Source organism: Vibrio sp. RW (assembly GCF_027587105.1).
GTDB lineage: Bacteria > Pseudomonadota > Gammaproteobacteria > Enterobacterales > Vibrionaceae > Vibrio > Vibrio toranzoniae.
This window is the reverse complement of sequence record NZ_JAPPTM010000008.1, coordinates 1-115,343: the sequence shown is the minus strand read 5'-3', so window position 1 is coordinate 115,343 and position 115,343 is coordinate 1. Positions and strand designations below refer to the sequence as shown.

Below are 115,343 nucleotides of genomic sequence, written 5' to 3'. Positions count from 1 at the left end.
GCCTAGGCAACAAAGGCGACATCGTAGTAATGGTTTCTGGTGCTCTAGTCGCTTCTGGTACTACAAACACGGCATCGGTTCACGTTCTATAAGAATGAACCGATTCGCATAAAATATAAAAATGGAGCCTGATAGCTCCGTTTTTTTTTTGCATCCAGCATGACGACTGAACTACCACCCAAAAAACTCTTTATGATGTGTATTGAGCAGCACAACCATAGGTAAAAAATACAGTGCACTCAGTTGAAAGCCAAGTATGACTAATGTGCCTATGGTTAACCTCACTAAAAAATCGACAAACATACCACGCCTCTTTTAACCAGACAGTATGATACTCAAACTCTTGCTCCAACTCACCTAATTCGACAGCTACCTTTCAAGTTATTGATAAGTCTGGATAACCAGTTAAATTAAGTTACCGGTGTTGTCCTCTTACATCTAATAAACACTCTAATTTGTTGCACCATTTAATAGGGTGCCATGTGAAGCAAGGTAGTTTCCTTATTTTTCAGTTTAGCTCAAATTATCGTCAGCATTAGACTTTAGTCTAATCATACAAAAACCGTAGCCTATGGATAAGAACTCCGCCTAATAAAATATTAGGAGGCACAACTGGCTCTTACCTTAGAGGATACTGAGAAGGGGGCAAGGTACATGGAATAGTAGCAGTACCTTGTTTTATTCAGATGGAAAAGTGACAAAGTTGACAAAATAAAAGCCGCTTAAAAAAGCGGCTTTAACATTATCTCTTAAAATAAGTCTTGTTTATGCTTTTAACGCTCGCTCACCACGAGCGATGCCAACAACCCCACTGCGAGCCACTTCAAGTACTTCCGTTACTTCAGACAACGCCTGAATGAAAGCATCCAACTTCTCACTGGTACCGGCCATTTGCACCGTATACTGCGAAGCCGTCACATCGACAATCTGGCCACGGAAAATATCCGCGGTACGTTTCACTTCTGCACGAGCAAAACCGCTCGCACGTACTTTTACCATCAATAATTCACGTTCGATATGCTCAAGCTCAGAGACTTCTTGTACCTTAAGTACGTCGATAAGCTTGTGCAGCTGTTTCTGAATCTGCTCTAGCTGCATTTCGTTCGAGTTAGTCGTTACGTTCAGGCGAGAAAGCGTTGGATCGTCAGTGGGAGATACGTTCAACGACTCGATGTTGTAGCCACGCTGAGAAAACAAGCCAACCACACGAGAAAGCGCACCGGGTTGGTTTTCCATTAATAGTGAAATGATGTGTCTCATATTATGTTCTCTCCGTTTTGCTTAGCCACATGTTATCCATACCCTCGCCTTTGATCTGCATTGGGTATACGTGCTCGGTATCATCAACACTGATATCGACAAATACCAAACGGTCTTTCATCGCCAGTGCTTTTTCCAAACCTGATTCCAGCTCATCCGGAGATGAAATGCGCATACCAACGTGGCCATAAGCCTCTGCGATAGCAGCAAAATCAGGAACAGAGTCCATATATGAGTTAGAGTGACGACCTTGATAAACAATGTCTTGCCACTGTTTAACCATTCCTAAGAAACGGTTGTTCAAGTTAATAATCTTAACTGGGATATTGTATTGCAGCGCAGTCGACAGCTCTTGGATGTTCATTTGAATACTGCCGTCACCGGTTACGACCACCACTTCTTCTTCTGGCTTAGCAAACTTAACGCCCATCCCCGCAGGTAGACCAAAGCCCATCGTGCCTAGGCCGCCCGAGTTAATCCAACGGCGTGGTTTATTGAATGGGTAATACAATGCAGCAAACATTTGGTGTTGGCCAACATCTGAAGCAACATACGCATCACCATTGGTTACTTTATGAAGTGTTTCAATAACTTGCTGTGGCTTAATGCGCTCAGAAGATTTGTCATACGCTAAGCAATCACGTTCTTGCCATTGTTTTATTTCGCTCCACCAGCTTTCCATCGCTTGCGCGTCATTGGTTCCGCCTTGCTCAATAAGTAGGTTCACCATGCTCTCTAATACTTTCTCTGCTGAGCCTACAATCGGTAGATCCACTTTAACGTTCTTAGAGATAGAAGATGGGTCGATATCAATGTGCATGATCTTCGCATCAGGGCAGTACTTATCTAAGTTATTGGTAGTACGGTCATCGAAACGTACACCGATACCAAAGATCAAGTCGGCATTGTGCATCGCCATATTGGCTTCATACAAACCATGCATGCCCAACATACCCAAAGAGTTCTCATGGGTACCCGGGAAAGCGCCAAGCCCCATTAAAGTACTGACAACGGGTAAATTCAGTGCTTCTGCCAATTTTAACAATGGCTTATCTGCCTCAGAAATAACAGCACCACCACCGACATAAAGTACCGGCTTTTTCGCTTCAAGAAGTGCCTTCAATGCTTTCTTGATCTGTCCTTTGTGCCCAGTAAGCGTTGGATTGTACGAACGCATTTTGATGGTTTCTGGGTATTCATAAGGAAGTTTGATTTGTGGATTTAGGATATCTTTTGGCAAATCGATAACCACAGGACCGGGACGTCCTGTCGTTGAAATATAGAATGCTTTTTTAACGACGTCTGGAATGTCTTCCGCTTTCTTTACTAAAAAGCTGTGTTTAACAATCGGACGGGATACACCCACGATGTCACACTCTTGGAAGGCGTCGTTACCAATAAGGTTATTTGGGACGTTACCAGAAATAACGATCATTGGGATTGAGTCCATGTAGGCCGTTGCAATACCAGTAACGGTATTGGTTGCGCCAGGACCAGAACATACAAGTACTACACCGGGTTTACCGGTAGAACGAGTATAACCATCGGCCATATGGGTCGCGGCTTGTTCGTGTCGTACTAATACGTGTTTAATTTCAGCAGTTTTAGCATGCAGGGCATCATAGATATCAAGTACAGAACCACCTGGGTAACCAAAGATTTGTTCTACACCCTCTTCAATTAGAGACTGCACCACCATCTCAGCGCCGGATAACATGGCTGTTTCAGGTTTTGTTGTCATATTGCTCTCCTCACCAGTTTCCAATCACATTTGGTTAACATGTTGGGCTGGTTTTTCATAGTCTAGGGCTTATTCGTAGCCTAATTCGAAATACTTCCACTTTTTCGGCTATGTCTGTCTATCGTGATAACAACAAACAGTAATACGAAACAACTTTAACGCTTTATTATCATCGGGTCTAACCGCTGTTATTCGTCAATTATGCCAAAAAACCAACTATTAGCTGAAAACAACAAATAAAACCCAAACCAAGCTCAACAACCAGTTTAAAACACTCATGGGTAATAAAAAAAAAGCACTTAATATTTAAAAAGATCGCTATTTATCGATAAATAACAGCCTTATTGGTGTGCGCTTTCGCACATTATACTGAGTCTATAGATCCAAAAATCCCCCTAAAAATGCAATCACATTCGTAGGGGGATTTTTAAACAACTGAAAATTTATCTAAGTAGAAAACTACTTATCTTTCGGCTTTTCAGTGTACATTTCTTCGATTTCGTCTTGATACTTATCATTGATAACCTTACGACGCAATTTCTGAGTTGGGGTCAGCTCGCCATCATCCATAGAAAACGCTTTTGGCAGTAGTTTGAATTTCTTCACTTGCTCAAACTTAGCCAGTTCTTGTTGCAGGTCATTCACACGCTTCTCTAGCATCTCGACGATTTGGTGATGCTTAACCAGCTCAACGCGGTCGTGATATTTGATATTAAGCTCTTTGGCATACTCTTCTAACGAGTCATAACAAGGCACAATCAATGCAGAAACGAATTTACGCGTGTCAGCAATAACAGCTATCTGTTCGATAAAGTGATCTTTACCAATCGCGCCTTCAACCACTTGTGGGGCAATGTACTTACCGCCAGAGGTCTTCATCAACTCTTTAATGCGATCGGTAATGAACAGGTTACCGTTTTCATCAAAATGGCCCGCATCACCGGTTTTCAGGAAGCCGTGCTCGTCAAAAGTATTTGCCGTTTCTTCTGGCATTTTATAGTAACCGCGCATCACCATTGGTCCACGAACAAGAATCTCGTTCTTAGCACCAATTTTTACTTCTGCGCCCGGCATCGACATACCAATAGAGTCAGGGTTAAAGCAACGATCATCCCAACACGATACTGTCGCCGTGGTTTCTGTCATGCCGTAGCCAAGTTTTACGTTGATACCGATAGCATGGAAGAAGCGACCAATGGTTTCATCCAGCTTCGCACCGCCACATGGCATGAAATTGATGTTGCCACCTAGCAAGGCGCGTAGTTTCGATAGCACAAGCTTATCGGCTAGCGCGTGACTCTTTTTAAGGAGCAACGATGGCGTGCGACCTTCTTGGTGACAAACAGAGAGTTTAGCCCCCATGTTCACCGCCCAAGTAAAGAGCACTTTACGGATAAACGGTGCTTTGGATACCTTCTCGTGAATCGCTGAAAAGATCTTCTCGTAGAAGCGAGGAACCGCAGACATAACCGTTGGTTTAACGTCGCTCAACGCATCACGAACTTGCATGGTGTCTTGCAGGTAACAGTTAGTTGCGCCTTTATAAAGGACATAAAAAGTCCAAGCACGCTCAAATACGTGTGATAAAGGTAAGAAACACAATGAGACATCGTCTTTCGTTAAACTAAGACGCTCATCGTGGCCTTCTAGTTGGTAGCCAATGTTGGTGTAATCAAGCATTACGCCTTTTGGTTGGCCAGTGGTACCAGAGGTATAAATAAGGGTCAGCAAGTCGTCCATGCTTGCATCGGCAAGACGAGTATCAAGTTCAGCTTGCTGTGATTCTACACCATGAGCCATAAACTCTTTCCAAGAGACAGCAAAGCTGTGGTCTTGAAGGTCGATATCGTCAGACATAGCAACAACGACTTCAAGTTGTTCACATTCATCAAAGAGCTTCACTGCCGCATCAAACTGAACTTGTTCGCCAACAAATAAGATCTTCACATCCGCATTTTGGATAATGTAAGAAGACTGCGCCGCGGTATTGGTTGGATAAATCGGAACGGTCACAAGACGGGCTTGTAAAGAGGCAAAATCTGCCACAGTCCACTGAGGCATATTGTTTGAATAGATACCGATCTTATCTTGAACTCTCAGTCCTTGAGCCAATAGTGCTAATGAAAGCGTATCGATTTGTTGTCCAAACAGTTCCCAGCTAATACCTTGCCATACATTGTCTACTTTATGCTTCAAAGCTATACGGTTGCCGCCTTGGGCTACTTGGTCACGCAGTCTTTTTACGATATGAAAATCTAAATTGGCCATCTCTTTACCTTTGGCTTACACCTGTAAGCTTTTTTGAGCGCACAAGTGTACCTCTGATCATGGAAAAGGCAACTGATGAAGCTCAAAGTTATCAGTAATAGTACGTCTCACGCTAAGTTTTCTATCAACAAAAAATAGTAGGTACAAAAAAGCCCCAAGCCAGACCCCTAGCTTAGGGCTTATAAAACATAGGGATTAGTGTCTAGTTAAGTGCCACGACTTCGCCACAGATCATCATTAACTGATCTCGTAACCAAATGTGTCCTTTGTCCTTTTCACTTGATTCGTGCCAGCTTAGGAAGCCAGAAATCGCTGCGTTATTGAATGGGAAATCTAGGATCTGCAACTGCTCTTTATTCGCTGCATGTTCAACCATCCAGCGCGGAGCAATCGTGACAAGTTCCGATTGACCAACAACGTATAGAACGTTACTCAAGCTCGTACCTTCGTAAAAAGGCATACAATTTAGGTCACGGTACGCTTGCTCTGAGAAGCTACGTTGGCCATGAATACGAGACAGTTTAGCGTGCTTTTCATTAAGTAACTCAGCCGCTGTTACTTCACCTTTAATACGAGGGTGAGAAACAGATGCAACAACAACCAACTCATCCTGGAAGATTTCAGTACTTGAGAAGCCCTGCTCATCAAAACGAGCGTAATCAATCACGAAGTCGATTTCTTGGTAACGCATACGCTCAGAGAGCTGACGATCAAATTCGGCATCCATGTGCAATTTAACACTAGGCGCTTGTCCATGGATTCTCGACATGATCTTAGGAGCAAAACGCATGTCACAAGGGCTGCAAATTGCCAGCTTAAACAAACGAGAAGACGATTCTGGAGAGAATACCGAGCTTGGTAATTCATTGCGCACTAACTGCAGCGCTTGGCGGATTGGGCCAAACAATTGACGAGCACGTTGAGTCGGTTGAATACCACGACCTTGACGCATGAATAGTTCGTCGTTAAACATCACTTTTAGGCGAGCAACCGCATTACTTACAGCAGGCTGAGACATTCCCAGATTATGAGCTGCACGCGTAATGTTTTGCTCTTGCATTACGGCATCAAATACAGTCAAAAGGTTTAAATCTACTCCACGAAGTGTGCTTTCCATTCTGTAGCTTGCAATTGCACTCATTGCGTCTTTTTTCTCTAACATTCAAATTGCCTCTGGTCAGTTCGACAGCGTTAAATTGGTAATGGTGTGGGAATAGATAACCACCAGTTCTTATATTTATCATATCGATATTTTTCGAATTACCACTACTATTAACCAATACATCTCGAGCTAACAACAAGATTGATAAAGAATAATTTTATTTTACCTCCGCAATTAAATAGTGCTTAAAAATCAAATAATTGAATAATTATAAAAAAACATAAAATGCTGTATTTATGAGTATCATTGCTACTTATTTAGCTGTTCTATCGTTTGGCTACATTTTTCACCACCCATTGAAGTCATGAATTATTTAACCAGTACATTCAAAAACACCACTTATGAGTTAGGTGAGCGAGACATAACTAGGGAAGTCCACCTTGTCCCAAAGTTGTTTTCTTAAGTCATCTTGATGGGACCAATCTCCCGCCAATATCCATTCAACGAGCGCATTTGCGACATCTGGATAAGTAACCACTTCAGCCTGCTTTTCGCTGAGCCATCCACGTAAGATAGCGGCGTCTAAAAAACTCATTGTTTGAGCCAATCCAAGCGCCTCTAGCGTCGCCACATTGCTCTGTTGTTCGAACTGCCCTTCGAGCGGTTTAAGGAGCAATTTCTTACCCAACGTTAAAGCTTCAGATGGCAATTCAAATCCACCATTGGCTACCACACCAGAGCAGCGATTTAGGTCGAGCTGGAAGCCTGTGTGGCTGAGTGGTTTGAACTCAATATTTTCGATTCGGTTAGGCTCAATCACGCTCGGGTGGTAACAAACAAAATTGTGAGAAATGAATTTCATTAGTAATTCAGAGATCGCATCCAGATTCTCAAATGGCAAGTAGACCAAAGTGAAGTGTTGTTGATCTATCGTTTTTTCATGACGAGCTAGCGTGTGAACGATAGGGGGTAATATTGGCTGTTCAAAGTGATACCAATGCAGCCCAATGCTGTGCTCTGTTGGTGCGAAATGTCGGATCACGGAGTGTTCTATCCAGTTTCCTCCTTCTTTTGGGACATCATAACGGAACGCATTCTGGTGACTTATTCCTATGCAAGGCACACCCTGTCTTTTTGCGGCCCAAGCGGTCACCGGCTCAAAATCGTTAAGCACTAAATCATACGGTGTCAGATCGAGCTGGTTAGTCTCACTGAGAAATCGCCAGATATTATTTTTCATCAATGTCTTGCCGTATTTAACCTTCCCCTGCTCACTGTAAAAAGTTAAACCATGGCGAGTTTGATAGTTTCCAAACGCTTCCATTGAGAAGTACTGACTCTCTTCACGCCCTGAAAAGAGAAAATCAACATCGATATTATGTTGACGAAAAGCCACTGCCATTGCTCGTGCGCGCGCAATATGACCATTGCCTGTGCCTTGTACGCCATATAAGATTTTCATGAATCTTCCTTTAACTTGAACACTCAAACTCATCGTTGTTACCAACGAAATACTTACAAAATGAAGTTAATGGCGAGACTGGTACAAGCAATACCTAAGGCTGCGCCAATTAATATATCCGTTAAAAAGTGCACACCAAGTAAGACTCGAGAACCAGCAATCGCGACAGCCCAGCTCAAGCTAAATAAGTATAGACTTGGATAAAAATGCCCAATTAAGGTCGCCATCACAAAAGCAGCTGCGGCATGCCCTGATGGCAGGCTGTACTTGTCTGACGGCACAATGTGAGAATGAAGTAACGAGGAAAATTCCGCTGGTCGACGTCGTTTCAGAGTATTTTTTGCTAGCCAATAGATAGGCAGTTCAATAGCAAAGGCCGCTAAGCCAACCATTAAAAACTGTCGTCCCGTATAGCCATCAGCCAGTAATGCAATCAGAGCAATGAAAACGTAAAGGTGTCCATCTCCAGTATGAGACACGGCTTTACTGAGTGTTGCATGTTGTCCGCTATAACGACTCTTTAAACAGAAAATAGAAAATGCCACATCCCAGCGGACAATAGGTTCGATAGTACGCATACGATCTCCTTAACAATCCTTATTCAGTTAAGGATCAAGTTATGCCTCACAAATGACAGTTAAGTGACGTTTTGAATGAACTAAAATGAAATTTTCCATGGTTGAGAAGTGGCTGATCCAGCTGTATCGGATGGCTTACTCATCTCTCATAAAAATAAAGCGACTCTAGGCCGCTTTATCATTTATTGCTTACTTTATGGCTTCAAAGCTCTATAGCGAAAGGGGTTCGTGCTTCTTAACCAAACCAAAATCAGCCAATATCGAATAGGCCGCCGGGATCATAAACAGCACCAACAAGGTTGAGGCAAATATCCCGAACACAATCGAAATCACCAGAGGTTGAATAACCTGAGCCTGCAAGCTGGTTTCCGTTAATAGTGGTAGCAAACCGGCTGCGGTGGTCATAGACGTTAAAAATACCGCACGGAACCGCTCGCGGCTGGCTTTAACAACCGAATCATGCACGCTATCCCCTTCATCGACATGGTGACGTATGTATTGCACCAACAAGATCGAATCATTGACCACGATCCCAGCGAGCGACACAAAACCCATCATACTTGGCATACTCAATGCGTGACCTAACAACCAGTGACCAACAACAACACCAATGAACGCCAGTGGAATCGCCAACATCACGACCACAGGTTCCAAATAGCTTCTGAACTGATAACTAAGAATCGCAAACACACCGAATAAGCCGAGTAAGAAGCCTTTGCCCATCGAAGCTCCAGTCTTAGCGGCATCTTTAGCTTCGCCTTCGAAATCAAAACGTAAGCCCGGGTATTTTTGAATGAGCTTGGCTGCTTCATCTTTTTGGAACTGAGCCAAAATTGCTGACGAGCTCGCCTTCTTATTGTCAATATCACCAAAGATACTGATGGTTCTTAGCCCATCAATACGCTGGATTCGCACGTAGTTACGTTGAAAATCTAATGTCGCCAAGGTTGCTAGCGGGATCTGACTGCCATCTGCGGTAATGATTGGGAAGTTAGCCAGCTGCTGTAAATCACCAGCCTGTTCTTTATCAAGACGCACTTCGATCGAGATATTCTCAACCCCAATTTGAATCTCATCCGCAGTCTGACCAAAGAAGGCAGCACGCAATTGGGAAGCAATCATCTGCCCATTCACGTTGTAGGTTTCAGCGCCCGGACGCAGCTTCACCAAGATCTCCTCTTTACCCATACGCATGTCATCCAGCACGCCGTGCACGCCATCAAACTGATTGAGGTATTCCTGAATATCCAAAGAAGCCGATTTCAATGCACTTAGGTCATCATGTTTGGCGCGAATTTCAATCGCACGACCGCCCGGCCCCATAGTAGGCTGCTTGAACACCAATGAAATAGGATCGGCCAGATCACCAATATCCTCTCGCCACGCATCAATGAAGTCATCGATAACCGTGTTACGGCTCTCAGATCCACGTAAGTCTAAACGCACTGTGGCCAAGTGCGGGCCTGATTCATTAGCATCTGCGTTGGCATTGAATTGGCTGGTGATGTGCTCAACCAGTGTGTTGCCTTCTTCGACCTCTTCGCTCCACTGGGCGTTCAAACGTTCAGCAGACGCAATGATTTTGTCGACCACTCTCTCGGTTTGAGAGAGTGATGCGCCCGGCGGAAGAATGATACGTGCCTCGGCAATATCGCCATCCAACTCAGGGAAAGGCTGAAATTTAACAACCCCACCAGCAATCAAAGAGATAGATAAAAGCAATAAGGTAATCACCCCGCCCATAAAGGCGTAGCGGAACGTCACGACCTTCTCGACCATGTTCATCAAAGTGGTATTACGGAAGTTCTCGAATTTCTCTAGCAGCACCACTTTGAAGCGCAGCGCTGGCTTATCATTTTTTTCTTTGTGTAATGAATGAGATAAGTGGTTTGGCAGAATAAGAAAGGCTTCAATCAAGCTCAAGGAGAGAACCAAAATAAGCACTTGAGGTACGGCTTTAAGCACCGCGCCCATTTCCCCATCAAGGAATAGTAAACTACCGAAAATACACACCGTGGTTAGGAAAGAAGACAACACACCGGGGAGCACTTTCTTAACGCCGTTGTATACCGCGTCATCAACGTTTTGTCCCCGCTCTAAATGGGAGGCGATCGATTCGGCTATTACTATGGCGTCATCCATCATAATACCGATCGCCATCAACAAGCCGACCAGCGACATAATGTTGATCGACAAGCCAAGATTGGCCATCAAAAACAAGCCTCCAAGGAAGGCTACCGGCAGGCCAGCCGCCACCCAGAACGAGTAGCGTAAACTGAAGAACAGCCACATAGTGGCAAACACTAGCACAATACCTTGCCAGCCATTGCGTACCATCATGGTTAGACGATCCCAAAGTACCGACGAGAGATCATTGGTCATTTGCAGTGTCACGCCATCAGGGGCAATTGCGCTCTGGTCTTCCACGAATCGGGTGACGTTCTCTTTAATTCTTAATGCGTCATCTTCTTTGTTCTTGCTGATCTTTAACAGAGCCGATGGTTTACCATCAAATAACACTTTTTGCTCATCAAGTTCAAAGCGATCGGTTATCTTGGCAATATCCCTCAAGCGGATCACTGAACCATTCGGCGCCGATCCAACCACAATGCTTTCCAGTTCAACAGGTGTAATTCGTCTTTCATCAAATCGAATTAAGAAGTTTTTGTCTGGCGTTTCAACGTTACCACTCGGCAGTTTTACGTTTTGACGACCAATCTGATCGGCAATATCTCCAACACTCAAACCTAACTGACGAATGGCTTGGGTATCCAGTTCCACACGATATTGATGATCGGAAAAGCCGCTGACTTCAACTAATGAAACGTCATAATCGAGCTTGATGGTGCGCTTTAGATCTTCCGCGTATGCCTTAAGTTCTGGCCATGAGGTTTCTGCAGTAATCGCGATATCAACAACCGGTTCGTTCCAATCCAACTCTTGTACGACTGGTGATTCAATCTCAGTAGGAAAGTCATTGATCGAGTTGATCTGAGTTTGAACGTCCACCAGCATTCGACCGATATCTGCTTTCTCATTCAACTTGAGGATTAAACGGGCACTGCCTTCGATCGCTTCACACTGAGTTTCTTCAATGTTAGCTAAACCATCGACCGCGTCTTCCATTCTTACACACAAGCTCTCTTCTACTTCTTGTGGCGAAGCGCCGGGATAGACAATCGCCGCCATAATATAAGGTGGATCATACGCGGGGAAGGTTTCACGCTTGATGGTGGACAAAGAAGCCAAACCCATGATTAGCAACCCAAGCATCAACAAATTAGCTGCCGTTGGGTGCCTAGAGAAGAACTTGATCATGAGGCGCTCTCCTCAGTATCAGCGGAAAGCTCATCATTTGAAGCGGATTCTTTCAATAACATACCTTCAATCGCGGGCAGAACATCATTGAGAATCAGCTTGTCTCCAGCTTGCAGGTCACCGTTAACCACCACTTGGTTGTCTCGGCGATACAGCACTTCAACACTCACCACTTGCAAACGTTGGCTGTCATTCATCAGGTAAACCTTATCGCCATGCAAAGCACGCTCAGGTACAACCCAACTCAGGTTCGCCATACCTTCAATCTCCGCTTTGACGAACATACCATTCACCAACGGAGTGGCACTGCTTGGCTGTAAGGCTGAATAATCTTGATTGATTTCAAGAATGATCCCCGCGGTGGCTTGGTGTTCATCAACGGTTTCACTGATTCTTGCGACCTTCGCTGGCCAGCTCAGATTCAAGCTGCCACTGTTCATCTGGATCGTCGCTTTAATCGGCGCTTGGTAAGGGTTCGGTATGCCTGCAGCATCGCGAGAGAATTGAGTAAAGCTTGAGGCTAAAGTTTGCATATCGTGAATAGAGAGTTGTGCCTCAACTTCCATAACGTCAATCCCATGAGCAACAAACATCTCTTGCTGAAGATTAACCACTTGGTTTTGTTCAATATCAACCTGAGCAATTCTCATCGCTCTCGGCAAAGTGATGGTCGTTTTATCCAAAGAACGTTGCGCCTCTTTCACTTTAGATACATTGACCTTAATCACCGCTTCCGCGACGCGCTTTTCGTCTGGCATTAAAGCGATTTGATTCTGTATATCTAACACCAACTTCTGTTGCGAGAGTGCGCTTTGTTGTTGCAGATCGACATCCGATTGCGAGGTCAGCCCTTTCTTGCGGAGATCCTGTTTACGTTGCAGCTCTTTATTACTGATCACTAAACGATTCTTTTCGATCTTTAATGTTTGTTGTAGGTTGTCTTCTTCTTGATTCAACTTCGCGAGTGAGGTCTGGCTTGATTTAAGATCCGCTTCAGCTTGCACTAACTTCAATTCGTAATCTAAGGGATCAACCTTAAGTACGACCGTTCCCTCTGGGATCACCTGCCCTTTTTCAAGATCTGGATGTCGATAGACTATTTGCCCTGTCACCTCGGCAATCGCTTTCCATTCAACCTTAGGCACCACTCTGCCAAAGCCCACCGCCAACGGCGCGATCATCTGTTGTTCTAAGCTGACCGTTTCGACTAAACGAGCCCTATCTCCCGCGGGTTTAGTCGGCGGATCAAGCTTAAAATTAATCGCAACCACCAAACCAATAACACCAACCGCTAGTGCTGGAAAAAAGAGGAGTTTTTTACTTATTTTCATTATCTTGATTCCTGCAAGGGAGTAGCGCTAGATACATTGATAAAGCCTTCGGTCATCAATTGAATGTTGTGTTCAATTAAACGATTAAGAAAGGCTTCGTTAAGCTCAATACCGTGGATCGCTAACAAAGGTGGCGGTGCGATAAAAGGAAATACCATCAGGCTAATGTACGAAACACGACACAGTTTTGGATCCATGTTCTTCTTCAATATGCCCTGCTCAACTAACTTTTCAAAGATGACATCTTGGGCTGGCTTAGCCACATCTTGAAATACTTTTTCTAACAACTCTCTTTGAAGCTCAGAGGGAGGCATATTCATCACTTGGGCAATCAAGCGAGGAAACTTAGGCACCTTAACCATCTCTTTATAATAAGTTCGCATTAAATCAAGAAAATTCTCATGGCTGCTCTCTGTCACCAACTTCTGCATCTGTATTTGCATCGGACGTAGCGTTTCACGCAGCATCGCTTCAAACAATCCGGCTTTATTGCCAAAGTAGTAACGGATCATCGCAATGTTCACTCCAGCACGCTCTGCAATTAAACGTGTCGAGACTTTATCGTAAGGTTGAATAACGAACAGATCTCGAGCGTGCTCGATGAGTAGCTGCCTGACATCAAGGTTTTGTTGAGGTCGTCCTGCTTTACGCGCTGCCATCATTGAGACCTATCCTATTAATTAATCACACGATTAATTATAGGGATAAATCAACACAGTAGTAGAACATTAATTACTCACTATTTAATCGATTGATTAATTAATTAATTAATTAATTAATTTTCTCATACATTCGATTTAGTGATGAATCGTTCCGACAAAAAGATTTACTACAAAGTTTTAACCTATACATAAGCCAATCGATAAACTAACCCGCCAGTACAAAACCACCAATCAGTCGATACATCCAACATAAAAGAAAAAAACAGCACAAACCAAACAAAAACACCACCAAAGCACACTGATATTGGATTTTCTCGTTTGACGCTCAGAATAAATTGCGGTAAATATGGTGTTAACAGTTTATTTACGGATATTTGTGTAATGATTTTTTCTTCTTCTCGACTGCTGAAACTTCTCCTTATCGTGAACCAATCGCGCGGGTAAGTTGTGGGTCAAGAACTACACAAATATTAAAACCCGCGCTGAGCGGGTTTTTTTGTAACTGGCACTTTTAAAAGAACATCATTCTTAATAATAATTTGGATAGCAATCGATTTATTGTCGATATAAGGAAGCACCCATGAACGATCAAGTAATAATTTTTGATACGACCTTACGTGACGGCGAGCAAGCTCTTGCAGCAAGTCTCACGGTAAAAGAGAAGTTACAGATCGCTTACGCTCTTGAGAGGCTGGGTGTGGACGTTATTGAGGCTGGCTTCCCAGTTTCTTCTCCCGGTGATTTCGAATCGGTTCAAACGATTGCGAAACACATCAAAGATAGCCGAATTTGTGCGCTTTCTCGTGCCGTTGCCAAGGATATAGACGCCGCTGCAGAAGCACTAAAAGTCGCAGATCAATTCCGTATCCATACCTTCATTTCAACCTCAACGGTTCACGTACAAGATAAGCTACGTCGCAGCTATGACGATGTGGTTGAGATGGCAGTTAAAGCCGTTAAACACGCTCGTAACTACACTGACGATGTTGAGTTCTCTTGTGAAGATGCAGGCCGCACTCCAATTGATAACCTATGTCGCATGGTGGAAGCCGCCATCAACGCTGGCGCGAAAACCATCAACATTCCAGACACGGTAGGCTATACAGTGCCTAATGAGTTCGGCGGTATTATCCAAACCCTATTCAACCGAGTTCCAAACATTGATAAAGCCATCATCTCGGTGCACTGCCACGATGACTTAGGAATGTCGGTTGCTAACTCCATTGCGGCGGTACAAGCGGGTGCTCGCCAAATTGAAGGCACGATTAACGGTATTGGTGAACGTGCGGGTAACTGTTCTTTAGAAGAAGTCGCGATGATCATCAAAACTCGCCAAGAGCTTTTGGGTGTTCATACTGGTTTGGATCATAAAGAGATTCACCGTACCAGTAAGTTGGTTAGCCAGCTTTGCCATATGCCAATTCAAGACAACAAAGCTATCGTTGGTGCTAACGCATTCAGCCACTCTTCAGGCATTCACCAAGATGGCATGCTAAAGAACAAAAACACTTATGAGATCATGACCCCTGAGTCTATTGGCTTGAAAAACAAGGCATTGAACCTAACAAGCCGCAGTGGCCGTGCTGCCGTTAAGAGCCACATGGACGCGATGGGTTACAAAGACAATGAGTACAACCTAGATTCATTGTACGAAGACTTCTTAAAGCTTGCTGATCGCAAAGGCCAAGTGTTCGATTACGACCTAGAAGCACTAATGCACTTCGCAAACCTACGTGATGAAGACGACTTCTATAAACTGAATTACCTAAGCGTACAATCTGGTAGTGTTATGTCCACCACCAGCATCAAACTGCAATGTGGAGATGAAGAGAAATGCGAAGCGGCTGTTGGTAACGGCCCTGTTGATGCCTTATACCAATGCATCTACCGCTTAACGGGTTATGAAATAGTGCTAGACAAATTCGACCTAACCGCAAAAGGTGAAGGCGAAGATGGTTTAGGCCAAGCCGATATTATTGCTAACTATAAAGGCCGCAAGTACCACGGTACGGGCGTTTCAACCGATATCGTTGAAGCTTCTGGTCAAGCGCTACTGCACGTTATTAATAGCATTCAGCGCGCAGACACCATCGCAGAAATGAAGCAGCAAAGAATCGCGACAGTTTAATATCCAATAACAGAGCCCTAGAGCCGATGTTATTGGCTTTAGGGACAAAATTTTAAAGAGCTGTCATAGCTCAGTAACAAGAATTAAAGGATTAACATGACAGATAAATCATACAAAATTGCCGTACTACCTGGTGATGGCATTGGCCCAGAAGTAATGCAACAAGCACATAAAGTGCTAGACGCGATCGAAAAGAAGCACGCGATTAGCTTTTCTCGCGAAGAGTATGATGTTGGTGGAATTGCGATTGATAATCACGGCAGTCCACTTCCAGAAGCAACAGTAGCGGGCTGTGAAGAATCTGACGCGGTACTTTTTGGTTCTGTCGGTGGTCCTAAATGGGAACACCTTCCACCGAACGATCAACCAGAGCGTGGTGCCCTACTTCCTCTGCGTAAACACTTCCAACTTTTCTGTAATCTACGCCCGGCACAAATCCACAAAGGCTTAGAGTCTTTCTCTCCACTTCGCGCTGATATCTCTGAGCGTGGTTTTGACATCGTGGTTGTACGTGAACTAACAGGCGGCATCTACTTCGGCCAACCTAAAGGTCGCGAAGGCGAAGGCGCCACTGAAAAAGCGTTTGATACAGAAGTTTACCACCGCTACGAAATCGAACGCATTGCAAAGATTGCATTTGAATCGGCACGTCTACGTAACAAAAATGTTTACTCAATCGACAAAGCAAACGTTCTGCAGAGCTCTATCTTATGGCGTGAAGTGGTTGAAGAGATCGCAAAAGATTACCCAGATGTCACGCTAAACCACATGTACATCGACAACGCGACCATGCAACTAATCAAAGACCCATCTCAGTTTGACGTCATGCTATGTTCAAACATCTTTGGTGACATTATCTCTGATGAGTGCGCAATGATCACAGGCTCTATGGGTATGCTTCCTTCTGCAAGCTTGAACGAAAGCAACTTTGGCCTATACGAACCAGCAGGCGGCAGTGCACCAGATATCGCAGGCAAGAACATCGCTAACCCAGTCGCACAGATTCTTTCTGCCGCGCTAATGCTTCGTTACAGCCTAGGCGAAGAAGCGGCAGCACAAGATATAGAAACTGCGGTATCTAAAGCGCTTTCAGCAGGCGAGCTAACAGCAGACCTAGCAGGCGGCAACCAGGCGCTGACGACATCTGAAATGGGTGACAAGATTGCAGAGTATATCTTAGCTTCATAAGCTAGACGCTCTCGAATTAAAGCAAGTACATAAGAATAATATCAAGCCAAGTCAGCTTAAATCACATGACTTGGCTCGAAACACACACTGGGACTGATGCTCCCAAGGAAGAAAAGCTATGTCGACAAACCAGCAAGCAAAAACCTTATACGAGAAAGTTTATGACGCTCACGTTGCAGTAGCAGCAGAAGGCGAAACGCCCATTCTTTATATCGATCGTCACTTAGTCCACGAAGTAACGTCACCTCAAGCCTTTGATGGCCTTCGAGAAAAAGGTCGAAAAGTTCGCCAGGTTAGCAAAACATTTGCAACCATGGATCATAACGTATCGACACAAACCAAAGACATCAACGCTTCTGGCGAGATGGCTCGTATCCAGATGGAAACGCTATCGAAAAACTGTGAAGAGTTTGGTGTAACGCTTTATGACCTAAACCACAAATACCAAGGTATTGTGCACGTAATGGGCCCTGAGCTAGGTATTACGCTACCAGGCATGACCATCGTATGTGGTGACTCACACACTGCGACACACGGTGCATTTGGTTCTCTTGCATTCGGTATCGGTACTTCAGAAGTTGAGCACGTTCTAGCCACTCAAACGCTAAAACAAGCTCGCGCTAAAACCATGAAGATCGAAGTGAAAGGCAAGGTTGCTCCAGGCATTACTGCAAAAGATATCGTGCTAGCGATCATCGGTAAAACAACAGCCGCTGGCGGTACAGGCTACGTAGTGGAATTCTGTGGTGAGGCGATTACTGACCTTACGATGGAAGGTCGCATGACAGTATGTAACATGGCTATCGAGCTTGGTGCTAAAGCCGGTCTCATTGCTCCAGACGCAACAACCTACGAGTACATCAAAGGTCGTAAGTTCTCTCCACAAGGCGAAGACTTAGAAGCAGCAATCCAATACTGGGATACGCTAAAAACCGATGCTGATGCGGAATTCGATGCGGTTGTGACACTAGAGGCGGCAGACATCAAACCACAAGTTACTTGGGGCACGAACCCAGGTCAGGTTATCTCGGTAGACACGCCAATCCCAGCACCAAAAAGCTTCGCCGATCCTGTTGAAAAAGCTTCGGCTGAAAAAGCACTGGCTTACATGGGCCTTGAAGCGGGCAAATCGCTATCTGATTACAACGTAGACAAAGTCTTCGTGGGTTCTTGTACTAACTCTCGTATCGAAGACATGCGTGCAGCCGCTGCGGTAGCGAAAGGTCGCCAAGTAGCGAAACACGTTCAAGCGCTTATTGTTCCGGGTTCAGAACAAGTAAAAGCGCAAGCCGAAGCTGAGGGCTTAGATGCAATCTTCAAAGAAGCAGGCTTCGAATGGCGCCTTCCGGGGTGTTCTATGTGTCTTGCAATGAACAACGACCGTCTAGGTCCACAAGAGCGCTGTGCTTCTACATCAAACCGTAACTTTGAAGGTCGCCAAGGCCGTGATGGTCGTACGCACCTAGTTAGCCCAGCAATGGCCGCAGCAGCAGCGATCGCTGGTCACTTTGTCGATATTCGTGAACTTTAATTAGAGGATTTAACATGTCAGGTTTTCAACAACACACCGGATTAGTCGTTCCTCTAGATACGGCCAACATCGATACTGATGCAATCATTCCAAAGCAGTTTCTACAGAAAGTAAACCGTACTGGTTTTGGTAAACACTTGTTCCACGATTGGCGCTTCCTAGATGATGCAGGCCAGCAACCAAACCCTGAGTTTGTAATGAACGCACCACGCTATCAAGGCGCCTCTATTCTACTGGCTCGCGAGAACTTCGGTTGTGGTTCATCTCGTGAACACGCTCCTTGGGCGCTTGCCGATTACGGTATTCAAGTGATTATTGCCCCGAGCTTTGCCGATATTTTCTACGGTAACTCAATCAATAATCAAATGGTTCCAGTTCGCCTTACAGAACAGGAAGTCGATGAAATATTCCAGTTCGTAGAAGCGAACGAGGGCGCTGAGGTCACTGTCGATCTAGAAGCCATGAAAGTGAACGCGAATGGCAAACAGTATTCCTTTGAAATTGATGAGTTCCGTCGTCACTGTTTACTCAATGGTTTGGACAACATCGGCCTAACACTTCAACATGCTGATAAAATTTCAGAGTTTGAAGCTAAGATCCCTAGCTTCCTAAAATAAAGCAGTCTCAAACTAGCGCAGCCTTGAAATAGAGTAAGCGCTTTCAAAAACATGCAAAAGGTTGGCTCAGCGCCAACCTTTTTTATTTAGCGGAACATCATTATAAAACTCAACTCTGTGGTTTAACTGAAGAACCATGAAAGAAAATCATAAAGCATAAGGTCTTAGTAGTCAGTCATCAGGAGAATGCCATGAAACAACTACTTTTTATTATTAGCCTACTGTGCTCAACCTTAGCTTGGTCTGCACCTAAATCCGAACTTTGGCCTTATTGGAACCAAAGTAATGAAACAAGCCCTGCGCAAGTGTCACACCAAGATTGGCAGCAATTTCTCAACAGTTATCTAGTTAAGCAAGGCCAGCACGCTCTCATTCGATATAAAGCAGTGAACACTTCAGACAAGGCAAAGCTAAAGCAATACATCAAACAGTTGGAACAGGTAAACCCACTCGACTATTCAAAAGCGGAACAATATGCCTATTGGGTTAACCTATACAACGCCGTGACTGTTGATTTAATTCTTGATGCCTACCCGATCAAGTCGATTACCAAGCTCGGCGGCTTATTTAGTTTCGGGCCATGGGGAGATGATGTCGTCGTGGTCAACGGTAAATCATTGACACTTAATGATATTGAACACCGGATCCTAAGACCGATTTGGCAAGACTCACGCACACACTACGCGGTAAATTGTGCGAGTTTAGGTTGCCCTAACCTACAACTTCAAGCCTTTACGACTGACAACACCGAAACTCTACTAGAACAAGCAGCCTCTGAGTTTGTGAATAGTGACAAAGGCGTGTTGGTTGAAGGCAATAAGCTCCAGCTATCATCGATTTACGAGTGGTTTGCAGTGGATTTTGGGACTCAGGAACAACTCATTCAACATTTAGAGCAGTATCGAACAAAACCACTAACGAATACCAACAATATCAGTTATGACTACGACTGGTCACTTAACCAAGCAAACTAATTTCAGTCTCTAAGAGCACAACTAAAACGAAAAAAAGAGGCGAGTGGTTTATTAGCCACTCGCCTCTTTCATCTGTTTCACTGTTTCTAGAACTAAAAGCTTGAATCCAGCTGCTGCAAGTACTCAACCTCTTCAGGCGTTGATGTGCTCCCTAACACTTCATTGCGATGTGGATAACGACCAATACTCTCAAACATCTTGATAAGTCACTGTCCTACCATCCCCTGTCTTAAAAACCGGGCAATTCGAGTCATTGCTCGGCTCAGTGTTCAATTATTTAAAACCTTTAACTTTCTTAATTAAGTCATAAGCATTTTGAATTTCTTGTGATTTTTCTTTCGCAACATTCATCATCTCTGGCGGTAAACCTTTAGCCATCAGCTTATCTGGGTGATGCTCGTTCATCAGCTTGCGATAAGCTTTCTTCACTTCTTTTCCGTCTGCATCTTCACTCACATCCAATACCTTAAAGGCATCCGCCAACTGGTTTTGTTGTGAAGCTTGCTGCCAACCCGATGACTGTCCGTGACCTTGCTGACCACCAAAGCTTCCACCTTGCTGCTGGAAGCGGAATGCCGCTTCTTGCATCTGTAGGCGGCGATCGAGTTGTTCCGAAGAAAAACCAAGGCCTTGAGCGATCTTATGGAGAACCTGACGCTCGCTTGGATGCAAGCTCCCGTCAGCAAACGCTGCTGAAATTTGCAGTTCTAAGAAGAATTGCAATAGATCAAAACGACCGCCTGATGAGATCTTCACACGCTCAAGTACATCGCTTAATGGGAAGTCACTCTCTTTTCCATCACGGAATGCGTCTTGCGCCGCTTTACGTTGTTCACCATGCAGATTCATGCGCTCCATCATAGTGGAAGCGAGCTGAATTTCTTCAGGTGTTACCTGACCTTTAGCTTTAGCGACATGCCCCATAACCGCAAAAGCGGCTTTAAAAAACTCATTCTGCCTTTCTACTTGGCTTGGCCCTCGGCCAAAACCAGAACTATTAAAACCCGATTGGTTCAACCGACGAGCTTTATCGAACTGGTGTCCTAAAAATAGGCCAAAAATCAGACCAAGCGGACCTCCAAATAAAAAGCCAAAAAAAGCGCCCAAAATTTTGCCAAATATTTGCATTATGTGTTCTCTATCTATGAATTTTATCTGAGTAATGCTGTCTGATGATGCTGAATGCTAATATTTCCTTTATCATAAGGAAAATGCTTTATTAATTGGATTGATACTAGATCAACCCTTCATCTAGTGACACAGGATAGTTCAACTTCATGCAATCTTTTTCCCGCACCTTGTTAGCCGCGTCTATAAGTACGGCGTTATACGTGTCGACAACTCAAGCTGAAACAATCACCGATAGTAGTGTGCAGGAAATGCCCTCTATAGATCAATGTTTGATCGAGCCCGCTGCAGAAAACGAGACGCAGCTACCCGCTCATGTTGAGTCAGATCGCTTAGAAGCTATCAATGGTGACAAGGCAATATATTCAGGTGACGTAAGAGTTACGCAAGGGAACAAGACCATCCTTGCTGATAACGTAACCCTGCACCAACAAGAAAACATCGTTGTAGCTGAAGGCAACGTAAACTTTAGTGACGGCCAAATAAAGTCAGTATCGGACAGAGCAACCAACAATCTGACTACCGACGAAATGACATTAGAAAATACCGATTACGAATTTCTTTGCGAACCTGGTCGCGGAAACGCGGTTTACGTGTCTAAGACTGGTAAAGCGGTTTATGAAATTGAAGATGGCTCAATCACCTCTTGCCCTATTGGCGACAACGCTTGGCGCCTAAGAGCCTCAAGTATCAGTGTCGACCAAGACGAAGAACAAGCCACTTTTTACAACCCTCGTTTTGAGATCCAAAGTGTTCCCGTTTTTTACTTACCGTATTTAACCGTACCCGTCGGTGATACCCGTAAAACCGGCTTCTTGTACCCAACCGTTTCGTACGGTTCAAGCGATGGTTTCGAAGCTGAAGTCCCGGTGTATTGGAACTTGGCACCAAACTACGATTTGGAAACCACATTCAAGTACATGCAAGAGCGTGGTACTCAACTAAACAGTAAATTCAGATATTTGAGCGACTTTGGCTCGGGTAGTATCAAGTCTGAGTACTTACCTGATGATAAAAAATACGAAGAAAAAGGCGACCGTTGGGGCGCTCAACTAGAGCACTCTGGAATATTCCAACAATCTTGGTTATTTGAACTCGATTACTCCAAAGTGAGTGATATCGATTACTTTACCGATGTCAACTCAAGCAGTATTGGTAATCGTGAAGATGGGCAACTACTTCAAGAAGGCCAAGCTACCTATCGTTCTCAAAATTGGGATGCGTCTGTGCTTGTCCGAGATTTCCAAGTCCTTACGACGACCAATAACTTACCTTATCGTCTCATGCCACAACTCGAGTATAACTATTATGCTCCTGAAGTAATGAAGTACCTGGATTTTGATCTAATCAGTCATGTTTCATTGTTCGATACTGACGCAAAAGGTAAGCCTTCAGCTACTCGTGTTCACGTTGAGCCAGGCATTACCATCCCAGTCGGAAATACCTGGGGTACTTGGACAACGGAAGCGCGATTACTGGGTACATACTACCAACAAGATCTTGATGGCGTTGATACCGGTGCCGGATCAGATTATGAAGGCTTAGAAGAGTCAGCAAGTCGAGTTATCCCTGAATTTAGAAGTCATGCTGGTATCGTTCTGGAACGAGATACCACGATTGTTGGCAACTACACTCAAACACTCGAACCGCAACTTCAATACCTTTATGTCCCGAAAGAAGATCAATCTAACATTGGTCGTTACGACACCACTTTACTGCAAACGGATTATTACGGTCTATTCAGAAGCCGTAAATACAGTGGTGTAGACCGTATTGCATCAGCAAACCAGGTAAGTTATGGAGCATCATCGCGCTTTTTTGATGATGAGTATAAAGAACGTCTTAACATCTCTTTTGGACAGATCTTTTATATCGATAAAGATACTAAACAAAACTTAAATGATGATGACTCAAGTAAAAATACCAATTATTCATCTTGGGCGGTAGAGGTTGACTTTAACTACGACGATTACCTGTTCTATCACGGTGGTGTACAGTACGATATTGATACCTCTGCAATGCAGCTTGCGAATAGTACTATTGAATACCGCTTTGCTGGCGGTTACATACAAACAAACTACCGCTATGTAACCAAAGAGTACATTGAAGACACCGTTGATTTTAATATTGGTTCAATTACGAAAGATGGTATCTCTCAAGCTGGTTTACTCGGTGCTTACCAAATTTCACCTAAATGGAACGCAAGCGCTCAATACTTCTATGATTTAACGACCGAAGAAGAGCTCGAATGGTTAGCTCGAATCAATTATAAATCAGATTGTTGGTACATTGGCTTTACCTACAGCAACCAATTACGCAGCTGGGAAGGCGATTACATCAACACATCGAACGCGTCACCCGTTTATGAAAACAACTTCAGCGTGAACTTCGGTATTGTCGGCTTTGGTACCAACATTGGCTCAGATTCTGGCGCTGTCGGTGAAAGCAGCTCGGATAACGCATTGAGCTATGGCCGTCCATTCTTCTTAAACAACTAATTTTCTTTATTGATAAAACATCAATAAATTTAAAGGATTACACATGACATTGTGGAAACGCACATTAATTGCTATCGCAGCGGCTTGTACTTTATCAACAAGCTACGCAGCCCCGGTTGAACTCGACAGCGTAAAAGTGATCGTGAACGAAGGCGTGATCTTACAAAGCGATATCGACGCTTCGATGAAGACACTGCGCGCAAACGCTAAGAAAAGCGGTCAAACATTACCATCACAAGACGTACTCAATGAGCAAGTACTAGAAAAGCTGATCATCGATACCATTCAGACTCAAGAAGCGGAACGTATCGGTGTTCGTATTGATGATGCTCGACTTGATCAAGCAATAGTAGGCATCGCGGAAAATAACAACCAAACGGTAGAACAACTTACCGCGTCAGTTGCCGAAGAAGGCCTGAGCTACAATGCATTTCGTGAACAAGTAAGAAAAGAGATTGCCGCAAGCGAAGCTCGTAACGCCTTAGTTCGTCGCCGTATCAATATTCTTCCAGCAGAAGTCGATAACCTAACGGATATCTTAGCGCAAGAGACCAATGCCACTGTTCAATACAAAATTGGACACATTCAACTACGCTTCAATGACGAGCAAACGAAAGAAGAGCTAGAAGTTCAAGCTAAAGATCTAGTTGAAGCACTCAACTCAGGAAAAGACTTCAGCACTATGGCTTATACTTACTCTAAAGGTCCTAAAGCACTGCAAGGCGGTGACTGGGGTTGGATGCGTAAAGAAGAAATGCCAACCATTTTTGCAGATCAAATCAAAATGCAGAATAAAGGCAGCACCATCGGTCCTTTCCGCAGCGGTGTGGGTTTCCATATCCTGAAAATTGAAGATGTAAAAGGCTTAGAGACTGTTGCCGTTACCGAAGTGAATGCGCGCCATATCTTGATTAAACCGACCGTCATCTTAAGTGACGACGGTGCAAAGAAGCAACTTGAGGAAATCACTCGTCGTGTCAACGCGGGTGAAGCTAGCTTTGGTGATCTCGCTCAGCAATACAGCCAAGATCCAGGCTCAGCAGTTCAAGATGGTGAATTAGGCTACCAGACACCTGACTTGTACGTACCTGAATTCAAGCACCAAGTAGAAACATTGCCTGAAGGCAAAATCAGTGCGCCATTTAAAACGGTTCATGGTTGGCACATCGTTGAAGTACTCGACCGTCGAGAAGTCGACCGTACCGATTCAGCTTTAAAAAACAAAGCTTACCAAATTCTATTTAACCGTAAGTTCAATGAAGAAGCAGGCGCTTGGTTACAAGAAATAAGAGCCAGTGCCTTTGTTGAAATAGTTGAGGAAGACCAAGATGACAACTAAACGTATTGTCATTACCGCGGGTGAACCTGCTGGGATAGGCCCAGATTTAACGCTAGCCTTGTCTCAAGAAAGCTGGCCACATCAACTTGTGGTTTGTGCCGATAAAACCCTGCTTGCCGAGCGAGCTAAGCTCCTCGGTATCGAAGTAGAGTTTCTGGATTACGACGCAACCGCAGCTAAGGAGCCTCAACGCTCTGGCACACTGGTTGTGAAACACGTTCCATTATCTGAAAGCACCATTGCAGGTCAACTCAACGAGGCCAACGGCCATTACGTATTAAATACTTTAGAAACCGCAGCAATTGGCTGTATGAATGATGAATTTGATGCTATTGTCACCGGCCCTGTTCACAAGGGTGTAATTAACCGGGCTGGCGTTGCTTTTAGTGGCCATACCGAGTTTTTTGCAGAGAAGTCCAATACACCGCTCGTGGTGATGATGTTGGCAACTGAAGGGCTGCGTGTTGCACTAGTAACAACACACATCCCACTAGCTTATGTATCTCAAGCCGTGACCGAAGACAGATTAGAGCGAGTTATTGCGATTCTGAATAAAGATTTGGTCGAAAAGTTTGCTATAGAGAAACCAACTATTTATGTATGTGGTTTGAACCCGCATGCGGGCGAAGATGGTTGTTTAGGTCACGAAGAGATAGAAACTATCACTCCTACGCTAGAAAAAATTCGCCAAAAAGATGGTATTAATTTAGTTGGCCCATTGCCAGCAGACACCATCTTTAATGAAAAATATTTGCAAGATGCAGATGCTGTTTTAGGTATGTATCACGACCAAGTGCTCCCAGTACTGAAATACAAAGGCTTTGGTCGCTCAGTGAACATCACACTTGGCTTACCATTTATTCGCACATCAGTCGATCACGGTACTGCCTTAGACTTGGCAGGAACAGGCCAAGCCGATACAGGGAGCTTTAGAACAGCGCTCACGCACGCCATTGAATTAGTAGAGAAAAAGCAATGAAAAATGATGTCCATTTAGGGCACAAAGCGCGTAAACGTTTTGGTCAAAACTTCCTTAACGACCCATACATTATTGATGGAATCGTATCGGGCATTAACCCACTACCAGGTCAGAATTTAGTTGAAATCGGCCCTGGTCTTGGTGCCATTACAGAGCCAGTTGGTAAACTTGTCGACAAGTTCACGGTAATTGAGCTAGATAGAGATCTAGCGGAACGTCTGCGCAACCATCCGGATCTTGCTGATAAGTTAACGATCCATGAAGGCGATGCGATGAAGTTCGACTTCGAACAACTCGTGAAACCCAACAACAAGCTTCGTATCTTTGGTAACTTGCCATACAACATCTCTACCCCATTGATGTTCCATCTTTTTGAATTCCATAAGGACATACAAGATATGCACTTTATGCTTCAAAAAGAAGTAGTTAACCGCTTAGCGGCAGGGCCTGGCAGCAAAGCTTACGGTCGTCTGACTGTCATGGCTCAATACTACTGTAAAGTGACTCCTGTGCTCGAAGTGCCGCCAACAGCCTTCGTTCCGCCACCGAAAGTAGACTCTGCAGTCGTGCGCCTTCAGCCATACGAAGTGCTACCTTACCCTGCAAAAGATCTCAAGTGGCTAGAGCGAGTATGTCGTGAAGGCTTCAACCAACGCCGTAAAACGGTTCGTAACTGCTACAAGAGCTTAATCGATAAGGAAGTGCTTGAAGAGCTGGGTATCAACCCAAGCATGCGCCCTGAGAATTTAACGCTCGAGCAATTTGTCGACATGGCAAACTGGTTGTACGACAGCCACAACGCTGACAAATAAATAAAAAGGCTCCTACACTTCGGTGAGGAGCCTGTTTTTTATTTAATACTTCTAGGGGCTTTCGCCCTCAGCATACCAACAATAAAAGGTGCGAATATGGATATATCTACGCCTTGTATCAAATGCCAGGTTCACTCTAAATACATACCAGAGCAATCTGAGCCAACGAAGAATCGTTACGTCTTCGCCTACATTATTACGATAAAAAACCTCAGTAAAACAACAGTGCAACTGATGTCTCGCCGCTGGTTGATTACCGACGCTAACGGTAAGCAACTCACCATAGAGGGTGATGGTGTCGTTGGACAGCAACCTGTTATTGAAGCCAACGACGAATACACCTACACAAGTGGTACCGTCATCGAAACCCCTGTAGGCGTTATGCAAGGTCATTATGTTATGACTGACCACAAGGGGATTGATTTTATAGCCGAAGTCGATCCTTTCAGGCTAGCGATCCCCAACATTCTTAATTAGCTATATACTAAAAATAATTGGAGTTGCTGTTAGGTAACAAGAAAGAATATCTATGATCATCGGTATTCTTTCTATGTGATTAGGATGAACTTGCGCCGTTAACGACGCTGCAGCTTCAAGTATAAAGAATATACATCAGCATCTATAGGAAATTACTTTGTCGAATTATATTGTCGGAGACATCCAAGGCTGCTTCGACGAGCTTCAACTCTTACTTGAAACCGTCAAATTTGATAAGAAAAAAGATACTTTGTGGGTCGCTGGTGACTTGGTCGCAAGAGGCCCTAAGTCACTTGAGACACTCCGATTTATCCGGTCTTTAGGAGAATCCGCGAAGATAGTATTGGGCAACCATGACTTACACCTGCTCGCCGTTTCGCTTGGTCTTTTTCCAGCAAAGAAGAAAGATCAAACTCAGCCGATTTTAGATGCTGATGACAAAGACGAGTTGCTTGAATGGCTTAGAGAACAGCCTTTAATGCAAGAGCATGATCAATTTGTCATGACCCATGCAGGTATTTCTCCACAATGGACAATAAAGCGAGCTCGCAAAGAGAACAAAAAGATCACAGGCCTATTGCGCTCAAAAAAATGGAAGTGGTTGATTGAAAACATGTACAGCAACTCTCCTGACTTATGGTCAAAAGAATTGAGCGATATAGAGCGCTATCGATACGCCATCAACAGTTTTACACGCATGCGCTTCTGCTTTCCTGACGGACGTTTAGACATGGGCTGCAAGCTTCCTCCAAAAGAGGTTGCCGACCACGAATACATCCCTTGGTTCGACCTTCCTCAAAGAGTTCAGCTAGATAAAACCGTATTATTTGGTCACTGGGCAGCACTTGAAGGTTATAACGGAAAAGACGTTATTGGACTTGATACAGGGTGTGTATGGGGCGGAGAACTAACGGCACTTCGTTGGGAGGACAAACAGTTTTTCACTCAAGCTGCGCTATAGAAGCACGAACTATGAGAAGCTTGCGCTACTGAACCAGTAACGCAAGTATTTTTCAGAACCTAACTATTAATAACCACAGTTAACGCTCAAGGATCACAAACTCCATATTGTGTTTGTTTTTCTCATCCGCTTGATAGGTATCATGAAAGCTCTGCTTCCAACCTTCTCCCCAATCAGGGAACTTTGTATCACCATCAACCGCTAAATCGATATAAGTAAGGTAAAGCTTGTCAGCTTTAGGTAAGCAAGTTTCATAAATCGAACCACCACCAATGATCATTACCTCTTCAACCTCACTGACTAGCTCTAAAGCTTGTTCTATCGAAGTAACGGTCGTCACACCTTCAATTTTCAAATTCTCATCACGACTGATTACAACATTCAATCGACCAGGTAAAGGTCGTCCAATCGACTCATAGGTCTTACGCCCCATCACTACTGGTTTGCCCATTGTAGAGCGTTTAAACCATGCGAAGTCCGCAGGCAAATGCCATGGCATCTGGTTGTCTTTACCAATGACACGATTGTCTGCCATTGCTGCTATCATACTGATGATCATAAATCGAAAGTCCTGTTCTTAAAAAGAAAATTAACGCTAAACGATAGGTCTACGGCGGTAGAATAACAGCCCAGGCACCGCTAAGCCAATCGCCAGCCCAGCGATAATGAACATCGATTTCAAAAAGTTCTCCATCAAAATAGCGAGTAATTCAGGGCTGTACCCAGCTCGGTTAATTTCAACCATCGCAATCATAGCCTTAAAGGCAAACACACCTGGGACCATAGGAATCAAGGCTGCAACCGTAAATACCTTAGGGTGCGCCAACAATTTATGCGACCACTGTACCCCTATCATGCCAACTAATGTCGCGGCAAAGAATGTCGCCCATTCGATAGGAATACCGAAGTGCATCATCAAATAACGGCTACCATGGCCAATAGAACCTCCTAACGCACAATAAATTAAGGCTCTCTGCGGTACATTAAAGACCAGAGCGAACCCTACCGCTGGTACCGCCGCAAAAAACATATCATTGAGCAAACCAACCAACAATTCAAAAAGACTCATTAACTCACCCACCCCCATACGCCTGACAGGCTCATCGCTGCGACAATACCTAAACTGGTTGCCAAAGTTAATAAACTGGCCATGGTAAAACGGGCTAACCCCATATTGATATGACCTTTAAGCATATCGGCAACAGAATTAATGAGAGGAAAACCCGGCACTAGCATCAATACTGAAGATGCCATCACTATTGTGGGTTGGCCTCCAATATTATAAAGCACCGCTTGAGCAGAAATAGTAGTAGTAACAAAAGCTGTGATAGCGAAGTTCAATAACGGATTGAAGTGACGGTGACCGATCTCTTGTCTGACGATCATGCCGCAGGCTGAAGCAATAAAAGTCATCATGAATACCTGCCAATCTCCACCAGCAAGGCGGCTAAAAGAAGCACACGAAAAACCTATCATAATGACAACTAACCAGCGATTGTAGCGTTCAGGGCTAATATTTTGGATCTTTCTATAGGCCAGTCCATAATCGAGAATACCCTTCTCCATCATGATACAAACTCGCTGAATATCAGTGATCACCTGCATGTTAAGCCCCCGATCAGCACAGCTTCGAGTGGTAGTAATACAGTGATCATCCATCATCGTTGTCACAACAAGCGCATTGGCTGACAGTGCGACTTCTACTTCATCTACTCCACAAGCGATACCAATACGACGCATGATATCGCCGACCAGTGTGCTTTCGGCACCATGTGCTAGTAGCATTTGTCCTGATTGAGCGACGAGTCTTGAGATCGCTCTTTGCTTTGATGCCATGATTCCCTTCCCATAGGCGTTAAATATCTAGAGATAAATTTTGCATTAAAAATAGGAAGTACATAATGATGCAGATACAAAAAAACCGCAATTTTCATTGCGGTTTAATAAAATTATCAGCGTATCTGAGAAAGAGCGCCCGAAGTGCTTATAAGAAACGGCGAGGATTAGTCACGAACATAGATAACATGGCCGTCATCTTCTTCGTCATCCCAATCGTCCCAGTCATCACCATCTTCAGTAACAACATTCTTACCGCTCATTGCATCTTTATGGTAGTCATCCCACATAAAGTCTACTTTTTCTTCTTCTTCCACTTCTACAGCTTCACGAGGTAGGTTTTCCATAAACTCACCGAGCTTGAAGCAAAGATCTTTGGTGCCGATTTTGTTCACAGCAGAGATCTTGAAGTACTCGTCTTCCCAACCCAAAGCATCGATGATTTCTTGAATCTTTTCGTCTGCTTCTTCTTCAGGCATTAGGTCAACTTTGTTGAACACTAACCAACGAGGCTTCTGTGCCACTTTCTCACTGTATTGTTCAAGCTCATCAATAATCGTCAGCGCATTCTGAATAGGATCAGAACCATCGATAGGCATGATGTCGATCATGTGTAGTAGAACACGGCAACGCTCAAGGTGCTTCAAGAAGCGAATACCAAGGCCAGCGCCATCGGCTGCGCCTTCGATCAGACCTGGGATATCGGCAACAACAAAGCTCTTCTCAGGAACCACACTCACTACGCCCAAGCTTGGGATCAAAGTGGTGAACGGGTAATCCGCTACTTTTGGTTTCGCTGCAGATACTGAACGAATAAAGGTAGATTTACCTGCGTTTGGTAGGCCAAGCATACCAACGTCAGCTAATAGAAGAAGCTCTAAACGTAGTTCACGAACTTCACCTTTAGTACCCATTGTCTTCTGACGAGGAGCGCGGTTAACAGACGATTTAAAACGCGTGTTACCAAGACCGTGCCAACCACCTTTACCCACCATTACTTTCTTGCCGTGTTCAGCGACTTCAGCAACGATTTCATTAGTGTGGATATCAACGGCACGAGTCCCTACAGGCACTTTCAGTGTCGTGTCTTTACCACGTTTACCAGTACAGTTACCGCCACGACCGTTTTCACCACGTTCTGCGTTGTAGAAACGTTGGAAGCGATAATCAATCAGTGTATTTAAGTTCTCATCTGCTTGGATGTAGACATCACCACCATCGCCACCGTCACCGCCATCTGGGCCACCTTTAGCGACGAACTTTTCGCGCCAAAAACTTACTGTACCATTACCGCCATCACCGGCTTCTATTTTTACTACCGCTTCATCAACGAATTTCATTTTTCAACTCCGCACTTACGTTGCGTTACCACTCACCAAGGAGTGATATAAATTCTAGCAGATCCGAGTTTAGATCGATCACCTAAGATCTAGATCGATCTGCAATCAAGGAACAAATAAGGAGAGGTTCTTTGCTTTCTGTTTATTAAAAACAAATGGCTTCTAAAAACTAAACTGTTTCTCAAAAACCACACAGCTTCTCAAAAACTAAAGCCAGAGCGTCTACTTTTTTATTCTCGCTATAAATAAAAAACCCTGCCGAATCGGCAGGGCTTTTGAATTCAGCTTAAAAGCTAATAAAATAATCTAGTAAAAGATTAAATTACTCAGCTTCGATGCTTACAAACTTACGGTTTTTAGGACCTTTTACTGCAAATTTCACTTTACCTTCAGTAAGAGCGAAAAGAGTATGGTCTTTACCGATGCCAACGTTTGTGCCAGCGTGGAACTTAGTACCACGTTGACGAACGATGATGTTACCTGCAAGAACAGATTCACCACCAAAACGCTTAACACCAAGACGTTTGCTTTCTGAATCGCGGCCGTTATTAGTAGAACCGCCAGCTTTTTTATGTGCCATTGTTAAACTCTCCTAATACTTAAGCGTTAATGCCAGTGATTTTCACTTCAGTGAACCACTGACGGTGACCAGCTTGCTTACGCGAGTGCTTACGACGACGGAACTTAACGATTTTTACTTTATCGCCACGACCGTGTTGTACTACTTCTGCAGTAACCTTGCCACCTTCAACAAGAGGTGCACCAACAGCGATTTCTTCGCCGTTAGCAACAAGAAGAACTTTATCAAATTCAACAGTTGCACCAGTTTCAACGTCTAATTTCTCTAAACGAAGTGTTTGACCTTCGCTTACTCGGTGTTGTTTGCCACCAGATTGGAAAACAGCGTACATATTTTACTCCGCTTTTTCCGCACAGCCTATGGTTGTTATTTGTACAACTCGGGTGTGCGCTAAACTAATCAATAGGGCGCAGATTCTACGGGAATCATGCCGCTATGACAAGCCATATTTTTAAAAAATTGGCGAAAACCTGTTCGCCAAAGAAAAGTGCGGCAATCATGCCTTTAAGTGATGTATTAATCAACGTTTTTTAGTGTATTATTCAACAATTAAACACAACGTATAAGCCTTACAGGGTCTAACTTCAGCCGGATGAACAATGGATTTTAAAGCTATCCAAACGCTTACTGCCAATGATATGGCAAAAGTGAATGAAACAATTCAAGCCCAACTTAATTCTGACGTAAGTTTAATCAACCAGCTTGGTTTTTATATCGTTAGCGGTGGTGGCAAACGCCTACGTCCTTTGCTTGCTCTTTTATCTGCTCGTGCACTTGGTTACCAAGGTGAAGCTCATATTACTTCTGCAGCCTTTATTGAGTTTATTCACACCGCTACTCTGCTTCATGATGATGTCGTCGACGAATCGGATATGAGACGCGGTAAAGCCACAGCCAATGCCGCTTTTGGTAATGCCGCTAGTGTTTTGGTTGGTGACTTTATTTACACTCGTTCGTTCCAAATGATGACAACCTTAGGATCCTTAAAGATCCTTGAGCTAATGAGTGAAGCGGTGAACGTGATTGCCGAGGGTGAGGTTCAACAATTGATGAACTGCAACAATCCGGATACCACAGAAGAAAGCTACATGCAGGTGATCTACTCTAAGACCGCTCGCTTGTTTGAAGCAGCGACACAAATCGGCGCAATTCTTACAGAATCTTCACCTGAAGTCGAAACGGCAATGCAAAACTACGGTAAATACCTAGGCACTGCATTCCAACTGATTGATGATGTGATGGATTACACTGCTGATGGTAAAGAGATGGGTAAAAACGTTGGTGACGATCTTGCTGAAGGCAAACCAACACTGCCTCTATTGTACGCTATGCACAACGCTGCTCCAGTACAAGCGAGCATGATTCGTGAAGCGATTGAAAAAGCCAACGGGATGGAACGTCTCGACGACATTATGTCTGTCATGAAAGAAACAGGCTCTTTGGAATACACGGTGAATAAGGCGTATGAAGAAGCAGATAAAGCGATTGCTGAACTGTCCGTAGTTCCTGATTCCGAATATAAGCAAGCCCTAATAACGCTCGCGCACTTGGCCGTTAAACGCAGTAAGTAACCGAGTTAAGATGAACACTCCATCTTAAAAGCACTGTCTTATATAGATAGACAAAAAGAGCCTTAGGGCTCTTTTTTTGATCCTAACAAAATTGGTATCCGAACCAGTTTCAATAGCGACTCGATTCTAGCGACAATGGAAGCTGAGCTTCAACTGCTTCTATCTCTTCCAGCGGCACAGCATACTGCTCGTGGCTGTTGTAAGACTCGACCAAGGCAAATTGTTCTTGTTCATCTATAACTAGGATCTTTCCCAAACGACCTAAATGAAAATGTACGTTCATTCCTTTTTGAATACGGCTCATCGCTGTTGCTTCACTCGTATCTTTAAAACACTGTTTACGAATGGGACCAATGCTAAGATCAAAAAAGCCGACCACATTGATCGGCTCTATTAACGATTTTAAACTGAATTAAATGCTGTACCGCTTACTTAGCGAATTCAACACCAATCTCAATATCGCCATTGAGTGTTTCTAGCATGCTATCTAATGCATTACGTTCGAAGTCGCTCAACTCACCGTAGCTAAGGATCGCTTCAGCGCCCTCTTTGCCTAGTTTCACTGGTTGTGCGAAGAACGGTGCGTGCTCGCCTTCACCTTCAACGTATGCACATTCAATTACGTTCTCTTCGCCTTGAAGTGCTTTCACTAGAGCAAGACCGAAACGACAAGCCGCTTGACCCATAGATAGTGTTGCACTGCCGCCGCCAGCTTTCGCTTCTACGACTTCAGTACCCGCGTTTTGGATACGAGTTGTGAGCGCTGCGATTTCTTCGTCTGCGAACTCTACACCTTCAACTTGAGATAGCAGAGGAAGGATCGTAACCCCTGAGTGACCGCCGATAACAGGAACACGGATGTCGCTTGGATCTTTACCTTTCAATTCAGCAACAAACGTTTCAGAGCGGATTACATCAAGAGTCGTAATACCGAATAAACGGCGCTTATCGTAAACGCCCGCTTTCTTAAGAACTTCAGCAGCAATTGGCACAGTAGTATTTACTGGGTTAGTGATGATACCAACACAAGCAGTAGGACAAGTAACTGCAATTTTCTCTGCAAGAGACTTAACAATACCAGCATTCACATTGAAAAGATCCGCACGATCCATGCCCGGCTTACGAGCAACACCCGCAGAAATAAGCACAACATCCGCACCTTCTAGTGCTGGTGTTGGATCTTCACCCGCGTAACCTTTGATTGAAACAGGCGTTGGGATATGGCTAAGATCGGCAGCGACACCCGGAGTAACCGGTGCAATGTCGTAAAGTGCAAGATCTGAACCAGCAGGTAGGCGGTTCTTAAGTAGTAGGGCTAGGGCTTGACCGATGCCACCAGCGGCACCAATAACAGCTACTTTCATTGTTATTCTCCTTGAGAGCTTTCTCTTATAAATTTTTGGTAGGGTAGTTCTTGAGCTAAATTATCGTTAAAAAGCTATATTAATCACAAAGTGATTACAATCAATTAACGCCAGCTTTGCGACTTCGCGCAAGTCAATAAAACCGTGCTACACAGCGAATTCGCATTATGGCGATAATTGACTGAAATAACAAAATAAGCCGCCGTAAATAACACATTATTCTATTAAATATTTACAGTGATATGACTAACAAATCGTTGGGATATTTTGGCTAAATCTGAATATGTATGCGAGAATATGCAAATATATTTGTTAATGAATAAGAATGACATATGCGCAATACAGAAAAACAAGACAACTTAGTTCGCGCTTTTAAATCGTTATTAAAAGAAGAACGTTTTGGATCGCAGGGCGAAATTGTTGATGCCCTCAAACACGAAGGCTTTGAAAGCATCAACCAATCTAAAGTTTCGCGTATGTTAACCAAGTTTGGTGCAGTTCGAACTCGCAACGCAAAAATGGAAATGGTTTACTGCCTTCCTGCTGAGCTTGGGGTTCCAACTGTTTCTAGCTCTCTTAGAGAATTAGTACTGGATATTGATCACAACAATGCGTTAGTTGTGATACACACAGGTCCTGGTGCCGCGCAACTTATTGCTCGTTTACTAGACTCATTAGGTAAGTCAGAAGGCATACTGGGCGTAGTCGCGGGCGATGACACTATCTTTATTACTCCAACCTTAGCAGTGACGACTAAGCAACTGTTTGATTCCGTGTGCGAACTGTTTGAATACGCAGGGTAATTACTCATAATTTAACAGCTATCAATTGTATTTATGGATCACGAACACCTATTAACTTCGTGATCCGAATCACATCCTAGAATATCTACCTTTCCCCTAAGCCAGTAACACTAAGCCATTGATTTTAAAAAACTCAATAGCAAATTGAACATGAGATCCATGCATCATTTGTTAGATTTTTTAGCTATATCTTTTAACATTTGAGTAATTTTCTGCCAATTTTTGATATTATTCAGCCACTTTTTCATCACATGGATTGAAAAAGATGCCGTTTCCAAATAGGAAACTCCAGAAACGACTACACTTGTTTCAGGGTTAATAATGAGTAAAGGAAGGGAAATTCATGGCATTTACCAAACTTGTTAAAGTTGGTGCTATTGCAGCAGCTGTAATGGGCGCTGGCGCAGTTAACGCTCAAGAGTTCATCACAATTGGTACTGGTTCAGTTACAGGTGTTTACTACCCTACTGGTGGTGCAATTTGTAAACTAGTGAACAAGGGCCGCAAAGACCACAACATCCGTTGTTCTGTAGAGTCTACTGGTGGTTCAATTTACAACGTTAACACTATCCGTGCTGGTGAACTAGATTTCGGTGTTGTTCAATCGGACTGGCAATACCACGGCTACAACGGCACAAGTAAATTTAAAGATCAGGGCGAATACAAGAAACTTCGCGCTATGTTCTCTCTACACACAGAACCGTTCAACATCATCGCTCGTACCGATGCTGGTATTAACAATGTGTCGGATCTCGCTGGTAAGCGTGTAAACATTGGTAACCCAGGCTCTGGTGACCGTGCAACCATGGGTGTTGTAATGGACGCTATGGGTTGGACTAATGACAGCTTCAAACTTGCTTCTGAACTGAAAGGTTCTGAGCGTTCACAAGCACTTTGTGATAACAAGATTGATGCATTCATCTACATGGTTGGTCACCCGAACGGTTCAATCAAAGAAGCAACAACGTCTTGTGATGCAAAACTGGTTTCAGCAACAGGTCCTCAGATCGACAAAATCGTCGCTGAAAACCCATATTACGCATACAGTACCGTTCCAGCAGGCATGTACCGTGGTACAGACGCTGACGTAAATAGCTTCGGTGTTGCTGCAACTATGGTAACAACTTCAGACGTTTCTGAAGAAGTGGCATACAACGTTGCTAAGGCTGTATTTGAAAACTTCAGCACTTTCAAACGCCTACACCCTGCATTTGCAAACCTGAAGAAAGAAGACATGGTTAAAGCGGGTATCTCCATCCCACTTCATGCTGGTGCAGTAAAATACTACAAAGAAGTAGGCCTTCTTAAGTAACTCTACTTAAACCTACTCAACCAATAAGGAGGCACGCTCTCCTTATTGGCTTTCCGTGTTTATAAAAATAACCTAAGAGAAAAATGACAAGCCTTTAAGTTTCTCCAAATTGGAGGACTTACCTTCATATCAAGCCTAAGACAAACAAAGACGCATTTCCCTGTCAGTTCACTACACTAGATAGGGAATAAGTAACGTCTCGTTGTTCTCAAGAAAGGCAGACCATCAATAATAAGGATAAAGTACATGACGCAGACAACATCACCGTCTCCAGATGTGCAAGAAATGGTGGCACAATCAGACACTGGTGCGCGTAGCCCTCGCGGTATCCAAGGCCGTATTTTATGGTTTGTGCCTTTATGTTGGTCACTGTTCCAACTTTGGTATGCATCTCCGCTACCGTTTATTTTTAACTTCGCTATTCTAAATGATACCGAAGCTCGAGCAATTCACCTGACGTTTGCTATTTTTCTAGCTTTTACCGCTTACCCAGCCTTGAAAAACTCACCTCGGGATCGCATCCCCGCTGTCGATTGGGTATTAGCACTTGCTGGTAGTTTTTCAGCTTCTTATATTTATATTTTCTATACTGAGCTTGCCGGTCGTTCGGGGGCCCCGACAACATTCGATATTGTTGCGGCTGTCATTGGTATGGTTCTACTGCTGGAAGCAACACGACGCGCTTTGGGTCCACCTCTTATGGTTGTGGCAGCAGTATTTCTACTTTACACCTTTGGCGGTCCACACATGCCAGACGTTATTGCCCATAAAGGGGCAAGCCTAAATAAGGCGATGTCGCATTTGTGGTTAACAACAGAGGGTGTATTCGGTGTAGCTCTTGGCGTATCAACGTCATTTGTATTCTTGTTTGTACTGTTTGGTGCAATGCTAGAACGTGCTGGTGCTGGTGCTTACTTCATCAAGGTTGCATTCTCACTGCTTGGCCACATGAAAGGCGGCCCAGCAAAAGCAGCCGTTGTTGCATCTGGCCTATCCGGTCTAGTTTCTGGTTCATCTATTGCTAACGTGGTAACGACGGGTACTTTCACGATCCCTCTAATGAAAAGAGTCGGATTCTCAGGTGAAAAAGCCGGAGCTGTAGAAGTTGCCGCTTCAACCAATGGTCAATTAACCCCACCAATCATGGGTGCCGCGGCCTTCTTAATGGTCGAATATGTAGGTATCTCGTACGTCGAGGTTATTAAAGCAGCGCTATTGCCCGCTCTTATCTCTTACATCGCCCTAATTTACATTGTTCACTTAGAAGCATGTAAAGCAGGTATGACTGGCCTACCTCGTCGCCACACGCCAACGATATTGCACAGCCTGCTTTCGTTCACTGGTACCATTCTTGGGCTATGTGTGATCAGTGCTGCTGTTTACTACGGTGTCGGCTGGACAAAAGATGTCTTTGGCGATGCAGCGACACCAATAGTGACAGTTGCGCTATTGATTGCTTATGTTGCTCTCGTTCGCGTATCAGCAAAATACGCCGCTGAAGGTGGCATGGACATCGATGCCGAACTAACCGAAGTACCAGATCCAGGCCCAACCATTAAATCTGGCCTGCACTTCTTACTGCCTATCGTGGTTCTTGTTTGGTGCCTGACTGTAGAACGATTCTCCCCAGGTCTTTCTGCCTTTTGGGCAACGGTATTCATGATCTTCATTTTGCTCACTCAACGTCCTTTAATGACTCTGATGAACAAATCGAACGATCTTGCTGAACAAACTAAAGCGGGCTTCGTAGACTTAGCAGAGAGCTTGGTTTCTGGCGCACGTAACATGATCGGTATCGGTGTCGCAACAGCGGCGGCTGGTACGGTTGTCGGTGTGGTAACGCTGACCGGTATCGGCCTTGTGATGACCGACTTCGTTGAATTTATCTCAGGTGGTAGCATCATTCTTATGTTGCTATTTACTGCGGTAATCAGCTTAATCTTAGGCATGGGCTTACCAACCACAGCAAACTATATCGTCGTATCAACACTGATGGCCCCAGTAATTGTTACCCTAGGCGCAGCGCACGGCCTAATCATTCCACTGATTGCCGTTCACTTGTTCGTGTTCTACTTCGGTATTCTTGCGGATGATACGCCTCCGGTTGGTCTCGCGGCATTTGCAGCGGCAGCGATTGCGAAATCAGATCCAATTCGCACAGGTATTCAAGGTTTCACCTACGATATCCGTACTGCGATCTTACCATTCATGTTTATTTTCAACACTCAGCTACTATTGATGGGCATTGACTCATGGTGGCATTTGGCGCTAACCATCTTATCTTCTGTGACTGCGGTTCTTATATTTGCCGCCGCGACACAGGGTTGGTGGTTTACCAAAAACAAGTGGTGGGAAACAATACTATTGTTGGTTCTGACTTTCTCGTTCTTCCGCCCTGGTTTCTGGTGGGACATGATCTATCCAGCGAAAGTTCTTTCACCTGGAGTTGAGATAGCTCAAATCACAGAAAACCTATCTGTGGGACAATCTGTCGAGTTAAGAGTGGGTGGCGAGAACTTAGAAGGTGACTATTCTGAGAAAACAGTTCGTCTTCCATTTGAAGATTCTGCAACAACAAGTGAAGACCGCATCGCTTCAATGGGCTTAATGCTGACAGAAACTGAAGGCAAGATGATTGTCGATATGGTTGAGTTTGGTAGCCCAGCTGAAGCCGCTGGAATTGACTTTGATTGGGAAATTAAATCTGTAATCCAAGATGCAGAACGACCAATGAAAGAGTGGGTATTCTTACCGGCCCTACTCATTTTAATTGGTTTAGCGATGAACCAAAGACGACGTGCTCGTAAGGATGAGATTAGCGCGTAATGGATAGAGCCAGGTAGCGCTCAACTCTATTTGGCTTTTTGATTACATGGAAAAAATAATGACAGCGCTTAGGGAATACGACTGGGCGCTGCTTAAAATGAGACGAAGACATGTATAAACAAATCCTTGTTCCTGTCGATCTTAACGACAAAGGCTTTTCTGATAAAGCAGTCGAGCTAGCGGTATGGCACGCAAAACACAGTAATGCTGAAATCCACATTTTAAACGTACTACCGGGCATTCACATGTCAATGGTTGCATCTTACTTCCCGAAAGATGCGGCGAACCAAATGAAGATTGATGTTAAAAATCAGCTCAAAGAGTTTGCAAACAAGCACATCGACGATAATGTTGTGTATAAGGTTCACGTTGCCGAAGGCAAGGCTTACACCACAATTCTAGATTACGCAGAAAAGCTTGGCGCCGACCTTATCGTGATGCCGAGTCATAAGCGTTCAAAAATTGACAAAGTTATGCTTGGTTCTGTTGCGAGCAAAGTGGTACAGAACTCGCCAATCAATGTATTGGTAGTTAAGCCTCATGGCTAATGGCTAATGGCTAATAAGCTAGTAATCTAATAAGCCCTGTCGAGCTGAAATAAAAGACTTAAAAAGGTTGGCCTAAAAGCCAACCTTTTTTATTTCTACTTCATCAAGCACAGACTGCTGAATACAACCTCAATTAACCAACAAGATTTTGTGGCTTACCCGCAATAAACTCATCGATGTTATCCATTAAGATATCAGACAGCTTTTGAATGGAGCTATCGCTACCCCATGCCACGTGAGGTGTCAGCAGTAAATTAGCTAAGCGACTGTTAGCTAACAGTGGATTCGAGTTGTCTGCCGGTTCTTGTGTGAATACATCCATCCCCGCGCCAGCAATCTCATGACTTTTCAGAGCCTCCACTAAGGCTTGCTCATCCACTAATCCACCACGCCCAGCATTAATGAGTACCGCGCTTGGTTTCATCATTGCTAGCTCTTGTTTCGAGATCAGATTTCGAGTCGCTTCAGTCAATGGGCAGTGTAAGCTGATCGCATCCGCTTGCTGTAACACAACCTCAAAAGGCAAGTAACCTTCTCGACAAGATTCAGCCCCTTTACGCTCAGCAAAGATGACGTTCATGCCAATGGCTTTTGCAAGAACCGCGGTGGCTTGCCCTAAGCTGCCACTGCCCATTAAACCCAATGTACTCCCCGCCACGTCTTGTATCGGATGAGTAAAGAAACAGAACTGCTTGTCCTTCTGCCACGCTCCCGCTTCAATATCTTGATGGTAACCGACGAGGTTACGCTTTAACGCAAATAGCATCGCGATAACATGTTCGGGCACCGATTGAGTCGCATAACCTTGGATATTGGCCACTGCTATGTTTTTCTCATTGCAGTAATCAACATCAACGTTATTCACACCCGTCGCTGAAACAGCAATGAGCTTGAGTTGTTGCGCTTGCTGCAGGTTACTCTCGTTGAGCACGACCTTATTGGTGATGACTACATCCGCTCCCTCAATTCGCTCAGACACTTGCTCTGGCGCGGTGAAATTATACTCAACCCACTGATGCTCAAAGCTAAGAGGTTTTAAAGTAATTTGAGATGGGATGGTGGCTCGGTCGAGAAAAACCACTTTCAACTTCGGCATTGTACTTCCTTGGTTCAGTCGATTGAATGGTCTTATTCTAAGCTTTTAGCTTACTGTAGTCTGGAAGCTCTGGCGCAATTTCAAAGTGCTGTTCAATTTGTGGTGAAGCTTGAGGATAAAACTCGCAAGGAACAAAGGCTTTGAACCGTTGATTATTCGCCGGATGATAGAAGCTCAGTTCACACGCATGCAAAGCCAGCCGATCGCTATACTCAAACGCTTCAGGCGTTGCATAAAACTCGTCGCCCACAATTGGATTCCCTATTTCCATACAATGCACACGCAACTGATGAGAACGACCGGTAATCGGTAGTAACTTCAACAAGGTGGTTTGAGCCTCTTCTTGCTCCACCACATACCGAGTCTGTGATGGCTTGCCCTCGTCAAAACACACTTTCTGCCTAGGGCGGTTTGGCCAATCACAAATAAGTGGAAGGTCGATCACGCCTTCCTTTCCTTCCACCTTTCCCCATACTCGTGCGTAATAGAGCTTATGGGTCAGTCGATATTGGAACTGCTTCTTCAAATGACGCTCGGACTGCTTATGTTTAGCGAGCAGCATCAAGCCCGATGTCGACATGTCCAATCGATGCACGACTTGAATATCAGCAAACTCCTCAACCAACCGACTCCACATACTGTCGTAATGCTCTGGTAATCTCCCAGGCACCGAAAGCAGACCTGCTGGCTTGTTCACCACAAGAATATCGTCATCTTGATAAACAATATCAATCCACGGTTCACGTGGTGGTGTGTACTCTTCTAACGCCATTAGAGCCTCTTAATTGCTGGTAAATAAATTATGCTTAACTCGTTTATTTATAAATACGATTTTCAACATTTTCGTACATAAAAGTTGACGGCCTTACAAAACATGGTATTGATAGGGGAAAGGAAAATAAGAAGTCAGCATTAAAGGAAAAATAATGGAAAATACGGTTAAAACAACCACAAAAAAAGCACAAACCTCTACTCCCCTATCAAGCTTAATTAAGTCTCTTGGCCCAGGCATTATGATGGCTGCGGCGGCGGTGGGAGGCTCTCATTTAGTTGCCTCAACCAAAGCAGGTGCCATTTATGGCTGGCAGCTCGCTGCTCTTATTATCCTCGTTAATATATTTAAGTATCCATTTTTTAGAGCTGGCATCCAATATACGCTAGGCACAGGTCAAAGTTTAGTTGAAGGTTACTCTAACCTAGGCCGCCCATATCTAGTGATCTTTTCGATACTGAGCACCATTTCCGCCGTCGTGAACACGGCCGCTTTGTTACTATTCAGTGCGAGCCTACTTAGCTACTTCGTTCCTTTTGATCTAGCGATCAGCACGCTTTGCATGATCGTTTTAGCTACCTGTTTGATCATTCTGTTTGCTGGCCATTATCGCGCGCTTGATACGCTATCTAAAGCGATCATGGCGATCCTGACCATCACAACCTTGGCTGCCGTTGCCATTGCTATCGGCTCTCCAGTCGAACCTGACGCGGCTTTTGTTCCGCCGTCGCCTTGGTCATTGGCTGCGATTGGTTTTATCGTGGTAACCATGGGTTGGATGCCGGCGCCTATCGAGATATCAAGCATCACCTCAATGTGGCTAAAGAGCCAAAAAGAGAAACAAGAAGTAACCGCTCAATCAGCGCTATTCGACTTCAACATAGGTTATATTGGCACGGCATTACTGGCACTGGTATTTGTTGCTTTAGGCGCTCTGGTCCTTCACGGTTCAGGTGTTGAATTGTCTCGTTCTGGCGTTGGCTTCACTCACCAATTAGTCGGCATTTACGCCTCTACCATTGGGGAGTGGTCTCGTCCACTGATCGCTCTTATCGCTTTCTTCTGTATCTTTGGTAGTACGATTACCGTTATCGATGGCTACTCACGCGTGCTTGCTGAATCACAACGTCTATTGCTTAAAAAAGAAAGCAGCCCAAAAATGCTACAGGGTTGGATCGTCATCGTCTCTCTCGCAGCACTCTCCATCGTGATGTTCTTCAGTGCTGCTTTAATGCCTATGCTTGATTTTGCGATGGTGCTTGCGTTTGCAACAACACCGTTCTTCGCGCTGCTTAACTTCATTTTGGTAAGCAAAGCCAAACTACCAGAAGCACTGGCGATTGGTGCAAAACTGAAATGGTTGTCAATTGCGGGTCTTGTTTACTTATTTGGTTTCCTAGCGGTATTTGTTTGGTGGAAGTGGTTAATGTAATTCCTCTGCAATGACACCTTTCAACAACCAAAATACCTTTCAAACGCGAGATAAAAATAAGGCCTTCATGATGAAGGCCTTATTTCGTTGAAGCATTTCGCTAATTCAAAACTAGTTGTGAGAAACCACAATCAAGCGCAATGAATCCAACTGAACCTGAGCTTTGCTGATGTAACCTGTCAATTCGTTGATTTGAGCTTCGATTACCTCTAGCTCTTCATCACGGATATTAGGGTTAACCGCTTTAAGCGCTTGTAGACGCTCTAGCTCACCGTTTAAGTTAGTTTGCATATCCTTCTGAGCTTGTTGGCGCACTTCTTCAACCTTCGGCAGTACATGCGTCTCACCCGCTTCGATAAGCTTGTGAATCTCACCTTGTACCGAGCTTACTAGCTTGCTTGCTAAGTGACGGTTTACCGGGCTTAGCTGACGGTTAAAGCTATCGAATTCAACCTGAGCAGATAAATCGTTACCACGACCATCCATCATCAAACGAATTGGCGTCTTAGGTAAGAACTGGCTGATACCACTGCGTTTCGGTGCTTGCGCATCCACAAGGTAAACCAGCTCAAGCAAGATAGTGCCCACTGGCAACGCTTTGTTTTTCAGCAGTGATACCGCTGACGCACCGACACCTTCACTCAATAGCAGATCAATACCGCCTTGAATCATAGGGTGTTCCCAACTAATGAAGTTCATGTCTTCACGAGAAAGCGCTGTATCACGGTCGAACGTGATGGTTGCGCCTTCGTAAGGTAAACCTGGGTAGCTTGGTACCATCATGTGCTCAGATGGCGTTACAACCAGCGCATTTTCACCCTTGTCGTCTTGGTTCAAGCCAATGGTATCGAACAGGCTCAGTGCAAAGGTTACTAGGTTGGTGTCGCCATCAGTCGATGCAATTTTTTCTGCAATGTCGTGCGCTTTGTCGCCGCCGTTTGAGTGCATCTCGAGTAGACGATCGCGGCCTTTTTCTAGATCCGCTTTTAGGCTTTGATTTAGCTTGGCAGACTCTTCAATCACTTCATCAAGCTGCTCTGTATTACCAGAAGCCAGCATTTCGATAAGCACCTCAGAGTACTTGTCGTAAACCGTGCGACCCGTTGGACAAGTTTCTGCGAATGCATTCAGACCTTCATCAAACCAACGCGCAAGAATCGCCTGTGATGTCCCTTTCAAGTAAGGAACATGAATATCGATATCACGCAGTTGACCGATACGGTCCAAACGACCAATACGTTGCTCAAGCAAGTCAGGGTTGAACGGTAGATCGAACATTACTAGTTGGTTCGCGAATTGGAAGTTACGACCTTCAGAACCGATCTCACTACAGATAAGAACCTGAGCGCCGCCCTCTTCTTGAGCAAAGTAAGCCGCCGCTTTATCACGCTCTAAAATCGACATGCCTTCGTGGAATACGGTTGCACGCACACCTTCACGCTCACGCAGTGCTTGCTCTAATTGCAAAGCAGTACTCGCACGCGAAGCGATCACTAAGATCTTTTCGCTGCGCTTGTCTTGGATCTTTTCAATCAACCAATTCACACGTGAATCGAACTGCCACCAGCTTGAGTCTTCACCTTCAAACTCTTGGAAGATCTCTTCAGGGTACAGCATCTTCATTGCACGAGCTTCTGGTGCCATCTTGCCACCGATCATGCCCGATACACGCATCGACGTTGTGTACTGCGTTGGGATATCCATCGGAAGTAAGTTTACATTGCGCTTAGGGAAGCCTTTGATTGCAGCACGTGTGTTTCTGAAAAGAACACGACCGGTACCATGGCGATCCATAAGATTATCAATCAATTCTTGGCGAGCTATTGCTTGCTCTTCTTCACTGCTATCACCTTCAATAACGCGGAATAGAGGCTCAACATCTTGCTCAGACAGCAGTTCTGTAATCTGGTTTTTCGCGCTGTTTTCCAGCTTCACACCAGAAAACAGTGCCGTTACTGCATCAGCAACCGGGGCGTATTGGTCTTCTTCTTCAACGAAGGCTTCATAATCGTAGAAGCGATCAGGATCCAGCAAGCGTAGACGTGCAAAGTGACTCTCACGACCCAATTGCTCTGGGGTTGCGGTTAGCAGTAGTACACCAGACGTATTTTCCGCTAAGCCTTCCACCACTTGGTACTCGCGGCTTGGTTTGTCTTGGCTCCACTCAAGGTGATGCGCTTCATCGACAACCAGCAAGTCCCACTCGCCTTCAAGTGCTTGCTCGTAACGCTTGCGGCTCTTACGTAGGAAATCCAGAGAACACAGAACGTATTGTTGAGTATCAAATGGGTTATCTGATTCAGCAAAAGATTCGATGCAACGCTCTTCATCAAAGATAGAGAAGTGCAGGTTGAAACGGCGCATCATCTCAACTAACCATTGGTGTTGCAGAGTTTCAGGCACCACAATCAGAATACGTTCAGCACGGCCAGACAGCACCTGTTGGTGGATGATCATACCCGCTTCGATGGTTTTACCTAAGCCAACTTCATCGGCCAGTAAAACACGTGGAGCATGACGGCGACCGACTTCATGAGCAATGTACAGCTGATGAGGAATTAAGCCTGCACGCATACCACACAGACCACGCATTGGGCTCTTGTGTTGTTGGTATTGATTACTTAGCGCGCGGTAACGCAGCACAAAGTTATCCATACGGTCGATTTGACCTGCGTACAGTTTATCTTGTGGCTTGTTAAAGCGGATCTGATTGCTTAAGAAGATTTCACGCAGAGCGACTTCTGTTTCTTGGGTATCTTCGCGAGTACCTAAGTAGGTTAGCAGTCCTTTGTCTTCGATAACTTCTTCGACAGACAGAGACCAACCTTCTTGGCATTCGATGACATCGCCTACATTAAACGTTACTCGGGTTACGGGAGCATCAGTACGTGCATAGACACGGTTTTCTTCTGACGCTGCAAACATTAGTGTCACTGTGCGAGCATCCATTGCTACAACGGTACCTAAACCTAAATCGCTCTCCGTATCGCTTATCCAGCGTTGCCCCAAAGCAAATGTCATGAATCGACTACCTCAATCTTATAGTTGGAATTTGGTCTTTTTTAACTGCATTTTTAAACACGAGCGTTCTCACTCCCGAACTGAAAATATAGCCAAAAACGCCTAGTTTGCAGCCACTTTTTAAGTGCACTCTAGATAATAAATATCTTGAGGAAATGGTGCAGAAAAAGGTCGCTAATCTTACTCGATGCTGTGATTTAGGTCACGCCTAAAGGCGATGATTTCATGCTTTTTTTCTGTTTTCGCTAGTGCAATCAAACTGTAAAAAAATCATGGTTAATCTATAGGTAGCAGATTGCTGCTCTCAAACGAATACGCCATATTCATCGACAACAATATGGCGCTGTTCCTCAAGATGAAGTTTAGGTAAGTAGTTGACTATCTGCAGAATCAGATACTAATCTTTATATGAGCTTTATCTACGTTCAATGAATGCAAGGCAAGCCGCACGTCGGCAAGGAGATGCTATGGGCGAGACCAACCGGAAGCTATTTGTTTTAGACACCAATATCCTACTTCACGAACCCTTCGCTATATTTTCTTTCCAAGAGCACGATGTCGTGATTCCCATGACAGTGCTAGAAGAACTCGACAGAATCAAAGACAGTAAAAGAGACGTTGCTCGAGATGCGAGAATTGCGATTCGCACGCTCGAAGATCTGTTCAGGGAAGCCACACCCGATCAAATTTCGGAAGGCATTCCTTTCTCTAAAGAAATAAACGCATCCGGCAGTATTTCCATACTCGCTGACTACGAACTTCAAGAAAGCATTAAGGCCTTCGCCGACGATAAAGCTGGCGATAACCGAATCCTCAACGCTGTCCTCTATCTTCAGAATAAACGCGCGCCACGCGAAGTGGTGCTGATCACCAAAGACATCAACATGCGCTTACGAGCCAAAGGCGCTGGTGTTCGCTTTGTTGAAGATTATCAAACCGATCAGCTGATTGATGACATCCAATACCTCACCAAAGGCTTTCAACAACTCGAAGGATCCTTTTGGGATGGTATCGATAACGTTGAAAGTAAAAGCTTGGGGGGCAAAACCTTACATACTCTGGCAAGAGCACCTTTCGAGCCCACCTTTCTCAATCAATATGTGATTGACGAAGAGAGTGACTTTGCCGCTCGAGTCGAAGAGATTGAGGCCGAAACGATCACGCTTCGCGATCTAAGCCGAGAACGGTTAATGAACCGTAGAGCATGGGACATTACACCAAAGAACATCTATCAAGGTATGGCGATCGATGCCCTGCTCGACCCTGATATTGATCTGGTGATTCTCACTGGCGCCGCGGGTAGCGGTAAGACACTGTTAGCCATGGCTGCTGCGCTTGAACAAACCATCGAACGTAAACAGTTCGATAAGATCATCGTAACCCGAAACACACCCGATATCGGTGAGTCGATTGGTTTCCTCCCGGGTACCGAAGAAGAGAAGATGTTGCCTTGGTTAGCGGCAGTGACCGACACACTGGAAGCGCTGCACAAGAACGACCACTGCACTGAGGGCTCAATGAAGTACATCTGTGACAAAGCCAACATTCAGTTCAAATCGATTAACTTTATGCGTGGCCGTTCAATCCAGAATGCCTTTGTGCTTCTGGATGAATGTCAAAACCTCACCGCTTCACAAATTAAAACCATCATCACTCGTTGTGGTGAAGGGACCAAGATTGTCTGTTCTGGCAACCTAGCGCAGATAGATTCTTCTTACTTAACCCCTGTGACTTCTGGTTTAACCTACATGGTTGAGCGTTTTAAAAACTTCGAAGGCAGCGCCAATATCCACCTCAATGGCGTAGTACGTAGCCGACTGGCAGAGTTTGCTGAAGAGAACATGTAAGAGCTTATGCATTAGCACAGCCCCAAAACAAAAAAGCGCCTCACATTGGAGGCGCTTCTAGCTTCTAGCTTCTAGCTTCTAACTGTTAAGAAGCTGAAACTCTAATCAAACGGGGTTAGCCTGAATTACTCAGTACCACCAACGGTTAGCGAGTCTAGTTTCAATGTTGGTTGACCAACACCGACAGGCACGCTTTGACCAGCCTTACCACACACACCAACACCACGGTCGATGCTTAGATCGTTGCCGACCATAGACACTTGCTGCATTGCTTCAATACCAGAACCGATCAGCGTTGCGCCTTTCACTGGGTGAGTGATCTTGCCATTTTCAATCATGTACGCTTCAGAAGCAGAGAACACAAACTTACCAGAAGTGATATCAACTTGACCGCCGCCGAAGTTTGGTGCGTAGATCCCTTTCTCAACCGTTGCGATGATCTCTTCAGGCGTGTGCTCACCCGGTAGCATGTAGGTATTGGTCATGCGTGGCATTGGAAGGTGCGCGTAAGACTCACGACGACCATTACCTGTAGGAGCTACACCCATTAGACGAGCGTTCAACTTATCTTGCATGTAACCTTTTAGGATGCCGTTTTCGATTAGCGTGTTGTACTGACCATTAACACCTTCATCATCCACATTCAATGAACCACGAAGATCGGTCAATGTGCCGTCATCGACAATCGTACATAAGCTTGACGTTACTTGCTCGCCAACTTTACCAGAAAATACCGAAGAGTCTTTACGGTTGAAGTCACCTTCTAAACCGTGGCCTACGGCTTCATGTAGAAGAACGCCCGGCCAACCCGAACCAAGGACCACAGGCATTGCACCAGCAGGCGCAGCCACCGCTTCAAGGTTAACGAGAGCTTGACGAATCGCTTCGTCAGCAAATTGGTAAGCAACTTGAGTACCGTGGTCATCACTTAGGAAGAAGTCGTAACCAAAGCGGCCACCACCACCCGCGCTACCGCGCTCACGACGATCGCCTTTCTGCGCAAGTACACTGATTGATAGACGAACTAGTGGACGAATATCACCAGCGTAAGTGCCGTCTGTCGCGGCAACCAGCATCTGCTCATGCACACCACTTAGGCTTACCGATACTTCAGTCACCATAGGCTCTTTAGTACGAATGTAAGCATCCAATGATTTCAGTAGTTCTGTTTTTTGTTGTTTTTCCCAGCTTGCTAATGGGTTTACCGCATCATAATAAGTTTGGTTAGAGTTACGTTTGAACGCTTGTACCTTGCCGTTTTGACCTTGTTTCGCGATACCACGAGCTGCAATCGCGCTCTGTTTAAGACCATCCAGTTGAATTTGATCCGCGTAAGCAAAGCCCGTTTTTTCGCCAGAAACCGCTCGAACACCGACACCGCAATCGATATTGAAAGAGCCGTCTTTAATAATGCTATCTTCCAGCACCAAAGATTCGTGCCAGCTTGACTGAAAGTAGATATCAGCATAATCAATTTGGCGGGTAGCAATGCTCGCCAATGTATCTGCGATATTCTGCTCCGTAAGCCCTGTTGGGTTCAGTAGCGCTTCTTCAATTTGATTAATGCTCATAAATGGCTCTTGTTTGTAATTAAAATTGATTGGTAAATCGAGAGTGTTGCGCGATGGGCATATTTTGCCTAATAGATTCGCAACTGGATGTGTCTATCTCAACCACCATACTTTTAGGATCTTGGCCTAACTGTGAGACCACTCGTCCCCATGGATCAACCACCATTGAGTGTCCCCATGTTTCTCTTTGGCAAGGATGTTTGCCCCCTTGCCCCACCGCGACAACCCACGACTGTGTTTCGATCGCACGGCACCTCAATAATGCTTCCCAATGCGCTTGACCTGTCACTGCGGTAAACGCTGCGGGTACAACGATAATCTGCGCACCTTGATTACGTAACTCTGAATACAAGTGTGGAAAGCGCACATCATAACAAATACTCAAACCTAAGCGACCAAAAGGCGTTTCCGTTGTCACAACTCGGTCACCCGGCGTAAAAATATCGGACTCTCGATAACACTTGTGTGCATCAGCGACATCCACATCGAACATGTGTAACTTGTCGTAGTGAGTCACTAAACTGCCAAAATCATCAATCACCAAGGTTGTGGTCGTCACACCTTCTGTCGTACTTATTGGCATACTGCCAACTACGATCCAAACTCGATGAAGTTTTGCTAACTCAGACAGTTTATTTTGCAATGGACCATTATTTAAAGGTTCCGCATATTTGTGATAATCAGCCTTGCTACCAAAAACTAACGCGTTTTCAGGACAAACCACCCACTTAGCCCCTAAAGCTTTGCACTTTGCAACTTCTTGAACAAGATAATCAAAGTTTAGCTCAGGGTTAGGGCCAGATGTCATTTGAATCAATCCAACACAATCCATGCGTATTACTCCTCCATTCATTTGATTCAGAAACCAGCATTGACCGTATTAACCACTTACCCTATTAAGCGACGGCCGTCTGCACTAGCTCGTCATTTAACTAGCTCATCAATTAACTAACTCGCCAATAAACAACTCGTGTACTAACGTCTATTGCGCCAACTTTCTCAGCTTCTCTGGTAATTTGAACTCACCAGAACTACGGGAAAGCTCACTCACCGTTGGCGACTCCAAGGGCCCTTTAACCGAGTAGTTAACTTGAGTAAATACCTCAACCACAGGCGAAATAACCGTCGTCACCGCTAATACGTACAAAGCGGTTTGTGGGGTGACCGCAAAGGCGGTTAACACAGGAATACCAGAGGTAATATCAGGAGTAAAGTTCACCTCAGCATCAACCTGACGAGTATTGAGGTTAGCGATACCTTTGATCTTCATCTCACCCGCGACCGCATCCATATTCAGATCATTAGTCAGGAAGATACCATTTTGGATCTCGCCCGTTCCTGTGATGCTATTGAATGCCATGCCTTTATCAAACACGTCTGAGAAATCGAGTTGCATCTTACGAAGTATTGAATCTAAGCTAAATAAACCCAGTAAGCGGGCGGCACCACTTACATCAGAAATAATGCCTTTACCAAACTGAGTTTCAACATTACCACTAAGGGTATCTATTTTGATCCCCCAAGGCGAACCATCCCAGTCCAGCTTCCCCTTTAACGCAAAAGGGGCTTTTTGAATCCCGGAAGTGATTCCAAAACGCTCCATTAACTCACTATTGTTTTCACCTTCAAAATCAACGGTTAAGGATGAATGGCTTGTGTCGCCTTTCAGCTTCCACCAACCACTTACATCCGCTTTGTTGCCGCCACTTCGAACCTGAATCTTGTTCCACTCAATGCGATCTTCTTTTCTGGTCATTTCAACGTCCACCTTGCCGACCTTATAACCTTGCAACCAAAAGTCGTTAAGTGTCATCGTCAAGTTGGGCATCGTATAATGAATCTTTTTATCTAATTCAGAGACCAATGGCGCTTCTTTCTCTTTTCGTCTAAGCAGAGTCTCTTGGTTTGTTTTCTCGCTCCACTCAGGGAAGAATAAGTGCAGACGGTCAAGTGAAACCGTTAAATCATAAGGGGGGAGATAATTAATATCACCTTCTAACTCTTGGCTAGAAATTTCCATTTGCCACGCTTGCTTATTCTTTCGAGCGCTAAAGTCGACATCGTTCCAAGAAATACCGCCTAAAATCAACTCTTTACTCTCGAAAGTCACACGGCTTGGTGCCGGAATGCTTGGTGTGTCCATCTGGCTAAGCACAGCATTTGAGGGTTGGTTACTGGAGTTCATCAAGACCGATAACCAATCATCGGCATTGAATTTATCCGTACGAATTAACGCATGATGGCCAACAACAGGGCTAATCTTATAACCGCCACGACCAAGTACTAAATTGGTGGCAGTTAGTTCAGGAACATCACCTGTGATATCAATCTCAGCTTGATATTTGGTGCTAGGCAGTTGTAAACGTGCAGTAATAGCTTCTTGGTTACCCGACGCCTGCAACCGCGCAGAGCCACTTTCTAAAGATTTCTTCGCTAATGGATATGGGTAGTCACTCGCCAGATACTTAAGATCGGACTGCAAATCCAATTGATAACTAAAACCGATATCATTGAGCTGTATATCAATCTGACTTTGCCATAGCGCATGACCGGATAGGCGACTTAACCACTTTTCTCCGATATAAGGTTCTAGAGGCTTAACGTCCCAATCCCCTATAACATCGATATCAACCGCATAACCTGGGCCATCATTCAATCCTTTGAAGTCAATCGAAACCCCTTGCTCAAGTAGATCCGCCGCTAGGCCATGTGCCGTTACCACATCATTATCAAACTCAATGCGTCCAGTGGTGTTTTCAAGCACTATCGGCGGCGCTTCAATTTCAACATGATTCCCATTCAGGTCGGCATACCCCCAAGCCCTTGGTTCTTTTTCAGAATCAAACGGAATATTAAGCTGAAATTCAGAAGAAACATCACCACTGACCTGAAGTGCTGTTAAGGCTGCTCCTACAGAGTCGACTAATGGCGAAGCCGTCATGTAATCACGCACCGCATTACCTGACGCTGTCGCTTTCGCTTCAATTTCGATATGGCCGCCTTCCCCTAAATAAGGAATACGCCCCGTTATACGATCTGCCGTGACATCCATCAATTGAGCTGAACGAGAATCCAGATGCATCGCAGCATTTTCAAACAGTAGATCAAGCTGAAGGTCAGTGATCAATGGCCAGCTTGTGTCAAAGCTAAATTTAGCGTCCTCTAAACCAACCCAAACTTGGAAAATGCCATCATGATTGGTATACGGATATTGAGCTAATTCACCATGCCAAAGTAATTTAACGGCGTCGGCTTTACCTGCTTGGATCGCAGTGGAAAGGTAGTCGGTTAAGTCTTGGCCAAGTGCCAACGTTGGCAGGTAACGCCAGGTTTCACCGACGTTGTAAGCGTCCGCTTCACCATAAAAAGAAAGGTACGGGCTTGCATCATTTGGGAAATCTAAACGAAATGCACCCAATACTTGTAAATCTGGCGTGGCTGCTGTGACTTTATCTGACCAGAGCTTCCAACCGTTTTCATCTTGTTGCCAAACAATATCAACCTGACCCTGTTTGATATTCAGAGGGGCTTGAAATACGTCACCATAAGGAAATACATCGTCAATAACATTCAGGCTGGCTTTCGCTTCTGATAACGACCCAAAGACACTGCCTGAAACTTGACTAAAACCTGGCAATAATTCCCATTGCTCGATTGCAAGGTCAGAAAAGCGAGCTGAATAACGTAAGCTCTCCATTTCTGGGCCCATCGAGACACGAATATCTGAAACAGAGCCTCCTGGAGCCAACGAATTCATCATTTGAGTGGATTGCTCGGAATCCGGCAACAACTTAATCAGCGGAGTAATGGTTGCAATATCAAGTTCAGACACGTTGAGTTGCCATGAACCTTTAATCCACTTAAACGCAACGTCAAACTCAGGCCAAGGTCTAAAATCCGTCCTTAAATTGAGTGAGTGACCATTCACTTGCCATCCATCATCGACTGGAGCCAACTTAAAGATGCCCGACTCAACCATCAATTCATGCTGACCATCTTCGTTCCACGTCAATTCAGAAGGCAATACCTCAACATAAGCGCTCACAGGCTGACTGTTTCGCAGAGTTACCCAACTATTGAGGCTCACTGTTCCGCTTTCAATGCCGGATTCAGCTTGCATATAATGCGTTAGCCACGGATTCACCGAGATGCTATCAGCGCTGACATAGAATTCCCCCGTAACATCGGCTAACGAGCCACCATCGACAAAGTTAGCACTCACTGACAAAGAATTTAGGTTGGCTTCTTTAATACTCACCACGCCCTCTGCCAGATGATGTTTACCGGAGTTTTGCCACTTTAATGTTTCGATATCGAGCTGACGCTCTTCGTCAGAAATCGTGCGGTATACGAGAGTTGAATTTTTAGCGGTAACGTCCACCAGCGTTTTCAGCAGTAAATTATCCAGCTCTTGTATAACCCGTTTTGAAGTGTTTGATTTCGTCGGGTTCTTATCATATTCATTCCGTTCTGGAAACAGATCTACTGGACGTATATCAAGATACATTTGATTCATCACAAGATCGGCAACCACAGGACGCATTTGAACAAGTGATTGAATCAAGTCGAACTCAACTTCAACACGCTCTACAGAAAAAGTCGTATCTTCTACGTTAGGGAGGCTGGCTTTAACACCTTGTAGTGCAATGGAAGGGTGAGTGTTACGCCAAAAACCACTCACATCTTGAATAGAAAACTCAAAGCCGGAATGTTGGTTTACCCAAAGCTCAATCTCAGATTGATACTTATTTAAATTGGGTAAAGCTACACGTAGTGTAGTAACGGCAATGGCTAGCGTTACTAAGAGAGTAACCACTAACCACAAACATGCACGTAAAATCAGAGTAACGCTTGAGCTCACAAAATGTCCATTACATCATAACCACATCAAACTGCTCTTGTATGTACAGAGGCTCAGCCTGGATTTTAACTTGCTTGCCAATAAAGACTTCAAGCTCCGCAAGCGCATGAGACTCTTCGCCTTCTAGCGCCTCAGCCACAGCTGCCGCTGCGTAGACCACAAACTTATCGGCGTCGTACGCACGATTCACTCGCGTGATCTCTCGAAGAATTTCATAACACACCGTTTCAACCGTTTTCACACTGCCACGACCTTCACAGGCAGGGCAACTCGAACACAGAATATGCTCAATACTTTCACGAGTTCGTTTACGCGTCATCTCCACTAAACCAAGCTGTGTAAAGCCGTTAATATTGGTTTTCACACGATCTTTGTCCAGCGCCGCCTCCAAAGAAGTTAGTACTCGCTTACGGTGCTCTTCAGACAGCATATCGATGAAGTCGATAATGATGATGCCACCTAAGTTACGCAAACGCAGCTGGCGAGCAATCGCTTGAGTCGCTTCAACGTTGGTATTGAAAATCGTCTCTTCTAGATTACGACGGCCGACAAACGCACCGGTGTTGATATCAACCGTCGTCATCGCTTCTGTTTGGTCGATAATCAGATAACCACCAGACTTTAATTCGACTTTCCGATCCAAAGAGCGCTGAATCTCGTTCTCGGTATCGTACATATCAAAGATCGGCTTATCGCCTTCATACAACTCTAACTTGTCGGTCAGCTCTGGCACGTACTCAGAAGTGAATTCTTTTAGGTTTTCATATTCTAAACGAGAATCGACTTGGATCTTGCTCAGCTCAGTCCCTACAAAGTCACGCAAGATACGTTGACTTAAGCAAAGCTCACCGTACAAACGAGTGCGTGCTTTGTGCTTACCACGACGCTCTAACACTTTTAGCCAAAGTCGCTTCAAAAAAGCCGCATCTTGTGCAAGCTCATTAGAATCTGCACCTTCGGCTGCGGTACGGATAATAAAGCCACCGTGTTCGTCACAGTAGCGAGATACCACTTTCTTAAGGCGATTACGTTCAGATTCGCTATCGATACGCTGAGAAACACCAACATGGCTAGCACCCGGCATAAAGACCAGATAACGAGAGGGTAGAGTGATATCTGTCGTTAATCGGGCCCCTTTGGTACCTAGGGGATCTTTGACGACTTGAACCACAATATCTTGCCCTTGGCGAACAAGCTCTGAAATATCACGAACCTGAAACTGTTTCTTTTCATTTTCAGCGACACATTCAGTATGCGGAACAATATCAGAGGCGTGTAAAAAAGCTGCTTTCTCAAGACCTATATCCACAAAAGCTGCCTGCATTCCTGGCAGAACACGACTGACACGTCCTTTATAGATATTTCCTACGATGCCGCGTCGAGCATCTCGTTCGACATGGATCTCCTGAAGAGTTCCCCCTTCAATCATGGCCACACGAGTTTCACTCGGGGTCACGTTCAGCAACAATTCAGCACTCATGGTGCACCTCAGATCTGTAATTATAAGAATTCTTGCAGTAGCTGGTCCGTTTCAAATAAAGGTAAGCCGACAACGGCGTAATAACTACCTTCGATTCGGGTAACAAAGCGTCCACCCAAACCTTGGATCCCATAGCTACCGGCTTTATCGCATGGCTCCCCTGTTTCCCAGTATTGTTCTATTTCTTTTTCACTGAGGGGTTTAAACCATACGTCGGTAATAACGATTTTTGTATTTTGTTGTGTAGCCGAGACAACAGAGACAGCCGTCATCACCTGATGGCGATGATTCGCTAATTGAGTAAGCATTCGCTTAGAATCAGAAAAATCCGCAGGCTTCTCGAGTACCTGCCCTTGACTGACGACTACGGTATCAGAACCTAGAACGACATGCTGCTTTTCAGAATCACTAACACCTAACAAAGACAAAGCAGCTAAAGCCTTATCCAATGATAGCCGCTTAACATATTCTTCGGCGGTTTCTTGAGCGTGTTTACACTCTTCCACATCAGTCACGAGAACAGAAAACTCATAACCAAGTTGAGATAGCAGCTCTTTGCGGCGCGGGGAACCAGATGCTAATACTAAAGACTTCTTTTCCATCGTCACGCTACCTTACATGCCAATGACGACGTACTCGTCTCATTAATAAAAACATCCAAGGCCAAAGTATACAGTTTATCAATGCACTCCATAACGACAATGGATTGAATACGACATCTTGAATCAAATATTCACCAAAGAATATCAATACTTCAAATAACACCGTTAACGCTGCAATGATCATGGCTTGCTGCCACAATGCCATATTACGAATGACAAGGAAATTAAGCGCAATTATGTACATCACAATTGCCATCATCATTCCTCTAATCCCTAGCGTAGAACCGATCAAGAGGTCCCACAATAAGCCAAGAATCAAAGCGCTACCCACGTTAACACGATGAGGCATAGCCAAAACCCAGTAACAGGTCACCAGTAATAACCAAGATGGCCTAAAAAGATCTAAGCTACCAGGCCAAGGGATAGTTTGCAGAATAAGTGCTATCAAAAATGAACAGCCAATTACTATTTTACTTCTTAAAACACTATTGGCCATCTTCACCCTCTAACAATACTTGTTCAATGCTGGATTGCTCTGCTTTCATCTGTTTGTTTTCATCAGGCCATACAAGAAGCAAGTATCTGAGCTTATCAAACTCCACCACTGGCTCCGCTTTAATAACGGCAAACTCGCGTTTCGGGTCGTAGTCGACCGAAGAAACATGCGCCACTGGATACCCTTCAGGGTAAACCCCACCCAAACCGGACGTCACTAATAGATCTTCTTGTTGGATATCGGTGCTAGTTGGAATGTGCTCTAGCTGGATTTCATCCATCATGCCATTACCCGAAGCGATCACTCGAATATCGTTTCGAATAACTTGCACAGGAATTGCGTTGTTTGCATCAATAAGCAGTAGCACACGGCTATTGTGAGCAGCAACAAACGTCACTTGGCCAACAATGCCTTTCTCGTTAATCACCGGCTGCCCTTCATACACCCCATCAATCTGACCTTTATCGATCACGACTTGATGACGGTATGGTGAAGTGTCGACTGCCATAACTTCTGTGACAACTTTCTTCTCATCACGGATAAACGGCGATCCTAACAGTTTACGAAGGCGCTTATTTTCTTCTTGATATTGGTCAAGCAGAATCAGCTCACTCTTCAATCGTAAGACTTCTCGTTTAATATTATGGTTAGATTCGACTAGCACTTTACGAGTACTAAAACGGTCGTATACACCATCGAACATAGTGCGAGGCAAGTTGGCTGCATACTGAATAGGGGCAACCACGCTGTTTAATAGATAGCGAACATTTGAGAAAGCATCTAAACGACTATCAGCCAGCATAAGGCTGGCTGATAAAGTTACAGCAAAAAACAGGCGCAATTGTAGAGAGGGACCTCTACCAAAAATTGGCTTCATTCTATATTTGGTCCTAGAGCTACATTTGATCCTATAGACAAGGTCCTAGGCTCTTCACATAAAACTAGATAAGAAAAGAGCCTAACACTAAATATTATTCTTCGCTGAACAGGTCACCACCGTGCATATCGATCATCTCTAAGGCTTTACCGCCACCTAGAGCAACACACGTTAATGGCTCTTCTGCAACAACAACAGGGATGCCGGTTTCTTCAGTTAACAAACGGTCTAGATCTTTTAGTAGCGCACCACCACCAGTCAATACCATACCGTTTTCTGAGATATCAGAAGCCAGTTCAGGTGGACACTGTTCAAGTGCAACCATTACTGCAGAAACAATGCCAGATAGAGGTTCTTGAAGCGCTTCAAGAATTTCGTTTGAGTTCAGGCTAAAGCTACGAGGCACACCTTCAGCAAGGTTACGACCACGAACTTCGATCTCTTCCACTTCATCGCCAGGGTAAGCTGAACCGATTTCGTGTTTGATTTTCTCTGCTGTCGCTTCACCGATCAAGCTGCCGTAGTTACGACGAACATAGTTGATGATCGCTTCATCAAAACGGTCACCACCGATACGAACAGAAGATGAGTAAACCACGCCATTGAGTGAGATAACGGCAACTTCAGTGGTACCACCACCGATATCAACCACCATAGAACCCGTTGGCTCAGAGACACGTAGACCAGCACCAATCGCAGCAGCCATAGGCTCATCGATAAGGTAAACCTCACGAGCACCAGCACCTAGCGCCGATTCACGGATAGCACGGCGCTCAACTTGCGTTGAACCACAAGGAACACAAACCAAAACACGAGGGCTTGGTTTAAGAACACTGTTGTCGTGCACTTGTTTGATGAAGTGCTGAAGCATTTTTTCCGTTACGTAAAAGTCGGCAATCACACCGTCTTTCATTGGACGGATCGCTGAGATGTTACCAGGCGTACGACCAAGCATTTGCTTAGCTGCATGACCAACAGCAGCAACACTTTTTGCCGATCCCGTGCGATCTTGACGAATAGCGACAACTGAAGGCTCATCAAGAACAATGCCTTGGCCTTTTACATATATAAGGGTATTGGCGGTACCTAAATCAATCGATAGGTCGTTTGAAAACATGCCACGAAGTTTTTTAAACATATTCTTCGCTCATCCTGCAAGAATTAGAAGACAAAAATTGCACTAAATGTACCAATGCCTTGCTGTCACGGCAAGGCATTGAAGTATAAACATGGACTGAAACCCGCAATTTCTTACAGATTCCTAACTTAAGAGGCAAATATTATATTATTACTGACCTGTTAAACCACTTTCACCTCGGTAGATCACACGATCGTTACCGCGGTAGATACCAAATGTGACGACGGTGGAGGGATCTTCATCACCTAGCTGGCGCCAGTTGTAGCGCAACCATGGCTGTTCTTGATCACTACCTGAACATGTAATGGGGTTTTCACCCGTTTTAGCGGTTGGTGCTGAATCATCCATTCTTAACCACAGACGGACTTGCTCACGCGGCGAATCTGTACCTGTTGGTGTATTTTGATTCGCGGTGACTTTTTTCTCACCATCATCGACACTGCTACTGCCGTTAAGTGAAGCCAATGTGGTTGTCGTTCCCTCACTGTGCCAAATAACTTGCTTACAGACATTTGCACCATTGAAGGTACTGCGGTCATCATCTTCATTCACAACAAATTCATTACCATCCCAGAACTCAGATCGCAGTGGAATCGTTAGAGTAGTACCGGAATTGCCACCAATATCATCGAGTACCATTCGGCCATAGCGAACATCTGGTTGTGCTAGCAACAGCTGATCTAATGCTCCTACATCACTGCCAGTCATTTTGAACCTGGTAGGATCAACACTTTCAGTAATAGTTAAACTCAATTGTGTATCAATACTATTATCACCGGTTGAATTAAATGGGCCATCGATTGTTGTCGTAGGCTGATTGAAATTCAGACGTTGCCATTTTGCATTATCAAAAGAAGCGTCCCAAACAGCACCGCTAGTCCAATGAAGCTTTCCGAGCGCACTTGAAAGAATATTAACCCTATCAGAGTATGCCCCAGTTAAATCAAATGCAGCTTTCAGGCTAGCATTAAAATACTGATAATTAGCTGTGGGCAAACTAGGGGTGTTTGCATTGTAAGCAGTCACTGTAAACTGAACTTTTTTAAAGTCTTGGGACATATAAGTAAAACCAGCTTGGTTGTCTGGTTCAGTCCAAGCCGTGTCAGTAATTTTGAAGTAATCTGGATAAAAACGACCTATATTCTTATTTCCGGAGAATCCACCAAGAATCTTGCCGTAAAAGCTGCTCGAATCTTCAGTCACTTCAAAATTTATACTACCCACTTCTGAGTATTTTAAACTCTCGAATTTATAGCCTTTATTAGTCTGATCATTCGATGAAATTTGCTTAGTTAGTTGAGTCTCAGGGGTTAAATCACCTAACTCAGCGCCTGGGTAATCCGCAGTTGAAGGTGTCTCTAAAGTCGTTGTCACTTGCACGCTTGCTGTCGACTTAAAGTAATTATTAGTCAATAAATTATCATCAGTACAAACATCAGATGAGTTGGTATGCTTGATTGGACGAGCATACACATCAAACGACTCTCCAGCGGCAACAAATGCAGCTCCACCAATGCTATCACCATCAGAATTATTATCAGTACAAATCGCAAATTTCCAAGGGCGAGAGTAGACAGAGAAACTTCCCTCTACATCGTAACTCCCATCTTCGGGACAGCCAGCGAAACCAGTACAATCAAAACTACTGTCTTTTAAAGTGACGTTGAAAAGACCTGATTCAGAAATAGTTAAGTCATTTGAAGCACTGCCTTTTTTGAATTCAGGTAAGTAAGTTAACGATCCATCAGAGCCATTCCACGAACTATCCAGCTCATGAGCAATGGTAACTTCCTTCTCGGCTTCACCTACATAGTTTTCGGCAACCACAATAGAATCACCTAGGTCACAGGCTAAAACTTTAGTTACCGTAGGTGTGGCCTGCCCAGCAATAACGTCAAGACGATTGGTTGGAGTATTGCCATCCACTAAAGAGAATTTAAACGGCACGAACTTGAACTGACTTTCAACCTCTTTGCCAGAGTCATCCACTAATGTTGCAGTGAGTGTATAATCAGAGTCAAAATCAATATTGGCAGTCTCTTTAGCAACAATTTTTAAAGTTAATTCACCATCGTCATTTGAAACATAATTAGGGTAAGTACCTGAACCTTGTGGTACATAGATGTCGAATTCATCAGCGTCTGGCGTAATACCTACGGTAACGCCTAGACTTTCCGCCACACCATTATTAGAGGTATTAATGGTAAATTGAGGGGAATCGTCGCCACACATTAAAGCTAAATCGGTTGCGGGGGAAATATCAATTTCATAGTCATCAACAGGCACAATACAGCTGGTCTCTGCATGAATTAAAGCGCTTGATGACATATTCACTGATTTAGCAGATACCGCACCATACACTTTAGCTGCTCCGCTCATATCAACATTTCTTTCACTGTAAAGTAAACCGACCAGCGTGCCACTTCCATTTAGGCTGACAAGTTGGCCACCATTTTGTAATACGTTCACCCTAAAATGTGTGTCACCCGCAAGCACGGGTTTATCACCATTCCAACGAACAATTGGAATTCCAGCATAACCATCATTGTTAACAGAAAAGTTTTTAGTAAAGATCGTAACCGTATCACCACTCTTTACGCGTAATTTACCTGTACCATTGATATTAAGTGATCCAATTTTATATTTACCAGACTCTATTTCAACCACTGCACCAGTACCAATTGAGATGCTGTCATATTCGTAAATCTTCACACCACCAACAGTGATAGGTAAGGAAGTGACATTGTGGGTGTAAGGGATATCTAATGAGTTACCTAAGTTGTCTGGAACATCTTCTAATGCTTCTTTATCGATAAGTAAGTCATCCAAGCCGTAACATTCCTGGCCTTCACAAGCGGAACCAGTTCTGTCATTGGTATTCGAATTTAAAAAGCCTACGTAACGCTGGCCATCATCCCTAAGCGCTCCCACTATTTTAGGAGAATTATTAATTTCGAGACTTCCGTTAGAGCCTTTCCATGTTTGCACTGGACTTTTATTATTGAAGCCCTCACAAATACCGATGTCATTAGGTCTGTCAAACATAAAAAAGCCTACATCTTCAGCAACGTGAGACCTTTCACTGTCCTTATCCATATCCTCTTCAACAATAAAGTAAACTTTATCTTTCGTGATATCACAACGGCGAATCCAGCCACCATTATTACCGTCACGAGAGTTCTTATTAGCAACTAAGATCGGAGGAGCATCAAACCCTGCATCAGCTATCGAAGTAAACTCTTTGCAACCGATTTCTATTGGAGAAATGACTCTTTCACTCAATGTAGTCGTAACTCTTGTTTCAGCATTGCCAAGGAAAAAACGGGCACCTTGAATAAACCCTGCTCCCTCACCAGCCACAAAAGCTACATTCTCTTTAGATGATATAGAGTTCTTTTTGATGACTTCAGATTTCTCTAATGCCAAGGAAAAGCTTTCAACTCCCACACCGCGAGCCATTCCGGTAAACCACGCTGATGTGTTATTTTTTGTTTGAGGTTGAACCAAAACTCCTGGCTTAGAATTAAAAGAGTCTAAACCATAATCCTCATAGCGAATAATATCTGCATTGTTTCTTTCTCCAGAAATTTGAGACGCGGCGGTGTTTGTATCTACAAGACCTGCAACAATTTGACTTTCACCATTATTTAAAGAGATAACGCCTTCTTCGATAACAAAATAGTCAATATAGTTACTACTTTTTAAAGGGTCCCCTTGACCACTCATAGGTGCATCTAAATAGGAAATATTATTTGTCTTTTTCTTAGCGCTTGGGGCTATTTCTTGAACTATTGTCGCAGATTGCCAAGTTGTATTGATTACAGACGCTGTAGAAGGAAGCTCTGTTGTCCCATTACTCCTAACGGATAAGCTTGCATCAATGGTTGGCATAACAAACACGAGCGGCTTAGGTTTCGCTATGTCATAGGTGTTATTAAAATTCAGCGTACAAGTCACGACTTGCTTGTTCTCAGGCCCTGGAGATGAAATCGTACAATTGTTATCCGTAAGAGTACCAAACTCGAATTGAGGGTTTTGATTAACAGGGGGAGTTCCTGAACATGCATCAACTGGATCTGTTCTATACAGGCAAGTGCCATGAACTACACTGTCATTATCTTTAAAGTATATCGTTGCCCAATTATTATTAGCGGCAGTCGCATTTCCGCGAATAACAGTGTCATCATCTAAGTTAATATTATGATTTGTACTATCAATATTACCAATGATCTCTGACTCGGAAATACTTAACTGTCCAATTGCAACAACGCTCCCACCGATGCGAGATTCATCAGTAATTATTATCTCGTTATTACTCCTATTTGAGACGTCACCCGCCACTTCAGAATCATCAATAGTAACTTTTGCTCCTCCGTCGACATCTCCTTGAACTGTAGAGTCATTTTTTACTTCTATTTCATTTAAAGTTCGATTCGACACATCACTATTAACGGTGGAATCATCAATAGTAATTTTTGAGCCCGCATCGACACGCCCCCAAACAACAGACTCATCTTTTATTTCTATCTCATTATTTGTTCTATTAGTAACCCTGCCATTAACTTGAGAATCAGAGATAGTAATCTTAGTACCACCATCAACGTTTTCTGCAACCCATGAATCCGACTCTAAAACAATCTCATGATTACTAACGTTGGATACTGAACCTCTAATTATCGAGTTTTTAGTTGTCACCTTATTGTTTACAACGATATCAGCACGCAGGTCTGAGTTTTCAAAATAACTAGAACCGTTGGCACCACCTTCTAAGAAAACTTTATTGTTATTGTGTGTGATATCACTGTTAATCAGTTTAAATCCACCACTAGCCCACAATGTTGAATCACTGTTCATTTTTATATATGCGTTATCCGCGTCAAATATTCCGTTACAGGAATAAGTCTTGGGATTACCACCACTAACACTTGTGTTACCAGAACATAGAGAGTCGAAGTGCCTCCCGTTATTTAAGTTGTAATTAGTCTGTGCGTAAGAATCAAAAGACCAGCACGAAAATAAAAAAAATAGGGGAAGGGTTCTTAGAAACTTTATACTATTCATGTCACTACTCCTTCACCCAAAGTTCTTGACTACGCTGCACTTGGCTCACACCAGAACCACAAATTACCGAAGACTCTAAAACATAGAAAACAAAGCCATCAAGCTCTCCCCGATTGGAACACTGTATTCGATCAAGAAAACAATTCACCGGAGCTGTGTTAACCATTGAGCTTGCTATCGTAAAGATCCCACCTCCAGGTTGGAGATCATTACTGCTACAAACACTAGCAACGGCAGAAGAAGCCTGAGGCTCAGGATCTGGGTAAAACTGAGTCATAACATACTCATTAACAGAGTGACTGAGCAACCAAGCTTGTGTGCCAAGTACAACTCGAGTGTTTGAATCATTATCAGACCAACTCGTTCGACTCAAACTTGTCGCTAAAAAACCAAGCACCACGATAACAAAGATGACTATGACTAGCGCACTACCTCTTTGGCTTGCTTTACGGGACATTAATCACCTGTATATCTTGCTCAAACACTGTGGACTCATTGTTTTCTGCAAACTCGAGAGTCAACTCAACAACACCATTACTCTGAACATCTGCAGGTTGATAACTCAGAGTGCTATTCTCACTTATAACTCGATCGCTTATTGTAACACCATTACGAGTTAGTAAATTACTATTCGCAAGGCAATACTCCACAAGGTTATTTGAGTCAAAAATGTAGTGCCTTTTACCTACAGATTCACTGACAAGAGTGTTAGCTCCGTTTGGAATAGAAAAGTATGCAGCAGATACGCTTGGAGGAACCACACTATCAAGAAGGTATACATTATTTAGTTTGCTGATATCCGTATGTGGTCTAGTCGGATTTATAACCAATGACATAGATTGCAATGAGCTGCTTGTCGCTCCTGTATCACTAACTAGAAAGTTAATGTCAGCCCCCGAGGTAGCGTAAAAACCTGAATCAACAATTGGATAAAATGATACGCAACCGCTACTTACAGAAGCAGGAAACATATTAGGTACAGCATGTCTTACTTCACGAGAAAGCTTTTCCAATACAAATCTGGCTTCAGTTTGTAGTCGAAAGCGCTCTACAGAACCAAAATAGCCTCTCATTCCAAGCTCGGTAAAATTCGCGACACCAAGCAAGACAATACTTGAAATAACAATAGCTAGAATCATCTCTATAAGCGTAAACCCTTTCCCTTTCATTAATACTCCCCTCTATAAGCAACTAAGGTGATAGGAGAATTATTGCTTGCGGTGATTGTTAAGGTAAATTTCTGCATAGATGTAGTTGGCGTATCGTTAGTAACAACCAAATCCACATCAAAATTAGTGTAAGTGGTACCGAGTTCAATTGGAGTGCCTGAGCTCACCGAGCCGTAATCTCGAGCTAAAAGGTCGGTCATAATACTTTGACCTAATGCTGAAGATCGGTTGGAATAATTCACTTGCCCTGAAAGCGCGGATTGTGGTGCGAGAAAAGTAGAAAATGCGATCATTGCAAAACCAAGTAGTACAATAACAATGATCGACTCAATAAGCGTAAAGCCACTATTTACGAACTTCATGGGCATACCTGATTACTTGGATAAACAAAACCTTGAGAATTGATACAAACCCAAGCTCTGCCGGAACTATTATTGGATGAGATAGTAATTTGAACACCAGATGAAGCACTGTTTTCAGGGTTACCTAAAAGGTTGAATTCGATTGGAGAAGAGTAGCTAGAGGTAGGTACAGAAGAGAAACTATAATCATCACTAGCGATAACATCACTTCTCGTCTCAGAAGTGTTGTCACAAGCAGATTTCGAACCGATACAATTATTCGCAGCCACTAAACGTAAGCTTTCAGCACCTGACACAGACATATCCATATTAGATTGCATTCTATTCAACTGAACTTGCCGAACGACAGAAGAAACCTGATTTTGAAGAGCATAAAGTTCATAGTTTTGGCGTCCACCAAAACGACTGATCGCTGTCGCTGAAATAATAGCTAATAAAAGAATCACTACGATTAACTCTACAAGAGTGAAACCTCTGTTTGGCTTTGTATTCATATATACCCAAAGTAGCTCGTTATGACTCTACATTACAAGATAGATTCAAAATAATGAAGGTTTCTAATATGAGTTTTAATACTAATTCTAGTTTATGATTTGAATAAAAAAGGCCAGCAAATGCTGGCCTCTAGCTTACCAAAGCAAGCTATTTAGTTACCATTACAACCGGCACCAAGAGTCACTGATGTAGATGCAGCAGAAGCCGCTGTTTTACCAGTAGCCTGTGTATAAGTAACAATACACTCATCTTCACCATCAGCAGCTCCAGAGAAACTGAATGAGATAGTACCTGAACCACCACTAGTAACGTTTTTCCAGTCCTCATTTAAGCCAACAACCGCAGCCCCAATACCTGTAGATGTTGCCGTTGGATAACCAAAAGCAATATCAATACCTTCAACACTTTTTCCTGAAGATACCGCTTCTAAACCTTTTACAGCGGCTTTACCGTAAGTAATACCCGCAGCACCATCAATAGCGCCCTTTAAGCCTTGCAGAGAAGACTCACGCGCATCATCTTGCAGGTTTAGGAAACGTGGTGCTGCTGTTACAGCAAGAATACCTAGAATAACAATTACAACCACTAGTTCGATTAGGGTGAAACCGCCTTGTCTTTTCATAGTTTAGCTCTCTCTCTATGTTTAATTTTACGCAGACTTACTGCAAAGTTACGGTCACACGACCAGTTTTAATTTCGTAAACAAATTGGTGCTCGGTATTACCTTCTAATTGAATGTAAGTACAGGTTGCATCACCAGAATTCGCTTGCGCTGAATATTTGTAATTTGAATCGTCATCAATTTCATCAACCGTGCCAACTTCTGGCGGATTCTGCAACAAGTTTCTCATTAATTCAGCACAAGTTTCAGAAGAAATATCTCCAGGTGCGACTGAAGAATCGCTATTCAAAGTCCATGGGTAGCCGTCTCGAAAATCAGTATCTTCATTGCTACTGTTCTTTGATCTTGTTAACCAAAAATCAACACCATCATAATCTACAGTATTGTATGTTTCAGCACCGATCTTCTCTGAGGGTCTTGCTTCGGCTTCCCATTGCGCTCTTGCTGATAACACTGCGGTTGCAAAACCACCCGCAACGCCCTCAATACTTGATTTTTTAGCCTCATCAGTCACATCTAAGAAGCGAGGTAAAGCAGCCACTGCCAATAAACCAACAACGACAATTACGACAACTAATTCGACAAGGGAGAAACCCTTTTGATTTTTAAGCATTTTTACCTACCCATCTAATCACTAACGCGCATTATACATTTGCACACGTATAAAACCATAAAAACAGTGTCAATATATTCACAAAGCCAAAATATTGGCTTTAACACTAAATCGTTCTTTTTTAAGCAATATATCTATCTGATACTGTTCACTATAATGATAACGACAATGAAACTGTATGTTATCACTTTTATCTTCAATACTTGGAGAGCTTAGCCCTAAAATGCTCTCTTGGGGATATAATTGATCCAACCAATAACGGCAATCTCGCGACTCGCCTTGCATCGGCATAAGCCATCCCGTCTGACTATAAACCTTTGATTGTTCGGAGCTGTTTTTTTGCTTATTTCCCTTCAACAGATACTGTTGTTTGTACAAATTTGCTTGCTCTACAATTCGTTTACTCGCCACGATCAATGCAGTGTTGGCCGCTTCTTCTTCCACCGTTTCCCACGCAGAGAGCAACCCTACAATCAGAAAAAGAATAACCACACTCCAGACAGCAAAACGTGAGCGCTGTAGGTTATTTATCATTGATTAGCCTTTGATTGCATCCAACATTCCCCACATTGGTAGGAAGATACCCAGAGCTAAAACCAACACCATACCGGCAACGATGACCAACAAAATTGGTTCGATTCGAGCGGTTAATGTTTTTAAGTCATAATCGACTTCTCGATCATAGTAATCAGACACTTCAAGCAACAGCTCATCAATACGACCGGTTTCTTCACCCACTGAAATCATTTGTATCACCAAAGGTGTAAAAATCTCGCTATTAATCGCCGTTGACGAAACCGTACTACCCGCCTCTATGGCCGATTTCATGGCTTGAACTCTGAGCTCAAGAAAGCGGTTATCTAAGGCTTCAGCCGACAAAGCTAACGATTGGTTTAGTGGTACACCCGCTTTGAGCATCAATGCAAAAGTACGTGAAAATCGCGACAGCAATGCTCGGTTAACGACACCACCGATTACCGGTATTTTTAGGCGTATTTTGTCCCACTTCTCTAGCCCTTTATCTGTCTTAACCCATGCTTTAAAAGCAAAGATAAGGCCAAAGATCACGCCGAGCATTAGGCCCCAGTAATTGACAAAAAACTCCGACATACCAATCAAAATACGAGTAGGCAGCGGAAGATCGACCCCGAAACGGGCGAACATGCTAGAGAACTGTGGAATTACCTTGATGTTAAGAATGAACATTGCGATCAAGATAAAGCTGATCACGAAGGTTGGGTAACGCATCGCGGTCTTGATTCGCTTACGAGTCTCTACCTCTTGTTCATAATACCCAGCAAGTTGTAATAGAGCCTGATCTAAACGACCCGTATTTTCACCAACACCAATCATCGATACAAACAATGGACTGAATGCCTTGGGGTGCATCTGCATCGATGCCGCTAATCCACGACCATTGGTGAGCTCAGCGACGACTTCCTCTAGCGCCGCTTTCAACTGTTTATTTTCGCAATTTTGGGTCAAACCTTTCATCGACCTTAATAAAGGAACACCGGCTTTTGTCAGGCTGTATAACTGTCGACAGAACAGAACCAACACTTCAAGAGGGACATTTGGCGAAAACAGGCTAGATACGTCCATATCCAATACAGAGCCGCCACTTTTACCTAGCTTGATAGAGGTGGGAATAATCCCCTTACTCATCAAGCTTTCAGCAGCGAGGTCTTCGTTATTCGCATCCAGTTGACCAGTCACTTGACTGCCATCAGAGCGACGACCTACATAACGATATGTTGGCATATCACTTTCCCTCTACAGATAAATTGGGTCAGTGGCACCGGAAGCATCGCCCTCACCTAGGTGCATGATCTCATCGAGACTCACCACACCTTGCAGAGCCAGCTCCATAGCTGAAGCCAATAGTGGTTTGTAATTTTTGGACTGTCTTGCGGTTTGAGCAAAGCCAACCGCATCATTGGCTCTAAGGGCATCCATCATATTTTGTTCTAGCTCTAACATTTCAAAGACACCAATACGCCCACGGTACCCCGTTAGGTTACAGTTTTGACAGCCACGCCCTTTCATAAATGGCACACCCACTTGATTCGGAAAGCGTACGCTTAGCCATTGCTTGCGCGGTTCATCTAATTCATCCTCAACCTGACAATCGGTGCACACTTTACGAACCAATCGCTGAGCGACCACGGCTCGAACAGCACTCGCCACTAGGTAACCTGGCGCTCCCATATCCATCATGCGCAGCGCACTGTCTACGGCATCATTAGTATGCAGCGTACTTAAGACTAAGTGACCTGTTAATGCAGCCCTTAAACCAATCTCAACGGTTTCATGGTCACGCATCTCACCAATAAGAATGATGTCTGGATCCTGACGCAAAAAAGTTCTCAAAACCGTTGAGAAATCGAGGTTAATTTTAGGGTTGACCTGAACTTGGTTCACACGAGGAAGACGATATTCAACCGGGTCTTCCGCGGTAATGATCTTTTTACCCGGTTCATTCAATTCACTTAAAGCACCATACAAGGTGGTTGTTTTACCTGAGCCTGTAGGGCCGGTAACCAAGATCATGCCATGAGGACGACGTAGTTGATGACGAAGGCGAACCAGAAGATCACTCGGAATGCCTGACGCTTCTAATTTACGCAAACCTACTGATTGATTAAGCAGACGCATCACCACCGATTCACCATGTTGAACTGGCATGGTCGACATACGAATATCGACAGATTGACCTTTAGCTCGAATGTTGAATCGACCATCCTGAGGAAGACGCTTTTCTGAGATATCGAGGTTTGCCATCAGTTTTAAACGCAGTACCAGTGCAGAGCCGATATTAACTTCGTTTAATAAAGTTTCATGCAACACACCGTCGATACGCTGACGAAGACGTAGGACGTTAGAATCGGGTTCGATATGGATATCTGAAGCACCCACTTGGATTGCATCTTCAAATAACGAATTAATTAACTTAACGACGGTGACTTCGTCGATGTCCTCTTCGGCTATATCAAAATCAAAGGCATCATTGATTTGGTGTTCAGCATCAAGCTGCTCGGCGAAAGAAGCGATCTCTTTGGTTCTTCGATAATAACGGTCAAAACCATCAACCAGTTGCCTTTCAGGAGCGACCACAAACTCTAAAGCGTAATCACCTAACTGGCCAAGCAGTGACTCCTGTGCAAATAGATCCGCAGGATCACTCATTGCAATCCGTAACGTATCGCCTTGGCGCCCAATCACTAATGCACGAAGGCGGCGAGCATGTACTTCGGGTAAAAGCTGAACCGCTTCTACATCGATATTTGCACGGCTAAGATCAATAAGAGGAATGGCAAGCTGTTGCGACAAAAAGCTCAACATTTGTTGCTCAGACAAGAAACCAAGTTCAATGAGTGTATCGCCAAGCTTACGACCAGTACTTTTCTGAGCGACAAGGGCTTGCTCAACTTGAGCTTCGTTAATGATGCCCTCTTCGACGAGCAAATCACCAAGCCTTTTTCTTAATCTAATTTGCATCGCCGTTCTCCTCTAAAACAGTGAGTATGTTTAACCGATCACGCACAAAGCTCTGCGATTGAGAAGAGATTCCGACTCTGGTTAAGGCACCTTGGTATGATTGTTTTGCAGCGGTCAAATCTAATTGACGCTCTTGCTGAATGGCTAAACCTAACCACCAGCGAGCATTGTCCGAATCGATCTCAACCAACTTTTGATAACTCTCTAATGCAATCTCTTCTTGTTGAGATTTTTGACTCAATGCCGCACGCATTGCTAAATAATCTTGGGTAGGGTTCGGCGGCAGGTGGACTAATGGGCTCAACGCGGCTTCTGCTTGATTTGCTTTAACTAACAATTTAGATAAACCTAAGCGTAATTTCTCGCTGTTAGTGTTGAGCTTAATACCCAACTGGAAAAGTTCGTAGGCTTTACGAGTATCGCCTTTACCAAAATAGAGAATAGCGAGTTTCTGGCGAACGTCCTCATTTTGAGGAGTATAACGCAGCGCCTCGGCATAACCTTTCAACGCGCCAGTAAGATCGTTTGCATCCAGTGCTTTTTGAGCGCGCCCTTGTGCATTTTTTGATAATTGTTCATGCGTCAGATTCACTTGTTCAATCAGCATGCCACTATTTTCGGCGCCATCAGAACTTTCGGCCTCACTAGAGATAGGCGTCGAGTTGTTTTTTGTCACACTCGCAACATACACCGGCTTGGGAATTGCTGGCTTATTTGTTTTAGATGCATTCAAAGGTTTAAGTGCCGTTTGGCGTTGTAATGTTTGGTGCTGTGTTGTTTGAGCGGTATCTGCCACATCAAATGAAACAGCCTTAGTTTGAACACTATTTACCGTCGCTGCCTTTTCTACAGAATGGTTCACTAAATCTAGCGTCACCAACTTTTTGGTGGGAGATAATATCGCTTGAGTAGCCGTATTCTGTACGTCTACCGAGCTATCAGAAAGCGCCACTTGGATTTGTGAATCTCGAGTCGATATTGACCTGTCGACGCTAGGGCCTTGCGAGATAGCCCAACCGCCCATCGCTAAACTGAGAGTAAAACCCGCGGCTATCCACACCAAAGGGGATCGCGAGCGGACTTTAGGTACCACGGCCGCTTCGATCGAAGTTGTTGATTTCTTCTTTGCCAATTCAGACAAGGCGTTATTAATGACGCTCATAATTAATTCCAACCCCACAATATTGGCGTTTTAAATTTAGGCTTACACACATCGTATGTCTCATGCATAGCTGAAAAAAGATGTTGGTTATCAATACTTTTCTTCTCTTCACTAAACGAAAGTAACAGAGCCTTGTGACACAGTTGATTAATCAATCTTGGAATACCTAACGATGAGCGACAAATCGCCTTTTTTTGATTCAAACTGAACAGTTCAGGGTTACCGCCAGACTTAGCGATCCGATTATCAATATACGCAACGGTTTCATCGAGCGTAAGCGCCCTCAATGTCGAACTGAACGTGATTCTCTGGCGAAATTGCCTGAGGTGGTAAGCCTCTAATCGAGAGTCCAACTCTGGCTGCCCTAATAGAACAATCTGCAGCAGTTTTTTGTCTTCAGTTTCAAGATTGCCGAACAACCTTAATGTTTCGAGAGCTTCATCCGATAGCGCTTGAGCCTCATCGAGAATCGCGACCACTCTTAACCCGGCGTTGTGCAACTCAATCAACTTATGTTGAATATTGTCGACCAAGGTAGCTTGGTTATCGATAGTCAAACCCAGCTCTTTAGCAACAGCTTGACGTAAGTCTGCACCAGAAAGTACCGGATTTGGCAGGTAAATTAAGGCGGTACAGTCGTGTAAGTGATTGACTAACATCCGGCAAACCATGGTTTTTCCAGTACCCACTTCGCCCGTCACCTTAATCACGCCCTCACCCATTTCCAACGCCGAGATGACCGTTTGAATGGCCTCGAAATGAGGCGCTAAACCATAAAAAAAATCGGTATTCGGCGTTAGTGTAAATGGCAGTTGTTCAAAACCAAAGTGGGCTTGATACATTCGACGCTCCAGCTTAGTGAGACACTGCCAATCTACATTGAGAAAGTGATTGATTACTCTTCATCAGGGAACCACTGCTGTAAAAGATCTCGAGAGCGTTCTAACTCTGTTTGCCAAGTATTCACACCTACGATCGTTGGTTTAAGCAAAATCACGAGCTCCGTTTTTTGAGTCAACTGGTTGGTATTTCGGAACAAATGGCCTAATGCAGGGATATCACCGAGGAATGGAACTTTAGACGTCACATCACTGGTGTTGGATTTCATCAAACCACCAATAACAACCACATCGCCGTCTCGCGCTCGAATCACGGAATCAGATTCACGAATAGAGCTTTTCGCCAAAGGAAGTTGCACCACACCCGTTGTTGAGCCTAGGTTGAGCTCTTTCACCTCTTCATCTACCTCGATAACTGCAGGGTGAACATGTAGGAACACGCTACCTTTATCGTCTATCTGAGGAGTCACATCTAAAGAGATACCAGAGAAGAATGGCGTTAACTCAACCTCAGGCGCAACATTAGCATTGTCACCACTACCAACCGCACTTGATAAGTCCGTCACGTAGTATTCGTCTGTACCAACCTTGATCACCGCTTTCTGGTTGTTTGCAGCCGTTACGCGTGGGCTAGATAGCACGTTCAAGTCACCCTGCGTATCCATGAAACTTAATACTGCTTCAAAGCTACCACCAGAAACAACTAAGTTAGATTGACCACCTAAAGCCGCACCGATTGGATCCATCCCTGGCAATGCACCTGGGATGATAGTACCGGCTGCATCTTTCACAATTGATCCCATGCCGATTGTATAATTAGTGCCATTCGACGAGAACATCTTGGTCCAATTAATACCCTGCTGGTAACCATCACTCAGGGTAACTTCCATGATTTTGGCTTCCAAGATGACTTGGCGCTGCAAGCGTTTTTGAGAAATGCCTAAGAACTGACGCACTTCACGAATTTCATCCGGGTAAGCGCGCACGGTAATCACACTGGCTTGTGGCGTAACCACGACACTTTGTCCGTCACCTGAACCAATTAAATGAGCAACCGCCGTTTCCAGTTGTGGCCAAAAATCACTTTCAGATGTCGTTTCAATCTCTGTACCACCATTCGATGTCGAGTTTGATGTGTTAGAAGAGTTTGATGAATTCGACGAGTTAGAGTCGGAGCTTGAAGAGTTCGACGAGCTGTTGTCCGAGTTGGAGATCGTGCCGGTAGTGATGGTCGTCAATGATCGACCAGAACGCTTCACTTGTAAGTAATCAACAGGAATAGTCACAGTACGAAGGCCGGCAGGGTATACCTGAATCACCTTGCCACGCTTTTCAATATCGTAGCCATACATATCCTGAGCAACAGACAATACTTCATCTAACGTCACATCTGTCAGATTTAAAGTGAGACTCCCGGTAACGCTTGGGTGAATAGCCGCGCTGTATTCGGTGCCTTTGACTAAGCTAGCAAAAAAGGTTCTCGCCTCAACACCTTTCGCCTGAATACGGAAACGTTTAGCCGTTTCCATTCCCGGTGACATAGCATCAGAGTTAAGCTGAGGCATCAGGTCATCTTGTACCGACGAAGGAAGATCATGAAGCGCTTTGCTATTCGCTTCATTGATCGATTCGTTCAAAGACTCTTTGATCTCAACGGGATCACGGTGCCCCATCGAACAGCCGACTAAAGATGACACTAGGATTGCTACTACAAGTTTACGCATGTCTTCACTCTAACCTTAATTATTCTTAACATCTAAAGAGAACATCTCTAATTTCCACTGCTTAGAGCTTCTCTGCAGAGTGACGTATTCTGGATCTATATTCTTAACTCGATACCCTGTAATCGTTTCCCCTTGGCCGAGAATCTGACCGTTCAGAATCGCATAGCAAGGCGTATCCCCTTTGCAAACAATACTTTCCAATGATGGCAAGCGGTAATGAGTTGACGCCTTTTTAGCTGGCGTTGTTTTTTGCTGTGGCGTTAGCCAACCTAATGGCGCCGTAGGATCTTGTTCGGCCCAAGCCATTGAGCTACTAAAAAGTAAGGACAACAATAACGTTCTAACCACCGATAAACTCCTGTCTTGTGCCTAGCGTGTAAACCTCAAACACCAGTCGAGCTTTAGGGTATTCTTCGACCGAATACTGAAATGTGCGCCAGTAATAGCTCACAGGGAGAGACTCAAGCGATTGAAGGTAAGCTGAAATATCAAAATAGCTGCCCGTCAGTTCCATTCTCACAGGATGAAGAAAGTAACCTGAGTATTCACTGGTTTCTTGATTGTTTGAAATTGCTTCTGGTTTTAACGATTCTAAAGATTCTAGCTTAAGCCCACTGCCTGCATTAAGGACACTTTCCAGCAACTGCGACATTTGAGAGGGAGAGATCAGTCCATCCACTACCTCGGCTAACTGAAGCGACAGTTCTTGGCTCTCCACCAGCAATTTTTTATACTCAAGATTAATGTCTTTGTCGGGGTCCCTATTGAGTTTTGCTTGCAGCACAAGCAACTCACCTTGCTGTCTTTGATTCGACTGGCTAAGGCTCATTAATTGATTTTCTTTAGCGTGCAACTCGTTATAAGCTGGCTCAACCACTAAGCTAAATAGCAACATGAATAAGCCAACAAAACCACACACAAAAAGTAGCCACTTCTCTCTCTGACTTAATGCAAGAAACTTATCGCTAAGCTGATTCCACTGTTGCACTATTTACTCTCCCTGCGAGTATTTAATTCAAACGTAACAACATCTTGGTCATTGCGGCCTATCTTTAACTTTTCAAAAGCACGCCCAACAAGGTTCAGTTCACTTTTAAACTGACCAATCCAGTTAGGAACGACCTTTGCGTTACGAGCAAAACCACTAAGATCTAAAGTATTGTGAGTCATGTAGATCTGCGAAAGCGAGATGTCATCTCGGCCCAATTTGGCTAAGGCATTCATGACGCCAGAATACCCGACTTGTTGTGATTGATCGTATTGCCCAACCGCCTTCAACGCTTCTTTCTTTGCCTGAGTCTCACGTTTGAGACGCGCAACGGCCGCCACTTTCTCAGGAGACGGTTTATGCTGAATCAACTGACTATTCAATTGCTTAACTTGTTGGTTAAGTTGGGTCGATTTATGTTGTAAAACCGTAAGCTCTTTATCTAAATTTGACGTTTTATATTGCATCACAAAATAACCACCAAGCAGCAATACACACACAAGTCCCCAACTCGCGGCAACATTTTCCAAAGTGAAAAATTCTTTTTTAGGCCTGAGGTGATCAGGGTAAAGATTGACGCTAAACACATCTTTTTCAGCCGCGAGTTTAACCAACAAGCTCTCTGAATTTTCGCGCTCTTCTTCAACTAATAAAGAAACCGTCGAACTTAGTGTGTTATTTAACGCGTCTTGTAATTCCGCTTCATCCTCTTCATCACAGCAAATTTTCAGTTGATGAAGTTGAGTACCTTTAATTTGAGAAGAAAGGTAATCAATCGAACGTTGAAGCTCTAAAGCAAGCCCATCTAACTGTAAAGCACTTGATGCCACACCGGTTAAAGGTGGGACTACACTGCGGATTGTTCTTTGAAAACAAACGGTATTTTCAACAAATGCGCCCAGCTTAAAGTGCGTGTTAGCACTACGCTGTAAAAGAAGAAAATTAGAAAGTTCACCGGCACTGTCACCCCATATTTCATCTTCAGGGACAACACCTTTAAGCTCAACTTGTGCAGCAAGAGTGATCTTCACTAACTTGTCTAACAACTTTTTCGGCAAAACATAGGCTTGTAACTTGTTCGACGTGGGCAGCGCAACCGCACTCGCCGTAATCTCAGTCACTCTTTCAGAAACAAGATCTTTCAGTAAGAAAGGCAGTGCAACCGACCACTCGCTCTCTGGAATATCCGGTTTATCAATCTGATAAGTTTGGTAATAATTAGCACAGACAATTAATTGGACGCTATTACTGTTAAAAGCTTTACTGCTAAGCGATTCTTTCAGCGCACTTTCCCAATCTCCATTCACCAGAGGGATGCTGGTTACTTGCGGCTCTTGCTCTGTCACTGAAACATAAACAGCATCATTACCTAACATGACAACTTGAGAGCTGCCTTTGTTATTCGTTGGCTTAATCTTGTCTAAAATCGCTTTAAAATTCATGCTTAGCTACTACTCTTGCGCCATCGGTTTCTTCGACCAACTTTCACAACAGATTCAGTTTTCACTGCCTTTGCTCTTTGATCAGGTAAAGGGATAATTTGTTGTTCTTCGTCGAAATATCGCCCTTGATAGCCGTTAATACCTAACTCTATCAGGGTATTCTTTTCTTGTTTTGTTTCGACTCCCACCGCAATCACTTGAGTAGGTGAGTCACCGCATGCCCCAATTAAACTGCGGACAAACAATTGATTCTCATGCCGTTGATCTATTCTCTTAATCAAACTTCGATGAAGCTTAATATAATTAACCTTTAAATCTTTGATGTAGTGAGTGCTAACGATGGTTCGCCCAGCTTGACCAGCAATAACTTTACACCCTAATCCCCTCAACATCTTTGCTACTGGTCTCATATAATCAAGATGAGCAATGAGATGCCCTTCTGGAAACTCAAAAGCAAGCTGAGCCCGATGCTGAGTGGAAAGCTGTAATAGTTCGTTCCTGAACCACTTAAAATACTGTTTATTCGCAAAGGGAGAGACACTCAAGTTAACCGAATAATTGATAGGTTGGGTTGATTCTTTCAACGAGGTCAACACAACCTTCAGAACCGATTGATCCATTAGAGCTTGATAACCCACTTGCTCTACCGCAGGCATAAATCGAGATGATTTCAATAAGCCTTTATCTGGATCCTGAATTCTAGTAAATATTTCTCTATGCAATTCATTAACTTGACCACGTTCTGACATAAGATAACATCGCTGAACAAAGATTACTAAATTTTCAGGAAGCAGAGCTTTATCAAGTAATGTTCTCCAACGAACACTGCCTCTATCAAGTTCGTTTTTATTTAACTTAGGGTAGCGGCTCCAGTTGTTAATACGCTCCAACTGGGCACTTTTTAGTGCGGTTTCCGTTTCATCCATAACCTGACTATGTCGCTCACCTTCTACATACATGGTTACACCAATATGACACCAATTATCAGGTTCCAGAGGCTCGGGGGGAGTTAGCTTGCTTAACTGCCTCAAACATTGAGCTGCGAGCGTAGCAATGTCTTTTGTTCCTTGATGAGGGATAAACACAGCGAAATCCGCTTCGTAATAGCGAGAAAAAATGACATCAGGATAGCGTTGAACAATATTAGACAGTACCTGGCCAACCTCAATAATAAAGCCGTCAGTCACTTGCTTATCATTAACATCACATACCTGTTCCCATTCGCCGATACGAATCAATAAGACCCCTCCCCGAGCACCGCTTTCATGCAGTGCTGATTCCAGTTTATTGTCAAATAAGACTCGGTTTGCCGTTCCTGTGAGTTTATCTAAAAAGGTATGCGTACGAATAAAGGTGTCAAAACGGCTTCTTTCTTGACGAGCATCTTGCAACTCTTCTATCAATACATCTAAAGCTTCACTTGCCGTATAAGGCCATTCACGCTCATCCCCTTTTGCATGCGCTTCAACCTGCCCTGCGAGGATCATTCTTCCTCGCTCTTCCAACATTTCAGAACCCATTAACTGCTCTTTCAACCATCGAACACCGCGAGCCAAGCAGAAAATAATCAAAACAACCGCTAAAGTAATCGACCACATCGCCTCCATTGAGTAGCTATAACCGATGTAAGGAGGCAGCGCCTTAAATTCGATTCGATAGCCTTCATTCCTTTCTAAAACAAAGGTTTTCTCATATAGGCGATTAGGATCAATTTGTGGGGAGGTATCTTTGAAACGATAGACGATGCCGCTCTTGTTCGAGAGTTTCATCTCAACAATATTACTGGCTTGTAACATCTTAGGCATCCAACGTTGCATCGAATACGCGGCGTCTGGATCTTCCATCTCTCGATCGACAACGTCGACAATACCCACCAAATAATGGTCTAAATAGTCCTGCCCAAGACGCTTAAACGAAAGGGTGCCACCTATAAAAAGAATGAACATCGCACTGATCACTATCACAGTGACAAATGCGACCAGTCGGGTGCTCAATTTTAGTGTGGGGGTATATCTCATGAATAACGAAATCCTTTTCAACTCATATTATACCGTATTGCTACTTATACTATAAATTGAGGTTCTAAATAAAGCATTGATAATTATAGTTAATAAAAAGCAGGTAATAAAAAACCGCGATAAACGCGGCTTTTTCCGATTCAGTACTGTCTTTATAATATATTAAAAACGTTGACTAAAATGGTTGTGGTGACCTTGAGAATCAAAAAACAACTTAAGCCATTGTAATAAATACAAAAAAAACAAACAAAATCAAACAATGTAAAGAATCCCGTTAAGTTTATAACTTTGAGACCGAATTCTTTACAAAAATCGCAACGATGTCATCGAGGTTGGCTCTTCAAATATTCCTTCCCCGTTAGGCATTATGCCGATACAGATTCAATTCTAGCATTATAAACTAGCGTAAGCTCCTCCCTTGATCACAGACTCTAATACCCCAATTTAGACAGTAAAAGCTATCCATGCTACACATGAGGCTAAAGCTCCAGCTCTGTTGAAACATGCTTTTGCCAAAGTGTACTCAAATCAACATCGTTACTATCAGGTTTATTTTCGTGGCTTAACTCATCAACTTGAATCAACATGGGTAAGTCAAACGAAGTACCAGTGATAATACAAGAGCCTCTTGATAGGTTTGGAATCAGTGAACGAGAAACAGAATCTAACGTACTGATTGTGTTATCCAGCAAGAATAGATCACGGTCATTTACCAATCTATGGATAAAGAAATTGTGCAACTGAGACATGATTGTAGCTGAGATATCAGCTGGACGTTGACTCGATAGCGTCAGGAATATACCGAATTTACGACCTTCCTTAATCAACTCTTCAAACAGCTCTAGACGATAATCTTTCCAGTTTGCCTGTTCACGTACTGATTGCTGAGAAAGGATGTTATGTGCTTCATCAATGATTAGATGTAGTGTCTTTTCCGGTGGGCTTTTTTTAACTTGTTTTTTGTGAGAATTGTAATAATGCTTCGTAACAAGAAGGGGAATGATTTTCTTCACGTCTTGGTTGCAATTACGCAGCGAAATGACGGTTAGTGCTTTATCGGCAGACCCCTCGTCACTACTAGATTTAACCCTGATCACTTTGGATAATCCGTTTAGAGACGATTCAGCACGTTTCAGAAGAGGTTGAATGTGTTCAAATTGAACAGAACCATACATAACATCCCAGATGAGTTTTAGTTCGCAGCGTAGAGTGAACTCAGTAAATGGAGATAATTCATCAAGAGTGATGTTAGATACATGTGGTTCTAGTATCTCGGTATATCGGTTCTGCTTATCGAAAAAAGCATTGTGTATCGGTTCGTACTTGAACTTATTCTGATTCGAATGCCAGATGATGTTTTCTAGTATTTCTAAAACATCTTGACCATTAATTGCTCCAACAATTCGCTTTAACAAGTCGAGAGTTTCTGATTTTTGAGATGTCGATACAAAACAAAATTTAATAGTTTCTTTGATGTAGCGTAATAAACTATTAGGAGAGTTTTTGTACTTCTCCCTTCCCTTCAGGACACTGTTTATAAAAGGTTTTTGTGTATTGGGAGTCGCTTGAAACAGTATTGATAGCGTTTCTGCATTCCAGAACTCGTGATCTGCTAGGGGGAACTGGTGTTTGGCTTTGTCAGTGTTCAGGTCGATTATGGTCTTCTCGGAAGAAGGAACTATTTGGTCTTTGAGGTACTCACCATTGAAATCAAGTAACACAAAATTACTAACAGGCTTAATTTGTTCATGCTTTTCATCGAACAGCGTGGTGAATAGCTTCGTCAGAGTATTCGATTTACCGCTGCCCGTGTTCCCAAAAATACCGATGTGGGTATTAAACAATTTTTGCCAAGGTAGAGATATCTCTATCCCTTCTTTTAACAATGAACCAATACAAAATTCTGACTCTGAACTAGATGAGTAAACAGTTTTCAGCGCTTGCTCTGGTAGTAAGAAGGCAGGATCACGAATCAATGGTAAGAACTTGATACCTTCATAGAAGTTACCACTTTCAATGTAGCCAATAGGGCGTACATGCACTTTTCTTACGTACTCGATGCTATCCGTATTTTCTTGGAAACGTCTTTCATCTAAGTACTCACCCTCAACGATACATACGATGTCACGGAAACCACGCTGGATTGAAACGTACTCTCTGATAGAGATACCTTTGTATCGCTGACCTTCATAGAAAATGGTGTCTTTGTTCGATGTCTCATCAACAGTCAAAGTAATTTGAATACCATTTACCGCTGTTACCTCTCCAACGAAAATGCTCATGCGTCACCTTCATCGAGTGTCAATACATGAGAATTGAAATAAGAGAAATCTAATGCCTTACCTTCCTCATGGACAACGTACTTGATGTTATTGAAGTCAGAGAAATGCTTCTGTAATTCGGGGATTATCGTTTCTCTGTAGCAGCAGATGTACACTTGTAGAGTGGGGTTTGTTAAGGAACGCTTAATCAAGTTCCTGATGTGCTCATCAGCAAAAGAGAATCCAAATGCTATCAACACGCTATTTGGCTTTTCTAACTCGTAACTAAGGTGGCGCAGCATTTGATAATAATGTTCTTCAAATACTGTTTCGTGGAACTTCCATTTTGTAGGGTTAACGATGGGTAATTTTTCGTATTCCCTGTAGAAGTCCTCTTGCGTGCTCTCGAATGTAGCTTTGCTATCATCATCGATAGTCATTGAACACAACTGATCCACGGTGTGAGAGCCACTTTCTAGCATCTCTTTGAAGTCACCATAGTACATGCTGTCGATTGAAGACTCAGAAACGATTTGATCCGCAGAAGAATAGTCAACGAGGATAGAGTCGTTGTGCTTACGCCAGAAAGCAGAGCCATGAAGGTGGATAAGATTGATTTGTCGTTGGACTTCTTTGTTTCTGTCGAAAATACCTGATTCAGTGGTCATGCAATCGAAGTTACGAGCCTCGACGATTTTCTTATGGAAACCACGAGAGCCATCGTTGATGTTAAATCGAATGGATTTTTCTTCATAGAGTTCATCTGCTGCATAGGCAAGGCAGGAATCGTAGTTCGTCGTGAAGAAATTAATCTTTCTGTCGTAACTTCGCTTTCGACGAAGTATTTCGAGGTTCAATTTCATGAACTTCTTATAATTATCGATAACTACTTGCTCGTCGCCTTCCAAGTTAGTGAAATCAACAGAACTAACAGGCTTGATGCATTCCTCATAGTAGTACATGAACAGCAAGGCTTTTAGATATTTAGCATCGATAGAATCGAATTCAGTAGCCAAAGTTTCAATCGTTTCCCGTTTACCTTCTGTTTGTATATCCAATGCAAGGGTTGGAAATAGACCTGCCGATGCTCCGGCACCAATCAAATAGTTTATGTTCTTGTCGTGTAGGTCGTTTAGATCGATTTTGGAAGTCGTCATAGGATCGAATGCTCAGAATAATTATTAAATTTGTTGATAAGCAACTGTTTGATTTTTGAGGTTATCGGGAAATGAAACACTGGTCAATTCCTGATAAATAGTGTGGACTTGATAGTACGTGGTGTGGGGCATTTCTTACTTTTCGCCTATCGGAGTTTTCCATACTTGAGCGGCACTTCATAACTGAGAAGTGCCCCTATTATGCGTTAGAAAAAACGGACATTCATATTCTGTTAATGTCCATTTTTCCTGACAAAAGTAAGGCTTGTCAAAAAGTAAGAACCGATCCTGTTAATCACTTCTTAAGAAGTCTGGTACGTTATTTCCGATTACCACCTCTGTACAAAAATCAAGCGATATTTTTTTAATACGGTTAATAATTAAATCAATTTCATATATTAATACTTCAATCCTCTTTACCCATCTAATTCAGAAAGTTAGCGGTCACTTACTGATTTTTTTTATTTTGTCAGTTATCCACAAAACATCCAAAAACTCTACCTTGTAAATCACTACAGATAGCACTATCTTGTGGTTTTAAACCTTAAAGGCACTACATATAGTACCTTTAGCTATGGGTACTAGATAAAAAAGGAGGGAGATTGATAGACAGCAGATAAAGAAAACCCCTAACGATTGTCAGGGGTCACTTAAGACAATCACCTACTAAGTAGGATGCTCATCTAGACTTCAGAACTTTAGCATAGCATCCAAGTGGTGGACTGAAAATAATATTTACCAACAATGGAAGCATGATTATGCCAAAAAATAAAAAGCAAACTTCAAACGATGTGGCTTCACTAGCTGCCCAGACACTTAATAACCCTAACTCTTCTGCTATTGCTAAAGCATTTGCAGGGTCGGCTCTTTCTCAATCATCTACATCAAGACAGACTAGTTCAGATATGGAAAGTAAAGCGTCTAAAGCCTTACAAAGTTCCAAGTACAGTGAAGAAACGAAATCTCTAGCTGCATCAGTCCTAGCTCAATCTAACAAATCGCGATAGGAGGTATTTATGTCTAGAAAACACCTTTTACACGATATTAGTACTTGCCTAGAAAACGTAGGGTTCAAACAAAGCTCATCAGGTAAACCAAATACCTTTGAAAGCAACGTTCGATACCCGAGTACTCTACTTCCTGAGAAAAATGACTATGCACACTTTGTATTACATACACCTCAAGGAACAGTGCAGATAGCAGCAAAGTATCAAGAGTCGCATGGTACAGCTATTGAAAAGTTAGCGTATACCGCGATGGATGCAGCTAATTCAGAACACCAAGAATACCTCGTTGTCTGTGCTGGTGAAGAGTTACTAAAGCATAATCGTGCAATCAACTTTCTAAATGCTCAAAAGAGTATTGCACCTAAATTACTAGCGCTTAACGTGAATGATCTACAAAGCCAGTTAGTAAGATATTACGATCCAAAAGTAGCTTGATATCAAATAAGGCACTTCGGTGCCTTTATCTGCAAAGGAAAGGGGGAAATATATGGATAAAAAGATAGAAGAGTGTCCATCCTGCAAAGGAACAGGTGTAGGGAAGGCAAACCCTTTAACTAAGTGGCTCGTAAATAAAGGCGATTATGAACCACTAGAGTGTCAGCGCTGTCATGGTACAGGAAATAAGCCTGAATAAAATATGGGGCTTCAAGTCCCAACTCTCTTAACGTTACGTCTCATCATTTTAAGGTTGCTGAATGTTGAGGTTTCATTTTTGTCCAAATGGTGTAGATAAAAACGCAAACACCACGAGCCCCTCGCGGCGTGACAACGACTACTGCTCGCGTATTAATATATTTCCACTAGTTCCCGCATCAAACTCCGCGTAGTAACCCATAGAAGACTGTAAGGGAGTACACAGGGTAAGGTGGATATCTGCACTTTGTTTGTTAATGTACTTCTGCCCCTTTGTGTTTTAGCGCGATTGATCAACAACGGGGCACATTACTGTGCTTAAGGTACTGATTGTAATGCCTGGTTATAGAATGACTCTGCTCGTAACTGGGCAAATATAAATCAGCACCAAAAAATATTATTTAAAGGGCTGCTTGTTGAGGATGGAGGATTCCTAAGAGAGCTACACTCTAGCTTCGGTTTCATTCAAATATAACAACAGGCATGAATCTGTTATGATCGTAATCATACATTATTTATGTCAGGCGCTTGATATACACACCAACGAAAGCATTCAAGGATATTAACATGGTAGACAAAACACAGATACTCTTTGAGTCATTACGAAGAACAGATAGCTACACGCTAGCCGCAGATCAAAAAGCATCTTTTTGCCTAGCTGCTGCTGTTACATTTTTAGGTATTTATTCAACGTTGTTTTATAGCGTTATAACTGATGACAATGCTGTAATACCAGCAACTTTGACGATTTCAATTCTAGGATTGGTATTATTACCTTGGATTGCATTCTTTTATACTATAAAGAATATATTTTCACCAAACCTGAAGCCATCAGAAAAAGAATCAATCATATCTTTTGCATCAATAGCCTCAAAAACCCCGAATTTAGAGGATTTTAAGATATATTATAAAAACATAGCTATAAACGATGAAATATTTTTAAAAAACATAAATAAAGATCTCCTTGAAAATCATTGGATTTGTTCAGAAATATGCTTTAACAAGATGAAAAATTTTAAAAAAAGTTTACATTGGTTGTGGGTAGCGCTATCGATTTCATTGATAGGCTTAGCTATTATGGTTTATTTTATTGAGAATCATGAATTTACTTATTTCTTATCAATCTGTAAATGAAACATGAGGGGAGCCCCCTCATGTTATTACTTAATAAAGACCCCAATTATGTCGCTATATATAACAACATTTAAATTCGATTTTGGTGATAGTGAAACCTCCATAGTATGCAGCCCTCGATATGCAGTTCCTTCTGGGAAATCAAGCACAATTGAACTTTGATACATATTGTTCGGTTTATCTACCTGAAGGACTTTGGTATCCGTAAGGCCATTTTTTTCGTTTTTAAGTGCTTCTTGACCATGGTTGTTCTTTATAAACTTCGCATTGAGAGGATATAGGGATGAAAGCTCATTTGGATTTAATATCTCCAATTCAAACTTTAATTGCATATCTTTTTCTAAAAAAGAAGAAACTGATTTATATTCTTCCCAGTCATCTGAATCATTCTTCCTGTAGTAGCATTTTAATTTAATATTATCTCGATAGGTTAATCTACTATTTCCAAGGGTTTTCCAATTTAATGGAACTGGTAACAAATCTTGATACATGTCCATTTTTAATAAACGACATCGACGATTTATTGAAGTACCATTTTCGTCGCTCATATTAGGCAGTATATATCGTTCCTCAGATTTTCCTTCACCTACAGTCTTAATTTCAGAATATCTATCAGGAAAGTCAACATGATCTAAAATCCCTTGCCCCAACATAGCTGTATTCGTTCGAGCTTGAGATTGGGCTTTAGAAGCAAGATCTACTGGTATACCTAGAGCAGTAACTTCCGATGCATCACCATAACCATAATTGGCCCAAACAACCTCTTTATGAGAGCCATAATCTAACCCTACACGAACTCCTAGATTTACATCTTTGCCTATAAGTTTGTTTAGTTCTGGGAAAACCGTTTCAGTAAGAATTAGCTTTAACGCTGAAGATGCGTTTAGAGCATTAGCTATCGCATCTTCAGGACAACTGCTTTTCCCACCAAAAAAAGCCATAACGGCATCTCCCATAAGCCGATGTGGGTAGCCATCTAATGCACGAATCACATCAACACACGCTTGAAGAATTCGGTTCTTTACAACATATGCATCTTGTAAAGACATTAACAAAGACAGTCTAGAGCTTCTTTTTATGTCTACAAACATTGTAACAATATGGTGAAACTCTATTTCACTCGAATCCTTTAAGTGAGCAAAATCTGGATGCGGGCCTACCTTACTTTGGTTTAATCCAACCTTATTAAACCATGGTCGTAAAGCGTTCTGATAGGTGTACTCTTCTGGAGCTGTAAGCTCCCCGTTCGATTCAGCCTTTAAACGACGCGAAACACTAGCGCTCTTATATAAATCAACCGATTCAAATAACTCATCAAATGACTCTGTTGAGATGTTTTCATTACCTATAATTCTTTTAGAACGTTTGCCTTCTAGCCCGTCTCGGATATCCGAAAAATAACCTTTCGTAATTTCCTCTAAACTTTGTGCTGACACGAATACCTCCAACTAATCATTATTGTGTACTTTTCCACGACACTATAACCCACTTATTATGAGTGTGAATAGATAGCAATCAATTGCTCATTGATGTAAATCAAACGAGTTCTAATGTTATAGTCGGGGGGAGGGGGATAGTTGTGATGTTGACTTTAGCGATAATCACATGTGTCAATATCACATTACTTGGTGAAAAAATACGAGGCGATCACTCAAACACGCTAGACATTTGTCATTAACTCTAGACGTTAAAGAGCCGATGAACTCATTTGGATGTTAGCCATATAGCTAACAACTCCATAATAACCTAAAATATTAGCTATATAGCTAACCTCAAGGCAGATGAACTATGGCTTGCAGATATGAAATAGGGCTAAGAGTTAAGCAGGCACGTAATGATATGGGGCTGACACAGGTACAAGTATCAAAACTGACTAGAATTAATAAAACAACTATTTCAGAAATCGAGAATGGTCGTTTTACAGGCTCATTCGATATATTTGAAAGATTGTTAAATGCAGTTGATTTACAGTTTGAAGTTGTAGAAAAAACACACCAACTACCTGACTGGGATGAAATCGAAGAGCTATTCTCAGAAGACGGTGATGAATAATTTATACAAGTTAGCAGAGGTTTGATATGCCTCCTTCAAGCAGGTTACTTTCCAACTTCTCTACGGCAAATCACAGCGAGTTATATACTAACGGTTCACTTCTCTTTGTTGTTGCCCACTGATGGACAACTGACCAGAAAAGTCGTTTTTATGATCACCTGAAATTTGCATCTAGGCCTAGGTTGATCAGAGTTAGTATTAAATCAGACTAGTGTTGAGCTAGATTACCCTAGCTATTCAGTTGCACTCATAGTTTGAAGTTTTTATCACATCTCGCATTTCCCCTGCCTTGGTAATTAAGCGAGTGACAGAATCGCTTGGTGATCACAGTGATCAAGCAATCTGCTCTGACTCACCTTTGCCCCTTTTTGAGCTACGTATCGAGGTTTGAGCAAAACTCATTGGTTAGGCTTGATATAGAATAACTAATTAATGTCGAAGGGATAACATGGCCCAATTACTCTTTGCCGTTTCATAATGATAATGGTTTAAACAAGAACGACTCTCGCGGAGCAATCAATGGACAAGCTAAGCATTACAACCCATTTAATGGCCATTCTCACTGCTTTTTCAGCGTTTACAATGCCAATTGCGCTTGAGGTCTTAAACCGAGTCAAAAGTCGCTACGGTTCTGCGTATTACATGGATTCAATCGAAGGAATAATGGGCTTTAAAGTTCATTATTTATTCCGAGAACTTATCCTGACTTTAGTCGCACTAATGTTTTTTTCCGTTTGTGTCGCATTCTCAAGCGAACTAGTTTTCACAAAGAGATTTGTTTTATTCTTTGAGTTAGTTTTTGCATTTGTCACTGCGACGTTATTGATTAAAGAGTTTCGGTTCATAAAAACGATTCTCCTAGCCACTCGTTCAGATGACTTAGTAACTGACTACCTGATTGATAAACTCTCAGTACCAGAATCAAATCACTCTAATCACGCAAAAGAAATTGAGCTTTTGATTCAGATTGCTTGTTACAACATCGAGAACACCACCGCATTCTCTGAAGAACCCATCGAAAACAGGTTATTTGGAGTTATCGAGAAAGCATACCTCAGTCACACTAGTTCCATTCACGACAAAACAATCAAGAAGTTAATTGATGGTCTTGCAGTAGTATTAACATCAGCAAGAAGTACCAACAACAGAAAGACTTACGTTTCTCTACAACGAAATTACGCACAACATTTAATTTTATTTTTTGATAGGAAAGTAAAAAGTTACGATGTTTTTGAACAGTACAGCGAAGAGTTTTACGAAGAAAGCATCAAAGAACTTGGCTCAGGCCACTACTGGTTAATGAAAGCGGACTTTCTAATCAGTGTAAACATGTGGGACTTGAAGAGCCCACAAACAATTAACTTTATCGATAGAATCATTCGAAACCTAGTAGACTTTACTGCCAGAGAAAACCCAGCACTAGTTCCTGAAATCATTGAGCGCTATCGCAATTTCATCGGCTACGAAAGTGATTTCACAAGTGACTTACACACCCTATCAAACCTGTTTGGCTCACACGGCGCTGATTTGTATGATGAAATTAGTCAATTAATTGTATCGTATGAGGAGCAAGTCAACAAAGAGCCTGAAGTTCATGTAAAACAACTAGTTTCACTTGTAGACAAAGCCAAAATTGAAGCCATAAAAAGTTCGACATCGATAGCTCAGTATGAACAAATCAAATCAACCGCTATTGAGTTCGAGCAAGATATGATTACAGAAATAATAAGGTCAAAAGGAGCAATAGCCTCCAGAAACACCGCTCAATACGCAATAACAACCCTCGCTAAAGATAACTTGTGGGGATACATTATTGACTGCTTCGAAAGTTTTAGTCCCGCATACTCGAAAGCCAATAGGCTTGGTTTTGATGCTCTTCCTTGCTCATTGGGTCGCATTCTGGAACAACTTGGGAAAAGCCATGGATTTAGCTCTTTCAACTCTGAAGAACTCGCAAACTCTTATCAAAGAGCTGTACCTATCTTAATAATGTACATTCTCTACTGCTGGAGAATTCAACACCCAAGTGAGTCATTGCGTAATGGAGTGGACAAAATAACCTCAGAAATAACACTGACTGAGCGCACGATAAGAAATGTCAGAAAAATTCAGTCAGCTATCCCATACATAAAATACTACGTTAAATCCAAAGAGTATTCTCACGCCTTTTGTAAGCACTTCAGCATCATGCATGAGGAAAGCGAGTTTCATAAATCGTCTCTGATTATCATCGATGAAATCGAAAAATACTTGTCCGCTCAACTAGAGAACATCATCGCCACTCAACCTCTTAGCAAAGAATTAAAGAATAGATACATGGATGCTGTAGCTGCTTATCCAGAAAATCGTTCAAGACGAATACCGCTACTAGAACACGTATCCCTCATCCAATCAAAGCAAGCCCCCATCGTATTCGACATGCCAGCAGAGAGCAGAGCGAAGTTTCTAGACAATAACGATGTGCATTACTCGTTTAACGCTAGACGAGTCATAGAGAGAATTCATAACCACCTTGCTTTCAAACAAATAGAGGAAAATGGGCTCGCTCTTGAGACATTAAGCCTGTCTGATTGCAACGATGACAAATTAATCATCATAACCAAACACGATTGGGAGGCTTGGGCAAAAGACAAACCAAGAACGGATTTAAATAAAGTAAATAAACACCTTGTTTACACTGACACTGGATTAAACTCCTACTTCCCCTTCGACATGGAAGCTACCCAACCCATAGCCACTATTTACTCACCAACAATAGAAGGGACTGCCTCCTTACATGAACACTTGCGAGACGCCTTCGAGTTCGATTTTCAAGATGAGAATGGCAGCGTAGAGATTCAAGCTCAAGTCCATATTTATTACTAGCCTCCCTATCTGGATACTTTTTCTAATCTGAGTCGAGTCATGTAGAGGAATATCACTAAACGATTTCTGTCCAAAGGCGTACTACGCCTCTTCTGTGCTAGCACTCATTGGGACACAAGCTAGACAGAATTCAGCTTAACAAGGCTATTGAAATCATAGAAACACTATTAGAACCTGAGCTGAAAAGTAATAACGGTAGTGACGGGGCCTGCGGGATAAAGAATGGTAAGGTTATTGATTTAGTAGCGGAAATTGTTCTCTTCAGTCAGGAAAGTCTGTCAGATTTCTTCAAAAATAAATAGTACCACTAGCATTCAGTATTTAACTGTCCATAAAAGCATACTAACGTTACATAACTACAGCACGCTCTGTAGATGTATAGCCTTAGGTTATGGTATCGCCTGAACAGTATCAATTTGCGGGTTGTAGGAATTTGTAACACTGAACTACACTGGGGTCATCAATTTTTATCAAAGTAGAAATTTATGGAAATCTGCCATCTCTCTGATCTTCATTTGGAATTTGGTCCAATGGAGTTCCCGCAAACTGACGCAGATGTCGTCGTACTTAGTGGAGACATTCACCTCGGCACTAAAGGAATTGATTGGGCGGCACAATTTGATGTGCCTGTTGTGTATGTCCTAGGTAATCATGAGGCCTATGGAGCTTCATCGCTAGAGCTATTGATAGAAGAATGTAGGAGCAGAGCTGAACGTTATTCCAACGTATACTTTCTTGAAAATGATAGCGTTGTAATCAATGGTGTTAGATTTCATGGGTGTACTTTGTGGACTGATTTCGAACTTTATGAGACCCCTAAAGATTCTATGAAATTAGCTCGTTCAGGCTTGAATGACTATCGAAAAATTCAATATCATGGAAAGCCATTTTCACCATTGGATGCGAGAGAACTTCACCAAACATCTAGGCATTTCCTTTACGAATCAATAAGTCAAGCCAAAGAGGATGTCAATGTTGTCGTTACCCACCACCTTCCATCTAGAGAAGGAATACAACTTGAATACTTGGGCAGCCCACTTAGTCCTGCATTTGCCTCCCAATGCGATGAATTTTCAGATCTTGCTGACAAAATTGCAGTCTGGTTTTACGGACACAACCATGATTGTATGGAATTTTCTGATTTCAATATTAAATTCCATACAAACCAGCGTGGATACGTTGGCTATGAAGAAGTTTCGAGCTTCGATCCATCACACAAAATTTTAATTTCCTTATGATGTGTGTTACCCGTACTTGTCCATAACCTTCATGGACTGAATTTTCACTTTTGTGTGATCACCAAGCAATTCTGTCGTACCTTAAGAACCAAGCGACCTTGTCATTACGTTAACTACCACAACCAGATTACCTTCCAGCCTCTCTGCGTATGAATCACATCTGCCTATCAATGCAACCTTCCTTGACCGATCTTTACTTACGTTTAATTTTTGTTGATTAGCAGTGAGATGAGCCTAACAACACTCACTCTTAAGTATGTAAGGAATCTAAATAAAAACATTAAAATACAATGATATACAAATTAAATTCAGTTTTAGATGCTCATATTCTAGCTTTAATCAACGTTCAATATTTTCTGGTTAGTAGTCAAACCAAACATTCATGCCTCTACTCAACTCACCCTTACTCACAATTACGTTCTAATAAAAAAACCTTTAAATACAATAAAATACAGTTTATCACGTCGAATATCCCATCTGTAGTCGTGCTTTAATCAACGTTCAAGGTTTGTTAGCTAATAATCAAACCAAACATCGATGTAATCTCATCACTAATTATGCACAAAAACAGGACACCTTTTAGCAAGCTACCAACTGACAGAGAGCCTCTCTTATGTAACGTTGTCCATTGATGGACAACTGTGGACAACGCGGCAATGATCACCTGAAATTTGCATTAGGCTGCTCTGGATTAGGGTTGAGTGGGGAGTTATGATCGGAATTAGCATTAAATTTGAAGTTCTGATCAGCATTAGCATCAAAACCGATCGGAATTAGCATTAAATTAAACCGAGGCTTCCCTAGAGCATGCTCTTTCTCACTCTTCATTGTGGGTGAGCTCATGTGCCAGCAAGTACGTCAGCTAGTTATTTTCATGAGCCTGCTTATTTCACCCTCTTCTCCAAGGCTTTGGTTTACAGTGCCCCCAACTACTCACTAAAGCGTTTAAGTAGCTTAAGTGACAGCCATTAGGGACATGCTCTTCTATTTCCTAAGGAGCGAACTCATCAACCGAGAACTTTGTTACCCCGTGGTTGCTTCACTCATAAAACACTCACTTCTGCTGTTTAGTTTGTAATGGTTCGTTTAGTTGCTCAATCGTAATTCCGTACTGAGTTGCGTTGTACAACCAAGTGTGGAATTGTTCTAAAAGCTGGTTGTTTTCAGCCTCAAGCCGCTCAATGGTTCGCTCTCGTTTTGCCAACTGGTCAGCCGCAGCCTTCAAACTAGATGGCAGATGCCTATTACGAGCAGCAACTGCTTTAGGAGAATTACCAGAAACAAGCGCCTTTACCTCGGTAAATGCATTCTTTATACGAGGCTGCTTTTGTAATGTTTGCCGCGTGGTAGTGAGCCTATAATCATGTGCCACCGCCTCTACCAACCTATCCCATGTAAGTTTTGCGTCCGTAGGCCAGTCATCCAGAAGATCACAAACGTTACTAATATCAGTGTCTGTTAAGTGTTTAGCCACAACAATTAATCCTCAAAAAAATCCATATCATCCATATCATCCAAAGCCTCAAATAGTTCATCATCATTGGTTGACTGTAGATTACTCTCAACACCAATAATTTCATCAACCGTGACCGCAACCTTCTGGTTCGCCTTGATTCGTTGGAAGTTTTCGATCTTTGGTAAGCGCTTTTTACCATTAGCATCCATTGCTCGATCCAGTTGAGTCACATCCTCAATATTAAGGAGCTTAATAAGGGAGCCATCTTCGATGTTTGGGTCTTCCATCATGGTAAGTAGTTGCTCACAGCGCTCTGTCGTCAGTTTCCTACGCTCATAAAACTGTAAAGCGCCCTGAACACCATCATCAACTGCTTTTTTGTCCATCCTGAGTAGCTTTCTTTCATCTTTCAGTCGCTGACGAATCCGATCACACTTGCCATCATCACCTTTTACACAAACCTGCTGATCACAGTTAATACAATCGCGATATTTCGTGCAAGGCTCAGCCATGTACGAGGTAACACACATGCCAAATTCATTCGTATGTGCTGTTAAAGCAGCCTTAGTGTTCAGCTCTTGCAGCGTTCGGGGGGTCGCAACCTGCACCTGAATTTGCGTAATACCCGAGGCTTGGTTGACCATAAGCCCTCGTGAGACAAGATCTGCCTCATGGTCATCAATGAAGTCAGCACCATACTCCTCTGGAGTCGTGTGGTCATAATAACGGTTGTGTCGAGGGTCACTACGCATCGCCCACTTCGCCCTTTGCTCACCATCCATACCATTCACTGCTGCCATGGTATCCAGCATGTGACGTATTTGATGAGAGGTAATGGTCAAATCACCGTGCCCCCAACGCTGAAAAATTGAAAACGAACCTGTGGATAGCTCTCCTGTTGTCCTGTTCTTCTTTTTTGTTGGCGCAAGATCTTCGTTTAACGTATCAATGGTGGGGATGAACAACTCGGTAGAAATATTTGACTTGACACTGTCCAAGCAATTAGAAAACCCAGCATACAAAGCGTCTGACCACTTAACTTGTACATATCCATTACCGTTATCAAATGATATGTAGGGAAATCCTTCTGGAAGTGCTTTTCGAAGGATTACATTCAAATCTCGGAGCGTAACCAAGTAGTCTTTTCGCTCTACTCCTTTACGCTTTAAGAACTGGTTTCTGGCCGTCTGCCATTTTTTGCGATTTTGTACATCAGAAAGGTCGCCATAACTTGATAAATCAAGCCCAAGTGCCATTGCAGCCTCATCCATTGTCAGACGCTGGTCTTCAGGCACGTCAGGACAAAGTTCGTACCGAGGAAAATCCGAAGTATCCTCAAGTATTTTTGCAAACGTTCGTGCAGGCTTTGACAGCTTTCGTAAACGCTCAACAGCAGTATCGACAACACCGTACATACACGTGGGTATCCACTTATGTGCATGGCCAAACTCCTTACCTGAATACCACTTTATCCCCTTAATTTGGATGGTTGCAGCAAGGTCTAGCTCTTCATCATCGAACTCCTGAGAGTCTTCGGTGATATTGCCTGATTCATTAAGTACAGCACTCTCAGCACCCTCTAAAACGATATCATTCTCTTTTTGGAATTTTAGGATTTTTTTCACATCATCTTTAGTGAAGCCATCCATTTTAAGCACTTCCCAGACTTTCAATTCATCTGTGTGAATAGGGTCAGAAAGTAAATATAGCGGCTCTGAACCACGGTTGGGAGCTGCCAGCAACAAGGTCATCGTAGACGCAGTGAAAATATCCCTAGGGCTTAAGTCTTCTACTTTTTGTGCATTAACGGAAGCCAGCGCCAACAGTGCATCCTCGTCAGGCATTTTTTCTTGTCTTCTCTTGTCAGCATCATCACCCGTGGCATTGTCAGCAGGTTTTTTAAGTCCACTTTTCCACGTAAATGGCTTCAGTAATTTGTACTCAATCAAGAACTTGAGGAAGTTGTTTAAACCACGTCCAGCCTGATAAGCAGCCAAGGCACTCAAGGACTCTTTTGCAACTCGTTGAGCGTCATCGAAGACTTTTGCAGTAAGTTTAGTGGTTTCAAAATCGGCCCCTTTGTGTAACCGCTGCCAACCGGCATTGATTGCGCGTAAGGCCTTAAATTTATTATCAATGCCTGCTTTGGTTCCCCCACCATAAGTAATGTAGGATTTTGCAAAGGGAATTAAAGATTCATCTAACAATTCATCTGGATTTTTTTGCCGACTATGGGCACCAAAAATGGTGAAGTTACCTACATTGGGCCAGTAGTTTTCATCATAAACATACTTGTCGTTGAGTGGTGCTATGTGACGTCCGAATTCAATAAAATCGGCTTGGTTCTTCGTATGTTCAAGCTCATGCTTAGGCTTAAAAATCAATATATCAGCCATTCTTATGCTCCCTACATAGCTGAATCACTTGGCATACCGCTAAGATTGCACGGTCATTTATTGAGACGATTTGCATGTCACCATTTGTGACCGATTTTAGCCGCTCTCGCTCTTCAACTAACCATTCAAGAATGAGGTGATGTGGAGCATTTGCCCAAGGACGAAACTTAGGGCATAGATAACAAGCAATAGGGGCATAGTCTTGGCAAAAACTACTTGAACCACAAGAGCCGACATCACAATTTTTTTCACGGCAAGGAATGCGTGCTGCCCCTTTATTTTCTATATTGGCTTCACCTTCATCGTCAACCAACTTTCCAGCAAAGGCAGATGCGAACCGAGCCAACGGTTGGTTCATAATTTTTGAAATATAAACCGCATGTTCAGGCGTGTTAGCAACATATGCGTGAGCGTTTTGTGTATCAGAATGGTCAAGTAGGTTGGCTATAGTAAGGATACCAGCCCCCTCCCTTGCAGCCCTAGTGCCCAAGGTGTAGCGAAAACGGTAGCCTGTTGACTTTAAAGGCTCGCCAGTTCGTTCGCTGATAATTTTCAGCTTTTTGACTGCACTATTTAGCTTGTTAGTTAGGTTGGTTCTTTTAATGTGTGGTAACTCAGACTTCAAATAATCCAACAAGGAATCTGGAGGAATTGATTGAATTTCCTCAACGGTGCCAACGTCGACAAACAAAGGTAGCTCACCTTTTTCTTCAGGCTTCATCTTTCGTCCGAGAGCACCTTCCACCTTGGCCGTCTGCTCTTTTATATGTAACTCAACGACCTGTGCAAACGAATTCGCTAAAGCATAAGGCTTTAGAACACTACGGAACTTCCCTCCACGAATCTTTGCTCTAGGAATCAGAACTATATACGTTGAAGCACCCGTATATTTAGACGAATAAGAGTAGTCTTTGCATTTAATTGATGCAATTTGGGTTGGACGACGGCCTGACGCTTTAAACATTGAGAGACAAGCATACTCATCAGTTTTCAACTTACCTTCGGCATACCGATGAGCAGCATGTAAACCGATAGCCTCAAACTCTAAATCACTGAATGGCCCAGTTTCAGGGTCGAGAGTAAGTACAGCCTCCCCTTTAGCATTACCTCCTAAGGTCCATTGCTCTGTTAGCTTAAACACAGCGTCATCGATATGCTTATCCAAACCTAAGAATCGCATCTGACGGATCATTCCCCTTACAATTGATACCTTGTACCAGTCCTTCTTGGGGACTTTATTTTTAAACGATGCAAAACCCATTTCAGTTAAATCACTTTCGCCAGTAAGGTATTGATACAACTGCAAAGACTTTACGATATTATTAGTATGATCGGCAGATAATGTCTCTGCATAAAACACCAAGGTTTCCCGAATATCCTCTTGCAATGGTTGTATAAAAGAGTCCAAGAACTCAACTAAAACAGTCACATCCCGATTGAGAATCCACGTATCTGAAAGGTAATCAAACTCAAAGCCATTGTGTGACATCGATGCTGTTACCTTACTATCGTTAGCAAAGTCAAAGTTGACATAATCGTGATTCAAATTACTGTTCCCTTTTACTGACCAAAATCTTCGTCATATTGACCGACGATTGAATTTATAGTGGTTGAATCTTCTTCTTGAAGCTCTAAGGCCATGTTCATTGCACGTTTGTCGTGATGGCGCTTTGAGTAACCTTTTGCGCTCTTTGAACCTTCGCTCCAACCCATCAGTTTTTGTCTGTCGGATTCTGACTTCGCTTCCGTTGTTTTCCCTTCGGCAATACGTTTATCCGCAAACTTGCTGAATTTATCATTCCATGTGTGTCGTGCCCCATGAGGATGCACCCTAAATCCAACCACTTCAGAAATCTCACGAAAAACCTTGTTTACCTGAGACATGGATAAAGCGGCATTGGTTAGTGTTTTATGGTTATGGGTAACAAACAAATACTCGATGTATTCAGATCCAGTGGCATTAGGGCGATGATGGATAAGGTATTCTTCGTACATATCTCTTAAGCGATTATCCATTGGTACGAAGCGCCCCATCGTCTTCCCTTCAGGTCTATGTTTACGAGCATCGCTGTAGTCAGTTTGTGAGCGGATCATCACGAAGTAGCGACCGTCTTTTGGGCGCTTCCTGATGTCAGATGGGTGGTTGTCCGTTTTCACTCTAATCTTGAGCAGTTCTCCACGCCGACAACCAATAGCAAAAAACATGTTTACGATGAGCTGGTTGCGATATCGGACAGATTCCGACTTCCACGGATTTTCTGATGAGTCAGGACGAACAACATCAAGGACTCGCAGTTCTTCCACTGGTTCTAGAGAGCGCCAATCTCCCCAATCAAGAGCTTCATCGCTGGTGCCAAATTTGTTTCCTCTGATTTTTTTCAGCTCAAACTCAGCAGTGGAGTCTTTAGAAGGGAACAATTCTTCTTCGAGCCAGCCAATAAACTGCGCAAAAACAGTCAATCGTGTGTATGTCGTTTGCGGTGAGATATCTCCCTCTGGATTAATGACTACCTTTGCTCTCGCCGTTTCAACTTTCTTTAGGTTAATTGGAGCAACATTAGAAGATTTATGTCTAGTCGCCATTTCTCGAAATGATGCCACTCTGAGACTTGAGTGTTTTTTTATTTTCTCAAACTCTTTACTTGTCAGGAAATCACCGATCTTACATCGTTCAATCAGGTCAATCTTTTCAAACTGACAAATTTCCTCCAGAAAACAAAGATGCTCAAAAGCGCGATGGCAGGTGTTACTTGCTTTAGATTGATTTCTGTAGTGCAAGGTGACAAAGAGATTATGGTAAGGCAACGGCATACCATCCTCACCTAATAGAATTGAGTAGTTTTCTCCACTCGTCATTTGAAATACTTTTGTCTTCATCTTGTCCTTACCCTTAGCAAAACTTAACAAAAATTCTAGGTAACCCCAAAGCTAAAAACAAGCATAAAAAAAGTTTACAGAAGTTGCAACACTCACTGTAAACTTTTTCTCTCAAACCCTTGTTACATTTGACTTAAACCACCAAACTTAACAAAACTAGATCTCAGGTAATCCTCAGAATGGGATGTCATCATCAAAATCCATTGGCGGCTCATTGTATTGAGGTTGAGCCTGCTGAGGAGCTTGCTGGGGTGCTTTAGGCTGCTGTTGAGCAGGAGCACTGTACTGTTGTTGTGATTGCTGCTGTTGTTGTGGCTGCTGTGGTTGACCCCAACCACCTTGCTGTTGGTTACCCATACCACCTTGAGCAGGAGCACCGCCTTGAGCACGGCCACCAAGCATTTGCATGACACCGTTGAACCCTTGAACAACCACTTCAGTCGTGTAGCGATCTTGACCGCTTTGATCTTGCCATTTACGAGTCTGAAGTTGACCTTCAATGTAAACTTGAGACCCTTTACGTAGGTATTCACCAGCAACTTCCGCCAGCTTTCCAAACAGAGCAACACGGTGCCATTCTGTTTTTTCACGCTGTTCGCCAGTTGCTTTGTCACGCCATGACTCTGACGTTGCAATGGTAATGTTCGCTACAGCACTGCCACTTGGCATGTAACGAATTTCAGGGTCATTACCTAGGTTACCCACTAATATAACTTTGTTAACTCCACGGCTAGCCATGATTTGCTCCGTCTAAATTCATAGTATCAGAAATTTTTAGCGCACAAGAATAGCATGCTTTTCTGCAGTGATAAATCGCATTCCTATTCTCACGCGACAACAAAGAATAAAAACGTAACAAATCATGATATTCAGAGCGATGTTGCTTTTTTCTCCACTTACAAACCACTCATTTACTTTTAGAATTGATATTCAACGCAAGACACAACGATGTCGCTAGAGAAGCCTATCCGTGCATGACAACGTGAAATCTCATTCCATTAATACAAGGTATTTCAATGAGAAAATCTCGATATGCTCGCACTTTACACTTTCTGTGCATCGATCCCAGCGACACTCACCTACACATAAAAGCGGTAGAAAAGCATTTGTCTATTCCTCTCTACAAAATGACAACGGACGATTTGATGCTAGTAGATAGGAAACAGAGCAACCGTATCCTACTCGTCGATTACAAAGCGGTGCCACAATTACTTGCTGTATTCCCTAACTTGTACGTTATATGGAAAAATAATGAGATCATTTTATTTAATGTTCCGCAACAGCTTCCTACCTCGGAACTCCTTAACTATGGCGTACTAAAAGGGTTATTTTATGATTCCGAGAAAAAAATCAAAATAGCAAAAGGGCTTCGAGAGGTCATTGATGGTGATAACTGGTTACCGAGAAAGGTAACAAACCAACTGCTATTTTATTACCGCAACATGGTCAACACCAACACGACACCCACGAATGTCGATTTAACCATCCGAGAGATCCAAGTTATTCGCTGTCTTCAATCAGGTTCATCAAACACTCAGATAGCCGATGATTTATTTATTAGCGAGTTCACCGTCAAATCTCATCTCTATCAGATATTTCGCAAGTTAGCGGTTAAAAATAGAGTCCAAGCAATTGCTTGGGCAAATCAGAACTTACTTGCATAATGAAGCGAGCACTTAAACTGATGATAATTTAGAGGTAAATTCTAGTAAACCATACGTTTTGTTGCTGAATTGCATACAGAACTTATGCTAGAGTTGCCCTCATAAATATCAACTACTCAAGTTGAATTAATAATTATTATTATAGATAAAGGGTCTTACCATGATCAAAAAGTGCCTTTTCCCGGCAGCTGGCTACGGTACACGTTTTTTACCTGCAACTAAGTCAATGCCGAAAGAGATGATGCCTGTAGTAAACAAACCTCTGATTGAATACGGTGTTGAAGAAGCGATCGAAGCGGGTATGGATGGAATGTGTATTGTTACCGGCCGTGGTAAGCATTCATTGATGGATCACTTTGACAAGAACTACGAGCTTGAACACCAAATTAGTGGTACCAATAAAGAAGATCTGCTGATCAATATTCGTGAGACAATTGAAGCTGCAAACTTCACGTATATTCGCCAACGTGAAATGAAAGGCCTCGGTCACGCTATATTGACCGGTCGCGAACTCGTTGGTGATGAACCATTTGCAGTTGTGCTTGCCGATGACCTTTGTGTCAATGAGCAACAAGGCGTGTTGGCTCAAATGGTTGCTTTATACAAGCAATTCCGCTGCTCAATTGTTGCAGTACAAGAAGTTCCAGAAGAAGAGACACACAAATACGGTGTGATCTCTGGTGAAATGATTAAAGACGATCTATTCCGTGTCGATGACATGGTAGAAAAGCCAGAAAAAGGAACGGCGCCAAGTAACCTAGCGATCATTGGCCGCTATATTCTCACTCCAGATATCTTTGAGTTAATCGAACAAACAGAACCAGGTAAAGGCGGCGAGATTCAAATTACCGACGCATTGCTAAAACAAGCAAAAGCGGGTTGTGTATTGGCTTACAAATTTAAAGGTCAACGTTTTGACTGCGGCAGCGTTGAAGGCTACATAGAAGCAACCAACTACTGCTTTGAGAACCTATACAAGAAAGACCAGAAGCAAATCGAGTTAGGTAAACACTCAACAAAGAAAGAAGCATAACTACTGGTGTAATACATAGCGTTTCGAATTGTAAAAGGGTGACTCTTTGAGTCACCCTTTTTGTTTACTGTTTTTTTATCCAGTAAAACTTTGCACAAATCTCACTCTATGTAATACTTTAGCCACTGAAAATTACACGGTCTATTGAGATGGATAAAATAGAAATAAGGGGCGCTCGTACGCACAACCTAAAAGACGTCAACCTAACCATTCCTCGTGACAAATTAATTGTTATCACAGGACTATCAGGGTCGGGAAAATCGTCACTTGCGTTTGACACCCTTTATGCAGAAGGACAACGTCGTTATGTTGAATCCCTGTCAGCTTACGCTCGTCAGTTTCTTTCTCTTATGGAAAAGCCCGATGTCGATCACATCGAAGGGTTATCTCCAGCCATCTCAATAGAGCAAAAATCGACCTCTCACAATCCTCGTTCCACTGTTGGCACCATTACTGAAGTGTATGACTACCTCAGATTACTTTATGCACGAGTTGGTGAACCACGCTGTCCTGACCACAACACGCCTCTAGCAGCACAAACCATCAGTCAAATGGTCGATAAAGTGTTGGATCTCCCTGAAGGTTCAAAGATGATGCTAATGGCACCTATCGTCAAAGAGCGTAAAGGTGAGCATGTAAAAACATTGGAAAATCTAGCAGCTCAAGGTTTTATCCGTGCTCGAATTGATGGTGAAACTTGTGATTTATCCGATCCGCCCACCCTTGAGCTTCATAAAAAGCACACTATTGAAGTCGTGGTAGATAGATTCAAAGTTCGTCCAGACCTTCAGCAACGTTTAGCGGAATCATTTGAGACAACACTAGAGCTTTCTGGTGGCATTGCCGTGGTTGGTTGGATGGATGACCAAGAACAAGAAGAGATCGTGTTCTCTGCAAACTTTGCTTGCCCTAAGTGTGGCTACAGTATGCAAGAGCTTGAGCCGCGTCTATTTTCATTTAACAACCCTGCCGGTGCATGTGGCACTTGTGATGGCCTTGGCATTCAACAATACTTTGACCCAAGCCGAGTGATTTTAGATGAAAACCTAAGCATTGCAGAAGGCGCAATTAAAGGTTGGGATCAAAAGAATTATTACTATTTTCAGATGCTAACATCACTATCAGAACATTATGGTTTTGATCTTTATGCACCGTTTAATTCCCTTCCTAAAAAGACTCAAGAGATCATTCTTAAAGGCTCTGGCCGCACAGAAGTGGAATTCAAATACATCAATGATCGTGGTGATATTCGAGTCAAGCGTCATCCATTTGAAGGTATCCTTAATACTTTAGAGCGTCGTTATCATGACACCGAGTCTAGCGCGGTGCGTGAAGACTTAGCGAAATACATTTCGACCAAGTCTTGCTCTAGTTGTAGTGGAACTCGCTTGAGGCTAGAAGCTAGAAATGTATTTATTGGTGACACGACATTGCCAGAGATCGTTGAGCTCAGTATTGCCGACGCATTGCAATTTTTCCAAACCTTGTCGCTCAGCGGTCAGCGTGGACAGATCGCCGAAAAGGTGATGAAAGAAATCAATGACCGCCTGCACTTCTTAGTTAACGTTGGTTTGAATTATCTCAACCTATCGCGTAGTGCTGAAACGCTATCAGGTGGCGAAGCACAACGAATTCGCTTAGCAAGTCAAATAGGTGCGGGCTTAGTTGGCGTGATGTATGTACTCGATGAACCGTCTATCGGCCTCCACCAGCGCGACAACGAACGCCTCCTTCAAACCTTAGTACATCTGAGAGACTTAGGTAATACCGTACTTGTCGTTGAGCACGATGAAGATGCTATCCGTTGTGCCGACCATGTGATCGATATCGGCCCAGGTGCCGGTGTTCATGGTGGTCACGTGGTTGCCGAAGGTACTATGCAAGATATCATCGACAATCCGAATTCTTTAACAGGCCAATACCTAAGCGGCGTTAAAGAAATTGCCGTACCAAAAGAAAGAACGCCAATCGATAGAAAGAAAGTCGTAGAGATCATAGGCGCAACAGGTAACAACCTGAAAAATATCACCGCCACCATTCCGGTAGGCTTATTTAGCTGTATTACAGGGGTATCTGGTTCAGGTAAATCGACACTGATCAACGATACCTTCTTTAAAGTCGCTCACACCCTACTCAATGGTGCAACCACAGCGGTAGCTGCGCCACATAAGAAAATTAAAGGGTTAGAACACTTTGATAAGGTGATCGATATTGACCAAAGCCCTATCGGTCGTACGCCAAGATCAAACCCGGCGACCTACACTGGAATCTTCACTCCAATTCGGGAGTTGTTCGCAGGCACTCAAGAATCACGCTCTCGTGGTTATAAGCCGGGGCGATTCAGCTTTAACGTTCGAGGTGGACGCTGCGAAGCATGTCAGGGCGATGGTGTTATTAAGGTAGAAATGCACTTCTTACCGGATGTCTATGTACCGTGTGATGTATGTAAAGGTAAGCGCTATAACCGTGAAACGTTAGAAGTTCGTTACAAGGGTAAAACCATTGACGAGGTTCTGGAGATGACGGTTGAGGATGCTCGCGAGTTCTTTAATCCAGTGCCAGTGATTGCGCGTAAACTGCAAACGCTAATGGATGTGGGTCTTTCTTACATTCGCTTGGGTCAAGCAGCAACCACCTTATCAGGCGGTGAAGCACAGCGAGTTAAATTAGCGCGTGAGCTGTCTAAACGCGATACAGGGAAAACCTTATACATCTTGGATGAACCGACAACAGGGCTGCATTTCCACGATATTCAGCAGCTGTTAACGGTACTGCATAGACTGCGTGATCACGGTAATACTGTTGTGGTGATTGAGCATAACCTTGACGTAATCAAAACCGCAGATTGGATCTTAGACTTAGGTCCAGAAGGTGGTCAAGGCGGTGGTGAAATCGTTGCAGAAGGTACACCTGAAGATGTGGCGTTAGTCGAAAGTTCGCATACTGCCCACTTCCTTAAGCCTATGTTAAATTTAAACTAGGTGTAAAATAGCCCCCAACGAACAGACATAAAAATGTTAAAGTAACAGAGCTTGTTTCATAAGGAACAAGCTCTGTTTTTATAAGGTTAGGGATCTATGGCAACAATACATACTAGCGGCACCCAGCTAGAAAATCAGATAAACCAGCTACCGCTAAACAAAGCATTTATTGCTTCTTTAGCTGTCGTATTCTTGTTGGCCATGCACTTTTTCATGCCTAACCCTGGTGGTTCAGGCCTTGCTTTATCCTTTAACCCAACCACTTGGTTAGCTCTTAGCTTCACGCTAGCCATTGGTTTTTACCAACTCGCTACAAACCGAGTACTCAAGTATTCCAAATTAACGATTGGCTTTTTGATAAGCTGTATCATACTCACGCTACCAATTTTATACAGCAATGCCGCTCCTCAAGGGGCATCAGGGCGTTTACTTGGATTATGGGCAGGCTTTGCCTTATTCGTAGTGCTTCAGCAATTCAAATTCAGCAATGAGCATAAGCAGCGCATGCTGTGGTTCATTGTGTTAGCCACCGTCCTACAAGCCTTATTTGGGTATGTGCAATATTTTTTATTAGAACCAGGCAACCTGTTTGGTTATAACACTGCGACCAATAGACCTTACGGGATCTTCCAACAACCCAACGTTATGGCCAGCTTCCTAGCAACTGGTTTTGTACTTTCCGCTTATCTGTTAGCCAGGCAGCCGGCTAAATATAATCATAAAATTAGCAAGTCGATTCTACTGTATTTGACCCCTACCTTAACCGTGCCGTTATTGATTATCATCGCATCACGTACTGGTTGGTTAGCTGCTGTAATAGGGTTTATATGTATTCTGCCTTATCTCTACAAATTCTCGACTAAGAAGCGGTTTTACGGTTGGTGTGGATCGGTTTTGGTCGGTATCGTTGTCGCTTTTTCAGTGATTAACCTCAGTGCCACTGATAGTTTAGCGAGTAAAAGAACTCACTTAGAAAGTCCACGAGCTTATACCTTCCCACAAGCACTGGACATGATGGTAGAAAAGCCCTTTACAGGTTATGGCTACGGAAAGTTCGAATCCGAATATACGCTGTATACCGCTCGCCAGCACCAACTCAACTCAAATTACCATCCAGGCCTTCCTTCGATGGACCACCCGCACAATGAAATTCTGTATTGGGGCGTTGAAGGTGGAATTGTTCCGATCCTTGGGCTCTTAATGGCCGCGGCATTGGTGGTGTTACGCATCATGAGTGCGGCGAAAGGTACGCGTCTAGCACTGTTCGCACTGTTCATTCCGATATTGTTACACTCACAGCTTGAATACCCTTTTTATCATTCCGCTATTCACTGGATCACTTTCATTATTTTGATTTACTGGATCGACCAACGATCTTCCCGACACTACTACCAACAGCCGTTTAGTCTCATCAGTAAAACTCTATTTAGAGTGTCGAGTTTGGTGATACCAATCTTGGTAAGCTTTTATATGTTGAGTGCGTTGCACACCAACTATGTACTGACTAAGTTCGAACTGTCTAAGCCTAAAAATCCTGATATCCTCAAACAAGTGACAAATCCTGTGGTGTGGAAGGATCGATATGACTGGGATATATACAGTACTTATCTAAACATTGGTCTCTACAAAGCCGAGCCGAGCCTTATTCAGCCTTATATCGATTGGTCGTTAGAAATCATCCAGAGTAAGCCAAGACCGGCTTTCTATAGCAACCTAATTCTGGCGTATCAAGGGATTGGGGAGGAAAGTAAAGCTGAGCAGATTCGTAGCGAAGCAAAGTTCTTATTTCCAAATAGAGATTTCTCAAAGGTACATTATAAGAAAATTTCAGAAGCTAAAAATAACATCTCTTCTGCTCAATGATTTCAAAGTACCTAAAACCAATGTCATGGATTGAGGTTTAGGCGACACAAAAAAAGCGCACGTGCTATCGTGCGCTTTTTTAATCCATATAGAGAAAGGTTATTTTAATACCAATCACAGTAAGTAGATGGTCATAAATAGCGTAGGAAAAAGCTTGAGAACAAGACAGAGATTTTCGATAAGTAGTTATTCTACAATCAAAATTTCTAACGATGTTATCGAGTATTTTAACAAGCTAGGATGACCAGTTAATTACTACGATTGGTATAAGACATCTTGGAGCGCTTTTAAGCATAAGGCGACGTTCTCTTTTCGAGCACCATAACCCATCAGACCAATACGCCAAGCCTTACCAGCCAATGAACCAAGCCCCGCACCAATCTCAAGATTATATTCTTCCAACAACTGTGTCCTTACCTTAGCTTCATCAATCCCTTCAGGGAAATAAAGTGTATTAAGTTGCGGCAAGCGGCTCTCTTCATCAACGACGAACTTGAGTCCTAATGCTTCAACACCCTCTTTCAACTCTTGATGCATCGCATGGTGACGAGACCACGCATTATCTAAGCCTTCATTTTTCAATAGTACAAGAGACTCATGTAGCGCATAAAGACTGTTTACAGGTGCAGTATGGTGATAGCTACGCTTCCCTTCGCCACTCCAATAGCCTAATACTAAGCTCTGGTCTAGGAACCAACTTTGTACGGGAGCTTGACGAGCTTTCATTTTATCAACGGCACGCTGAGAGAAAGTCACCGGAGATAGCCCTGGCACACAAGACAGACACTTTTGGCTGCCAGAATAAACCGCATCAAGCTGCCACTCATCAACCAACAATGGCACGCCGCCCAGTGATGTCACCGCATCCACAATCGACAATGCATCAAACTGACGAGCTACTGCGGAAATAGCTTGAGCATCCGATAACGCTCCGGTTGATGTCTCTGCATGCACAAATGCTACCGCCACCGCGTCTGGATTTTCCGATAGTGCTTTTTCTACCTTATCGACAGAAACCGGCTTGCCCCATTCATCATCAACAAGGATCGCTTCGCCACCACAACGTACAACATTCTCGCGCATACGCTCACCGAAGACACCGTTACGGCAAACAATGACTTTCTCACCAGGCTCAATCAAGTTAACAAAACAGGTTTCCATGCCCGCACTGCCCGGTGCAGAAACGGCAATCGTAAATTCATTCTCCGTTTGGAAAGCATACTTAAGAAGTTGTTTAAGCTCATCCATCATCGCAATAAACAACGGGTCTAGATGACCAATTGTCGGACGGCTCAAAGCCTGTAGCACTTGAGGCGATATATCAGAAGGCCCTGGCCCCATTAACGTTCGGTGTGGCGGATAAAAGCTATCGATAGCAGTATTGAGTGTTAAATTAGACATGTACATCCCTTACGTTAATGGTGTGAACATTCCACCCTAAAGCAAATCGATAACCTCAGCAATTAGCCATAAGTATTGAGGTCAAACCACTGTCACATAATTGTTAAAATTATTTTTCAATTACCTCCAGTTACAGATTGACATTGTTATCGCAAACACGTTCAATGAAATGGCTATCTAGCAGAAGAGGAGCACTGCCCAGGCAGATGTTTTGTGGAACCGCATTTCCAATACAAAACATTTATGGGGAGCAGTGCCGAGATAATAAAAGCATGCCGGACTTTTATTATCGGTTGAGCGGGCTGAATCCCGTCAACTGTCGCCATTTCTATATGGTGAGGAGCTTCTGAGGTTACTATTCTAATAATTCCTCTCTTTTTGCTCTAAATACTCTCTTCGAAAAACATCGGACGTTGGATTACCCAACCGTAATTTTATTTTAGGAAGTCGTGGGAGATATATCGTGAGTGCATCTAATGTAGCTGGTTCTTTTAATGTCGCTAAGTTTGGTGGCACAAGTGTTGCTAACTTTGAAGCAATGAGCCGTTGTGCTGCCATTATTGAAAACAACTCAAATACAAAACTGGTCGTAAGCAGTGCATGCTCTGGCGTGACTAACTTGCTGGTAGAACTCGCAAATGGAGTTCAAGACAAAGCTCGTCGCCAGCAATTGATGACGCAATTAGCTGATATCCATAATGCCATTCTTGACCAACTCGCCGACCCAATCAGTATTGAAAAGGATATACACTGCATTCTTGGTGATATTGCAAACGCAGCCGAAGCGGCATCTTTCCAAACGAGTGCCAAGTTAACCGATCACCTTGTTGCGTGTGGTGAATTGATGTCGACACATATCCTGACTCAGATTATCTGCGAACGTGGCACACCAGCGGTTCGCTTTGATATTCGAGAAGTCATGCGCACCAATCATGAATTTGGTAAAGCCGAGCCACAACTCGAAGATATTGCAGACTTAGCACAACAGAAACTGATTCCACTTTGCCAACAACAAGTTGTCGTTACTCAAGGTTTTATCGGTGCTGATAGCGAAGGCAATACCACGACTTTAGGCCGCGGTGGCAGTGATTATTCAGCAGCACTCATTGCAGAATCTGTACAAGCGATTGGTTTAGAGATCTGGACTGATGTTCCGGGCATCTACACCACAGACCCTCGTATTGCACCTAAAGCTGCACCTATCCCGGAGATCAGCTTCAGTGAAGCATCGGAAATGGCAAACTTTGGTGCGAAGATATTACACCCTTCGACTCTAGTACCTGCATTGCGCCACCAAATCCCAGTATTTGTTGGCTCATCAAAAGCACCCGAGCTCGGTGGTACTTGGATTCGTCAGCAGGTAGAAAGCTCTCCTCTATTCAGAGCCCTTGCCCTACGCTGCAACCAAACCATGGTGACGCTGCGTAGCGCCAATATGTTCCATGCTTACGGTTTCCTTGCGAAAGTGTTCGAGATCCTTGCTAAACATAAGATCTCCGTCGATCTAATCACCACATCAGAGATCAGCGTTTCACTTACGCTGGATCAAACAGATACATCAGGTGGTGCTCCTGAATTACCAGAAGCAGCGCGTATTGAGCTTGAAGAACTGTGTTCTGTCGATATTGAGCACGACCTGTGCCTTGTTGCTCTTATTGGTAACAACATGAGTGAAAGCAAAGGGTATGCGAAACAGGTATTCGGCACGCTAGAAGATTTCAACCTGCGTATGATTTGCTACGGTGCAAGCCCTCACAACTTGTGCTTCCTGCTGAATGAGTCTGTTTCTAAGCTAGCGATTCAGAAACTTCATCAAGAGCTATTTGAATAGACAGTCCGTTTATCATCGACTGATAGATGACTAAATCACAAATACAAAAAGGGTTGCTAATAAGCAACCCTTTCTCTTTTTACTTTACGAATCAAAACTCGTCATAGATTAGAAGCTAGTTAATGTTTGGACCTAACCACTTCTCAGCTTCCAACATATCCCAACCTTTCCGATCGGCATAGCTCTCCACCTGATCTTGTTGAATCTGTGCAATTGCAAAGTATCGAGCATCAGGATGTGAAAAGTACATACCAGACACAGAAGCACCAGGCCACATCGCATAGCTCGACGTTAAGGACATATCAATCGCGTTCTCAATATCCATTAACTCCCACAACGTACCTTTCTCGGTATGTTCAGGGCAAGCAGGGTAACCTGGAGCAGGACGAATACCTTGGTATTTCTCTCGAATCAAATCGTCATTAGACAAATCCTCATCTGGCGAGTAACCCCAAATGTCCTTTCTCACCTCTTTGTGAAGATACTCAGCGAACGCCTCAGCCAATCGGTCTGCAATGGCTTGAATCATGATTGCATTGTAATCATCGCCATTGGCTTTGTATTCATCAGCCAATTCACGTTCACCAATACCGCCAGTTACCGCAAAACCGCCAATCCAGTCCGCTTTACCGCTTTCTTTTGGCGCAATGTAATCAGACAAGCAGTAGTTAAAGCCTTTTGGTTTCTCTGTTTGTTGACGAAGATTATGCAGAACCTTTAACACCTCAGTACGAGATTCATCGGTATACACCTCAATATCATCGCCAACACTGTTGGCAGGGAACATTGTACACATGCCACGCGCTTCAAGTAGCTTTTCTTTCTCCACGCGGTCTAACAGATCGTTCGCATCTTTGAATAAACGTTTCGCTTCTTCGCCCACTTCCTCATGCTCAAGAATCGCAGGGTACTTACCAACTAAAGACCACGTCATGAAGAATGGTGTCCAGTCGATGTAGTTACGTAACGTAGCCACGTCGAAGTCATTGAATATGTGTACTCCCGGCTTAGCCGGTGCCGGTGGTGTATAAGCATCCCAATCAATGGCCACTTTATTGGCACGGGCTTTTTCAAGCGTGACAGGCTTAGTACGAGGCTTCTTACGATTATGTTGATCACAAACGCGATCATAATCGATATCCAACTTCTCGACGAAAGCAGGTTTCAATTCATCAGAAAGTAGTGAGGTACACACACCCACAGCACGAGAGGCGTTGTTTACATAAACCACTGGCTCAGAATAGTTCTGTTCAATCTTAACCGCAGTGTGCGCTTTAGAGGTGGTTGCGCCACCAATCAATAGAGGAAGCTTAAAGCCTTGTCTCTCCATCTCTTTGGCTACGTGTACCATTTCATCAAGAGATGGCGTGATCAAACCAGATAAGCCGATAATGTCGACGTTCTCTTCTTTAGCGACCTTTAGAATCTTTTCACAAGAAACCATCACACCTAAGTCGATAATTTCGTAGTTGTTACACTGCAAAACCACGCCAACGATATTCTTACCGATATCGTGTACGTCGCCTTTAACGGTCGCTAACAAAATCTTACCGTTAGTCGCGCCCACTTCTTTGGATGCATTGATGAACGGTTCTAAGTGTGCAACAGCCTGCTTCATTACACGCGCAGACTTAACTACCTGTGGTAAGAACATCTTACCTTCACCAAATAGGTCACCTACAACGTTCATGCCGTCCATTAGAGGGCCTTCAATCACTTCAATAGGACGAGAAGCATTAACGCGAGCTTCTTCGGTATCTTCAATAATAAAGTCGGTAATACCTTTTACCAAAGAGTGCTCTAATCGCTTCTCTACAGGCCAAGTTCGCCATTCTAAAGCTGACTTATCTTCAACTTTACCCACGGCTCGCTCTAGGTACTCGGTTGCCATATCAAGCAAACGTTCGGTCGAATCATCACGACGGTTCAGTACAACATCTTCAACAGCATCACGCAGATCTTCTGGAACGTTATCGTAAATTTCTAACTGACCAGCGTTTACGATGCCCATATCCATGCCATTCTTAAAACAGTGATATAGGAATACTGCGTGGATTGCCTCACGAACGTAATTGTTGCCACGGAATGAGAACGACACGTTCGACACGCCACCAGAGATCATCGCATGAGGGAGGTCACGCTTGATATCGCCTACCGCTTCAATGAAATCGACCGCGTAGTTGTTATGCTCATCAATACCCGTCGCCACTGCGAAGATGTTCGGGTCAAAAATAATGTCTTCAGGTGGGAAACCCACTTCATCAACAAGAATGTTGTAAGCGTTAGTACAGATCTCGACTTTACGCTCTCGAGTATCGGCTTGGCCAACTTCATCAAAAGCCATCACGATTACTGCTGCACCATAGCGGCGAACCAATTTAGCTTGCTCGACAAACTTCGCTTTGCCTTCTTTCAAGGAGATAGAGTTAACAATACCTTTACCCTGAATACATTTCAGGCCAGCTTCGATCACTTCCCACTTGGAAGAGTCGACCATGACAGGTACTTTCGAGATCTCTGGTTCAGAAGCACATAGGTTCAGGAATTTAACCATGCACGCCTCTGCGTCTAGCATCCCTTCATCCATGTTGATATCGATGATTTGTGCACCGTTTTCTACTTGTTCTCGAGCAACACTCAACGCTTCATCGTAAAGCTCATCTTTGATCAAACGTTTGAAGCGTGCAGAACCAGTAACATTAGTACGTTCACCCACGTTTACAAATAAAGACTCTTTCGTGATTGTCAGAGGTTCCAAACCGGATAAGCGACACGACACAGGTAGGTCAGGCAACTGACGCGGTGTTACCCCCTCTACAGCCTCTGCCATCTGGCGAATATGTTCGGGCGTGGTACCACAACAGCCACCAATTAAGTTCAAGAAGCCACTTTCCGCCCACTCCTTAACATGTTCTGCCATATCTTCTGGTGAAAGATCATACTCACCAAAGGCATTAGGTAAACCAGCGTTAGGGTGAGCAGAAACATAGCTCTCAGAGATACGAGACATCTCGCTGACATATTCTCGTAGTTCATCCGGGCCCAATGCACAGTTCAAACCAAATGAAATAGGCTTAACATGGCGAAGGGCGTTGTAGAAGGCTTCCGTCGTTTGTCCTGAAAGCGTTCGGCCTGATGCATCCGTTATGGTTCCGGAAATCATCACAGGAAGCGTGATGCCGACTTCTTCAAAAACAGATTCAACAGCAAAAGAACAGGCTTTAGCGTTTAACGTATCGAAGATGGTTTCGATAAGAATAAGATCTGAGCCGCCTTTGATAAGAGCACGAGTCGATTCAGAGTAAGCTTCAACAAGTTCATCAAAGCTAACATTACGGTAACCGGGGTCATTCACATCCGGGGAGATAGAACAAGTTCGGTTGGTTGGACCTAGTACACCCGCGACAAAACGAGGTTTTTCTGGGGTTTTTGCTGTCCATTTATCAGCGGCTTCACGAGCCAGCTTAGCAGCAGCAAAGTTAATCTCTTCACTAAGACCTTCCATATCGTAGTCAGCCATAGCGATGGTTGTAGCATTAAAGGTATTGGTCTCAAGGATATCCGCCCCTGCTTCCAGATATTTTTCATGGATATCTTTGATAAGATTAGGCTGCGTAAGTACCAATAGGTCGTTGTTGCCTTTTAAATCACTATGCCATTCAGCGAAACGTTTACCACGATAGTCGTGTTCTTCCAATTTATAGTCCTGAATCATGGTACCCATGCCACCATCAATCAGTAAAATTCGTTGCTTCAACAAAGCTTCAATCTTTTGCCTTACATTACTTCCCACGGTACAACCTCATTCCTTTAATTATCTCTCCATCCTATCACACATTAAAAAGGAGTCTAGACGTCTAAAACAGGTAATTGATTACCGACTAATAACAAAAAGTGTTTGCTATTTGAGCATGAGACAACGAAAATTCACGTTTATACTTTGTTACATATTGGAATCCCAATGTCGGTTTACTACACCTTATGTTTCTTGTCTGCAGCAGCCATGCTGATTGCTTTCGTCAATAGTAAAATTGGTAAAATGCAGACAACTATCGCCATTACTGCTGGCTCAATGATTTTATCTCTATTAATTATCATTGCAGGACAAAATAATTGGTTCCAATTGGCTGACATCGCCTCAGAAACCGTTGCCAGTATCAACTTTGAAGACTTCCTACTCAAAGGAATACTAGGCTTCTTACTTTTTGCTGGCGGTTTGGGGATTAAATTACCGAATCTAAAAGACCAGAAGTGGGAAATAACAGTCCTCGCACTTGGTGCTACGCTATTTTCAACATTCTTTATCGGCTTTGTGCTCTATGGATTCTGTCAATTCATCGGTATTCAATTTGACCTGATTTATTGCTTACTCTTTGGCTCTTTAATCTCTCCAACCGATCCAATAGCAGTGTTAGCGATAGTAAAGAAACTTGACGCTCCAAGACGAATCTCGACTCAAATCGAGGGAGAATCTCTATTTAATGATGGCTTTGGCTTAGTCATCTTCGTAACTCTATTTACCATCGCATTCGGCACAGAAGCGCCAACGGTAGGTAGCGTAACCATGCTATTTGTCCAAGAAGCTATTGGCGGTATCGTCTATGGCTTTGCTTTAGGTTTACTGTTCCATTACCTAATCAGCAATACCGATGATCACTCAATGGAATTACTGCTAACGCTCGGCATACCAACTGCGGGCTATGCCTTCGCAGAGGTCCTACACGTATCGGGGCCATTAGCAATGGTAGTCTCTGGAATCATGATAGGAAACTGGACAAGGTTCATTGGCTTTTCAAAAGAGAGTGAGGATCATTTAGACCATTTCTGGGAGCTGATAGATGAATTCTTAAACGGCGTATTATTCTTATTAATTGGTATGTCGATGTTGCTATTTAAGTTCCATCAAGAGGATTGGATCTTAATGGCATTCGCTGTCCCCCTCGTATTAAGCGCTCGCTACCTAAGTGTTTTCTTATCCTATGTCGGATTTAAACGCTTTAGAACTTATAACCCATGGTCAATTAACATTCTCACTTGGGGTGGCCTTCGTGGTGGCTTGGCTCTAGCAATGGCACTTTCAATCCCTTCTGGTATTTGGGTAGTTGAAGAGAAGCTCATCGATGTAAAAGAGATCATACTCGTCATGACCTATGCCGTTGTTGTGTTCTCTATTCTAGTTCAAGGCTCAACCATTACTCCAATGATAGAGAAGGCGAAACAAGCTGAGAAAGAGCTAGATTAACATCTAAAAATATGAAATCAGGCTGCCTAATTTAGGTGGCCTTTTTTGTGCCTGCTAAAAACTAACCACTCCAAGCTTTTCCACAATCAAAACAAAATATATGTGTAAAAGCTCAAGATGAAAGATGTACAGGGATGATAAGAACAATCAAAGGCGCCTATGTGGGCTAAACGCTAGAAATCCCAACACGCGCTGTTTTGGTAAGTCGGGGAATCCGCTGCTCTACTAATGACATGTTTCAGCATCAAAAAGTAAAAAAGGCTCCAGCATTTCTGCTAGAACCTTAGATATGGCAGGGGTGGAGAGATTCGAGTTCCCAACACGCGCTGTTTTGGTTAATCGAGGGAATCCGCTGATTTACTAATGACATCTTTCAGCACCAAAAAGTAAAAAAGGCTCCAGCATTTCTGCTAGAGCCTTAGATATGGCAGGGGTGGAGAGATTCGAACTCCCAACACGCGCTGTTTTGGTTAGTCAGGGAATCCGCTGCTCTGTAATGACATGTTTCAAAACCAAAAAGTAAAAAGGCTCC

General features: G+C 43.3%; 87 protein-coding genes, 1 pseudogene and 1 riboswitch (1 of these 89 running past the window's edge). Of the genes and pseudogenes, 31 read left to right on the top strand and 57 right to left on the bottom strand.

Annotated features, from left to right (window positions below; all coding sequences use genetic code 11):
* Positions 1 to 92, top strand: the 3' portion of a protein-coding gene (gene pykF, locus OCT63_RS09580; protein ID WP_161672782.1) for a pyruvate kinase PykF. The gene continues 1,321 nt to the left of window position 1, outside the view; only the last 92 of its 1,413 coding nucleotides appear in the window; its start codon lies off the left edge, out of view; it ends in the stop codon at positions 90 to 92.
* A gap of 673 nt (positions 93 to 765) precedes the next feature.
* Here the strand turns inward: pykF and ilvN are convergent.
* The 9 genes from ilvN to OCT63_RS09535 all read right to left on the bottom strand — a co-directional run bounded on the left by ilvN (position 766) and on the right by OCT63_RS09535 (position 13,719).
* A complete protein-coding gene (ilvN, locus tag OCT63_RS09575; RefSeq protein WP_060467124.1) occupies positions 766 to 1,260 on the bottom strand; it encodes an acetolactate synthase small subunit in 495 nt (164 codons plus the stop codon).
* Between the two features lies 1 nt (position 1,261).
* Positions 1,262 to 3,001 carry an acetolactate synthase 3 large subunit gene (locus OCT63_RS09570; RefSeq protein ID WP_060467123.1) on the bottom strand — a complete coding sequence of 580 codons (1,740 nt, stop codon included), beginning with the start codon at positions 2,999 to 3,001 and terminating at the stop codon, positions 1,262 to 1,264.
* A gap of 459 nt (positions 3,002 to 3,460) precedes the next feature.
* Positions 3,461 to 5,269, bottom strand: coding sequence for an AMP-dependent synthetase/ligase (locus OCT63_RS09565; RefSeq protein WP_161678778.1), 1,809 nt, complete (start codon positions 5,267 to 5,269; stop codon positions 3,461 to 3,463).
* A 202-nt stretch (positions 5,270 to 5,471) separates the two neighbouring features.
* On the bottom strand, positions 5,472 to 6,431 hold the full coding sequence (gene leuO, locus OCT63_RS09560; RefSeq protein WP_060467121.1) for a transcriptional regulator LeuO: 960 nt from the start codon (positions 6,429 to 6,431) through the stop codon (positions 5,472 to 5,474).
* Positions 6,432 to 6,777: 346 nt separating this feature from the next.
* Positions 6,778 to 7,833, bottom strand: coding sequence for an MJ1255/VC2487 family glycosyltransferase (locus tag OCT63_RS09555; protein WP_269983648.1), 1,056 nt, complete (start codon positions 7,831 to 7,833; stop codon positions 6,778 to 6,780).
* A 53-nt stretch (positions 7,834 to 7,886) separates the two neighbouring features.
* Positions 7,887 to 8,411 carry a phosphatase PAP2 family protein gene (locus tag OCT63_RS09550; RefSeq protein WP_060467119.1) on the bottom strand — a complete coding sequence of 175 codons (525 nt, stop codon included), beginning with the start codon at positions 8,409 to 8,411 and terminating at the stop codon, positions 7,887 to 7,889.
* A gap of 210 nt (positions 8,412 to 8,621) precedes the next feature.
* Positions 8,622 to 11,729, bottom strand: a complete 3,108-nt coding sequence (locus OCT63_RS09545; RefSeq protein WP_269983647.1) for an efflux RND transporter permease subunit — start codon at positions 11,727 to 11,729, stop codon at positions 8,622 to 8,624.
* Positions 11,726 to 13,060 (bottom strand): efflux RND transporter periplasmic adaptor subunit, encoded by a 1,335-nt coding sequence (locus OCT63_RS09540; RefSeq protein ID WP_269983646.1) that lies wholly within the window; start codon positions 13,058 to 13,060, stop codon positions 11,726 to 11,728. Before OCT63_RS09540 ends, OCT63_RS09545 begins: the two co-directional genes overlap by 4 nt.
* On the bottom strand, positions 13,060 to 13,719 hold the full coding sequence (locus OCT63_RS09535; protein ID WP_269983666.1) for a TetR/AcrR family transcriptional regulator: 660 nt from the start codon (positions 13,717 to 13,719) through the stop codon (positions 13,060 to 13,062). Before OCT63_RS09535 ends, OCT63_RS09540 begins: the two co-directional genes overlap by 1 nt.
* A 583-nt stretch (positions 13,720 to 14,302) precedes the next feature.
* On the opposite strand from OCT63_RS09535, the gene leuA reads away from it, so the two are divergent.
* The 5 genes from leuA (at position 14,303) to OCT63_RS09510 (ending at position 20,160) form a co-directional block, all read left to right on the top strand.
* Positions 14,303 to 15,850, top strand: a complete 1,548-nt coding sequence (gene leuA, locus OCT63_RS09530) for a 2-isopropylmalate synthase (RefSeq protein WP_060467116.1) — start codon at positions 14,303 to 14,305, stop codon at positions 15,848 to 15,850.
* Between the two features lie 96 nt (positions 15,851 to 15,946).
* Positions 15,947 to 17,038, top strand: a complete 1,092-nt coding sequence (gene leuB / locus OCT63_RS09525; RefSeq protein ID WP_060467115.1) for a 3-isopropylmalate dehydrogenase — start codon at positions 15,947 to 15,949, stop codon at positions 17,036 to 17,038.
* 118 nt (positions 17,039 to 17,156) lie between these two features.
* Positions 17,157 to 18,569, top strand: a complete 1,413-nt coding sequence (leuC, locus tag OCT63_RS09520) for a 3-isopropylmalate dehydratase large subunit (protein ID WP_269983645.1) — start codon at positions 17,157 to 17,159, stop codon at positions 18,567 to 18,569.
* Between the two features lie 14 nt (positions 18,570 to 18,583).
* Entirely contained in the window at positions 18,584 to 19,186 is a 603-nt protein-coding gene (gene leuD / locus OCT63_RS09515; protein WP_060467113.1) for a 3-isopropylmalate dehydratase small subunit, read from the top strand.
* Positions 19,187 to 19,377: 191 nt separating this feature from the next.
* Positions 19,378 to 20,160: a DUF547 domain-containing protein gene (locus OCT63_RS09510; RefSeq protein WP_269983644.1), complete on the top strand. Its 783-nt coding sequence runs from the start codon at positions 19,378 to 19,380 to the stop codon at positions 20,158 to 20,160.
* Positions 20,161 to 20,252: 92 nt separating this feature from the next.
* On the opposite strand, the pseudogene OCT63_RS09505 reads toward OCT63_RS09510, so the two are convergent.
* Positions 20,253 to 20,357, bottom strand: a pseudogene (locus tag OCT63_RS09505) (DUF924 family protein); the annotation flags it as partial.
* 76 nt (positions 20,358 to 20,433) lie between these two features.
* On the bottom strand, positions 20,434 to 21,288 hold the full coding sequence (gene djlA, locus OCT63_RS09500) for a co-chaperone DjlA (RefSeq protein WP_161686417.1): 855 nt from the start codon (positions 21,286 to 21,288) through the stop codon (positions 20,434 to 20,436).
* Between the two features lie 149 nt (positions 21,289 to 21,437).
* On the opposite strand from djlA, the gene lptD reads away from it, so the two are divergent.
* From lptD to OCT63_RS09470, 6 genes are all read left to right on the top strand, one after another.
* Positions 21,438 to 23,786, top strand: coding sequence for an LPS assembly protein LptD (gene lptD, locus OCT63_RS09495; RefSeq protein ID WP_269983643.1), 2,349 nt, complete (start codon positions 21,438 to 21,440; stop codon positions 23,784 to 23,786).
* Positions 23,787 to 23,829: 43 nt separating this feature from the next.
* Positions 23,830 to 25,125, top strand: a complete 1,296-nt coding sequence (gene surA, locus OCT63_RS09490) for a peptidylprolyl isomerase SurA (protein WP_269983642.1) — start codon at positions 23,830 to 23,832, stop codon at positions 25,123 to 25,125.
* Positions 25,115 to 26,104 carry a 4-hydroxythreonine-4-phosphate dehydrogenase PdxA gene (gene pdxA, locus OCT63_RS09485; RefSeq protein ID WP_161672759.1) on the top strand — a complete coding sequence of 330 codons (990 nt, stop codon included), beginning with the start codon at positions 25,115 to 25,117 and terminating at the stop codon, positions 26,102 to 26,104. The genes surA and pdxA overlap by 11 nt, the downstream gene beginning before the upstream one ends.
* Entirely contained in the window at positions 26,101 to 26,916 is an 816-nt protein-coding gene (rsmA, locus tag OCT63_RS09480) for a 16S rRNA (adenine(1518)-N(6)/adenine(1519)-N(6))-dimethyltransferase RsmA (RefSeq protein ID WP_060467107.1), read from the top strand. Before pdxA ends, rsmA begins: the two co-directional genes overlap by 4 nt.
* Before the next feature lie 96 nt (positions 26,917 to 27,012).
* Positions 27,013 to 27,393, top strand: coding sequence for a Co2+/Mg2+ efflux protein ApaG (gene apaG, locus OCT63_RS09475; RefSeq protein ID WP_060467106.1), 381 nt, complete (start codon positions 27,013 to 27,015; stop codon positions 27,391 to 27,393).
* 157 nt (positions 27,394 to 27,550) lie between these two features.
* Positions 27,551 to 28,354: a symmetrical bis(5'-nucleosyl)-tetraphosphatase gene (locus OCT63_RS09470; RefSeq protein ID WP_161678770.1), complete on the top strand. Its 804-nt coding sequence runs from the start codon at positions 27,551 to 27,553 to the stop codon at positions 28,352 to 28,354.
* 79 nt (positions 28,355 to 28,433) lie between these two features.
* On the opposite strand, the gene folA is transcribed toward OCT63_RS09470, so the two are convergent.
* The 6 genes from folA to rplU form a co-directional block, all read right to left on the bottom strand.
* A complete protein-coding gene (folA, locus tag OCT63_RS09465) occupies positions 28,434 to 28,913 on the bottom strand; it encodes a type 3 dihydrofolate reductase (RefSeq protein WP_161672755.1) in 480 nt (159 codons plus the stop codon).
* Between the two features lie 36 nt (positions 28,914 to 28,949).
* Positions 28,950 to 29,423 carry a threonine/serine exporter family protein gene (locus OCT63_RS09460; protein WP_017055969.1) on the bottom strand — a complete coding sequence of 158 codons (474 nt, stop codon included), beginning with the start codon at positions 29,421 to 29,423 and terminating at the stop codon, positions 28,950 to 28,952.
* Positions 29,423 to 30,190 carry a threonine/serine exporter family protein gene (locus OCT63_RS09455; RefSeq protein WP_060467103.1) on the bottom strand — a complete coding sequence of 256 codons (768 nt, stop codon included), beginning with the start codon at positions 30,188 to 30,190 and terminating at the stop codon, positions 29,423 to 29,425. Before OCT63_RS09455 ends, OCT63_RS09460 begins: the two co-directional genes overlap by 1 nt.
* 167 nt (positions 30,191 to 30,357) lie before the next feature.
* A complete protein-coding gene (cgtA, locus tag OCT63_RS09450) occupies positions 30,358 to 31,530 on the bottom strand; it encodes an Obg family GTPase CgtA (RefSeq protein ID WP_017055967.1) in 1,173 nt (390 codons plus the stop codon).
* A 322-nt stretch (positions 31,531 to 31,852) separates the two neighbouring features.
* On the bottom strand, positions 31,853 to 32,110 hold the full coding sequence (gene rpmA / locus OCT63_RS09445; protein ID WP_004735905.1) for a 50S ribosomal protein L27: 258 nt from the start codon (positions 32,108 to 32,110) through the stop codon (positions 31,853 to 31,855).
* Between the two features lie 19 nt (positions 32,111 to 32,129).
* The gene (rplU, locus tag OCT63_RS09440; RefSeq protein ID WP_004740823.1) at positions 32,130 to 32,441 is read right to left on the bottom strand and encodes a 50S ribosomal protein L21; all 312 of its coding nucleotides are present in this window, start codon (positions 32,439 to 32,441) and stop codon (positions 32,130 to 32,132) included.
* Between the two features lie 268 nt (positions 32,442 to 32,709).
* On the opposite strand from rplU, the gene ispB reads away from it, so the two are divergent.
* A complete protein-coding gene (ispB, locus tag OCT63_RS09435; protein WP_269983641.1) occupies positions 32,710 to 33,681 on the top strand; it encodes an octaprenyl diphosphate synthase in 972 nt (323 codons plus the stop codon).
* A 109-nt stretch (positions 33,682 to 33,790) separates the two neighbouring features.
* Here the strand turns inward: ispB and OCT63_RS09430 are convergent, their stop codons facing one another.
* A complete protein-coding gene (locus tag OCT63_RS09430; RefSeq protein WP_060467231.1) occupies positions 33,791 to 33,985 on the bottom strand; it encodes a hypothetical protein in 195 nt (64 codons plus the stop codon).
* 124 nt (positions 33,986 to 34,109) lie between these two features.
* Positions 34,110 to 35,045: a malate dehydrogenase gene (gene mdh / locus OCT63_RS09425; protein ID WP_269983640.1), complete on the bottom strand. Its 936-nt coding sequence runs from the start codon at positions 35,043 to 35,045 to the stop codon at positions 34,110 to 34,112.
* Positions 35,046 to 35,377: 332 nt separating this feature from the next.
* Between mdh and argR the strand changes: the two genes are divergently transcribed.
* From argR to OCT63_RS09405, 4 genes are all read left to right on the top strand, one after another.
* Complete coding sequence (gene argR / locus OCT63_RS09420; RefSeq protein ID WP_017055963.1) at positions 35,378 to 35,848, top strand: transcriptional regulator ArgR; 471 nt, start codon at positions 35,378 to 35,380, stop codon at positions 35,846 to 35,848.
* A gap of 343 nt (positions 35,849 to 36,191) precedes the next feature.
* The gene (locus OCT63_RS09415; protein ID WP_017055962.1) at positions 36,192 to 37,160 is read left to right on the top strand and encodes a TAXI family TRAP transporter solute-binding subunit; all 969 of its coding nucleotides are present in this window, start codon (positions 36,192 to 36,194) and stop codon (positions 37,158 to 37,160) included.
* Between the two features lie 246 nt (positions 37,161 to 37,406).
* Positions 37,407 to 39,986: a TRAP transporter permease gene (locus OCT63_RS09410; RefSeq protein WP_077679924.1), complete on the top strand. Its 2,580-nt coding sequence runs from the start codon at positions 37,407 to 37,409 to the stop codon at positions 39,984 to 39,986.
* 110 nt (positions 39,987 to 40,096) lie between these two features.
* A complete protein-coding gene (locus OCT63_RS09405) occupies positions 40,097 to 40,534 on the top strand; it encodes a universal stress protein (protein WP_161688122.1) in 438 nt (145 codons plus the stop codon).
* A gap of 133 nt (positions 40,535 to 40,667) precedes the next feature.
* Here the strand turns inward: OCT63_RS09405 and OCT63_RS09400 are convergent, their stop codons facing one another.
* Positions 40,668 to 41,630, bottom strand: a complete 963-nt coding sequence (locus OCT63_RS09400) for a D-2-hydroxyacid dehydrogenase (RefSeq protein ID WP_161688120.1) — start codon at positions 41,628 to 41,630, stop codon at positions 40,668 to 40,670.
* A gap of 37 nt (positions 41,631 to 41,667) precedes the next feature.
* The gene (locus OCT63_RS09395) at positions 41,668 to 42,402 is read right to left on the bottom strand and encodes a pseudouridine synthase (protein ID WP_161688118.1); all 735 of its coding nucleotides are present in this window, start codon (positions 42,400 to 42,402) and stop codon (positions 41,668 to 41,670) included.
* A gap of 154 nt (positions 42,403 to 42,556) precedes the next feature.
* On the opposite strand from OCT63_RS09395, the gene OCT63_RS09390 reads away from it, so the two are divergent.
* Positions 42,557 to 43,834 carry an NRAMP family divalent metal transporter gene (locus OCT63_RS09390; RefSeq protein ID WP_161688116.1) on the top strand — a complete coding sequence of 426 codons (1,278 nt, stop codon included), beginning with the start codon at positions 42,557 to 42,559 and terminating at the stop codon, positions 43,832 to 43,834.
* Between the two features lie 111 nt (positions 43,835 to 43,945).
* On the opposite strand, the gene rapA is transcribed toward OCT63_RS09390, so the two are convergent.
* Positions 43,946 to 46,855, bottom strand: a complete 2,910-nt coding sequence (gene rapA / locus OCT63_RS09385; RefSeq protein WP_269983639.1) for an RNA polymerase-associated protein RapA — start codon at positions 46,853 to 46,855, stop codon at positions 43,946 to 43,948.
* Positions 46,856 to 47,322: 467 nt separating this feature from the next.
* On the opposite strand from rapA, the gene OCT63_RS09380 reads away from it, so the two are divergent.
* Complete coding sequence (locus OCT63_RS09380; protein ID WP_060467096.1) at positions 47,323 to 48,702, top strand: PhoH family protein; 1,380 nt, start codon at positions 47,323 to 47,325, stop codon at positions 48,700 to 48,702.
* A gap of 125 nt (positions 48,703 to 48,827) precedes the next feature.
* On the opposite strand, the gene tldD is transcribed toward OCT63_RS09380, so the two are convergent.
* The 27 genes from tldD to OCT63_RS09245 form a co-directional block, all read right to left on the bottom strand.
* Positions 48,828 to 50,273 carry a metalloprotease TldD gene (tldD, locus tag OCT63_RS09375; protein WP_060467095.1) on the bottom strand — a complete coding sequence of 482 codons (1,446 nt, stop codon included), beginning with the start codon at positions 50,271 to 50,273 and terminating at the stop codon, positions 48,828 to 48,830.
* Positions 50,274 to 50,292: 19 nt separating this feature from the next.
* The gene (locus OCT63_RS09370) at positions 50,293 to 51,105 is read right to left on the bottom strand and encodes a carbon-nitrogen hydrolase family protein (protein WP_060467094.1); all 813 of its coding nucleotides are present in this window, start codon (positions 51,103 to 51,105) and stop codon (positions 50,293 to 50,295) included.
* Positions 51,106 to 51,255: 150 nt separating this feature from the next.
* Positions 51,256 to 55,134 (bottom strand): YhdP family protein, encoded by a 3,879-nt coding sequence (locus OCT63_RS09365; RefSeq protein WP_269983638.1) that lies wholly within the window; start codon positions 55,132 to 55,134, stop codon positions 51,256 to 51,258.
* A 10-nt stretch (positions 55,135 to 55,144) separates the two neighbouring features.
* Complete coding sequence (rng, locus tag OCT63_RS09360) at positions 55,145 to 56,614, bottom strand: ribonuclease G (protein WP_017055951.1); 1,470 nt, start codon at positions 56,612 to 56,614, stop codon at positions 55,145 to 55,147.
* Between the two features lie 20 nt (positions 56,615 to 56,634).
* A complete protein-coding gene (locus OCT63_RS09355) occupies positions 56,635 to 57,216 on the bottom strand; it encodes a Maf family protein (RefSeq protein ID WP_102507112.1) in 582 nt (193 codons plus the stop codon).
* 7 nt (positions 57,217 to 57,223) lie between these two features.
* Positions 57,224 to 57,712, bottom strand: coding sequence for a rod shape-determining protein MreD (gene mreD, locus OCT63_RS09350; protein WP_060467090.1), 489 nt, complete (start codon positions 57,710 to 57,712; stop codon positions 57,224 to 57,226).
* The gene (gene mreC, locus OCT63_RS09345; protein WP_017055948.1) at positions 57,702 to 58,589 is read right to left on the bottom strand and encodes a rod shape-determining protein MreC; all 888 of its coding nucleotides are present in this window, start codon (positions 58,587 to 58,589) and stop codon (positions 57,702 to 57,704) included. The genes mreD and mreC overlap by 11 nt, the downstream gene beginning before the upstream one ends.
* A 94-nt stretch (positions 58,590 to 58,683) precedes the next feature.
* Entirely contained in the window at positions 58,684 to 59,727 is a 1,044-nt protein-coding gene (locus tag OCT63_RS09340) for a rod shape-determining protein (protein ID WP_017055947.1), read from the bottom strand.
* A gap of 150 nt (positions 59,728 to 59,877) precedes the next feature.
* Positions 59,878 to 64,581: a DUF6701 domain-containing protein gene (locus OCT63_RS09335; protein ID WP_269983665.1), complete on the bottom strand. Its 4,704-nt coding sequence runs from the start codon at positions 64,579 to 64,581 to the stop codon at positions 59,878 to 59,880.
* A 211-nt stretch (positions 64,582 to 64,792) separates the two neighbouring features.
* Positions 64,793 to 65,245 carry an MSHA biogenesis protein MshP gene (locus tag OCT63_RS09330; protein ID WP_161688104.1) on the bottom strand — a complete coding sequence of 151 codons (453 nt, stop codon included), beginning with the start codon at positions 65,243 to 65,245 and terminating at the stop codon, positions 64,793 to 64,795.
* On the bottom strand, positions 65,235 to 65,957 hold the full coding sequence (locus OCT63_RS09325; protein WP_161688101.1) for a PilW family protein: 723 nt from the start codon (positions 65,955 to 65,957) through the stop codon (positions 65,235 to 65,237). The genes OCT63_RS09330 and OCT63_RS09325 overlap by 11 nt, the downstream gene beginning before the upstream one ends.
* A complete protein-coding gene (locus OCT63_RS09320) occupies positions 65,957 to 66,319 on the bottom strand; it encodes a type IV pilus modification PilV family protein (RefSeq protein WP_269983637.1) in 363 nt (120 codons plus the stop codon). Before OCT63_RS09320 ends, OCT63_RS09325 begins: the two co-directional genes overlap by 1 nt.
* A complete protein-coding gene (locus tag OCT63_RS09315; RefSeq protein WP_161688097.1) occupies positions 66,316 to 66,813 on the bottom strand; it encodes a type II secretion system protein in 498 nt (165 codons plus the stop codon). The genes OCT63_RS09320 and OCT63_RS09315 overlap by 4 nt, the downstream gene beginning before the upstream one ends.
* A 152-nt stretch (positions 66,814 to 66,965) precedes the next feature.
* Positions 66,966 to 67,436: a type II secretion system protein gene (locus OCT63_RS09310; protein WP_269983636.1), complete on the bottom strand. Its 471-nt coding sequence runs from the start codon at positions 67,434 to 67,436 to the stop codon at positions 66,966 to 66,968.
* 37 nt (positions 67,437 to 67,473) lie between these two features.
* Entirely contained in the window at positions 67,474 to 68,049 is a 576-nt protein-coding gene (locus OCT63_RS09305; RefSeq protein ID WP_017055940.1) for a prepilin-type N-terminal cleavage/methylation domain-containing protein, read from the bottom strand.
* A gap of 78 nt (positions 68,050 to 68,127) precedes the next feature.
* Complete coding sequence (locus tag OCT63_RS09300) at positions 68,128 to 68,583, bottom strand: MSHA biogenesis protein MshF (RefSeq protein ID WP_269983635.1); 456 nt, start codon at positions 68,581 to 68,583, stop codon at positions 68,128 to 68,130.
* Positions 68,584 to 68,586: 3 nt separating this feature from the next.
* On the bottom strand, positions 68,587 to 69,810 hold the full coding sequence (locus OCT63_RS09295) for a type II secretion system F family protein (RefSeq protein ID WP_269983634.1): 1,224 nt from the start codon (positions 69,808 to 69,810) through the stop codon (positions 68,587 to 68,589).
* A 12-nt stretch (positions 69,811 to 69,822) separates the two neighbouring features.
* On the bottom strand, positions 69,823 to 71,547 hold the full coding sequence (locus tag OCT63_RS09290) for a GspE/PulE family protein (RefSeq protein WP_269983633.1): 1,725 nt from the start codon (positions 71,545 to 71,547) through the stop codon (positions 69,823 to 69,825).
* Entirely contained in the window at positions 71,537 to 72,709 is a 1,173-nt protein-coding gene (locus OCT63_RS09285; protein WP_269983632.1) for a tetratricopeptide repeat protein, read from the bottom strand. Before OCT63_RS09285 ends, OCT63_RS09290 begins: the two co-directional genes overlap by 11 nt.
* A 2-nt stretch (positions 72,710 to 72,711) precedes the next feature.
* Positions 72,712 to 73,551: an ExeA family protein gene (locus OCT63_RS09280; RefSeq protein WP_161749900.1), complete on the bottom strand. Its 840-nt coding sequence runs from the start codon at positions 73,549 to 73,551 to the stop codon at positions 72,712 to 72,714.
* A gap of 53 nt (positions 73,552 to 73,604) precedes the next feature.
* On the bottom strand, positions 73,605 to 75,272 hold the full coding sequence (gene mshL / locus OCT63_RS09275) for a pilus (MSHA type) biogenesis protein MshL (RefSeq protein ID WP_269983631.1): 1,668 nt from the start codon (positions 75,270 to 75,272) through the stop codon (positions 73,605 to 73,607).
* A gap of 15 nt (positions 75,273 to 75,287) precedes the next feature.
* Positions 75,288 to 75,620, bottom strand: coding sequence for an MSHA biogenesis protein MshK (locus tag OCT63_RS09270; protein ID WP_161672702.1), 333 nt, complete (start codon positions 75,618 to 75,620; stop codon positions 75,288 to 75,290).
* Complete coding sequence (gene pilO / locus OCT63_RS09265; RefSeq protein ID WP_161688085.1) at positions 75,613 to 76,260, bottom strand: type 4a pilus biogenesis protein PilO; 648 nt, start codon at positions 76,258 to 76,260, stop codon at positions 75,613 to 75,615. Before pilO ends, OCT63_RS09270 begins: the two co-directional genes overlap by 8 nt.
* Entirely contained in the window at positions 76,260 to 77,702 is a 1,443-nt protein-coding gene (locus tag OCT63_RS09260; protein WP_161753819.1) for an MSHA biogenesis protein MshI, read from the bottom strand. Before OCT63_RS09260 ends, pilO begins: the two co-directional genes overlap by 1 nt.
* Before the next feature lie 2 nt (positions 77,703 to 77,704).
* Complete coding sequence (csrD, locus tag OCT63_RS09255; RefSeq protein WP_269983630.1) at positions 77,705 to 79,720, bottom strand: RNase E specificity factor CsrD; 2,016 nt, start codon at positions 79,718 to 79,720, stop codon at positions 77,705 to 77,707.
* Positions 79,721 to 80,199: 479 nt separating this feature from the next.
* Complete coding sequence (locus tag OCT63_RS09250; RefSeq protein ID WP_102512217.1) at positions 80,200 to 82,002, bottom strand: ATP-binding protein; 1,803 nt, start codon at positions 82,000 to 82,002, stop codon at positions 80,200 to 80,202.
* On the bottom strand, positions 81,999 to 83,138 hold the full coding sequence (locus OCT63_RS09245) for an SIR2 family protein (RefSeq protein ID WP_269983629.1): 1,140 nt from the start codon (positions 83,136 to 83,138) through the stop codon (positions 81,999 to 82,001). The genes OCT63_RS09250 and OCT63_RS09245 overlap by 4 nt, the downstream gene beginning before the upstream one ends.
* 758 nt (positions 83,139 to 83,896) lie before the next feature.
* Between OCT63_RS09245 and OCT63_RS09240 the strand changes: the two genes are divergently transcribed.
* The 3 genes from OCT63_RS09240 to OCT63_RS09230 all read left to right on the top strand — a co-directional run bounded on the left by OCT63_RS09240 (position 83,897) and on the right by OCT63_RS09230 (position 85,912).
* Positions 83,897 to 84,145, top strand: coding sequence for a hypothetical protein (locus OCT63_RS09240; protein ID WP_137033406.1), 249 nt, complete (start codon positions 83,897 to 83,899; stop codon positions 84,143 to 84,145).
* A 9-nt stretch (positions 84,146 to 84,154) separates the two neighbouring features.
* Positions 84,155 to 84,580, top strand: coding sequence for a PD-(D/E)XK nuclease superfamily protein (locus tag OCT63_RS09235; RefSeq protein ID WP_137033404.1), 426 nt, complete (start codon positions 84,155 to 84,157; stop codon positions 84,578 to 84,580).
* Between the two features lie 765 nt (positions 84,581 to 85,345).
* Entirely contained in the window at positions 85,346 to 85,912 is a 567-nt protein-coding gene (locus OCT63_RS09230) for a hypothetical protein (RefSeq protein WP_269983628.1), read from the top strand.
* A gap of 26 nt (positions 85,913 to 85,938) precedes the next feature.
* Here the strand turns inward: OCT63_RS09230 and OCT63_RS09225 are convergent, their stop codons facing one another.
* Positions 85,939 to 87,348 (bottom strand): nucleotide-binding domain-containing protein, encoded by a 1,410-nt coding sequence (locus OCT63_RS09225; protein WP_269983627.1) that lies wholly within the window; start codon positions 87,346 to 87,348, stop codon positions 85,939 to 85,941.
* 352 nt (positions 87,349 to 87,700) lie between these two features.
* Here OCT63_RS09225 and OCT63_RS09220 point away from each other — a divergent pair, with 352 nt between their 5' ends.
* The 3 genes from OCT63_RS09220 to OCT63_RS09210 all read left to right on the top strand — a co-directional run bounded on the left by OCT63_RS09220 (position 87,701) and on the right by OCT63_RS09210 (position 92,067).
* The gene (locus OCT63_RS09220) at positions 87,701 to 87,964 is read left to right on the top strand and encodes a helix-turn-helix transcriptional regulator (RefSeq protein WP_269983626.1); all 264 of its coding nucleotides are present in this window, start codon (positions 87,701 to 87,703) and stop codon (positions 87,962 to 87,964) included.
* 519 nt (positions 87,965 to 88,483) lie between these two features.
* Positions 88,484 to 90,829, top strand: coding sequence for a hypothetical protein (locus OCT63_RS09215; protein ID WP_269983625.1), 2,346 nt, complete (start codon positions 88,484 to 88,486; stop codon positions 90,827 to 90,829).
* 485 nt (positions 90,830 to 91,314) lie between these two features.
* Positions 91,315 to 92,067: a metallophosphoesterase gene (locus tag OCT63_RS09210; RefSeq protein WP_102392707.1), complete on the top strand. Its 753-nt coding sequence runs from the start codon at positions 91,315 to 91,317 to the stop codon at positions 92,065 to 92,067.
* Positions 92,068 to 93,121: 1,054 nt separating this feature from the next.
* On the opposite strand, the gene OCT63_RS09205 is transcribed toward OCT63_RS09210, so the two are convergent.
* From OCT63_RS09205 to OCT63_RS09185, 5 genes are all read right to left on the bottom strand, one after another.
* The gene (locus OCT63_RS09205) at positions 93,122 to 93,541 is read right to left on the bottom strand and encodes a hypothetical protein (RefSeq protein ID WP_102384658.1); all 420 of its coding nucleotides are present in this window, start codon (positions 93,539 to 93,541) and stop codon (positions 93,122 to 93,124) included.
* Positions 93,542 to 93,546: 5 nt separating this feature from the next.
* Positions 93,547 to 95,919 carry an integrase gene (locus OCT63_RS09200; protein WP_269983624.1) on the bottom strand — a complete coding sequence of 791 codons (2,373 nt, stop codon included), beginning with the start codon at positions 95,917 to 95,919 and terminating at the stop codon, positions 93,547 to 93,549.
* Positions 95,912 to 97,465, bottom strand: a complete 1,554-nt coding sequence (locus OCT63_RS09195) for a site-specific integrase (RefSeq protein ID WP_269983623.1) — start codon at positions 97,463 to 97,465, stop codon at positions 95,912 to 95,914. Before OCT63_RS09195 ends, OCT63_RS09200 begins: the two co-directional genes overlap by 8 nt.
* A gap of 14 nt (positions 97,466 to 97,479) precedes the next feature.
* Complete coding sequence (locus OCT63_RS09190; protein WP_102384661.1) at positions 97,480 to 98,796, bottom strand: tyrosine-type recombinase/integrase; 1,317 nt, start codon at positions 98,794 to 98,796, stop codon at positions 97,480 to 97,482.
* 174 nt (positions 98,797 to 98,970) lie between these two features.
* Positions 98,971 to 99,534 carry a single-stranded DNA-binding protein gene (locus OCT63_RS09185; protein WP_017055929.1) on the bottom strand — a complete coding sequence of 188 codons (564 nt, stop codon included), beginning with the start codon at positions 99,532 to 99,534 and terminating at the stop codon, positions 98,971 to 98,973.
* 278 nt (positions 99,535 to 99,812) lie between these two features.
* On the opposite strand from OCT63_RS09185, the gene OCT63_RS09180 reads away from it, so the two are divergent.
* The 4 genes from OCT63_RS09180 to OCT63_RS09165 all read left to right on the top strand — a co-directional run bounded on the left by OCT63_RS09180 (position 99,813) and on the right by OCT63_RS09165 (position 106,337).
* Positions 99,813 to 100,460, top strand: coding sequence for a LuxR C-terminal-related transcriptional regulator (locus OCT63_RS09180; RefSeq protein WP_060467072.1), 648 nt, complete (start codon positions 99,813 to 99,815; stop codon positions 100,458 to 100,460).
* Between the two features lie 160 nt (positions 100,461 to 100,620).
* Entirely contained in the window at positions 100,621 to 101,493 is an 873-nt protein-coding gene (gene galU / locus OCT63_RS09175; protein WP_077679908.1) for a UTP--glucose-1-phosphate uridylyltransferase GalU, read from the top strand.
* Positions 101,494 to 101,642: 149 nt separating this feature from the next.
* Entirely contained in the window at positions 101,643 to 104,474 is a 2,832-nt protein-coding gene (gene uvrA, locus OCT63_RS09170) for an excinuclease ABC subunit UvrA (RefSeq protein WP_161688078.1), read from the top strand.
* A 96-nt stretch (positions 104,475 to 104,570) separates the two neighbouring features.
* Positions 104,571 to 106,337 carry a PglL family O-oligosaccharyltransferase gene (locus tag OCT63_RS09165; protein ID WP_269983622.1) on the top strand — a complete coding sequence of 589 codons (1,767 nt, stop codon included), beginning with the start codon at positions 104,571 to 104,573 and terminating at the stop codon, positions 106,335 to 106,337.
* A 255-nt stretch (positions 106,338 to 106,592) separates the two neighbouring features.
* On the opposite strand, the gene OCT63_RS09160 is transcribed toward OCT63_RS09165, so the two are convergent.
* Complete coding sequence (locus OCT63_RS09160) at positions 106,593 to 107,738, bottom strand: pyridoxal-phosphate-dependent aminotransferase family protein (RefSeq protein ID WP_161749921.1); 1,146 nt, start codon at positions 107,736 to 107,738, stop codon at positions 106,593 to 106,595.
* 176 nt (positions 107,739 to 107,914) lie between these two features.
* Positions 107,915 to 108,092: riboswitch (Lysine riboswitch) on the top strand.
* Positions 108,093 to 108,201: 109 nt separating this feature from the next.
* Between OCT63_RS09160 and lysC the strand changes: the two genes are divergently transcribed.
* Entirely contained in the window at positions 108,202 to 109,569 is a 1,368-nt protein-coding gene (gene lysC / locus OCT63_RS09155) for a lysine-sensitive aspartokinase 3 (RefSeq protein ID WP_161672694.1), read from the top strand.
* 115 nt (positions 109,570 to 109,684) lie between these two features.
* Here lysC and metH read toward each other — a convergent pair whose 3' ends face one another.
* Positions 109,685 to 113,362 carry a methionine synthase gene (gene metH / locus OCT63_RS09150; RefSeq protein WP_269983621.1) on the bottom strand — a complete coding sequence of 1,226 codons (3,678 nt, stop codon included), beginning with the start codon at positions 113,360 to 113,362 and terminating at the stop codon, positions 109,685 to 109,687.
* Between the two features lie 168 nt (positions 113,363 to 113,530).
* Here metH and OCT63_RS09145 point away from each other — a divergent pair, with 168 nt between their 5' ends.
* The gene (locus tag OCT63_RS09145; RefSeq protein ID WP_060467065.1) at positions 113,531 to 114,811 is read left to right on the top strand and encodes a cation:proton antiporter; all 1,281 of its coding nucleotides are present in this window, start codon (positions 113,531 to 113,533) and stop codon (positions 114,809 to 114,811) included.
* The last annotated feature ends 532 nt before the right edge of the window (positions 114,812 to 115,343 follow it).

Excerpts from the sequence above, each read along its gene's own strand:
- leuO (WP_060467121.1), bottom strand. The coding sequence starts at position 6,431 with ATGTTAGAGAAAAAAGACGCAATGAGTGCAATTGCAAGCTACAGAATG.
- uvrA (WP_161688078.1), top strand. The coding sequence starts at position 101,643 with ATGGATAAAATAGAAATAAGGGGCGCTCGTACGCACAACCTAAAAGAC.
- OCT63_RS09295 (WP_269983634.1), bottom strand. The coding sequence starts at position 69,810 with ATGCCAACATATCGTTATGTAGGTCGTCGCTCTGATGGCAGTCAAGTG.
- OCT63_RS09400 (WP_161688120.1), bottom strand. The coding sequence starts at position 41,630 with ATGCCGAAGTTGAAAGTGGTTTTTCTCGACCGAGCCACCATCCCATCT.
- galU (WP_077679908.1), top strand. The coding sequence starts at position 100,621 with ATGATCAAAAAGTGCCTTTTCCCGGCAGCTGGCTACGGTACACGTTTT.
- leuC (WP_269983645.1), top strand. The coding sequence starts at position 17,157 with ATGTCGACAAACCAGCAAGCAAAAACCTTATACGAGAAAGTTTATGAC.
- OCT63_RS09535 (WP_269983666.1), bottom strand. The coding sequence starts at position 13,719 with ATGGCAGCGCGTAAAGCAGGACGACCTCAACAAAACCTTGATGTCAGG.
- OCT63_RS09215 (WP_269983625.1), top strand. The coding sequence starts at position 88,484 with ATGGACAAGCTAAGCATTACAACCCATTTAATGGCCATTCTCACTGCT.
- tldD (WP_060467095.1), bottom strand. The coding sequence starts at position 50,273 with ATGAGCATTAATCAAATTGAAGAAGCGCTACTGAACCCAACAGGGCTT.
- OCT63_RS09545 (WP_269983647.1), bottom strand. The coding sequence starts at position 11,729 with ATGATCAAGTTCTTCTCTAGGCACCCAACGGCAGCTAATTTGTTGATG.
- OCT63_RS09555 (WP_269983648.1), bottom strand. The coding sequence starts at position 7,833 with ATGAAAATCTTATATGGCGTACAAGGCACAGGCAATGGTCATATTGCG.
- OCT63_RS09510 (WP_269983644.1), top strand. The coding sequence starts at position 19,378 with ATGAAACAACTACTTTTTATTATTAGCCTACTGTGCTCAACCTTAGCT.
- OCT63_RS09190 (WP_102384661.1), bottom strand. The coding sequence starts at position 98,796 with ATGAAGACAAAAGTATTTCAAATGACGAGTGGAGAAAACTACTCAATT.
- cgtA (WP_017055967.1), bottom strand. The coding sequence starts at position 31,530 with ATGAAATTCGTTGATGAAGCGGTAGTAAAAATAGAAGCCGGTGATGGC.
- OCT63_RS09210 (WP_102392707.1), top strand. The coding sequence starts at position 91,315 with ATGGAAATCTGCCATCTCTCTGATCTTCATTTGGAATTTGGTCCAATG.
- OCT63_RS09165 (WP_269983622.1), top strand. The coding sequence starts at position 104,571 with ATGGCAACAATACATACTAGCGGCACCCAGCTAGAAAATCAGATAAAC.
- OCT63_RS09550 (WP_060467119.1), bottom strand. The coding sequence starts at position 8,411 with ATGCGTACTATCGAACCTATTGTCCGCTGGGATGTGGCATTTTCTATT.
- OCT63_RS09220 (WP_269983626.1), top strand. The coding sequence starts at position 87,701 with ATGGCTTGCAGATATGAAATAGGGCTAAGAGTTAAGCAGGCACGTAAT.
- mshL (WP_269983631.1), bottom strand. The coding sequence starts at position 75,272 with ATGCGTAAACTTGTAGTAGCAATCCTAGTGTCATCTTTAGTCGGCTGT.
- OCT63_RS09260 (WP_161753819.1), bottom strand. The coding sequence starts at position 77,702 with ATGAATTTTAAAGCGATTTTAGACAAGATTAAGCCAACGAATAACAAA.
- lptD (WP_269983643.1), top strand. The coding sequence starts at position 21,438 with ATGCAATCTTTTTCCCGCACCTTGTTAGCCGCGTCTATAAGTACGGCG.
- OCT63_RS09250 (WP_102512217.1), bottom strand. The coding sequence starts at position 82,002 with ATGAGCATTTTCGTTGGAGAGGTAACAGCGGTAAATGGTATTCAAATT.
- OCT63_RS09570 (WP_060467123.1), bottom strand. The coding sequence starts at position 3,001 with ATGACAACAAAACCTGAAACAGCCATGTTATCCGGCGCTGAGATGGTG.
- OCT63_RS09330 (WP_161688104.1), bottom strand. The coding sequence starts at position 65,245 with ATGTCCCGTAAAGCAAGCCAAAGAGGTAGTGCGCTAGTCATAGTCATC.
- csrD (WP_269983630.1), bottom strand. The coding sequence starts at position 79,720 with ATGAGATATACCCCCACACTAAAATTGAGCACCCGACTGGTCGCATTT.
- OCT63_RS09320 (WP_269983637.1), bottom strand. The coding sequence starts at position 66,319 with ATGAAGTTCGTAAATAGTGGCTTTACGCTTATTGAGTCGATCATTGTT.
- mreD (WP_060467090.1), bottom strand. The coding sequence starts at position 57,712 with ATGGCCAATAGTGTTTTAAGAAGTAAAATAGTAATTGGCTGTTCATTT.
- OCT63_RS09455 (WP_060467103.1), bottom strand. The coding sequence starts at position 30,190 with ATGGCATCAAAGCAAAGAGCGATCTCAAGACTCGTCGCTCAATCAGGA.
- rng (WP_017055951.1), bottom strand. The coding sequence starts at position 56,614 with ATGAGTGCTGAATTGTTGCTGAACGTGACCCCGAGTGAAACTCGTGTG.
- OCT63_RS09305 (WP_017055940.1), bottom strand. The coding sequence starts at position 68,049 with ATGCTTAAAAATCAAAAGGGTTTCTCCCTTGTCGAATTAGTTGTCGTA.
- OCT63_RS09235 (WP_137033404.1), top strand. The coding sequence starts at position 84,155 with ATGTCTAGAAAACACCTTTTACACGATATTAGTACTTGCCTAGAAAAC.
- OCT63_RS09370 (WP_060467094.1), bottom strand. The coding sequence starts at position 51,105 with ATGGATTGTGTTGGATTGATTCAAATGACATCTGGCCCTAACCCTGAG.
- OCT63_RS09380 (WP_060467096.1), top strand. The coding sequence starts at position 47,323 with ATGGGCGAGACCAACCGGAAGCTATTTGTTTTAGACACCAATATCCTA.
- OCT63_RS09415 (WP_017055962.1), top strand. The coding sequence starts at position 36,192 with ATGGCATTTACCAAACTTGTTAAAGTTGGTGCTATTGCAGCAGCTGTA.
- ispB (WP_269983641.1), top strand. The coding sequence starts at position 32,710 with ATGGATTTTAAAGCTATCCAAACGCTTACTGCCAATGATATGGCAAAA.
- OCT63_RS09430 (WP_060467231.1), bottom strand. The coding sequence starts at position 33,985 with ATGAGCCGTATTCAAAAAGGAATGAACGTACATTTTCATTTAGGTCGT.
- surA (WP_269983642.1), top strand. The coding sequence starts at position 23,830 with ATGACATTGTGGAAACGCACATTAATTGCTATCGCAGCGGCTTGTACT.
- rpmA (WP_004735905.1), bottom strand. The coding sequence starts at position 32,110 with ATGGCACATAAAAAAGCTGGCGGTTCTACTAATAACGGCCGCGATTCA.
- OCT63_RS09310 (WP_269983636.1), bottom strand. The coding sequence starts at position 67,436 with ATGAAAAGACAAGGCGGTTTCACCCTAATCGAACTAGTGGTTGTAATT.
- argR (WP_017055963.1), top strand. The coding sequence starts at position 35,378 with ATGCGCAATACAGAAAAACAAGACAACTTAGTTCGCGCTTTTAAATCG.
- OCT63_RS09340 (WP_017055947.1), bottom strand. The coding sequence starts at position 59,727 with ATGTTTAAAAAACTTCGTGGCATGTTTTCAAACGACCTATCGATTGAT.
- OCT63_RS09395 (WP_161688118.1), bottom strand. The coding sequence starts at position 42,402 with ATGGCGTTAGAAGAGTACACACCACCACGTGAACCGTGGATTGATATT.
- OCT63_RS09145 (WP_060467065.1), top strand. The coding sequence starts at position 113,531 with ATGTCGGTTTACTACACCTTATGTTTCTTGTCTGCAGCAGCCATGCTG.
- OCT63_RS09355 (WP_102507112.1), bottom strand. The coding sequence starts at position 57,216 with ATGGAAAAGAAGTCTTTAGTATTAGCATCTGGTTCCCCGCGCCGCAAA.
- OCT63_RS09180 (WP_060467072.1), top strand. The coding sequence starts at position 99,813 with ATGAGAAAATCTCGATATGCTCGCACTTTACACTTTCTGTGCATCGAT.
- leuD (WP_060467113.1), top strand. The coding sequence starts at position 18,584 with ATGTCAGGTTTTCAACAACACACCGGATTAGTCGTTCCTCTAGATACG.
- OCT63_RS09410 (WP_077679924.1), top strand. The coding sequence starts at position 37,407 with ATGACGCAGACAACATCACCGTCTCCAGATGTGCAAGAAATGGTGGCA.
- OCT63_RS09240 (WP_137033406.1), top strand. The coding sequence starts at position 83,897 with ATGCCAAAAAATAAAAAGCAAACTTCAAACGATGTGGCTTCACTAGCT.
- leuB (WP_060467115.1), top strand. The coding sequence starts at position 15,947 with ATGACAGATAAATCATACAAAATTGCCGTACTACCTGGTGATGGCATT.
- OCT63_RS09565 (WP_161678778.1), bottom strand. The coding sequence starts at position 5,269 with ATGGCCAATTTAGATTTTCATATCGTAAAAAGACTGCGTGACCAAGTA.
- pdxA (WP_161672759.1), top strand. The coding sequence starts at position 25,115 with ATGACAACTAAACGTATTGTCATTACCGCGGGTGAACCTGCTGGGATA.
- apaG (WP_060467106.1), top strand. The coding sequence starts at position 27,013 with ATGGATATATCTACGCCTTGTATCAAATGCCAGGTTCACTCTAAATAC.
- OCT63_RS09300 (WP_269983635.1), bottom strand. The coding sequence starts at position 68,583 with ATGATAAATAACCTACAGCGCTCACGTTTTGCTGTCTGGAGTGTGGTT.
- OCT63_RS09160 (WP_161749921.1), bottom strand. The coding sequence starts at position 107,738 with ATGTCTAATTTAACACTCAATACTGCTATCGATAGCTTTTATCCGCCA.
- mdh (WP_269983640.1), bottom strand. The coding sequence starts at position 35,045 with ATGAAAGTAGCTGTTATTGGTGCCGCTGGTGGCATCGGTCAAGCCCTA.
- OCT63_RS09335 (WP_269983665.1), bottom strand. The coding sequence starts at position 64,581 with ATGAACAGTGATTCAACATTGTGGGCTAGTGGTGGATTTAAACTGATT.
- OCT63_RS09290 (WP_269983633.1), bottom strand. The coding sequence starts at position 71,547 with ATGCAAATTAGATTAAGAAAAAGGCTTGGTGATTTGCTCGTCGAAGAG.
- mreC (WP_017055948.1), bottom strand. The coding sequence starts at position 58,589 with ATGAAGCCAATTTTTGGTAGAGGTCCCTCTCTACAATTGCGCCTGTTT.
- ilvN (WP_060467124.1), bottom strand. The coding sequence starts at position 1,260 with ATGAGACACATCATTTCACTATTAATGGAAAACCAACCCGGTGCGCTT.
- OCT63_RS09315 (WP_161688097.1), bottom strand. The coding sequence starts at position 66,813 with ATGAATACAAAGCCAAACAGAGGTTTCACTCTTGTAGAGTTAATCGTA.
- OCT63_RS09245 (WP_269983629.1), bottom strand. The coding sequence starts at position 83,138 with ATGACGACTTCCAAAATCGATCTAAACGACCTACACGACAAGAACATA.
- rapA (WP_269983639.1), bottom strand. The coding sequence starts at position 46,855 with ATGACATTTGCTTTGGGGCAACGCTGGATAAGCGATACGGAGAGCGAT.
- OCT63_RS09280 (WP_161749900.1), bottom strand. The coding sequence starts at position 73,551 with ATGTATCAAGCCCACTTTGGTTTTGAACAACTGCCATTTACACTAACG.
- OCT63_RS09460 (WP_017055969.1), bottom strand. The coding sequence starts at position 29,423 with ATGAGTCTTTTTGAATTGTTGGTTGGTTTGCTCAATGATATGTTTTTT.
- rplU (WP_004740823.1), bottom strand. The coding sequence starts at position 32,441 with ATGTACGCTGTTTTCCAATCTGGTGGCAAACAACACCGAGTAAGCGAA.
- OCT63_RS09540 (WP_269983646.1), bottom strand. The coding sequence starts at position 13,060 with ATGAAAATAAGTAAAAAACTCCTCTTTTTTCCAGCACTAGCGGTTGGT.
- OCT63_RS09230 (WP_269983628.1), top strand. The coding sequence starts at position 85,346 with ATGGTAGACAAAACACAGATACTCTTTGAGTCATTACGAAGAACAGAT.
- OCT63_RS09285 (WP_269983632.1), bottom strand. The coding sequence starts at position 72,709 with ATGAGCGTCATTAATAACGCCTTGTCTGAATTGGCAAAGAAGAAATCA.
- OCT63_RS09405 (WP_161688122.1), top strand. The coding sequence starts at position 40,097 with ATGTATAAACAAATCCTTGTTCCTGTCGATCTTAACGACAAAGGCTTT.
- OCT63_RS09200 (WP_269983624.1), bottom strand. The coding sequence starts at position 95,919 with ATGGCTGATATATTGATTTTTAAGCCTAAGCATGAGCTTGAACATACG.
- OCT63_RS09390 (WP_161688116.1), top strand. The coding sequence starts at position 42,557 with ATGGAAAATACGGTTAAAACAACCACAAAAAAAGCACAAACCTCTACT.
- OCT63_RS09185 (WP_017055929.1), bottom strand. The coding sequence starts at position 99,534 with ATGGCTAGCCGTGGAGTTAACAAAGTTATATTAGTGGGTAACCTAGGT.
- folA (WP_161672755.1), bottom strand. The coding sequence starts at position 28,913 with ATGATCATCAGTATGATAGCAGCAATGGCAGACAATCGTGTCATTGGT.
- djlA (WP_161686417.1), bottom strand. The coding sequence starts at position 21,288 with ATGCAAATATTTGGCAAAATTTTGGGCGCTTTTTTTGGCTTTTTATTT.
- OCT63_RS09325 (WP_161688101.1), bottom strand. The coding sequence starts at position 65,957 with ATGAAAGGGAAAGGGTTTACGCTTATAGAGATGATTCTAGCTATTGTT.
- rsmA (WP_060467107.1), top strand. The coding sequence starts at position 26,101 with ATGAAAAATGATGTCCATTTAGGGCACAAAGCGCGTAAACGTTTTGGT.
- leuA (WP_060467116.1), top strand. The coding sequence starts at position 14,303 with ATGAACGATCAAGTAATAATTTTTGATACGACCTTACGTGACGGCGAG.